At 44.7% G+C, this 104,900-nt stretch carries 102 protein-coding genes, 2 pseudogenes and 2 other annotated features (1 of these 106 running past the window's edge); of the genes and pseudogenes, 85 read left to right on the top strand and 19 right to left on the bottom strand.

Annotated features, from left to right (window positions below; all coding sequences use genetic code 11):
* The first annotated feature begins 349 nt into the window (after positions 1–349).
* The 4 genes from LWH95_RS07245 to motS all read left to right on the top strand — a co-directional run bounded on the left by LWH95_RS07245 (position 350) and on the right by motS (position 4,300).
* Positions 350–1,426 carry a bifunctional 3-deoxy-7-phosphoheptulonate synthase/chorismate mutase gene (locus LWH95_RS07245; RefSeq protein ID WP_003223454.1) on the top strand — a complete coding sequence of 359 codons (1,077 nt, stop codon included), beginning with the start codon at positions 350–352 and terminating at the stop codon, positions 1,424–1,426.
* A 275-nt stretch (positions 1,427–1,701) separates the two neighbouring features.
* On the top strand, positions 1,702–2,706 hold the full coding sequence (ccpA, locus tag LWH95_RS07240; RefSeq protein ID WP_003237907.1) for a catabolite control protein A: 1,005 nt from the start codon (positions 1,702–1,704) through the stop codon (positions 2,704–2,706).
* A gap of 63 nt (positions 2,707–2,769) precedes the next feature.
* Positions 2,770–3,588: a flagellar motor protein MotP gene (gene motP, locus LWH95_RS07235; protein ID WP_232919237.1), complete on the top strand. Its 819-nt coding sequence runs from the start codon at positions 2,770–2,772 to the stop codon at positions 3,586–3,588.
* The gene (motS, locus tag LWH95_RS07230; RefSeq protein ID WP_019259195.1) at positions 3,578–4,300 is read left to right on the top strand and encodes a flagellar motor protein MotS; all 723 of its coding nucleotides are present in this window, start codon (positions 3,578–3,580) and stop codon (positions 4,298–4,300) included. The genes motP and motS overlap by 11 nt, the downstream gene beginning before the upstream one ends.
* A gap of 11 nt (positions 4,301–4,311) precedes the next feature.
* Here the strand turns inward: motS and LWH95_RS07225 are convergent, their stop codons facing one another.
* From LWH95_RS07225 to acuA, 3 genes are read right to left on the bottom strand one after another with little or no spacing between them, the layout of a single operon-like run.
* A complete protein-coding gene (locus LWH95_RS07225) occupies positions 4,312–5,478 on the bottom strand; it encodes an acetoin utilization protein AcuC (protein ID WP_232919232.1) in 1,167 nt (388 codons plus the stop codon).
* The gene (locus LWH95_RS07220) at positions 5,475–6,119 is read right to left on the bottom strand and encodes an acetoin utilization AcuB family protein (protein WP_232919231.1); all 645 of its coding nucleotides are present in this window, start codon (positions 6,117–6,119) and stop codon (positions 5,475–5,477) included. The genes LWH95_RS07225 and LWH95_RS07220 overlap by 4 nt, the downstream gene beginning before the upstream one ends.
* A 26-nt stretch (positions 6,120–6,145) precedes the next feature.
* Complete coding sequence (acuA, locus tag LWH95_RS07215; RefSeq protein WP_019259193.1) at positions 6,146–6,778, bottom strand: acetoin utilization protein acetyltransferase AcuA; 633 nt, start codon at positions 6,776–6,778, stop codon at positions 6,146–6,148.
* Positions 6,779–6,937: 159 nt separating this feature from the next.
* Here acuA and acsA point away from each other — a divergent pair, with 159 nt between their 5' ends.
* From acsA to sr7p, 3 genes are all read left to right on the top strand, one after another.
* The gene (gene acsA, locus LWH95_RS07210) at positions 6,938–8,656 is read left to right on the top strand and encodes an acetate--CoA ligase (RefSeq protein ID WP_232919230.1); all 1,719 of its coding nucleotides are present in this window, start codon (positions 6,938–6,940) and stop codon (positions 8,654–8,656) included.
* A gap of 54 nt (positions 8,657–8,710) precedes the next feature.
* Positions 8,711–8,948 (top strand) — a binding site (T-box leader).
* Positions 8,949–8,998: 50 nt separating this feature from the next.
* The gene (gene tyrS / locus LWH95_RS07205) at positions 8,999–10,267 is read left to right on the top strand and encodes a tyrosine--tRNA ligase (RefSeq protein ID WP_232919229.1); all 1,269 of its coding nucleotides are present in this window, start codon (positions 8,999–9,001) and stop codon (positions 10,265–10,267) included.
* Between the two features lie 129 nt (positions 10,268–10,396).
* Entirely contained in the window at positions 10,397–10,525 is a 129-nt protein-coding gene (sr7p, locus tag LWH95_RS21605; protein WP_269802311.1) for a small protein SR7P, read from the top strand.
* A gap of 21 nt (positions 10,526–10,546) precedes the next feature.
* Here the strand turns inward: sr7p and rpsD are convergent, their stop codons facing one another.
* Entirely contained in the window at positions 10,547–11,149 is a 603-nt protein-coding gene (gene rpsD, locus LWH95_RS07200) for a 30S ribosomal protein S4 (RefSeq protein ID WP_003237886.1), read from the bottom strand.
* 294 nt (positions 11,150–11,443) lie between these two features.
* On the opposite strand from rpsD, the gene LWH95_RS07195 reads away from it, so the two are divergent.
* Positions 11,444–13,183 carry a diguanylate cyclase domain-containing protein gene (locus LWH95_RS07195; protein ID WP_232919228.1) on the top strand — a complete coding sequence of 580 codons (1,740 nt, stop codon included), beginning with the start codon at positions 11,444–11,446 and terminating at the stop codon, positions 13,181–13,183.
* 37 nt (positions 13,184–13,220) lie between these two features.
* Here LWH95_RS07195 and LWH95_RS07190 read toward each other — a convergent pair whose 3' ends face one another.
* Positions 13,221–13,712: a GAF domain-containing protein gene (locus tag LWH95_RS07190; RefSeq protein ID WP_003237879.1), complete on the bottom strand. Its 492-nt coding sequence runs from the start codon at positions 13,710–13,712 to the stop codon at positions 13,221–13,223.
* 126 nt (positions 13,713–13,838) lie between these two features.
* Here LWH95_RS07190 and refZ point away from each other — a divergent pair, with 126 nt between their 5' ends.
* The gene (gene refZ / locus LWH95_RS07185) at positions 13,839–14,462 is read left to right on the top strand and encodes a transcriptional regulator RefZ (RefSeq protein WP_003223478.1); all 624 of its coding nucleotides are present in this window, start codon (positions 13,839–13,841) and stop codon (positions 14,460–14,462) included.
* Here refZ and hisJ read toward each other — a convergent pair.
* Positions 14,459–15,265 carry a histidinol-phosphatase HisJ gene (gene hisJ / locus LWH95_RS07180; protein WP_003237875.1) on the bottom strand — a complete coding sequence of 269 codons (807 nt, stop codon included), beginning with the start codon at positions 15,263–15,265 and terminating at the stop codon, positions 14,459–14,461. The genes refZ and hisJ overlap by 4 nt on opposite strands.
* A 196-nt stretch (positions 15,266–15,461) precedes the next feature.
* Between hisJ and ezrA the strand changes: the two genes are divergently transcribed.
* On the top strand, positions 15,462–17,150 hold the full coding sequence (gene ezrA / locus LWH95_RS07175) for a septation ring formation regulator EzrA (protein ID WP_232919227.1): 1,689 nt from the start codon (positions 15,462–15,464) through the stop codon (positions 17,148–17,150).
* Between the two features lie 92 nt (positions 17,151–17,242).
* Here the strand turns inward: ezrA and brnQ are convergent, their stop codons facing one another.
* Positions 17,243–18,580, bottom strand: a complete 1,338-nt coding sequence (gene brnQ / locus LWH95_RS07170) for a branched-chain amino acid transport system II carrier protein (RefSeq protein ID WP_133486454.1) — start codon at positions 18,578–18,580, stop codon at positions 17,243–17,245.
* Between the two features lie 194 nt (positions 18,581–18,774).
* Here brnQ and LWH95_RS07165 point away from each other — a divergent pair, with 194 nt between their 5' ends.
* The 5 genes from LWH95_RS07165 to LWH95_RS07145 all read left to right on the top strand — a co-directional run bounded on the left by LWH95_RS07165 (position 18,775) and on the right by LWH95_RS07145 (position 24,805).
* Entirely contained in the window at positions 18,775–19,920 is a 1,146-nt protein-coding gene (locus LWH95_RS07165) for a cysteine desulfurase family protein (RefSeq protein WP_232919226.1), read from the top strand.
* Between the two features lie 3 nt (positions 19,921–19,923).
* The gene (thiI, locus tag LWH95_RS07160) at positions 19,924–21,129 is read left to right on the top strand and encodes a tRNA uracil 4-sulfurtransferase ThiI (protein ID WP_019259184.1); all 1,206 of its coding nucleotides are present in this window, start codon (positions 19,924–19,926) and stop codon (positions 21,127–21,129) included.
* Positions 21,130–21,220: 91 nt separating this feature from the next.
* Complete coding sequence (sspA, locus tag LWH95_RS07155; RefSeq protein ID WP_003223491.1) at positions 21,221–21,430, top strand: alpha type acid-soluble spore protein SspA; 210 nt, start codon at positions 21,221–21,223, stop codon at positions 21,428–21,430.
* A gap of 178 nt (positions 21,431–21,608) precedes the next feature.
* Positions 21,609–23,198, top strand: a complete 1,590-nt coding sequence (gene mbcS / locus LWH95_RS07150; protein WP_232919225.1) for an acyl-CoA synthetase MbcS — start codon at positions 21,609–21,611, stop codon at positions 23,196–23,198.
* Between the two features lie 20 nt (positions 23,199–23,218).
* The gene (locus tag LWH95_RS07145) at positions 23,219–24,805 is read left to right on the top strand and encodes an amidohydrolase (protein WP_232919224.1); all 1,587 of its coding nucleotides are present in this window, start codon (positions 23,219–23,221) and stop codon (positions 24,803–24,805) included.
* A 35-nt stretch (positions 24,806–24,840) separates the two neighbouring features.
* On the opposite strand, the gene LWH95_RS07140 is transcribed toward LWH95_RS07145, so the two are convergent.
* Positions 24,841–25,644, bottom strand: a complete 804-nt coding sequence (locus tag LWH95_RS07140) for an NAD kinase (RefSeq protein WP_003237863.1) — start codon at positions 25,642–25,644, stop codon at positions 24,841–24,843.
* Between the two features lie 184 nt (positions 25,645–25,828).
* Between LWH95_RS07140 and sppA the strand changes: the two genes are divergently transcribed.
* The 13 genes from sppA to LWH95_RS07080 all read left to right on the top strand — a co-directional run bounded on the left by sppA (position 25,829) and on the right by LWH95_RS07080 (position 36,953).
* Positions 25,829–26,836, top strand: coding sequence for a signal peptide peptidase SppA (sppA, locus tag LWH95_RS07135; protein ID WP_232919223.1), 1,008 nt, complete (start codon positions 25,829–25,831; stop codon positions 26,834–26,836).
* A 12-nt stretch (positions 26,837–26,848) separates the two neighbouring features.
* Entirely contained in the window at positions 26,849–27,343 is a 495-nt protein-coding gene (locus LWH95_RS07130; RefSeq protein WP_060399276.1) for an RDD family protein, read from the top strand.
* Positions 27,344–27,417: 74 nt separating this feature from the next.
* A complete protein-coding gene (locus LWH95_RS07125; protein ID WP_148982159.1) occupies positions 27,418–28,098 on the top strand; it encodes a DUF2953 domain-containing protein in 681 nt (226 codons plus the stop codon).
* A 13-nt stretch (positions 28,099–28,111) separates the two neighbouring features.
* Complete coding sequence (gene ytfJ / locus LWH95_RS07120; protein WP_003237853.1) at positions 28,112–28,567, top strand: GerW family sporulation protein; 456 nt, start codon at positions 28,112–28,114, stop codon at positions 28,565–28,567.
* A 108-nt stretch (positions 28,568–28,675) separates the two neighbouring features.
* Entirely contained in the window at positions 28,676–29,179 is a 504-nt protein-coding gene (tpx, locus tag LWH95_RS07115; RefSeq protein WP_003223506.1) for a thiol peroxidase, read from the top strand.
* A 60-nt stretch (positions 29,180–29,239) separates the two neighbouring features.
* Complete coding sequence (locus LWH95_RS07110; RefSeq protein ID WP_232919222.1) at positions 29,240–30,226, top strand: class I SAM-dependent methyltransferase; 987 nt, start codon at positions 29,240–29,242, stop codon at positions 30,224–30,226.
* Between the two features lie 346 nt (positions 30,227–30,572).
* Positions 30,573–31,760, top strand: coding sequence for an acetate kinase (locus LWH95_RS07105; protein WP_003223511.1), 1,188 nt, complete (start codon positions 30,573–30,575; stop codon positions 31,758–31,760).
* 84 nt (positions 31,761–31,844) lie between these two features.
* On the top strand, positions 31,845–32,357 hold the full coding sequence (locus tag LWH95_RS07100; RefSeq protein WP_232919221.1) for a MogA/MoaB family molybdenum cofactor biosynthesis protein: 513 nt from the start codon (positions 31,845–31,847) through the stop codon (positions 32,355–32,357).
* Between the two features lie 168 nt (positions 32,358–32,525).
* Positions 32,526–33,737 carry an argininosuccinate synthase gene (locus tag LWH95_RS07095; protein WP_003229357.1) on the top strand — a complete coding sequence of 404 codons (1,212 nt, stop codon included), beginning with the start codon at positions 32,526–32,528 and terminating at the stop codon, positions 33,735–33,737.
* A complete protein-coding gene (gene argH / locus LWH95_RS07090; RefSeq protein WP_232919220.1) occupies positions 33,734–35,119 on the top strand; it encodes an argininosuccinate lyase in 1,386 nt (461 codons plus the stop codon). Before LWH95_RS07095 ends, argH begins: the two co-directional genes overlap by 4 nt.
* A 64-nt stretch (positions 35,120–35,183) precedes the next feature.
* Positions 35,184–35,315: a hypothetical protein gene (locus tag LWH95_RS21600; RefSeq protein ID WP_003237840.1), complete on the top strand. Its 132-nt coding sequence runs from the start codon at positions 35,184–35,186 to the stop codon at positions 35,313–35,315.
* Between the two features lie 125 nt (positions 35,316–35,440).
* Positions 35,441–36,208 carry an SDR family oxidoreductase gene (locus tag LWH95_RS07085; RefSeq protein ID WP_148982156.1) on the top strand — a complete coding sequence of 256 codons (768 nt, stop codon included), beginning with the start codon at positions 35,441–35,443 and terminating at the stop codon, positions 36,206–36,208.
* 61 nt (positions 36,209–36,269) lie between these two features.
* Complete coding sequence (locus LWH95_RS07080; RefSeq protein WP_003237834.1) at positions 36,270–36,953, top strand: metal-dependent hydrolase; 684 nt, start codon at positions 36,270–36,272, stop codon at positions 36,951–36,953.
* 67 nt (positions 36,954–37,020) lie between these two features.
* Here LWH95_RS07080 and LWH95_RS07075 read toward each other — a convergent pair whose 3' ends face one another.
* Positions 37,021–37,947: a LysR family transcriptional regulator gene (locus LWH95_RS07075; protein WP_003237833.1), complete on the bottom strand. Its 927-nt coding sequence runs from the start codon at positions 37,945–37,947 to the stop codon at positions 37,021–37,023.
* 152 nt (positions 37,948–38,099) lie between these two features.
* On the opposite strand from LWH95_RS07075, the gene snaA reads away from it, so the two are divergent.
* The 13 genes and pseudogenes from snaA to LWH95_RS07010 all read left to right on the top strand — a co-directional run bounded on the left by snaA (position 38,100) and on the right by LWH95_RS07010 (position 49,592).
* A complete protein-coding gene (snaA, locus tag LWH95_RS07070) occupies positions 38,100–38,636 on the top strand; it encodes an N-acetyltransferase SnaA (protein WP_148982155.1) in 537 nt (178 codons plus the stop codon).
* A gap of 13 nt (positions 38,637–38,649) precedes the next feature.
* On the top strand, positions 38,650–39,459 hold the full coding sequence (tcyJ, locus tag LWH95_RS07065) for a sulfur-containing amino acid ABC transporter substrate-binding protein TcyJ (RefSeq protein WP_148982154.1): 810 nt from the start codon (positions 38,650–38,652) through the stop codon (positions 39,457–39,459).
* 13 nt (positions 39,460–39,472) lie between these two features.
* A complete protein-coding gene (locus tag LWH95_RS07060; RefSeq protein ID WP_232919219.1) occupies positions 39,473–40,285 on the top strand; it encodes an amino acid ABC transporter substrate-binding protein in 813 nt (270 codons plus the stop codon).
* Positions 40,286–40,306: 21 nt separating this feature from the next.
* On the top strand, positions 40,307–41,026 hold the full coding sequence (gene tcyL / locus LWH95_RS07055; RefSeq protein ID WP_060399272.1) for a sulfur-containing amino acid ABC transporter permease TcyL: 720 nt from the start codon (positions 40,307–40,309) through the stop codon (positions 41,024–41,026).
* 29 nt (positions 41,027–41,055) lie between these two features.
* The gene (locus LWH95_RS07050) at positions 41,056–41,763 is read left to right on the top strand and encodes an amino acid ABC transporter permease (protein WP_225514037.1); all 708 of its coding nucleotides are present in this window, start codon (positions 41,056–41,058) and stop codon (positions 41,761–41,763) included.
* Positions 41,760–42,539, top strand: a complete 780-nt coding sequence (gene tcyN / locus LWH95_RS07045; RefSeq protein ID WP_232919218.1) for a sulfur-containing amino-acid ABC transporter ATP-binding protein TcyN — start codon at positions 41,760–41,762, stop codon at positions 42,537–42,539. Before LWH95_RS07050 ends, tcyN begins: the two co-directional genes overlap by 4 nt.
* Positions 42,536–43,540, top strand: coding sequence for an LLM class flavin-dependent oxidoreductase (locus LWH95_RS07040; RefSeq protein ID WP_232919217.1), 1,005 nt, complete (start codon positions 42,536–42,538; stop codon positions 43,538–43,540). Before tcyN ends, LWH95_RS07040 begins: the two co-directional genes overlap by 4 nt.
* Before the next feature lie 13 nt (positions 43,541–43,553).
* A complete protein-coding gene (locus LWH95_RS07035) occupies positions 43,554–43,835 on the top strand; it encodes a glutaredoxin family protein (RefSeq protein ID WP_003237820.1) in 282 nt (93 codons plus the stop codon).
* A complete protein-coding gene (locus LWH95_RS07030) occupies positions 43,832–45,157 on the top strand; it encodes an LLM class flavin-dependent oxidoreductase (RefSeq protein ID WP_232919216.1) in 1,326 nt (441 codons plus the stop codon). The genes LWH95_RS07035 and LWH95_RS07030 overlap by 4 nt, the downstream gene beginning before the upstream one ends.
* A 46-nt stretch (positions 45,158–45,203) precedes the next feature.
* Positions 45,204–45,896 (top strand): riboflavin kinase, encoded by a 693-nt coding sequence (locus LWH95_RS07025; protein WP_003237816.1) that lies wholly within the window; start codon positions 45,204–45,206, stop codon positions 45,894–45,896.
* A 17-nt stretch (positions 45,897–45,913) separates the two neighbouring features.
* Positions 45,914–47,177, top strand: a pseudogene (locus LWH95_RS07020) (M20 peptidase aminoacylase family protein).
* Between the two features lie 18 nt (positions 47,178–47,195).
* A complete protein-coding gene (locus LWH95_RS07015; RefSeq protein WP_232919215.1) occupies positions 47,196–48,098 on the top strand; it encodes a sulfite exporter TauE/SafE family protein in 903 nt (300 codons plus the stop codon).
* 174 nt (positions 48,099–48,272) lie between these two features.
* The gene (locus tag LWH95_RS07010; RefSeq protein ID WP_003237809.1) at positions 48,273–49,592 is read left to right on the top strand and encodes a CBS domain-containing protein; all 1,320 of its coding nucleotides are present in this window, start codon (positions 48,273–48,275) and stop codon (positions 49,590–49,592) included.
* A gap of 18 nt (positions 49,593–49,610) precedes the next feature.
* On the opposite strand, the gene LWH95_RS07005 is transcribed toward LWH95_RS07010, so the two are convergent.
* Positions 49,611–49,913 (bottom strand): YtpI family protein, encoded by a 303-nt coding sequence (locus LWH95_RS07005; RefSeq protein ID WP_003237807.1) that lies wholly within the window; start codon positions 49,911–49,913, stop codon positions 49,611–49,613.
* A gap of 130 nt (positions 49,914–50,043) precedes the next feature.
* Between LWH95_RS07005 and nrnA the strand changes: the two genes are divergently transcribed.
* The gene (gene nrnA, locus LWH95_RS07000; RefSeq protein WP_003237803.1) at positions 50,044–50,985 is read left to right on the top strand and encodes a bifunctional oligoribonuclease/PAP phosphatase NrnA; all 942 of its coding nucleotides are present in this window, start codon (positions 50,044–50,046) and stop codon (positions 50,983–50,985) included.
* A 17-nt stretch (positions 50,986–51,002) separates the two neighbouring features.
* Here the strand turns inward: nrnA and LWH95_RS06995 are convergent, their stop codons facing one another.
* The 3 genes from LWH95_RS06995 to ytrH all read right to left on the bottom strand — a co-directional run bounded on the left by LWH95_RS06995 (position 51,003) and on the right by ytrH (position 52,139).
* On the bottom strand, positions 51,003–51,194 hold the full coding sequence (locus LWH95_RS06995) for a hypothetical protein (protein ID WP_003223533.1): 192 nt from the start codon (positions 51,192–51,194) through the stop codon (positions 51,003–51,005).
* Positions 51,195–51,297: 103 nt separating this feature from the next.
* On the bottom strand, positions 51,298–51,801 hold the full coding sequence (gene ytrI / locus LWH95_RS06990; protein WP_003237800.1) for a sporulation membrane protein YtrI: 504 nt from the start codon (positions 51,799–51,801) through the stop codon (positions 51,298–51,300).
* The gene (ytrH, locus tag LWH95_RS06985; RefSeq protein ID WP_003223537.1) at positions 51,798–52,139 is read right to left on the bottom strand and encodes a sporulation membrane protein YtrH; all 342 of its coding nucleotides are present in this window, start codon (positions 52,137–52,139) and stop codon (positions 51,798–51,800) included. The genes ytrI and ytrH overlap by 4 nt, the downstream gene beginning before the upstream one ends.
* 140 nt (positions 52,140–52,279) lie before the next feature.
* Between ytrH and dnaE the strand changes: the two genes are divergently transcribed.
* The 7 genes from dnaE (at position 52,280) to LWH95_RS06950 (ending at position 62,571) form a co-directional block, all read left to right on the top strand.
* Positions 52,280–55,627: a DNA polymerase III subunit alpha gene (dnaE, locus tag LWH95_RS06980; RefSeq protein WP_232919214.1), complete on the top strand. Its 3,348-nt coding sequence runs from the start codon at positions 52,280–52,282 to the stop codon at positions 55,625–55,627.
* A 134-nt stretch (positions 55,628–55,761) separates the two neighbouring features.
* A complete protein-coding gene (gene maeB / locus LWH95_RS06975) occupies positions 55,762–56,994 on the top strand; it encodes an NADP-dependent malic enzyme (protein ID WP_003237796.1) in 1,233 nt (410 codons plus the stop codon).
* Between the two features lie 332 nt (positions 56,995–57,326).
* Complete coding sequence (gene accD, locus LWH95_RS06970; protein ID WP_019259159.1) at positions 57,327–58,199, top strand: acetyl-CoA carboxylase, carboxyltransferase subunit beta; 873 nt, start codon at positions 57,327–57,329, stop codon at positions 58,197–58,199.
* Positions 58,184–59,161 (top strand): acetyl-CoA carboxylase carboxyl transferase subunit alpha, encoded by a 978-nt coding sequence (gene accA / locus LWH95_RS06965; RefSeq protein WP_003237792.1) that lies wholly within the window; start codon positions 58,184–58,186, stop codon positions 59,159–59,161. The genes accD and accA overlap by 16 nt, the downstream gene beginning before the upstream one ends.
* Before the next feature lie 183 nt (positions 59,162–59,344).
* Entirely contained in the window at positions 59,345–60,304 is a 960-nt protein-coding gene (gene pfkA / locus LWH95_RS06960) for a 6-phosphofructokinase (RefSeq protein ID WP_003237788.1), read from the top strand.
* A 42-nt stretch (positions 60,305–60,346) separates the two neighbouring features.
* On the top strand, positions 60,347–62,104 hold the full coding sequence (gene pyk / locus LWH95_RS06955) for a pyruvate kinase (RefSeq protein WP_032731927.1): 1,758 nt from the start codon (positions 60,347–60,349) through the stop codon (positions 62,102–62,104).
* A gap of 83 nt (positions 62,105–62,187) precedes the next feature.
* Positions 62,188–62,571: an FxsA family protein gene (locus tag LWH95_RS06950; RefSeq protein ID WP_003237784.1), complete on the top strand. Its 384-nt coding sequence runs from the start codon at positions 62,188–62,190 to the stop codon at positions 62,569–62,571.
* Positions 62,572–62,602: 31 nt separating this feature from the next.
* Here LWH95_RS06950 and ytvI read toward each other — a convergent pair whose 3' ends face one another.
* A complete protein-coding gene (gene ytvI / locus LWH95_RS06945) occupies positions 62,603–63,718 on the bottom strand; it encodes a sporulation integral membrane protein YtvI (protein WP_232919213.1) in 1,116 nt (371 codons plus the stop codon).
* Between the two features lie 96 nt (positions 63,719–63,814).
* On the opposite strand from ytvI, the gene LWH95_RS06940 reads away from it, so the two are divergent.
* The 10 genes and pseudogenes from LWH95_RS06940 to coaE all read left to right on the top strand — a co-directional run bounded on the left by LWH95_RS06940 (position 63,815) and on the right by coaE (position 75,964).
* A complete protein-coding gene (locus LWH95_RS06940) occupies positions 63,815–64,279 on the top strand; it encodes a DUF441 domain-containing protein (protein WP_029316876.1) in 465 nt (154 codons plus the stop codon).
* A gap of 334 nt (positions 64,280–64,613) precedes the next feature.
* A complete protein-coding gene (citZ, locus tag LWH95_RS06935; RefSeq protein WP_003237779.1) occupies positions 64,614–65,732 on the top strand; it encodes a citrate synthase in 1,119 nt (372 codons plus the stop codon).
* A 164-nt stretch (positions 65,733–65,896) separates the two neighbouring features.
* Positions 65,897–67,168: an NADP-dependent isocitrate dehydrogenase gene (gene icd / locus LWH95_RS06930; RefSeq protein ID WP_019259153.1), complete on the top strand. Its 1,272-nt coding sequence runs from the start codon at positions 65,897–65,899 to the stop codon at positions 67,166–67,168.
* A gap of 43 nt (positions 67,169–67,211) precedes the next feature.
* Complete coding sequence (gene mdh / locus LWH95_RS06925; protein WP_003237775.1) at positions 67,212–68,150, top strand: malate dehydrogenase; 939 nt, start codon at positions 67,212–67,214, stop codon at positions 68,148–68,150.
* Positions 68,151–68,363: 213 nt separating this feature from the next.
* Positions 68,364–69,086 (top strand): two-component system response regulator PhoP, encoded by a 723-nt coding sequence (phoP, locus tag LWH95_RS06920; RefSeq protein ID WP_003237772.1) that lies wholly within the window; start codon positions 68,364–68,366, stop codon positions 69,084–69,086.
* Complete coding sequence (phoR, locus tag LWH95_RS06915) at positions 69,079–70,818, top strand: sensory box histidine kinase PhoR (protein WP_148982146.1); 1,740 nt, start codon at positions 69,079–69,081, stop codon at positions 70,816–70,818. Before phoP ends, phoR begins: the two co-directional genes overlap by 8 nt.
* Before the next feature lie 241 nt (positions 70,819–71,059).
* Positions 71,060–73,702 carry a DNA polymerase I gene (gene polA, locus LWH95_RS06910; protein ID WP_232919212.1) on the top strand — a complete coding sequence of 881 codons (2,643 nt, stop codon included), beginning with the start codon at positions 71,060–71,062 and terminating at the stop codon, positions 73,700–73,702.
* A gap of 22 nt (positions 73,703–73,724) precedes the next feature.
* On the top strand, positions 73,725–74,555 hold the full coding sequence (gene mutM / locus LWH95_RS06905) for a DNA-formamidopyrimidine glycosylase (RefSeq protein ID WP_133486492.1): 831 nt from the start codon (positions 73,725–73,727) through the stop codon (positions 74,553–74,555).
* A 149-nt stretch (positions 74,556–74,704) separates the two neighbouring features.
* A pseudogene (ytaF, locus tag LWH95_RS06900) lies at positions 74,705–75,355 on the top strand (sporulation membrane protein YtaF); the annotation flags it as partial.
* Positions 75,356–75,370: 15 nt separating this feature from the next.
* Complete coding sequence (gene coaE, locus LWH95_RS06895) at positions 75,371–75,964, top strand: dephospho-CoA kinase (RefSeq protein WP_232919211.1); 594 nt, start codon at positions 75,371–75,373, stop codon at positions 75,962–75,964.
* A gap of 37 nt (positions 75,965–76,001) precedes the next feature.
* On the opposite strand, the gene ytbE is transcribed toward coaE, so the two are convergent.
* Both ytbE and LWH95_RS06885 read right to left on the bottom strand, forming a co-directional pair.
* Entirely contained in the window at positions 76,002–76,844 is an 843-nt protein-coding gene (gene ytbE, locus LWH95_RS06890) for an aldo/keto reductase YtbE (protein WP_133486494.1), read from the bottom strand.
* A gap of 23 nt (positions 76,845–76,867) precedes the next feature.
* Entirely contained in the window at positions 76,868–78,064 is a 1,197-nt protein-coding gene (locus LWH95_RS06885; protein ID WP_003237758.1) for an MFS transporter, read from the bottom strand.
* 183 nt (positions 78,065–78,247) lie between these two features.
* Here LWH95_RS06885 and LWH95_RS06880 point away from each other — a divergent pair, with 183 nt between their 5' ends.
* From LWH95_RS06880 to thrS, 9 genes are all read left to right on the top strand, one after another.
* Entirely contained in the window at positions 78,248–78,628 is a 381-nt protein-coding gene (locus LWH95_RS06880; RefSeq protein WP_003229458.1) for a winged helix-turn-helix transcriptional regulator, read from the top strand.
* A 201-nt stretch (positions 78,629–78,829) separates the two neighbouring features.
* Positions 78,830–79,852 carry a glyceraldehyde-3-phosphate dehydrogenase gene (locus LWH95_RS06875; protein WP_232919210.1) on the top strand — a complete coding sequence of 341 codons (1,023 nt, stop codon included), beginning with the start codon at positions 78,830–78,832 and terminating at the stop codon, positions 79,850–79,852.
* A 238-nt stretch (positions 79,853–80,090) separates the two neighbouring features.
* Positions 80,091–80,471, top strand: a complete 381-nt coding sequence (gene speD, locus LWH95_RS06870; protein ID WP_003223584.1) for an adenosylmethionine decarboxylase — start codon at positions 80,091–80,093, stop codon at positions 80,469–80,471.
* A gap of 273 nt (positions 80,472–80,744) precedes the next feature.
* Entirely contained in the window at positions 80,745–81,203 is a 459-nt protein-coding gene (gene nrdR / locus LWH95_RS06865; protein ID WP_003223586.1) for a transcriptional regulator NrdR, read from the top strand.
* Between the two features lie 114 nt (positions 81,204–81,317).
* Complete coding sequence (dnaB, locus tag LWH95_RS06860; protein WP_084992961.1) at positions 81,318–82,739, top strand: replication initiation membrane attachment protein DnaB; 1,422 nt, start codon at positions 81,318–81,320, stop codon at positions 82,737–82,739.
* A gap of 27 nt (positions 82,740–82,766) precedes the next feature.
* Positions 82,767–83,702, top strand: coding sequence for a primosomal protein DnaI (dnaI, locus tag LWH95_RS06855; protein ID WP_019259143.1), 936 nt, complete (start codon positions 82,767–82,769; stop codon positions 83,700–83,702).
* 33 nt (positions 83,703–83,735) lie between these two features.
* Positions 83,736–84,377 carry a TVP38/TMEM64 family protein gene (locus LWH95_RS06850; protein ID WP_003237748.1) on the top strand — a complete coding sequence of 214 codons (642 nt, stop codon included), beginning with the start codon at positions 83,736–83,738 and terminating at the stop codon, positions 84,375–84,377.
* Between the two features lie 78 nt (positions 84,378–84,455).
* Positions 84,456–85,301: a putative sporulation protein YtxC gene (gene ytxC, locus LWH95_RS06845; RefSeq protein WP_232919209.1), complete on the top strand. Its 846-nt coding sequence runs from the start codon at positions 84,456–84,458 to the stop codon at positions 85,299–85,301.
* A 399-nt stretch (positions 85,302–85,700) separates the two neighbouring features.
* Positions 85,701–87,632 (top strand): threonine--tRNA ligase, encoded by a 1,932-nt coding sequence (thrS, locus tag LWH95_RS06840; protein WP_232919208.1) that lies wholly within the window; start codon positions 85,701–85,703, stop codon positions 87,630–87,632.
* Positions 87,633–87,674: 42 nt separating this feature from the next.
* Here thrS and LWH95_RS06835 read toward each other — a convergent pair whose 3' ends face one another.
* Positions 87,675–88,457 (bottom strand): HAD family hydrolase, encoded by a 783-nt coding sequence (locus LWH95_RS06835; RefSeq protein WP_019259141.1) that lies wholly within the window; start codon positions 88,455–88,457, stop codon positions 87,675–87,677.
* Between the two features lie 175 nt (positions 88,458–88,632).
* On the opposite strand from LWH95_RS06835, the gene lytS reads away from it, so the two are divergent.
* From lytS to lrgB, 4 genes are all read left to right on the top strand, one after another.
* Positions 88,633–90,414, top strand: coding sequence for a two-component system sensor histidine kinase LytS (gene lytS, locus LWH95_RS06830; protein ID WP_232919207.1), 1,782 nt, complete (start codon positions 88,633–88,635; stop codon positions 90,412–90,414).
* A complete protein-coding gene (gene lytT / locus LWH95_RS06825; RefSeq protein WP_019259139.1) occupies positions 90,392–91,117 on the top strand; it encodes a two-component system response regulator LytT in 726 nt (241 codons plus the stop codon). Before lytS ends, lytT begins: the two co-directional genes overlap by 23 nt.
* A gap of 133 nt (positions 91,118–91,250) precedes the next feature.
* A complete protein-coding gene (lrgA, locus tag LWH95_RS06820) occupies positions 91,251–91,691 on the top strand; it encodes an antiholin-like murein hydrolase modulator LrgA (protein ID WP_232919206.1) in 441 nt (146 codons plus the stop codon).
* A 20-nt stretch (positions 91,692–91,711) separates the two neighbouring features.
* Complete coding sequence (gene lrgB / locus LWH95_RS06815; RefSeq protein WP_232919205.1) at positions 91,712–92,407, top strand: antiholin-like protein LrgB; 696 nt, start codon at positions 91,712–91,714, stop codon at positions 92,405–92,407.
* A gap of 29 nt (positions 92,408–92,436) precedes the next feature.
* On the opposite strand, the gene LWH95_RS06810 is transcribed toward lrgB, so the two are convergent.
* Positions 92,437–93,099, bottom strand: a complete 663-nt coding sequence (locus LWH95_RS06810) for a hypothetical protein (protein WP_232919204.1) — start codon at positions 93,097–93,099, stop codon at positions 92,437–92,439.
* A gap of 116 nt (positions 93,100–93,215) precedes the next feature.
* On the opposite strand from LWH95_RS06810, the gene LWH95_RS06805 reads away from it, so the two are divergent.
* From LWH95_RS06805 to LWH95_RS06785, 5 genes are all read left to right on the top strand, one after another.
* A complete protein-coding gene (locus tag LWH95_RS06805; RefSeq protein ID WP_232919203.1) occupies positions 93,216–93,428 on the top strand; it encodes a hypothetical protein in 213 nt (70 codons plus the stop codon).
* 129 nt (positions 93,429–93,557) lie between these two features.
* Positions 93,558–93,688: a sequence feature (ribosomal protein L20 leader region), on the top strand.
* Between the two features lie 58 nt (positions 93,689–93,746).
* Complete coding sequence (gene infC, locus LWH95_RS06800) at positions 93,747–94,268, top strand: translation initiation factor IF-3 (RefSeq protein WP_010886591.1); 522 nt, start codon at positions 93,747–93,749, stop codon at positions 94,266–94,268.
* 12 nt (positions 94,269–94,280) lie between these two features.
* Positions 94,281–94,481, top strand: a complete 201-nt coding sequence (rpmI, locus tag LWH95_RS06795; protein ID WP_003222418.1) for a 50S ribosomal protein L35 — start codon at positions 94,281–94,283, stop codon at positions 94,479–94,481.
* A gap of 31 nt (positions 94,482–94,512) precedes the next feature.
* Positions 94,513–94,872 carry a 50S ribosomal protein L20 gene (rplT, locus tag LWH95_RS06790; protein ID WP_003222420.1) on the top strand — a complete coding sequence of 120 codons (360 nt, stop codon included), beginning with the start codon at positions 94,513–94,515 and terminating at the stop codon, positions 94,870–94,872.
* 55 nt (positions 94,873–94,927) lie between these two features.
* Positions 94,928–95,197, top strand: a complete 270-nt coding sequence (locus LWH95_RS06785; protein ID WP_019259137.1) for a DUF1294 domain-containing protein — start codon at positions 94,928–94,930, stop codon at positions 95,195–95,197.
* Between the two features lie 16 nt (positions 95,198–95,213).
* On the opposite strand, the gene ysdB is transcribed toward LWH95_RS06785, so the two are convergent.
* Positions 95,214–95,606, bottom strand: coding sequence for a sigma W pathway protein YsdB (gene ysdB / locus LWH95_RS06780; RefSeq protein ID WP_003237728.1), 393 nt, complete (start codon positions 95,604–95,606; stop codon positions 95,214–95,216).
* Positions 95,607–95,789: 183 nt separating this feature from the next.
* Between ysdB and LWH95_RS06775 the strand changes: the two genes are divergently transcribed.
* From LWH95_RS06775 to LWH95_RS06740, 8 genes are all read left to right on the top strand, one after another.
* On the top strand, positions 95,790–96,875 hold the full coding sequence (locus LWH95_RS06775; protein WP_232919202.1) for a M42 family metallopeptidase: 1,086 nt from the start codon (positions 95,790–95,792) through the stop codon (positions 96,873–96,875).
* 197 nt (positions 96,876–97,072) lie between these two features.
* Positions 97,073–98,044 carry an arabinan endo-1,5-alpha-L-arabinosidase AbnA gene (gene abnA / locus LWH95_RS06770; RefSeq protein WP_133486500.1) on the top strand — a complete coding sequence of 324 codons (972 nt, stop codon included), beginning with the start codon at positions 97,073–97,075 and terminating at the stop codon, positions 98,042–98,044.
* Between the two features lie 177 nt (positions 98,045–98,221).
* Entirely contained in the window at positions 98,222–99,712 is a 1,491-nt protein-coding gene (gene araA / locus LWH95_RS06765) for an L-arabinose isomerase (RefSeq protein WP_232919201.1), read from the top strand.
* A gap of 15 nt (positions 99,713–99,727) precedes the next feature.
* Positions 99,728–101,413, top strand: a complete 1,686-nt coding sequence (araB, locus tag LWH95_RS06760; RefSeq protein WP_232919200.1) for a ribulokinase — start codon at positions 99,728–99,730, stop codon at positions 101,411–101,413.
* 13 nt (positions 101,414–101,426) lie between these two features.
* Complete coding sequence (araD, locus tag LWH95_RS06755) at positions 101,427–102,116, top strand: L-ribulose-5-phosphate 4-epimerase (protein WP_232919199.1); 690 nt, start codon at positions 101,427–101,429, stop codon at positions 102,114–102,116.
* Positions 102,094–102,912, top strand: coding sequence for a sugar-phosphatase AraL (gene araL, locus LWH95_RS06750; RefSeq protein ID WP_232919236.1), 819 nt, complete (start codon positions 102,094–102,096; stop codon positions 102,910–102,912). Before araD ends, araL begins: the two co-directional genes overlap by 23 nt.
* Complete coding sequence (gene egsA / locus LWH95_RS06745; protein WP_232919198.1) at positions 102,909–104,093, top strand: sn-glycerol-1-phosphate dehydrogenase; 1,185 nt, start codon at positions 102,909–102,911, stop codon at positions 104,091–104,093. Before araL ends, egsA begins: the two co-directional genes overlap by 4 nt.
* Positions 104,094–104,123: 30 nt before the next feature.
* A protein-coding gene (locus tag LWH95_RS06740; RefSeq protein ID WP_232919197.1) for an ABC transporter substrate-binding protein crosses the window boundary here: on the top strand, positions 104,124–104,900 show its 5' portion. 525 nt of this gene lie beyond the right edge of the window; 777 of the gene's 1,302 nt are visible here — the first part of the coding sequence; the start codon lies at positions 104,124–104,126; the stop codon falls past the right edge of the window.

The raw sequence follows: 104,900 nt of genomic DNA, 5'->3' as shown, positions 1-104,900 counted from the left end.
CACTTCAACCGGATAACTCACTCTTGTCCCCATAGAAAAAACACCTCCAAGTCTAATTTCGGATAACAATCATCCGTATTCAAACTTGAAGGTGTTTTTATTTGTCTCATCTTATGGGGTCAGTCCCATATGATCTGGCGCTTTTTTTTTTGAAAAAACCCTTGAACATTGCCCTCACATCATGTAGGATAACTTCATAGATTACTTTATCACTTAAAAGCGTTTGGGTAATAAAGTAGAGTTTTTATAAAATTTTTTGTATTTCAGTATTTCCATTTGGAATTACTTATAGTAAGATGCATGATAACTACAAAATAAAAAATGAATGTGCAGGGAAAGGATGAAAAAAATGAGCAACACAGAATTAGAGCTTTTAAGGCAGAAAGCAGACGAATTAAATCTACAAATTCTAAAATTAATCAACGAACGCGGAAATGTTGTAAAAGAGATCGGTAAAGCGAAGGAAGCACAGGGTGTCAATCGATTTGACCCTGTCAGAGAACGTACAATGTTAAACAACATCATTGAAAACAATGACGGGCCGTTCGAAAATTCTACCATCCAGCACATTTTTAAAGAGATATTCAAAGCAGGTTTAGAGCTTCAGGAAGAAGATCACAGCAAAGCGCTGCTTGTCTCCCGCAAGAAAAAACCTGAAGATACAATTGTTGATATCAAAGGTGAAAAAATCGGAGACGGCCAGCAAAGATTCATCGTCGGTCCATGTGCAGTAGAGAGCTATGAGCAGGTGGCTGAAGTGGCTGCAGCTGCGAAAAAACAAGGAATTAAAATTTTGCGCGGGGGAGCCTTTAAGCCTCGTACGAGCCCATACGATTTCCAAGGGCTTGGAGTTGAAGGTCTTCAAATTTTAAAACGTGTAGCGGACGAATTTGATCTGGCAGTTATCAGTGAAATTGTAACACCGGCTCATATCGAAGAAGCGCTGGACTACATTGATGTCATTCAAATCGGAGCACGCAACATGCAAAACTTCGAATTGCTGAAAGCGGCCGGCGCAGTGAAAAAGCCAGTGCTTCTGAAGCGCGGACTTGCTGCAACGATCTCTGAATTCATCAATGCGGCTGAATACATCATGTCACAAGGAAACGACCAAATCATCCTTTGTGAGCGCGGTATCAGAACATACGAAACAGCAACGAGAAATACGCTGGATATTTCTGCTGTGCCGATTTTGAAACAAGAAACGCATTTGCCGGTCTTTGTTGATGTAACGCATTCAACTGGCCGCCGCGACCTCTTGCTTCCGACAGCTAAAGCTGCTTTAGCGATCGGCGCAGACGGCGTAATGGCTGAGGTTCACCCTGATCCGTCAGTCGCACTTTCTGACTCTGCTCAGCAAATGGCGATTCCTGAATTCGAAAAATGGCTGAATGAACTGAAACCAATGGTGAAAGTCAACGCTTAATTGAACAATACACAAGGCCGCGTCTGCGGCCTTTTTTTATGCTTTCTCGTTTATTTAGTTATAAAACCCAAGTATACGTTTTCATCATCTATAAAAACGTGTATAATTTCATGAGAAGTATTTAAATTTGATGAATAATGAAAAATAATGTACACTACTGACTTACGCTTACAAATCATAAACGACATAAATTCGGACATTATGACATTTCTCTACATAAAGTGTTTATGCTATAGATAAGGATAAGTGTATCCAGTAAAAGGAGTGGTTTTAGGATGAGCAATATTACGATCTACGACGTAGCGAGAGAAGCTAATGTAAGCATGGCAACCGTTTCCCGTGTCGTGAACGGCAACCCGAATGTAAAACCGACAACACGGAAAAAAGTCTTGGAAGCCATTGACCGTCTCGGCTACCGTCCAAACGCGGTGGCAAGAGGGCTGGCAAGCAAAAAAACAACAACTGTAGGTGTCATCATTCCAGATATCTCAAGCATTTTCTATTCAGAGCTTGCACGCGGAATTGAAGATATCGCGACAATGTATAAATACAACATCATTTTGAGCAACTCTGACCAAAACCTGGAGAAAGAGCTGCACCTGTTAAACACAATGCTCGGCAAACAAGTGGACGGCATCGTGTTTATGGGCGGTAACATTACGGATGAGCATGTTGCGGAATTTAAACGCTCCCCAGTGCCGATTGTACTTGCCGCTTCTGTAGAAGAGCAGGGGGAAACACCGTCAGTCGCTATCGATTACGAACAGGCGATTTATGATGCAGTGAAGCTTTTGGTTGATAAAGGACATACAGAAATTGCATTCGTATCCGGACCAATGACAGAACCGATCAACCGCTCGAAAAAACTGCAAGGCTACAAACGTGCGCTTGAAGAAGCGAACCTTCCGTTTAATGAACAATTTGTCGCTGAAGGGGATTACACATATGATTCCGGACTTGAAGCGCTGCAGCATTTGATGAGCCTGGACAAAAAACCGACAGCCATTCTTTCTGCAACGGATGAAATGGCACTCGGCATTATCCATGCCGCTCAGGATCAAGGCTTATCAATTCCTGAGGATCTCGACATTATCGGCTTTGATAATACAAGATTAAGCCTCATGGTTCGTCCGCAGCTTTCAACAGTTGTTCAGCCGACATATGATATTGGTGCCGTTGCGATGAGACTGCTGACAAAGCTCATGAATAAAGAGCCGGTTGAAGAGCATATCGTCGAACTGCCGCACCGTATAGAGTTAAGACAGTCAACCAAGTCATAAGAAAAACAAGAGAGCAAGCTTCACCTCTAAGGTGAATTCTTGCTTTTTTCATGGGGAGAAATGATGAAACGTTTTGATTATCTTACACCTGTTGGTTTTGTGTTAGGAACGATTATTATTGTTATCGGAATTATTTCAGGATCGGGAGTAAGCGGTTTCCGCTCTTTTCTTGATCTGACCTCTTTCTTCATCGTAACAGGGGGGCTTTGCGCCGCTGTTTTTATCAGTTTTCCGCCGAAAGAGCTGAAAAAAGCGCCGTCTGTGTTAAAGCAGGCATTTATCCGCCAGGAAGACAATGTGAAAGACCTTGTGAAAACCTTTGTCTCTCTTTCTGATCATGCGCGAAAACACGGGCTTTTATCATTGGATGATCAGGCTCGGGAGATCAAAGATCCATTCTTGAAAAAAGGGCTGCTTTTAGCGATTGACGGCTGGGATGAAGAAACGATTCGGCTCGTCATGGACTCCGAAATCGCAGCAATGGAGGAACGGCACCGCAAAGGACGGCGTGTTTTTGAAAAAGCGGGTGAATTCGCTCCGGCATGGGGCATGATCGGAACGCTCGTCGGGCTCGTGCTGATGCTCAAAAACTTAAATGATCCACAAATGCTTGGACCGAATATGGCCGTTGCGCTTCTGACGACCCTATATGGGTCATTGCTGGCAAACATGGTGTTCAACCCGATTGCGGCTAAGCTCGAAGAAAAAACAGAAAGTGAAATCTTCATCAAGCAGGTAATGGTTGAGGGCATTATCGGAATCCAATCCGGTAAAAACCCTCGCAATCTCGAAAGCCAGCTTGTCGTTTTCAGCTCCCGGGAAGAATGGCAGAAGCAGCCGAATCAAGTAAAAATAAAAAAGGGATCTGTACATGAAGCTTAGAAGAGAACGTTTTGAAAGAAGGAATGGAAGCGGGAAAAACAGTCAGTCTTCATCCAGCTGGATGGTCACCTTTACAGATCTGATTACCTTGATCCTTGTGTTCTTTATATTACTTTTTTCGATGTCGCAAATCGATCTGCAAAAATTTAAAGCAGCAGTCGATTCGATCCAAAAGGAAGGCGGCGGCCTCCAGCCGGACCAAACGTCCATAGAAAAAAAGGATACATCGCCAGCCGATGCGGAGAAGCAAGAGGATCAGCAGGATCAGCTTCTCAAGAAAGTAAATACATATATAAAAGACAATCATTTGAAGGCCACAGCCAAACGGGATGAACGCGGTGTCGTGCTCGTTCTGCAGGAGGCTGTGCTGTTTGATACAGGTGAGGCAAAGGTGCTGAAAAATGCCGAAACACTTCTTCACCAAATTGCCGTTCTTCTTCAAACCATTCCAAATGACATTCAGGTGGAGGGCCATACAGACAGCCGAAATATTTCGACATACCGATACCCGTCTAACTGGGAGCTGTCAGCAGCACGGGCGAGCGGAGTCATTCAATATTTCACATCAAAAGAGAATCTTCCATCGAAGCGCTTTATCGCTGTCGGTTATGCGGATACAAAGCCTGTAAAGGATAACAAGACAAACGAACACATGAAGGAAAACCGGCGTGTGGAAATTGTGATCAAAAAATCAAAAACGACCTCTTCGTGAAGGTCGTTTTTTTACTTTGTTCTTTGCTGCTGCTCAAATCGTATTGCATATAATGCTTTGCTGACAGTTTGAGCATTTTTTTCTGTAATTTCGGGCTTGCGGGGAATTGGAGGATATAAATCGTCCGGATCGCTCCAGCTGGACGGAAGGGTAACAGGGCATTGTTTTTGCCACTTAGCGATCCATTCGGGCGGGATATCGCGTCCGGGATCAATTCCCTTCATTTCAAGCCAGATTCTGGCCCAGGCGCGGGGCACGACACGCCAAATATCATATCCGCCGCCTCCGACTGCAATCCATTTCCCTCCGCAATATTGATGCGCTAAAGTGTGTGCAAGCCGGGGAATTTCTTTGTATATGTTGATAGTCGCAGATAAATGCGTCAGCGGGTCATAGTAATGGGCATCGGCGCCGTTTTGGCTGATAATGACATCCGGCTGAAAATAAGCGGCGACTTCTGAAGCTGCTGTCTGGTAAGCTTCAAGAAAAGAATCATCCTCTGTAAAAGCGTCAAGCGGGATATTAAAAGAATAGCCATATCCTTTTCCACTGCCTTTTTCCTGGACTTGGCCGGTTCCGGGGAATAAATACCTTCCTGTTTCATGAATAGACAGCGTGCATACGTCAGGGTTATCGTAAAACGTAAATTGCACACCGTCCCCGTGGTGGGCGTCGGTATCAATATAAAGTACCCTGGCGTTGTATTTTTTCTGAATATATTGAATCGCCACAGCGCTGTCATTATATATGCAAAACCCTGAAGCTCTCCCACGAAAGCCGTGATGAAGGCCTCCTCCAAGGTTGGCCGCATGCAGGGCTTGTCCCGACATTACCCAGTCTGCGGCCGTTAAGGTGCCGCCGACTAAGAGTGATGCAGCTTCATGCATGCCTGCAAAGACAGGTGTATCTTCTGTGCCGAGCCCGTAGCTTTCTCCTTCTTCAGCGGGAAGTTTTCCTCCACCTGCAAGCTTTACCGCCTGAATGTAATCGTCTGTGTGGACAAGGGCAAGCTCCTCTTCAGCCGCGAGTCTTGGACTGACAATGTCTCCATCATCAAAGGCATTGATCGTCTTAAGCAAATCGTATGTTAACAGAACCCGCTGCTGATTAAATGGATGTTCCTGATGAAACATATAGGTTTGATAGGATGGAGAATAGATAAATACGCTGTCTCTCATAGCAGATCCCTTTGCTCTGCCGGCCAGACGACGTGATGACCATTTCTTTGTAATGCCTGCAAAAACGGCAGCGGATTCATCGTTTTTACACGGAAGACAAGCACTTTCACACCGGAATCATCATGCGGATAGACAAGCACACTCAATATTTTTACTTGAAGGTCTTGGCAAAGTCTGCTGATTTGCGCAAGGCTTTTGGTGATGTCGTTTACTTTTATTTCAATTTGCGACCCCGGCTGGTCAGCGCCTGTCAATTTGACAAATGTCCGCAGCAAATCCGTTTTTGTCAAAATGCCTATTAATTTTTGATGCTGTACCACTGGAAGACAGCCGATGCCATGCTCGTAGAACACGGCAGATATTTCTTCGACAAAATCAAGCGGGTGGGCGCAGACGACATCTTTTTTCATAATTGAATCTACGCTTCGTGTGAGAAATCGGCTTCGTTTGCTTTCTTCAAAAATACTTGGGCTGGCCTGTTTCATGTCTCTGTCTGTAATCATGCCGATCACATGGCGGTCTTCATCTACAACAGGCAGATGCCTGATATGGAATTCCTTCAGTTTGCATATTGCTGTTTCAAGCGTATCCGTCTTCGTTAATGTAATGACATCCCTTTTCATGATTTGCTCAACAATCATTATTTTTTCCCCTTTGTCAGTGTCAGTTAGTACATAAAACGATGATAAAAACGGAGCCTGTCAAATTGTTCAATTGATTCCTGGCTGACGTTTTTTCCGATGCGTGCCATCAGACAGTTTGCAGGGTGGGAGCTGATCTCTGGCTCATCCGTCGCAAACCAGACCAATCCGCCTGCATTCATCATCTTCTCCATGAGCTTTCTGTATTCCCACACATCTTTTTTCATTCCTTTTAAATCCCAATGCCAGTAATATTCCGTCGTCATCACAATGTAGTTTTCCATTTGCTCATCCATCATGCTGACGGTCAGAAGCGTCTTACCGACAGAACATCCCCGATAGGCCGGCGCCACCTCTATGGCCCCGAGCTCAAGCAAATCCTCCATGTTTCCTTCAGACCATCTTTCGAGCGGGTCAGGATATAAATACGTCACATAGCCGACAATGGTTCGGCCGTCTCTGGCGATGATAATGCGCCCCTCGGGAAGGCCGGCAATGTCGACTAGCGCTTCATGCTGCTCGCGGGGCGGGCGAAATGCGGTTAAATCCTTATGAAACTCATAACCTGCCAAATCCTCTTGAGAGACAGGCCCTTCTATCAGTAAGGAGCCGGTTGCTGTTTTGATGTTTGCTGAATGGTATGTTTTATGATGTTCCACTGATCCACCGTCCCATCAATTCTTATAAAAATACATGCCTTCTTTAAGAATAACAAATTATAAAGCGTTTTCAATATGGTTTATATTTTAAAAATTGAGAAGAATATGAATATATACTATAATAAATGTGACAACTTCAGCAAAGGGGGATGTTTGGGCATGAATTTGAAAGCGTTACCAGCAGTGGAAGGGGATTATCATTTAAAAAACTATGAAGAAACGTACCGGCATTTTGATTGGGCCGAGGCAGAGAAACATTTCTCCTGGCATGAGACAGGGAAACTGAATGCGGCATATGAAGCGATTGACCGCCATGCCGAATCGTTTCGAAAAAACAAAGTAGCGCTTTATTATAAAGACGCAAACCGGGATGAAAAATACACATTTAAAGAAATGAAGGAAGAATCAAACAGAGCCGGGAATGTGCTGAAACGGTATGGAAATGTGGAAAAAGGGGACCGCGTTTTTATTTTTATGCCGAGATCACCCGAGCTTTATTTTATTATGCTGGGCGCTATCAAAATTGGCGCCATCGCCGGGCCGCTGTTCGAAGCATTTATGGAGGGAGCGGTGAAGGACCGGCTTGAAAACAGTGAGGCGAAGGTTGTTGTCACGACGCCTGAGCTGCTGGAGAGAATACCGGCTGACAAACTGCCTCACTTACAGCATATATTCGTAGTCGGCGGAGAGGCTGAGAGCGGCACAAACATCATCAATTATGATGAAGCAGCAAAGCAGGAGAGCACAAGGTTGGATATCGAATGGATGGACAAAAAAGACGGCTATCTGCTTCACTATACATCGGGTTCTACCGGAACGCCAAAGGGTGTGCTTCATGTCCATGAAGCGATGATTCAGCAATATCAGACAGGAAAGTGGGTCCTTGATTTACAGGAAGAAGACATTTACTGGTGCACAGCTGATCCGGGCTGGGTGACAGGTACGGTATACGGCATCTTTGCACCGTGGCTGAACGGAGCGACAAATGTCATCGTCGGCGGACGTTTCAGCCCGGAAAGCTGGTATGGAACGATTGAGCAGCTTGGCGTCAATGTCTGGTACAGCGCGCCGACCGCTTTTCGGATGCTGATGGGTGCGGGAGATGAGATGGCTGCGAAATATGATCTAACCTCACTCCGGCATGTGCTCAGTGTCGGAGAGCCGTTAAATCCGGAAGTCATCAGATGGGGGCATAAAGTCTTTAACAAACGAATCCACGATACGTGGTGGATGACAGAAACGGGCAGCCAGCTCATCTGCAACTATCCTTGCATGGATATCAAACCGGGTTCAATGGGTAAGCCGATTCCCGGTGTGGAGGCAGCAATCGTTGACAATCAGGGCAACGAGCTTCCGCCGTATCGAATGGGCAATCTCGCCATTAAAAAGGGCTGGCCTTCCATGATGCATACCATTTGGAATAACCCTGAAAAGTACGAATCGTATTTCATGCCGGGCGGCTGGTATGTGTCTGGCGATTCTGCTTACATGGATGATGAGGGATATTTCTGGTTCCAAGGCAGAGTTGATGATGTCATTATGACCTCCGGTGAACGCGTCGGCCCATTTGAAGTGGAAAGCAAGCTTGTCGAACATCCGGCCATTGCAGAAGCGGGCGTGATCGGAAAGCCCGATCCGGTGCGGGGAGAAATCATTAAAGCCTTTATCGCACTCAGAGAAGGATTTGAGCCGTCCGATAAACTGAAAGACGAGATCCGCATATTTGTAAAGCAGGGTCTTGCAGCCCATGCGGCTCCGCGTGAAATTGAATTTAAAGATAAGCTTCCGAAAACTCGGAGCGGAAAGATCATGAGACGCGTGCTTAAGGCGTGGGAGCTTAATCTGCCGGCCGGAGATCTGTCAACGATGGAGGATTAAAAGGCGACATTGACACGGGATTTTATTTATGTTAAAAATGAGATAGCTTCATATGAAAAGGTAAAGATTGAGACAAGTAGAATATCCTTACGTTCCAGAGAGCTGATGGCCGGTGAAAATCAGCACAGACGGATATATCGAATACACTCATGAACCGCTTTTGCAAACAAAGCCAGCCAGGCTTTCAGTAGTGAAAGAACGGACCTGATCCGTTATCAGGCAAAGTGATAAGACGAATGTTTTGCGTTCTCTTATTAGTAGGGTGGTACCGCGATAATCAATCGTCCCTTCGTGTAAACGAAGGGGCGTTTTTTATTTTAATCAAAAAAGGAGCTATATCTCATGACAAACTTACTTGAAGACTTATCCTTCCGCGGATTGATTCAGCAAATGACGGATGAAGAAGGATTAAATAAACAGCTGAATGAAGAAAAAATCAGCCTGTACTCAGGCTTTGATCCGACAGCAGACAGCTTGCATATCGGACACCTGCTGCCCATTTTAACACTCCGCCGTTTTCAGCTTGCGGGGCATCATCCGATTGCACTTGTGGGCGGCGCGACTGGTCTCATCGGCGATCCGAGCGGAAAAAAAGCGGAGCGTACATTAAACACTGCTGACATCGTATCCGAATGGTCCCAAAAAATCAAAAACCAGCTGTCCAGATTTCTTGATTTTGACGCAGCAGAAAACCCTGCTGTCATCGCGAACAACTATGACTGGATCGGCAAAATGAATGTAATCGACTTCCTTCGTGACGTCGGTAAAAACTTCGGCATCAATTACATGCTGGCAAAAGACACGGTCAGCTCAAGAATTGAATCCGGCATTTCATACACGGAATTCAGCTACATGATTCTTCAATCTTATGACTTCTTAAATCTGTACAGAGAGAAAAACTGTAAGCTGCAAATCGGCGGAAGTGATCAGTGGGGCAACATCACAGCGGGTCTTGAACTGATCAGAAAATCAGAAGAAGAAGGAGCAAAAGCGTTCGGCCTCACCATTCCGCTTGTCACAAAAGCAGACGGCACGAAGTTCGGAAAAACGGAAGGCGGCGCGATCTGGCTTGATAAAGAAAAAACATCGCCGTATGAGTTCTATCAATTCTGGATCAACACAGATGACCGTGACGTTGTCAAATACTTAAAATACTTTACGTTCCTATCAAAAGAGGAAATTGAAGCATACGCTGAGAAAACAGAAACGGCGCCTGAAAAGCGTGAAGCGCAAAAACGTTTGGCAGAAGAAGTGACAGCGCTCGTTCATGGACGCGGGGCGCTGAAGCAAGCCATCAATATTTCCAAAGCTTTGTTCAGCGGCAATATCAAAGAGCTTTCTGCCCAAGACGTAAAAGTGGGCTTTAAAGATGTCCCTTCTATGGAAGCTGACATCAGCCAAGAGCTTTCACTTGTAGATGTATTGGTGCAATCTAAATTATCTCCTTCAAAACGCCAAGCGCGTGAAGACATTCAAAACGGAGCTGTTTACATTAACGGCGAACGCCAGACGGAGATCAATTATATCCTATCGGCTGAAGACCGCATCGAAGATCAATTTACTGTTCTGCGCCGCGGAAAGAAAAAATACTTCCTTGTGACGTACAAATAAGAAAAAAGATCCTTTGCCTAACGGCAAAGGATCTTTTTTTGTTTATCGCATAGGAATGACAGGAAAAGAGTATATTAGATAGGGCAAACACGACCAGTCACCACCTTTTAACAGAAAGGAGCGCTCACCGTGAATCTCATGTGCACGATTGCAAAAGAAAGGCTGCAGCGGGATTATTGGGAGCAGCAGGCGCAGGAAAGTGTTGGCCGGCAAGAGGCAAAAAACGAATCAGACGATAAAAAAACCCCGACCGCATAGCGGCAGGGGTTTTTTAAACGATTAACGAGAGTAGAACTCAACGATAAGCGCTTCGTTAATTTCCGGAGCAAGTTCAGAACGCTCAGGAAGACGAGTGAAAGTACCTTCAAGCTTTTCAGCGTCGAAAGTAAGGTATTCAGGAACGAAGTTGTTCACTTCTACAGATTCTTTGATGATAGAAAGGTTTCTTGATTTTTCGCGAACACCGATTGTTTGGCCAGGTTTCACTAGGTAAGACGGGATGTCAACGCGGCTTCCGTCTACAAGAATGTGACCGTGGTTAACCAATTGGCGAGCTTGACGGCGAGTACGTGCTAAACCTAGCTTGTACACAACGTTATCAAGACGAGAATCTAAAAGAATCATGAAGTTTTCACCATGTTTACCAGCTAGTTTGCCAGCTCTGTCAAACAAAGTGCGGAATTGGCGTTCGTTTACACCGTACATGTGACGAAGCTTTTGCTTTTCTTGCAATTGCAAACCGTATTCTGATAATTTTTTACGTTGTCCTGGACCGTGTGGGCCTGGAGCGTAAGGGCGTTTTTCTAATTCTTTTCCTGTACCGCTAAGAGAGATTCCTAGACGGCGGGACAGTTTCCAAGATGGACCTGTATAGCGAGCCATAATGTGACTCCTCCTTTGGTTTTATTTTTGTGGAAAATAAAAACCGTCTGCTCTATTCGACCATGCACATTTTGTTTTCATGTATCCTCGCTCCAGCAGCAGAGAGTTACACGATACACCTTATGGATAAGGAACAAAATGAAAACATAGAAGCTGAACAAAAAGGCTGCAATATTTCACACAAAGGTCATTATATAATTTATTTGTTTTGAAGTCAACCATTCCTCCATTATTGATTCACCGTTTATGATATAATAAACAAAAATTAGTGGTAAACTTTTAGGTGATAAAAACATGGTAGAACAAACAAAAGATCAATTATCCGCCTTTCATTATCATATGCTCGATTTTTTATTGACCAAATCTGAAAAAGTTACATTCACCGACTCTTTCATATGGCTGACTTCGGCTATTCAAACCTATTTTTCATCCCTTTGTATTTCGCTTACACCGTCACCATCAGACTCTGTGGCAAATGTGGCAGATGATGAAGTGCGTTTTTCCGCTTATAAAATAAACGCTTCATTTTATAAGATTGAGGACGTCTCTGGCAGGCGCTTTCACCTTACCTGCAGACAGGATGGAGAGATTCCTGAAGGGCTTCCGGACGTGGTTGCTTCATTTTTAAACCAGTCAAACAAACAGGAAAGACTCTATATCAAAACGATCTATCAAAAAAAGATATATAAAATGACTGAGCTGTTCCATTCACTGCTTGATCAGACAGAGGTGCTGAAGCAGCTTTTAGAAAGCTTAACCCGCACGTTTTCTCTGTTTAAGTTCTCTTTATTTATATCGCACGACCAAGATCAATGTTTAGGCGTTCCTGCAAAAGAGCTGTATATGGAAGGGGAAAAATCCGATTCCTTCGCTCTCAAAGTGTATTTGACCGGAGATATTTTGCGGAAAAATGAATCTGCCGCCTACATTCCGATAAAAGGACAGCAGGGAACGTACGGAGTTTTGATGGCTGAAGGAACGGGAGGCAGTTTTATTACTGACGCCTATCTTGACGAAATGTCGCTGATAGCAAACGCGGCAGGAAAAGCGTTTGAAAATGCCCAGCTCTATGAACAATCAAAAGCAAGCATCGCAAATTTGGAATTGATCAATGAAACGTCACGCCGCCTGAATCAGCGGCTGACGCTGACCGATACGATGAATGATCTGGCTGTGAGAATGGCAGAATCGTTCCAAGCGGAAGAAGTCGGTTTTTTTCATATAGACCATTTTGAAAACCTAACATTGCTCCCCGGCAGCACAGCGTTTTTCAAAGAAGCGAAGCCATCTGATTTTTATCATGAATTGAAAGAAAAGCTGTATGAAGGGGAAAAAGGGGTTTTTATCGGAAATGGCCAGTCTGTTTTCGGGAAGGCCGGCTACGGCTCGCTGATGGCCGTTCCGATGATTGAGAATGACCGGCTTTTAGGCTTTGCGGTTTTATTGAAACAGGAGATGTACGCTTTTACTTTTGAAATGTACAAGCTGTTTCAGGCGCTGATCCATCACGCGACACTGGCTGTAACCAACTCAATGCTCCGGGACCGCCTTGAGCATCTTGTGAAAACAGATCAGCTGACTGAGCTGTATTCAAGGGTGTATTTAGATGAAAAAATTCAATACAGCATGAAAATCCACCAAAAGGGTGTTTTTATTCTTGTTGATATAGATAATTTCAAGAATGTAAATGATACGTACGGACATCAGACTGGGGACGAGATTTTAATTCAAGTCGCTTCGGTGATTAAAAGCAACATCCGCAAGCATGATGTCGGCGCCCGCTGGGGAGGCGAGGAGCTGGCGATTTATTTGCCGAATGTGACGGTTGCGGTGGGAAAACGGATTACTGAGAGACTGGTATATGCGGTCAGAAAAAACACGAAACCCGAGGTGACCATATCCTGCGGGATTTCCTGCTGGACGGCAGAAACAAGAAAGTCCCTGAAAGAGCTTGTGCATGAGGCTGATGAAGCGCTCTACAGCGCGAAACGAAACGGAAAAAACCGCTTGATGGTTCACGAATCAATAAAATAAAAAAAGCCCAAAACAATATCAGTTTTGGGCTTTTATGTTACTGTGCTAACGCTTTTTCAAGCGTTTCGGCAAATTGTGATAAGTACTTTTCATCAATTTCGTCGAAACGGTTTTTTACTGGACTGTCGATGTCCAAGACGCCGACAACTTTTCCGCCTACATGAATCGGAAGCACAATTTCTGATTGAGAAGCAGCATCGCAGGCGATGTGTCCCGGAAACGCATGAACGTCCTCAACACGCTCCACTTTTCCGTTTGCATATGCTGTGCCGCAAACGCCTCTGCCGAAAGGAATCCGAACACATGCCGGCAGACCTTGGAACGGCCCTAACACAAGCTGTCCATCCTCTTCTTTGGCAAAATAGAAACCCGCCCAGTTCACTTCAGGCAACGTATGATAAAGGAGCGCTGAAGCATTTGCATAGTTTGCAATTTGATCTGTTTCGTCTTCGATCATGGCTTCGAGCTGTTTTAGCAGAAGCTGATAGTCTTTTTCTTTATCTCCAGATTGTTTTTCGACATGGAACATGGAAAACCCTCACTTTTTCTATAATATAAAACAAAGTTCCGGCTTTTCTGCCGGCATTTGTCGATAAGTTCTTACAGGAACAGCGGTCTTCTGCTTGAATAGTATCAAGAGGAAGGAGTGAGCCGAATGAAAGTAAGCACCAAAGACAAAATTATTGAATCTGCTGTCATGCTCTTTAACCAAAAAGGATTTTCTGGCACGTCTGTCCGTGAAATCGCAAAGTCAGCCGATGTAAATGTTGCGCACATCTCCTACTATTTTAAAGGCAAAGGAGGTTTGATGGAACACTTAGTTTCAGAGTTTTACGAAGGCTACAGCAAAACGCTTGAAACAGCGGCAGGCAATATCTCTTCTCAAAGCACGCAGGAACAGCTGCTCCAATTGGTTTTCGATATTTTATCCTATCAGCATAATCATCGTCAATTAACTCGTTTTGTCTACCGGGAAGTCACGATCGACTCCACGTTAATCAGAGAAATTATGTCGACATATCTAATGAAGGAAAAGTATATATTCCAGCTGATCATTGAGGAAGGAGAAAAACAGCGTGAACATTTAACGCTGCCGCTGCCTCATTTTATTCTCCAATTAAAATCTCTCTTGATGATGCCTTATCTCCAGCCTCAATATATTTCGGAAGTGCTCTACATGCAGCCGCACGAGCCGTACTTTTATAAAATGTATTTTGAAGAAATCAAGATTTGGATCAGAAGCGTCTTCCGGACAGGAGACGTGGCGCTCATCAATTAACACTGCTCCAAAAACGCCTCATATGCGTATCCGACATCTCCCGCTTGATGGGCATCAGACCCGAACACAAGCGGGATCTTCTTTTGCTTCGCTTCATTCAGCATCCAATCCTCGATATAAATGCCGCCTGCGTATGTTTTTCTTAATCCGGAAGTATTGAAGTCGAGCTCCATTCCGTTTTCTTCAATGGCATGCAGGCACTGAGAAACGAGTCCGCGAATATGTTCAGACATGCTGTACGGAAACAGCTTGATGAATTTTTGGACGAGTGTGATGTGACCGACTCTTTTTGGCTTATAGCCGCCGAGAGATGCTACAATGGAAGAATAGATGCTGCGGTAATACTGTTCGTATACAGCTTCAATGCTTCCGCAGGCTGAAATCAGCTCTTGAAAGGTATGCTCATCATAATCAAGGCACAGATAGGAAGAACCTGCGCGCAAAAAATGAACGGATAAGATGCTGTCATCTAAATATGGCCCGTATGTGTCCAGAAATAATGTAATCTCATCTTCAAATTCAGCAATATAATCGACCTCAAGCCCCGTTCGTATGGTAAGCTGTCCGCGATATTCTTTTTTTAATCCGGAAATTTCATCGATATAGCGTTCCATAGAGGCTTGCGCCATCGCGCTGTCTTTTAGCGGCGTCGGATCAGTAAAAGAGGAAGGCAATGGGGCATGTTCGGTAAAAGTAATCGATTTAAAGCCTTTCTTTAAGGCTTCTTCTGCATATTGTCTGAGTGTGTCATTTGAGCCGTGAGGGCAAAATGGTGTGTGAATATGTCCGTCTCGCTTTTGCATTGGCGTCACCCCGTGAAAAAATAGTCAAATCCTGCCGATTTTGCACAAAAAGTTTTTGATTTCTGGTCAAAAAATGTTGGTTACATGGTATCATAATAACAATGAAAACGACAGTTTTTCTCAATACATATCCTGAAATCTTTCTGAATAAATAAAACACCCTGACAGATTAAGGTTAACAGCAAGGGGGCTCATTATGGAGTTTGTCATTGGATTATTAATTGTACTGCTTGCGCTGTTTGCGGCAGGCTACTTTTTCAGGAAAAAAATCTACGCCGAAATCGACCGGCTGGAATCGTGGAAGATTGAAATTCTGAACCGGTCGATTGTGGAAGAAATGTCCAAAATCAAACATTTGAAAATGACGGGTCAGACAGAAGAGTTCTTTGAGAAGTGGCGTGAAGAATGGGATGAGATTGTCACAGCCCATATGCCGAAAGTTGAAGAGCTCCTTTATGATGCCGAGGAAAATGCAGACAAATACCGATTTAAAAAAGCCAATCAAGTGCTCGTTCATATCGACGACCTGCTGACAGCGGCCGAATCGAACATTGAAAAGATTCTGCGGGAAATCAGCGACCTTGTCACAAGTGAGGAAAAGAGCCGTGAAGAGATTGAACTGGTGAGAGAGCGTTATTCAAAATCGCGAAAAAACCTGCTGGCTTACAGCCATCTTTACGGGGAGCTTTATGACAGCCTTGAAAAGGATCTTGACGAAATTTGGAGCGGGATCAAACAATTTGAAGAAGAAACAGAAGGCGGAAACTATATTACCGCACGAAAAGTGCTGCTTGAACAGGACCGCAATCTTGAAAGGCTTCAGTCATACATAGATGACGTGCCGAAGCTGTTAGCGGACTGCAAGCAGACGGTGCCCGGCCAGATTGCAAAGCTCAAGGACGGCTATCGCGAAATGAAAGAGAAAGGGTATAAGCTTGAGCATATCCAGCTTGATAAGGAATTAGAAAATCTGTCAAATCAGTTGAAACGGGCGGAACATGTCTTGATGACTGAGCTGGATATTGATGAAGCGTCCGCAATTCTGCAGCTCATAGACGAAAATATTCAATCTGTTTATCAGCAGCTGGAGGGTGAAGTCGAAGCCGGCCAATCTGTTCTTAGCAAAATGCCTGAATTGATCATTGCTTATGACAAGCTGAAAGAAGAGAAAGAGCATACAAAGGCGGAAACTGAGCTGGTGAAGGAAAGTTACAGACTGACAGCTGGCGAGCTCGGCAAACAGCAGGCCTTTGAAAAGCGCCTTGATGAGATTGGCAAGCTGCTCTCATCCGTTAAAGATAAGCTCGATGCAGAGCATGTCGCCTACTCTCTTTTAGTAGAAGAGGTTGCTTCAATAGAGAAGCAGATTGAAGAAGTGAAAAAAGATCATGCCGAATACCGTGAAAAGCTGCAAGCGCTGAGAAAAGAAGAGCTTCAGGCGAGAGAGACGCTCAGTAATTTGAAAAAAACAATTTCTGAGACAGCAAGACTGCTGAAGACAAGCAACATTCCAGGCATTCCGAGTCATATTCAAGAGATGCTGGAAAATGCGCATCATCACATTCATGAAACAGTCAATCAATTAAACGAACTCCCTTTAAATATGGAAGAAGCCGGAGCCCATTTGAAGCAAGCTGAGGATATTGTCAACAGGGCAAGCCGGGAATCAGAGGAACTTGTCGAGCAGGTGATCCTCATTGAAAAAATCATTCAGTTCGGAAACCGGTTCAGAAGCCAGAACCATATTTTATCTGAACAGCTGAAAGAAGCGGAAAGACGTTTTTATGCTTTTGACTATGAAGATTCTTATGAAATTGCAGCTGCCGCTGTAGAGAAAGCTGCGCCAGGTGCAGTTGCAAAAATCAAAGCTGATATATCCGCTTAATCAATCACGATATGAAAAAGAGCCCGCATTGTAATAAGCGGGCTCTTTTTCATTATAAAACGCCTGCGCAATAACGCAGGCGTTCTGTGACTTTAATTTATGTCTTTAAGCTGTTTGGATGGGCCAATAAATAAGGTAAGCACATAGCCGATAACCGCTCCGATGATTCCTGGAAGCAACCAGCCGATGCCGAGACTGTAAAGAGGAAGATTCGCACTTAGAAACGCATCTAAAGATCCAAGTGAAAAGCCGGCTGCTTTGATGCCGTCTAAAATACTGAATAATCCTGTACCGATCAAGCATGCGATGTACACTTCGCGTCTTTCCTTAAAGAGCTTATCAATAAATGAAAGAACAATAATGACAATGGCAAGCGGATAGATAGCTGATAAAATAGGAACAGAGAACGCGATAATTTGCGCGAGTCCGAAATTCGCAATGATCAAGCTGAATAACGTGACAATCGTAACGACAATTTTATATGATAATGCCGGGATAAGCTTTGAAAAGTACTGGCCGCAAGAAGTGACAAGGCCGATGCTTGTTGTTAAACATGCGACTGTAATCGCTGAACCGAGTACGATGTTGCCTAATGAACCGAATAAATAATGGGAAGACGCAGATAAAATTTTAGCTCCTTCGCCAACAGGACCGATGGCGTTCGTGCTTGTTGCACCCAGGTATGCAAGGGATACATAAATGAATGTCAGTCCTAAAGCGGCAATCACACCCGCTTTAATACATGCAGCGGCAAGAGCTTTAGACTGTGTAACGCCTTTGCTTTTTACAGCATTTACAACAACAACACCAAATACGATTGAAGCAAGTGCGTCCATTGTTTTGTAGCCTTCTAAAAATCCTTTAAATACCGGTGTTCCTTTATATGCTTCTGTAACTGCACCCAATCCGCCCATCGGTGTGAAAATGGCTTTAAGAACAATCACTAAAATAATGGTGAATTTGATTGGAGTAAGAATTTTTCCGACCCGGTCCACAACCTTGGATGGGTTTAACGCTAAATAGTACGTAATTCCGAAAAAGATCAGTGTGAATACAAATAAAGAAAGTCTTTCTGGTACGCCAGTCAAAAACGGAACAGCGCCGATTTCATATGAAACAGTCCCTGTTCTCGGGATAGCAAATAATGGTCCGATTGATAAATAAAGCACGACAGTAAAGACTGTGCCGAAAACAGGGTGAGCTTTATCAGCAAGTCCTTTAGCGTCCTTGCCGGTTAATGCGATGGCGATAATACCGAGAAGCGGCAGGCCTACCCCAGTCAGTAAAAATCCGCCGATGGCCTTCCAGACGTTGTGTCCGGCTGCTTGTCCAAGTTCCGGCGGATAAATCATATTTCCTGCTCCAAAGAATAACGCAAATAGCATGAAACCAATAATAATGGTATCTTTGACAGGCAGTGAGTGTTTCATGAAAAAAATCCTCCTAATAATTATGTTAAAATATTCTGTCAATTAATTGTCAGATAATATGACGAAACGAACAAATCTTATTATATGGTAAAAAATTTAGAAGTCAATACTAGTTTTTCGTAATTTTCTATTAAAATTTGTTATGGTAACATAAATATCATACCTTGTACCGCTTTCATAAAGGAGTAAAAAAGATGATATATTTAGATAATAGTTCAACGACGAAGCCTTACGATGAAGTCTTGAACGTGTATGAACAGACAAGCAGCCGATATTTTGGCAATCCTTCATCTTTGCACCGATATGGAGCCGAAACGGAACAGCTGCTTCAGGCAACCAAAAATCAAATCAAAAGGTCCTTAGGCCTAAAAAAATATGATATTGTATTTACGTCAGGCGCCACAGAAGCCAACAATGCGGCTTTAAAAGGAGCGGTGTTGTCAAAAATAAAAACAGGCAAACATATCATAGCCACTTCTATCGAACATCCATCCGTTACGGAATCGTTAGAACAGCTGACAGAGCTATTCGGGTTTGACGTCACTTATCTTTCAGTGAATGAAGACGGATTTGTTTCAATAGAAGAATTAAAAAAAGCCATCCGTCCTGATACTGTGCTTGTCAGTATGATGCATGTGAACAATGAAGTCGGTTCCGTGCAGCCGATTGAAGCGGCAGGGGAAGTGCTGAAGGAGCACCCGAACATTTTGTTCCACGTCGATTATGTGCAGGGCATCTATAAAGTGCCATTGGCAATTGAAAAGGCCGGCATTGATCTGTGTTCAATTTCCGGGCATAAATTTCACGGGCTGAAGGGGACAGGCGCACTTATTGTAAAAGAAGGAACACGCCTTATCCCGCTCATAACGGGGGGCTCTCAGCAAAAAGGCATACGGGCCGGAACGGAACATACTGCGGGTGCGGTTTCGCTTGCCAAAGCCATTAATCTTGCCGCAGCTGACTTTGAGACCCGGCTTGACACAATGGCTGCCGCAAAGGAATTATTTATGAAGAGGCTGAGTGAAATTGAAGGTGTCGTTGTCAACACGCCTCAACTAAATAGTGCGCCGCACATTATTAATTTCTCTGTTCCGGGGATTAAAGCAGAGGTGCTTTTACACATGCTTGAGGAACAGGATATATTCGTCTCAACAACATCGGCCTGCTCGGCAAAAGAACATAAACCCAGCAAAGTTCTCTTACAGATGGGTAAGGGAGAGCAAATTGCCGGAAGCAGCATTAGAATCAGCTTAAACTACAGCCAGACAAGCGATGTGGCAGAACCGTTTATGAACGCGCTGCGTCCTGGCATCAAAAAATTAAAGAAAATGATGAGGTAGAACATGAATTACGATCATATATTAATTCGTTTTGGGGAAATTTCGACAAAAGGCAAAAACAGAAAAAGCTTTATTGAGCGCTTAAAGCAAAACGTCAGACTCGTTTTGAAAGACTATCCGAACTTAAAATACTTTTCCAATCGGGACCGCATGACGATTACATTAAATGGAGAAGATCCAGAGGCTCTTTTTCCTCATTTAAAGCAGGTGTTTGGCATTCAAAGCTTCAGCCTGGCGATTAAGTGTGACAGCCGCCTTGATGATATTAAGGCAACTGCTCTGCAGGCGATCGAGGATCAGTATCAGCCTGGTGATACGTTTAAAGTCGCGACGAAGAGAGCCTATAAACAATTTGAATTGGATACAAATCAAATGAACGCTGAAATCGGCGGCCATATTTTGCGAAATACAGAAGGTTTGACAGTCGATGTCCGCAATCCTGACATCCCGCTCAGAATCGAAATCAGGGAGGAAGCGACCTTTTTGACGATTCGCGATGAAAAAGGTGCAGGCGGCCTGCCCGTTGGTTCAGCAGGTAAAGCGATGCTGATGCTTTCCGGCGGTTTTGACAGCCCTGTGGCCGGTTTTTATGCGATGAAACGGGGATTGTCGGTAGAAGCTGTTCATTTCTTCAGCCCGCCATACACAAGCGAGCGCGCAAAGCAAAAGGTAATGGATCTGGCAAAATGCCTGTCCCGCTTTGGGGGAAGCATGACGCTTCATATCGTTCCGTTTACAAAAACGCAAGAGCTCATCCAAAAACAAATTCCTGAGAACTACACAATGACGGCAACCCGCCGCCTCATGCTTCAAATTGCCGACAGAATCAGAGAAAAGAGAAACGGGCTTGCCATCATTACGGGAGAAAGCCTCGGTCAGGTAGCGAGCCAAACGCTTGAAAGCATGTATGCGATTAATGCGGTGACGACAACACCGATTTTGCGTCCGTTAGTCGGTATGGATAAAACAGAAATCATCGAAAAATCACGGGAAATCGGCACATATGAGACAAGCATTCAGCCGTTTGAAGACTGCTGCACGATCTTTACGCCGCCAAGCCCGAAAACACGTCCTAAAAAAGAAAAAATCGAACACTTTGAAAGCTTTGTTGATTTTGAGCCGTATATTCAAGAAGCGGTTGAAAACATTGAGACAATGACGCTGTATAGCGAACAAGAAGCAAACGATAAATTCACAGAGCTCTTTTAATCAGCTCCGGTTCCTGTATACAATTACCAAAGTTTTTTTGAATGAAGCCATGTGTTTTAACACATTCTATACTCACAAGGAGGTGAGACACATGGCTAACAATAACTCAGGTAACAGCAACAACCTTTTAGTACCAGGAGCTGCTCAAGCTATCGACCAAATGAAATTAGAAATCGCTTCTGAATTCGGTGTAAACCTTGGAGCAGACACAACTTCTCGCGCTAACGGTTCTGTTGGAGGAGAGATCACAAAACGTCTTGTATCTTTTGCTCAACAAAACATGGGCGGAGGACAATTCTAATTTACAATTTCACATAATGGCTTAGGAGTGGGGTTCTCCCCACTCTTTTTCATTTTATATAAAAAAAAAGGACCAGCGGCCTATAAAATCCTATGTTTACAGAGCTTGATTTTAGGCATATCCTTACGGAAAGAGCCTGTATTTATGTATAATGGGTGGAGAAAGTGAGGAGTTGTTCGTGTTAAAACGAGAAGATCTAATTGCCCCTAAGCAATATAATTTAGTAAATGAAATGGAAAAGTTCAGTGCCGCTGGACAAAAAACCGCCCTTCTATGGGAGGATGAGTCAGGCAAGCAAGAATCTTGGTCATATGAAAAGCTGATGGAAGAAACAAATAAAATCGGAGCGGCTTTGGCTGACCTTGGATTTAAAAAGGGAGACAAGCTGATTGTAATGGTTCCGCGGGTGCTTGAAGCCTATGCTGTTTATTTGGCTATCCTGAAATCAGGAATGGTAGTCATTCCATGCTCTGAAATGCTTCGTGCGAAAGATCTTGAATACCGGATTGAACATGCCGAAGTGAAAGGCGCTATCGTCTATTCTGCATTTATTGGCGCTTTCCGTGATGTCAGTACTGCTGACAAACTGATTAAGCTCTCTATTGGCGAAAACGATGCCGGCTGGAAAAATCTCTTATCGATTGAAGCGGACGGAAGCCAATTTAAAACAGCTGACACAACAAGAGATGATATGGCTTTCTTATCTTATACATCCGGAACAACAGGTCAGCCTAAAGGTGTTGTACATACACATGGTTGGGCATTTGCTCATTTAAAAACATCTGCCGGCGCTTGGCTTGATATTTCTGAAAAGGATACCGTCTGGGCAACTGCTGCCCCAGGCTGGCAAAAGTGGGTGTGGAGCCCATTTTTAGCGGTACTCGGCAGCGGAGCAACTGGTTTTGTGTACCACGGAAGATTCAAAGCAGAAAAATATTTAGAACTTTTAAACCGCTACAATATCAATGTCTTCTGCTGTACGCCGACGGAATACCGCTTAATGGCGAAGGTCGAAGGCTTGGACCGCTATGATCTTTCTGCCCTGCACAGCGCTGTTTCCGCAGGCGAGCCGCTCAACCGTGAAGTCATTGATGTTTTTCAAAAGCACTTCGGCATTAAGGTGCGGGACGGATATGGCCAAACAGAAAGCACGCTTTTAGTTGGTGTCTTAAAAGATATGGATATTAAACCTGGAAGCATGGGAAAACCGACACCGGGAAATCAGGTGGAGATCATTAATGAAGACGGTGAAATCTGCAAACCTGGTGAGGTTGGAGATATCGCTGTTCACCTCAGCACGCCGGCGCTCTTTAAAGAATATTATAAAGATCCGGATAGAATGAAAACACAAATTCGCGGCGATTATTTCCTAACAGGAGACAGAGCAAAAAAAGATGAGGATGGTTACTTTTGGTTTGAAAGCCGAAATGACGATATCATTATCAGCTCCGGCTACACGATCGGGCCATTCGAAGTGGAAGACGCGCTCGTTAAGCACCCTGAAGTAAAAGAATGTGCTGTTGTCGCAAGCCCTGATGAAATCAGAGGCTCCATCGTTAAGGCGTACGTTGTCCTGCAAGATCACGAAAAACGCAGTGATGAGCTTGTCAAAATTCTGCAAAATCATGTGAAGACCATTACCGCTCCATACAAATATCCTAGAGAGATAGAATTTGTGGAAAGCCTGCCGAAAACGGCTTCTGCAAAAATCAGACGAGTGGAATTAAGAAAACGTGAAGAACAGCTCAAAGCCAATAAAAAGGCGTAAAAGAAAGAGAGTGAACGTGAATGAAGGCGATATGGCACGGCGGTTTCATTTATACGATGCTCGAAGAAGGCGATCGGACAGAGGCAGTTTATGTTGAGGATGGTGTCATAAAGGGCATCGGCAGCTATGAGCTTCTGCAGAAAAAGTACGGGTCTCCGGAAACAGAAGAAATCAGCCTGGACGGGGCAGTGATGTTTCCCGGATTTGTCGACAGCCATTTACATTTGATCGGCCACGGGGAGAAACAGCTTCAGCTCGATCTGTCTGCACTGACGTCGAAGGAAGCTATTTTGCAGGCTGCGAAGGAAAGAGAGCGGCAGCTGCCTGAAGGCGATTGGCTCATTGGAGAGGGCTGGAATGAAAATCAGTTTGAGACACCGGACTATTTGACTAAGGATGATCTTGATCGTTTATTTCCCGACAGGCCCGTCTTGCTCAAGCGAATCTGCCGGCATGCGATAGCTGTCAATTCTGCGGCTCTTCAAGCGGCAGGGATTTCACAAAGTACTCCTGACCCTGACGGCGGAGTCATCGTAAAAGATACAAATGGCGAGCCGATCGGGCTTCTGTTTGATAAGGCTCAGGATTTGATTCTGAAGGCTGTCCCGCCAGTCTCCCAGCACTATGTTGATGAGGCGCTTACGGCTGCGATAGAAGATTGCTGGACGAAAGGACTGACGGGCGGACATTCGGAAGACTTGTCCTATTATGGTGATGCTTCGGTGCCGATGAAAGCTTATGGGAAAGCTGCCGCCAGCGGAAAGTATCCGTTCCGCTGTCATTTGCTCGTTCATCACGAAGCAGTCGATCGCTGGGAGCAGCTGGAGAAGCCATCCGGTCCGTATGTGGAGTTCGGTGCGATGAAAATCTTTGCTGACGGAGCGCTTGGCGGAAGAACGGCTTTATTAAAAGAACCATATCAGGACGATCCATCCACTAATGGTGTTCAAGTTCATGATGATGAAACCCTTGGCCGGCTCATTCAAAAAGCGAGAGAAAAAGGCATGGAGGTTGCCGTTCATGCAATCGGCGATTTAGCTTTTGAAAAAGTGCTGAATGCAATTGAGAAGCATCCACCCCGAAACGGTCGGCATGATCGGCTGATTCATGCCCAAGTGCTGGATGATGAATTAATCGAAAAAGCAGCACGCATGCCGATCGCGCTTGATCTTCAGCCTCATTTCGTTGCCAGTGATTTTCCGTGGGTCATTGACCGTCTCGGAAAAGACCGGATGAACACAGCCTTTGCGTGGAAAACGCTCATGTCTAAAGGCATTTTATGCGCGGGCGGCTCTGACGCACCGATTGAGCCAGTTGACCCGCTTCTTGGCATTCAGTCCGCGGTGCTCCGGAAAAGCAGCCATGAGGTAAACGGTCCGAGCTATAATGAAAGCGAATGTTTAACTGTGTATGAAGCGATTAAGCTCTATACAGAGGGAAGCGCCGGGATCATTTATAAAGAGAAGACACGCGGAAAAATTGCCGAAGGCTATGACGCGGATTTTACGGTTCTCAGCAATGATCCGTTTACAATTGATCCTGCACAGCTTCATCTTTTAGACATTAAAAAAACCGTGATCAACGGCCAGATTGTATATGAGAAATAATAAAAGGACAGGCAGCTGCCTGTCCTTTTCATTTCCTATAAAAAAGTACGCTTCACTTTCTCCCAAAATGAATTGTCCTTTAGTTTGACTGTTTTGATTTTCTTATCAGACAGTTTAATTTCGATCGTTTTCACGTTTCTCGTACTGAGTGCTTCATTGTCCAAGCCGATGATCGGGTGCTCATTGCCGTCTTGCACCACTCGAAGGGTCAGCTTTCGGTCAGAGCTAAGGACAAATGGCGAGCCGAGTGTCCGGTAGGTGTTATTGTTCAGGGAAGCAAGCTCAGATACCTGCATACATGGGAGCAGCGGATCAACAACCGCTCCTGCAACGGACTTGTTATATGCAGTGCTGCCTGTAGGTGTTGAGATAATCATTCCGTCTCCCCTAAATGTTTCAAAGTGCAGATCATCGATCAGCACGTCCATCACAAAGGTTTTTATGATGCTTGAACGGATGGAAACCTCGTTTAAGCAGTGAAAAGGGCTGGCGTTATCGACTGTCACTTCAATCAGCGGATATTTTCTGACTTCAATTTGTTCAAACGTCATCGCATCGACCATTTTTTCGCGCTCATCACTATGAAAGTCGCAATATAAATGAGCTTTCCCCTTTTTGGTAATGCCGACGTACAAGCAGTCGTCCCGGAAATTCGTCTTTCTGACTGCCTGCAAAAATGTGCCGTCCCCGCCAATGCTTGCGATAATATTGGCGTCTGAGTGCTGATTCACAACGGTAAATCCATACTCTTCAGCCAATTGCGTTAAGGAGCTGACTTGTTCGTTTGTTTCCTGGTCCTGCTTGTGAAAAAAATAAACATTACGGCGTTGATCGGTCATATCCCATTTCCCCTTTGCTGTCATATTTAAGTTTTTCTGCCATCCAGTATTTGTGATAAAATACCTTTGGCCATAAGTGTACCACGTTTACCGGCAGCCCGTTAAGCCGGAGCTTTCTCATCAATTGAAACATTTTTCATATTGAATCGTATAATGAGAGGGTTTGGGAAAAGGAGGAGAAAAAATGAATGCAAAAAGATGGATCGCATTAGTTATTGCCTTGGGGATTTTCGGCGTGTCTATCATCGTCAGTATCTCAATGAGTTTCTTTGAAAGCGTCAAAGGGGCTCAAACGGATCTCACATCACTGACGGATGAATCGCAGGAAAAGACGCTGGAAAACGGCAGTCTCTCAAGTAAAATTGCCGTATTGGAGGTCAGCGGCACCATTCAGGATAATGGGGATTCAAGCAGTCTGCTCGGTTCAGACGGATATAACCACAGAACGTTCTTAAAAAACCTTGAACATGCAAAAGATGACAAGGCAGTCAAAGGCATCGTTCTGAAGGTGAATTCTCCGGGCGGCGGAGTATATGAAAGTGCTGAAATACATAAGAAGCTGGAAGAAATCAAGAAAGAAACGAAAAAACCGATTTACGTGTCGATGGGATCGATGGCAGCATCCGGCGGTTATTATATCTCAACGGCGGCTGATAAAATTTTTGCGACACCGGAAACTCTGACTGGGTCACTCGGCGTCATTATGGAAAGCGTCAATTATTCAAAGCTTGCTGATAACCTCGGCATTTCTTTTGAAACAATTAAGAGCGGGGCTCATAAGGACATTATGTCTCCTTCCCGTGAGATGACGAAAGAAGAAAAGAACATCATGCAATCCATGGTTGATAATTCGTATGAAGGCTTTGTTGATGTCATTTCTGATGGCCGCGGCATGTCGAAAGCAGAGGTAAAGAAAATTGCGGACGGACGCGTGTATGACGGACGGCAGGCGAAAAAACTGAACCTCGTTGATGAGCTTGGTTTTTATGACGATACCATTTCAGCGATGAAAAAGGATCATAAGGATTTGAAAAACGCCTCTGTCATTTCTTACGAGGAAAGCTTCGGTTTAGGCTCACTGTTTACCATGGGCGCGAACAAAATGTTTAAGAGTGAAATCGATTTTCTGAACATGAGAGAAATTCTTTCACAATCCGGTTCGCCAAGAATGATGTATCTCTATGCGAAGTAGGAGGGATCAATAATGGACGCGACATATGAAGAGTTAGAGCGCAATGACATGAAAGGCCCGCAAGAAGCGGAGCAGCTGACACATGCCTATGCGGGCTTTTGGGTTCGTTTCTGGGCTTTCCTGCTTGATTGGCTTGTTGTATGGGGATTAAATCATTTACTTGTTTCTCCCCTCTTTACCGTATTGGATCTGCCGAAAACATCCGGCATGTTCACCTTCTCGGCCTACAGCGTGACAACGCTTGTTGTGTATCTTGCCTATTTTGCGCTGATGACAAAATGCTTCAGGCAGACGCTTGGAAAAATGGTGTTCGGCCTCAAAGTGGTTTCTGTGAAGGCGGATCGTAAGCTGACATGGAGCACAGTGATTTTCCGTGAAGTAGTCGGACGGTATATCGATAAGATTTGGATTTTATATATCGTCGTTGCTTTTTCACCCACAAAGCAGGGAATTCATGATTACATTGCAGATACGACTGTGGTGCATGAAAAACTATACCGCAAATAACTGATAAACCCGGACCTCGTCCGGGTTTATTTTTTTCTGAATTGGCGATAATGCTCCTAGAGGAAGTGAAGAGTATGGTATATGTGCTGACAGCCATTCTTATTCTAATAGGTATCGTGCTGCTTCTCAGAATGAAAATTTATGTCGCTGCAGAGTATCTTCACGCTGATGATAACGACAAAATGACTTTGAAGATCACAGCGCTGTTTGGCCTGATCCGGGTTAAAAAAACAATTCCGGCGATTAAGGTGAACAAAAATGATGGAACAGTCGATCTCAAACATAAATCAACATCTAAAGTGAAAAAAAGCAGCAGCAAGAAAAAAATTACGTTTGATGATGTGCAGCAAACTATCAAAAAAATTGAAATGCTTGTACATCAAGTTACTAATTTAAGGAAAACCGGCGCTTCTATTCTGGCGCATTTGCATATCACAAAACTCGAATGGGTTACAGTTGTCGGAATTCAGGACGCAGCAGTGACAGGTGTGTTAACAGGTGCTGTATGGGGTGTGAAAGGCGGTATCGCTGCGATGCTGTACGACCATCTGGACTTTGTGAATAAACCCGTCTATGAAGTGATTCCGTCGTTCCAGGTCCCTGTCTCCAAGACCCATTTTCAGTGTATATTCTTTTTTCGCTTTGGACATGCTATGCTTGCAGCTTTCAAATTCGTCAAATACGGACGGGAGCTATCCGCATTAAAAAAGAATCCGTCGTCTCGAATGACTTCAAAGAAAGATTCATCAGTTTAAGGAGGAAGCGTAAATGGCAGACCATCCCATCCAAGGTTTAATGAAAACCGCAATGGAAAACTTGAAGGAAATGATTGATGTTAACACCATCATCGGAGATCCGGTTGAAACGCCGGATGGAAGCGTGATTTTAACTGTTTCTAAAGTTGGATTCGGATTCGCCGCAGGCGGAAGCGAGTTTGGCCAAAAGCCGGCAGAAAAGAAATCAGAAGACGATGAGACAAGAGAACAAAAACTTCCTTTCGGAGGCGGAAGCGGGGGCGGTGTGTCCATTACGCCGATCGCGTTTTTAATTGTCGGATCGACCGGCATCAGAATGCTTCATTTAGATGAAAATACCCATTTGATTGAGAAAATTTTAGACGCTGCCCCCCAAACTCTTGAACGCATCCAGCAAATGTTCAAGAAAAATAACAAGAACCAAGGCCAGGGCCAAAATCAAAACCAAATGAACAATATGAATTATTAAAGAAGGTTAACTGCGCCGGCCGCAGTTAACTTTTTTTTGGCATAAACTTTGCAGTTTGCAGGAAACTTTACTATGATAGAGACATACATACAAAAGGGAGGAATTATAATGGCTGAAATTACATTTAAAGGCGGTCCGGTTACACTTGTCGGACAAGAAGTGAAAGTAGGAGATCAAGCCCCTGATTTCACAGTGCTGACTAACAGCCTTGAAGAAAAATCGTTAGCTGATATGAAAGGAAAGGTAACGATTATTTCTGTTATCCCTTCAATTGATACAGGTGTTTGTGATGCACAAACACGCCGTTTTAACGAAGAAGCTGCAAAGCTTGGAGATGTCAACGTCTATACAATCAGTGCAGACCTTCCATTTGCACAAGCGCGCTGGTGCGGTGCTAACGGAATTGACAAAGTGGAAACGCTGTCTGACCATAGAGATATGTCATTCGGCGAAGCGTTCGGTGTGTATATTAAAGAACTTCGTCTGCTTGCGCGTTCCGTATTTGTCCTTGATGAGAACGGAAAAGTCGTTTACGCTGAATATGTAAGCGAAGCAACAAACCACCCGAACTATGAAAAGCCAATTGAGGCTGCCAAAGCATTAGTGAAGTAAGCAGGGAAAAAAGCTCCTGGCTGCCGCCGGAGCTTTTTTTATGGCAAGGAGGAACACAAGATGCAAAAAGACTATGTAGGCACGGTGTACGAGCTATTAGACGAAGCCGTGATCATCATAAAGAATGAATTGCAAATTTCATATATAGAGGCGTTGGCTGAAGCGGGAGAAATGTATTTTCTTGAAAAAGCGGATCAGCTGAAACTGCCGGATAAGAAAACCGAACAGCTTCAGGCGCTGCTTGAAAAAGCGGAATTCGGCACATATGAGCACGAGTGGGTGCGCAAAGCTTTTCAGCTTGCTGTCCTGAAAGGGCTGAAAGATATCTCCCATCCGAACAGACAAATGACGCCGGACACGATCGGGCTTTTCATCAGTTATTTGGTGAATAAGTTTATGGCGGACAAAAAGGAACTGACGGTTCTAGATCCGGCTGTGGGAACGGGAAATCTTCTGTTTACCGTGCTGAACCAGCTATCTGAAAAAACGGCGAATAGCTATGGCATTGAAATTGATGACGTGCTGCTGAAGATTGCGTATGCCCAAGCGAACCTTCTGAAAAAAGAGCTTGAGCTTTTTCATCAGGACAGCCTTGAGCCGCTGTTTATCGATCCTGTTGACACGGTCATATGCGATCTGCCGGTCGGCTATTATCCGAATGACGAAGGAGCAGAAGCGTTTGAGCTCAAAGCGGACGAAGGCCATTCCTTCGCGCATCATCTGTTTATTGAACAGAGCGTCAAGCATACCAAACCGGGCGGCTACTTATTTTTTATGATCCCGAATCAGTTGTTTGAGAGCTCCCAAAGCGATAAGCTGAAACAGTTTTTCAAAGATAAGGTTCATATTAACGCGCTGTTGCAGCTGCCAAAATCCATTTTTAAAGACGAGGCTCATGCCAAAAGCATTCTTGTGCTTCAGAAAAAAGGAGAGGAGACGAAAGCGCCAAGTCAAATTCTGCTTGCGAATCTTCCGTCTTTCTCCAATCAGAAGTCGATGCTTGATATAATGGCTCAAATGGATACGTGGTTTAAAAAAGAAAAATAGATGTTAAATAGCAGCTTAGGCAGCCGTCATATGATGGATGCTTAGGCTGTTTTTATTATGGCTACTTGACGTCGGGCTGACGAATTGAATCCGTCTTTGAAACACAAAATACAGAAGGGTAAACCGCAAAATGTAAGCGTTCGCCAATAAGAAATCTATAGGTAATATGTCTGAAAATAACGACTTCTCTTTGTAAGCGTTATCAATACACAAGTTGACTTGAAATGCCGACATGACAATGTTTAAATGGAAAAGTCAGATATTTTTCGGAGAAGATGATGAGATTCACCGGGAAAAAGTACGAAAAAACGAAGTTGTTGATACAGAGTATAAAGGAGCGTCAATCATGTCCAAAATTATTGCAATTAACGCAGGAAGCTCGTCTTTGAAATTTCAGCTTTTCGAAATGCCTTCAGAAACCGTTTTAACGAAGGGTTTAGTTGAACGAATTGGTATCGCCGACAGCGTATTCACGATTTCTGTAAACGGCGAAAAAAATACAGAAGTAACTGATATTCCAGATCATGCGGTAGCTGTTAAAATGCTGCTGAATAAGTTAACGGAATTCGGCATTATTAAAGATTTGAATGAAATTGACGGAATTGGCCACCGCGTCGTGCACGGCGGAGAAAAATTCAGCGATTCTGTTTTATTGACTGATGAAACCATTAAGGAAATTGAAGATATTTCTGAATTGGCACCGCTTCACAACCCGGCAAATATCGTTGGAATTAAAGCGTTCAAAGAAGTGCTTCCAAATGTTCCTGCGGTTGCTGTTTTTGATACAGCATTCCACCAAACAATGCCTGAACAGTCTTACCTGTACAGCCTGCCGTATGAATACTATGAAAAATTCGGCATCCGTAAATACGGCTTCCACGGCACTTCACATAAATATGTGACTGAGCGCGCGGCAGAGCTTCTCGGCCGTCCGTTAAAAGACTTACGCCTGATTTCCTGCCACCTTGGAAACGGCGCAAGTATTGCTGCTGTTGAAGGCGGAAAATCAATTGATACATCTATGGGCTTTACGCCGCTTGCAGGTGTTGCAATGGGTACACGCTCTGGAAACATCGACCCTGCCCTGATCCCATACATCATGGAGAAAACAGGCCAGACAGCTGACGAAGTACTGAATACATTAAACAAAAAAAGCGGACTGCTCGGCATCTCCGGTTTCTCAAGCGATCTTCGTGACATCGTTGAAGCAACGAAAGAAGGAAATGAGCGCGCGGAAACTGCTCTTGAAGTCTTCGCAAGCAGAATCCACAAATACATCGGTTCTTACGCTGCAAGAATGAGCGGTGTTGATGCGATCATCTTTACTGCCGGTATCGGTGAAAACAGTGTGGAAGTCAGAGAACGCGTGCTTCGCGGCTTAGAATTCATGGGCGTATACTGGGATCCTGCGCTTAATAACGTGCGCGGCGAGGAAGCTTTCATCAGCTATCCGCATTCTCCAGTAAAAGTCATGATCATTCCGACTGATGAAGAAGTTATGATTGCGCGCGACGTTGTCCGTTTAGCAAAATAAATCGCATGAAAGCACATTCTCTTGAATGTGCTTTTTTGTTGATGCATGATAGTGACAGACAGAAAAATTAAAAGAGGTGGGCCAATGAGCGTTCAAGAGCATAAACAGGAAGCTCCCGATATCGTTCGGTGCAAAGTGATTACAGTCAGTGACACGAGGACAGAAGAAACGGATAAAAGCGGCAAGCTGATGATGTCGTTTTTAGAAGAAGCCGGTCACCACATTGCTGCATATGAAATTGTAAAAGACGATAAGGATGCTTTGCAGCGGGCTGTGCTTGCAGGCTGCATGGATGAACAGACAGACGCGGTTCTCTTAAACGGAGGGACAGGCATAGCAAATCGGGACGTCACAATTGAAGCTATTACGCCGCTGTTTTCGAAAGAGCTGCCCGGCTTTGGAGAAATATTCAGGATGCTGAGTTATACAGAGGATATCGGCTCTGCCGCAATCATGTCGAGAGCCACTGCTGGCGTCATCCAGCATACAGCTGTTTTCTCAACGCCAGGCTCAAGCGGCGCGGTAAAGCTGGCAATGAATAAGCTGATTATTCCCGAAATTGCACATGTAATTAGAGAAATCAGAAAAGACAAGTAAATGAATAAATACTACGAAACTTCACCTGGAAATTTAGGTGAAGTTTTTTTTATAAAAGGCTTGAAAAAACGAAACGTACTTGTTAAAGTGTATACATACAAAATGTATTTTTATTAAATATAATTTATTTTTATACAAAAAGAAACACGGTTGAGAGGGGATTTTATCATGTCAGAACAGAAAAAAGTCGTATTAGCATACTCAGGAGGTCTTGATACTTCCGTTGCAATAAAATGGCTTCAGGAGCAAGGATATAATGTAATCGCATGCTGCCTGGACGTCGGTGAAGGCAAAGATTTGGCATTTGTTCAGCAGAAAGCGCTGGAAGTCGGCGCGACAAACTCCTACGTGATCGATGCGAAAGAAGAATTCGCACAGGACTACGCGCTTATCTCTCTGCAGGCCCACACGATGTATGAAGGAAAATATCCGCTCGTTTCGGCATTATCTCGACCGCTGATTGCAAAAAAACTGGTTGAAATCGCGGAAAAAGAAGATGCACAGGCGATTGCACACGGATGCACAGGGAAAGGAAATGACCAGGTTCGTTTCGAGGTCTCCATTAAATCATTAAACCCTGACCTTGAAGTCATCGCGCCGGTTCGCGAATGGCAGTGGTCACGTGAAGAAGAAATTGAATATGCGGCAAGCCGCGGCATTCCGATTCCGATCAATCTTGACAGCCCGTATTCTATCGATCAAAACCTGTGGGGACGCGCAAATGAGTGCGGCATTTTAGAAGATCCATGGGCGGCGCCGCCAGAAGGCGCATACGATTTAACAGCTCCGCTGGAAAAAACGCCGGACACGCCGGAAGTGATTGAAATTGCATTTGAACAAGGTGTGCCTGTCTCCATTGACGGCGTATCCTACTCGCTTTCTGAACTGATTTTGAAGCTGAATGAAATGGCAGGCGCACACGGTGTCGGACGTATCGACCATGTGGAAAACCGCCTTGTCGGCATTAAATCCCGGGAAGTATACGAATGCCCTGGTGCGATGACACTAATCAAAGCGCATAAAGAATTAGAAGATTTGACACTGGTTAAAGAGGTAGCCCACTTTAAACCGATCATCGAGCAAAAAATGTCAGAAATCATTTACAACGGCTTATGGTTCTCACCGTTAAAAGACGCGCTGCACGCTTTCTTAAAAGAAACGCAAAAACATGTTACAGGCATTGTCCGCGTGAAGCTGTTTAAAGGCCATGCGATTGTAGAGGGACGTAAATCAGAATACTCTCTATATGATGAAAAACTTGCAACGTATACAAAAGACGATGCGTTTGATCACCATGCGGCAATCGGGTTTATCGAGCTTTGGGGACTTCCGACAAAAGTGAACAGCATCGTGAAAAAGAAGGAGCAGATTAAAGCATGAAGAAGCTTTGGGGAGGCCGATTTCAAAAAACACCGGAAAAATGGGTCGACGAGTTCGGCGCGTCCATATCATTTGACCAAAATTTAGTCACTGAAGACATTACAGGGTCTCTCGCACATGCTGCTATGCTGAAAAAATGCGGTATCCTGACAGCGGAAGAAGAGCTGAAAATCCGTGAGGGACTGAAAACCCTTCTGAAAAAAGCAGAGGAGGGAGCATTGGAATTCTCAGTCGATTATGAGGATATACATTTGAACATTGAGAAAATGCTCATTGATGAAATCGGCCCTCTCGGCGGCAAGCTGCATACCGGAAGAAGCCGGAATGACCAGGTCGCGACTGACATGCATTTATATTTGAAAAATCATGTCGGCCACATCGTTGAACTGATTGAGGCATTCCAAAGCGCGCTGGTCGAAAAGGCAGAAGCGAATATCGAAACGATTCTGCCGGGCTACACACATCTGCAGCGTGCCCAGCCGATTTCATTCGCTCACCATCTGCTTGCGTATTTCTGGATGCTGGAGCGCGACAAGGAGCGTTTTCAGGATTCAATGAGGCGGATTAACAAATCTCCGCTCGGCTGCGGAGCACTCGCGGGAACAACCTTCCCAATCGACCGTGATTATTCAGCAGAACTGCTCGGTTTTGATTCCATATATGAAAACAGCCTGGACGGCGTCAGCGACAGAGATTTCATTTTGGAGTTTTTAAGCAACAGCAGTATGCTGATGATGCACCTATCCCGTTTCTCTGAAGAAATCATTCTATGGTGCTCTCAGGAGTTTAAATTCATCGAGCTTGACGATACGTACGCAACGGGAAGCAGCATGATGCCGCAAAAGAAAAACCCTGATATGGCAGAACTGATCCGCGGCAAAACGGGACGCGTATACGGCGATATGATGGGACTGTTTACGATTATGAAAGGTCTTCCGCTCGCTTACAACAAAGACCTGCAGGAAGACAAAGAGGGCATGTTTGACACGGTGAAAACGGTTGAGGGCAGCCTGCAAATCTTCACAGGCATGATCCAAACAATGACTGTAAACAAAGACGTCATGAAGCAAGCGACAAAACAAGACTTTTCAAATGCGACGGAATTGGCCGATTATTTAGCGAAAAAAGGAATGCCGTTCAGAGAAGCGCATGAAGTGGTCGGAAAACTTGTGTACACATGCATTGAAAAAGGGATCTATTTAAGCGATATGCCGTTTGGTGATTTTCAGCAGGCGAGTACGCTCTTCGAAGAAGATATTTACACTGTGTTAGACCCTTACCACGCAGTTGAAAAAAGAATGAGCGCCGGAGGCACCGGATTCAAACAGGTGGAGCAGGCGCTTGAAAAAGCGAAAGCTTGCGTGGCAGCAGGAGTTTGCTAAAATTTCCTTCATAAAATCCCGTCATTATAGCCAACCTACCTCTATAATGATGGGAGGCAGAAGGATGAAAAAAGAACCGGAACGCTATATTTATGATGAACAAGAAAGCCAGGAGACAACAAGGCTCATTTCAGAAGCATATCAAAGCGGTTATGTCGATATGCCTGATCAGGAGTCTTCATCTTCTGCAGAATAAGCTGTCTGTACAGGCAGCTTTTTTTGTATGTCAAAGTGTAAAAAGTGATATTGATGGGCTTTTATAGTAAAGTAGAAGAAGAAACACTTTATGAAAGCGGCGACGTTGCTTTGGGAGGTATTCATGTGCGACATGCTTTAATTACTGCCGGTTCGAAGGGTTTAGGCCGCAAAGTGACTGAGACGTTGCTTGCAAAGGGGTATTCAGTAACAGTCAATTACAGGCAGGATGAGGAGGCTGTGAGCCGCCTGAAGGAAGCCTGTCCTGATTGTCTTGACCGGCTGCAATTTGTAAAAGGAGATGTCACCAAAAAAGAAGATCTGCTGCGTATTGCAGAGACTGCTTTAATCCGCTTCGGAAGGATCGACTTTTTGATTAACAACGCGGGACCATACATATTTGAACGTAAAAAATTAGCCGATTATACTGATGATGAATGGTACGGTATGCTGGAAGGAAATTTAAGCGCCGTCTTTCATTTATTCAAAGCGGTTATTCCTATTATGAGAAAACAGCAATTCGGACGCATCATCACGTACGGATTTCAAGGAGCGGCGCACGCACCCGGCTGGCTTCACCGATCGGCATTTGGCGCTGCGAAAGTGGGTTTGGCTTCTTTGACGAAGACCATTGCCATTGAAGAAGCCGAATTCGGCATAACCGCCAACATGGTTTGCCCGGGGGACATTGTCGGGGACATGAAGGAAGCGTCAATAGAGGAAGCCAGAAAGCGGATCGGCAAAGAAAAAACGCCGATAGGGAGATCCGGTACAGGCGAGGATATCGCCCGGATTATCGCCTTCTTGTGTGAAGAGAATTCAGACCTTGTGACAGGGACTGTCATTGAAGCCACCGGAGGCCTCAATGTCATTAATAAGAATCAAACAACATAAGTTTTTCAGCTTTTTGAAAAGGGAAATTAAAAAATTAAAATAACGTGACGAGGTGAAAGAAATGAAAGTGACATATCACGGACATTCTGTAATCACAGTGGAAACCAAGGACCATCATATTATATTTGATCCGTTTTTGACAGGGAATTCGTTAACAGATGTAAAGCCGGAGGATGTAAAAGCAGACGTCATCTTATTGACGCACGGCCACAATGATCATGTCGGCGACACTGAGCAAATCGCCAAGCAAAACAACGCGCTGGTTGTAGCTCCGAACGAGCTCGCCGTGTACTTAGGCTGGAAAGGCTTGAATGTTCATCCAATGCACATCGGCGGCTCCCGCCAGTTCGATTTTGGAAAAGTGAAGCTCACACAGGCCTTTCACGGATCAGCCATTACAGATGAAGAAAACAAAACGATCACATACACAGGCATGCCAGCCGGTATTTTGCTGACAGTAGAAGATAAAACGATTTTCCACGCGGGCGATACGGCTCTTTTCTCTGATATGAAGCTGATTGGCGAATTGAATCATATTGACCTTGCCTTCCTGCCGATTGGCGATAACTTTACGATGGGGCCTGAAGATGCCAAGCTTGCCGCTGAATGGCTGCGGGCAAAACAGGTCGTGCCGGTTCATTACAATACATTCCCGGTTATCGAACAAGACCCTGAGGCATTCGCTGACAGCCTGCCGGGCGGAGTCGGTAAAGTCATGGCGGTCGGTGAGACGATCGAGCTTTAAACGGTGATAACATCTCCTGATTGTTCAGGAGATGTTTTTTATTTTTTGAGAAACAGGTGGCAGCTTGTTATCCTGTAATGGCTTTATCAGAGTTTCCTTCCAATTCTTTGCTGCGCTGATGAAAACGTTTGGTCAGCCGGGCAATCAAGTCCTTCGTGGCGCAGTCAAAATGATTTTCTTTTCGATTTGTTAACAGCCCTATAGGAGGTGCAATATCCATATTCAGAATGGGGATGACTTTAGTGCCGTTAAGCGTTTTAGAATGTGCAGTGCTGGTGAAGATTGAAATCCCAATGTTTTCCCGCACGTAATATTTATGCGCCATGCTGCTTGTGAGCTCCATTTTTCTGTAACGATTGCCGAGTTCTCTATGTAAGTGTTGTTCAATTTGTATACGAATAGGGCAATTGGCAGGCGTAAATATAAAGCACTCTCCTTCTAAATCAGATAAATGAACAGCCTTCTTCTCAGCGAGCGGATGGCGATCAGATACAAGCACATTTAATGTGTCATAAAAAAATGGGTGATAGTAGTTTTCGAGAATCAATTCCGGCTCGCCGCAGACTGCAAAATCAATCGTCCCGTCTAAGAGCTTTTGACTGCAGGTATTGGCGTCATCAACGTTGATATTAACCGTTATCTTTGGGTAATCCTTTAAGAAATCCTTTAAAATGTCAGGGAATATCAGACTGGCAGTCGGCTCTGAAACTCCTATGTTGATGATGCCTGCCTCTTCTTCCTTTAAGTCGGAGAGGTTGTGTTTAAGCGCCTCGTATTGAGTCAAAAGATCTCCTGTTCGTTCATAAAAAAGTTTCCCCGCTTTTGTCAGCTGCAGGTTTTTTCCTCTTTCAAACAACTGTACGCCTAAATCCTGCTCTAATTGCTTCATACGCATCGATATCGTCGGCTGCGAGTAGTTTAGTATTTCCGCAGCTTTATAGAAGCTTCCGAATTTTACAATCGTATGAAACGTTTTAATTGAGCGAAACTCCAATGTGCTCCCTCCTGTTTTTCATCATCAAAATTACTGAAGTGAAGGTTTACTTTTTTTGATTAGTCAAAGATAAAAGTATGATTTATAGTATAAACAATAAAAGCTTAGTAAACAAATAGGAATTGTATATTTTATGAGGGGGAGTGCCGGAAATGAGTAAGGATATTTTTCGATTGGCAACTGTTGAAGATGCACCGGAGTTGTTGAAATTGGTTAACAGCGCTTTTCATCCAATTCGGCAGCTTGATATTGATTGGCCTTCCACGAGAGCTGACATCCATATGGTGTCAGAGAATATCGAAAATCATTCAGCGGTCGTGCTGGAGCGGGATGGGAAGCTAATTTCAACAATTACCATCAGGTTTCCATGGGAGAGTGAGACCCCTCCTTCAAAATATCCGTTTGTTTGGTGGTTTGCGACGCTTCCGGAATATAAAGGGCAGGGCGCCGGAAGCGAGCTGCTGACGTACGTAGAAGAAAAAGTGCTTCGAGATATGCTGAAGGCGCCTGCGCTGACGCTAGGCACTTCGGCGCGCAAGCATCCTTGGCTTGCCGACATGTACAGAAGGAGAGGGTATGAAGTGTACTTTGAGCAGGAAAAAGACGGGGACATAGGTGTGATGATGCATAAAGTTTTGATTCCGGAACGATTTAACCCGGCGCTTTTAGGTGCGCCAAGCTGGGCATAATGTGAGGCAGCCTATGAATAAGCGAATGGGATTGGTTTTGCTGCTGTCGGTGGTTGCGTTACTTGGCGGGTGCGGCTCGGAAACAAATAATAAAACAGATCGTCAGGTTCAAACAGTCATAGTCGGTACTGGAACAGATTTTCCGAATATTGCGTTTTTAAATGAAAAAGGCGATTTGACCGGGTATGACATTGAAGTGATGAAAGCCATCGATAAGGAATTACCGCAATATACATTTGAATTTAAAACGATGGATTTCTCAAATCTGCTGACGAGCCTCGGAAATAAAAAAATTGATGTGATCGCGCACAACATGGCCAAAAATAAAGAACGAGAAAAGCGTTTTTTATATCATAAAGTGCCGTATAACTACTCGCCGATGTACATCACGGTGAGAGAGGATAATAACAAGATTCATACATTAAAAGACTTACACGGAAAAACAGTCATTGTCGGTGCCACGTCAAATGCGGCCGATTATATAACGAAGTACAACAAAACGCACGGCAGCCCGATTCATTTGAAATACGCAGGACAGGGAAGCAATGACACCGCCAATCAAATTGAAACCGGGCGCGCCGACGCAACGATATCAACACCGTTTGCCGTTGATTTTCAGAATAAAACGCACGCCTTCCGCCAAAAGACAGTCGGTGACGTGTTATTAGATACCGAGGTGTACTTTATGTTCAATAAAGGCAGCCAAACCTTGGCGGATGCCACGGATCAAGCGATTAAAAAGCTGGAGAAAAACGGAACGTTAAAAAAACTAAGCCGGAAATGGCTCGGTGCAGATTATTCAAAATCAAGTTTTGAAAAATAAATGGGGCGATGAGATGAGAACAAAAGCAGCATTTATAACAATATTATTTTCACTTATTACGGTTCTGTCGGCTTGCGGCACAGACAATCAAACGACGGGAGCTGAGCAAAAGAAGATAAAGACAATCACGGTCGGAACCGGAACTCAATTTCCGAATATTTGCTTTATCGATGAAAAAGGCGATTTAACCGGTTATGATGTCGAACTGATCAAAGAGCTTGATAAACGCCTGCCAAATTATAAATTCACGTTTAAAACGATGGAATTTTCCAACCTGCTTGTCAGCCTCGGACAGCATAAAGTCGATATCGTGGCACACCAAATGGAGAAAAGCAAAGAGCGTGAGAAAAAATTTCTGTTTAACAAGGTAGCCTACAATCATTTTCCTTTAAAAATTACCGTGCTGCAAGATAACAATACGATTCAAGGGATTGAAGATTTAAAAGGAAAACGGGTGATTACGAGCGCAACCTCCAACGGAGCGCTTGTACTGAAGGAATGGAATGAGGAAAATGGACGCCCATTTAAGATTGCCTATGAGGGGCAAGGCGCGAATGAGACCGCGAATCAGCTGAAATCAGGGCGTGCGGACGCGACCATTTCAACGCCTTTTGCAGTAGATTTTCAAAACAAAACGAGCGCTATTAAAGAAAAAACCGTCGGTGATGTGCTTTCGAATGCCAAAGTGTATTTTATGTTTAACAAAAATGAACAAACGTTAAGTGACGATATTGATAAAGCCTTACAGGAAATCATTGATGACGGAACGCTGAAAAAACTCAGTTTGAAATGGCTTGGAGACGATTATTCCAAGGAGCAGTATTAAGTAAAAAGAGAGGGAGCAGTGATGGAAAAAGCCTTTGATATCAACATGATTGCAGATTTTGTGCCGACGTTAACCGGTTATTTGCCGGTTACATTATACATTTTAACACTGTCATTGCTTTTCGGATTTGTATTGGGGCTTTTTCTGGCGCTACCCCGCATTTACAACACTCCTATTGTAAATCAATTGGCAAAAGTGTATATCTCATTTTTCAGGGGAACGCCCATTATGGTGCAGCTTTTCATCGTGTTTTATGGAATCCCGGCGCTGACGGGGCTAATCGGGATTGATACATCAAAAATGGACCCGTTTTATGCTGCTGTCGCAACTTATGCGTTAAGCAATGCAGCGGCAGCCGCTGAAATCATTCGAGCGGGCGTGGGGAGTGTAGATAAAGGCCAAACGGAAGCGGCGTACAGCATTGGCCTGAGCGGAAGGCAGGCCTTCAGGCGCATCGTTCTGCCCCAGGCACTTGTGCAGGCTTTTCCGAATATGGGAAACATGGTGATCAGTTCTTTAAAAGATACGTCTCTTGCTTTTTCAATAGGTGTCATGGATATGTCCGGAAGAGGCCAAACCCTGATCACCTCAAGCAATCATTCTCTTGAAGTTTACATTGCGCTATCGATTGTTTATTATGCCGTTGCGGTTTTATTCGAATGGTTCTTTAGATTGGCCGAAAACCGAATCAAGAAGAATCAAACAAGGCTTGTTACCGTTTTTGACATGAACATACATTGACATATTTCTTGGGATGAGGAGGGAGAAGATTGCAATTTGACTTTCCATTTATCGCTTCCGCCATGAAAGAAATGATAAAGACCATTCCGCTGACATTGATAATGGCTGTTTTGCCGATCGTGTTTGGATTTCTCGTGGCTCTTGGAAATATAATTATTAGAATTTTCAGGATTAAAGGTTTGATGGCTTGCTCAAGGTTTTATGTGTCATTTTTTCGAAGTACACCTGCAATCCTTCACATTATGCTGATTTATTTAGGGATACCGCCGATTGTAGATCAAGTCAGCAGTTTTTTTCATCTTGGCTGGTCCGCCAATCAGATACCGGTCGCCGTGTTTGTCATCATGGCTTTGTCTTTAACTGCCGGAGCTTATCTGACAGAAATCATCCGGTCGGGCATTCTGGCGATGGATACCGGACAGGTCGAAGCAGCTTATTCAATCGGTCTGACACATAGCCAAACCTTTCGCCGTGTGATATTGCCGCAGGCGCTGATGGTTTCAATCCCGAACTTCACAAATTTGGGCATCGGCTTTTTGCATACAACCTCTATCGCGGCTATAGTGGCTGTTCCTGAGATAACAGGGACGGCGACTATCGTTGCTTCTGATAATTATGCATTTTTAGAAGCTTTTATCGGAGCGGCGATTATCTATTGGGCGCTGACTCTAATCTTGGAAACCGCAAATGGAGTATTAGAGAGAAAGGCAGCCAGATTTCAAGGAGGCGCTTTATGATTGAGGTTAAAAATATCCATAAACAGTTTGGCATTCACCATGTATTAAAAGGGATAAATCTCACTGTACGCAAGGGAGAAGTTGTAACCATTATAGGTCCTAGCGGTTCAGGGAAAACCACCTTTTTACGCTGCCTGAATTTATTAGAACGGCCGGACGAAGGGGTCATTTCTTTACACGACAAAGTGATTAATTGCAGCTATCCGTCCAAAAAAGACATTCACTGGCTGAGAAAACAGACGGCAATGGTATTTCAGCAATATCATCTGTTTGCTCACAAAACGGTGATTGAAAATGTCATGGAGGGCTTGACGATCGCACGGAAAATGAGAAAACAAGACGCGTATGCCATAGCTGAAAATGAACTGAGAAAGGTCGGGCTTCAAGACAAATTGAACGCTTATCCGAGTCAATTATCGGGTGGACAAAAACAGAGGGTCGGGATAGCGAGGGCACTTGCCATTCATCCGGATGTGCTGCTGTTCGATGAGCCGACGGCTGCGCTTGACCCGGAGCTGGTCGGTGAAGTCCTTGAAGTGATGCTGGATATCGTGAAAACCGGAGCCACCATGATTGTTGTTACACATGAAATGGAGTTTGCAAGAAGGGTCTCTGATCAAGTTGTTTTTATGGATGATGGAGTCATTGTTGAACAAGGAACTCCGGAAGAAGTCTTCCGCCATACCAAAAAAGAAAGAACGAGACAGTTTCTCCGCCGCGTTTCGCCGGAATATTTATTTGAACCAAAAGAACACATAAAGGAGCCGGTAATATGATCCGCTTAAGTATTTTAGATCAAAGCTTGATTGGTGAAGGGGAGACAGCAGCCGATACATTACAGCATACAGTGAACTTGGCACAGATGGCTGAAGAGTGTGGGTATCATCGTTTTTGGGTGGCTGAACATCACAACAATGATGAAATCGCAGGCTCTGCGCCTGAGGTTCTTTTAGGCTATCTTGCCGCAAGCACAAAGAAAATTCGGTTAGCATCAGGCGGGATGATGCTGCAGCATTACAGCCCTTACAAAGTGGCGGAGCAGTTCCATCTTCTGTCGGCGTTAGCTCCCGGCCGTATAGATCTCGGAGTGGGCAAAGCGCCCGGCGGGTTTCAGCTGTCCACAGACGCGCTGCAGGATGAATATGAAAAACCGGCGCGCCAGTTTGATGAAAAGCTGGAGGAGCTTACTCATTTCATTCGGGATGATTTTCCTGATAGCCACCGCTATGCGGCATTGCGTCCTGCTCCGCGGGTTGAACAGCAGCCTGGAATTTATCTGCTGGGAGGAAGCGCAGAGAGTGCCATTTCAGCTGCAAAAATGGGAATCTCTTTCGTCTTTGCTTACTTTATTAACGGTGAAGAGGAAGCGCTGAAAGAAGCACGCCGAGCCTTTGACGCACATCTGCCGCCAGGCTCTGAGGCCGAATTTCATCTTGCTCCCGCTGTTTTTGCGGCACATACAAAAGAAGAAGCTGAAAAACATATTGTGTCGCGTGAATCGATAAAAGTGGTTTTACAAGACGGGCGGAGGGTCAACGTCGGCACCCGTGAACATGCTGAAGCCTATCTAGAAAACGTCAGCCAGCCGTATGAGATCCTCGTGCAAAAAACCGGGGTGATTGCCGGAACGAAGGAAGAAGCGGCAGAAGAATTAAACCGTTTATCAGACACATACGACATCAATGATTTTGTTATTTTTACACCGATCAAAAATGCTGGCGAAAAACAGCTGTCTTATCAGCTGCTGAGCGATGCGGTTTTAACTGCAAAACGTTAAGGGGGACGGAAGCATGAGTGATGTTGTGAACATTGTGGTTTGGAGTAAAAAAGGCTGTTCATATTGCGGGGAAGTCAAGAATTATTTGAATGAAAAAGGATTATCATTCCAAAATATCGATGTTTCGGAGAAAGAAGAGCTGCGGGATATTTTACAGGCGAAATATGGGATACGCCATGTGCCTGTGGTCGAAATCGGTAACGGCAATCATTATCAAGGGGTAACTGAAATCGGCATTGAACACCTTGAGCTTGCACTTGCCAATTATGCACAGATAAAGGAGGCAAGAAGATGACACGATCTGATTTTATTCAGTTTGGAGCCATGATTCACGGTGTCGGGGGAACAACCGACGGCTGGCGTCATCCCGATATCGATCCCTCGGCGAGTACGAATATTGAATTCTACAGGCAAAAGGCGCAAACAGCCGAAAAAGGCTTGTTCAGTTTTATTTTCATTGCAGATGGCTTATTTATTTCTGAAAAATCAATTCCCCATTTTTTAAACCGATTTGAGCCCATCACCATATTATCGGCGCTTGCATCGGTCACGAAAAATATTGGTTTAGTAGGAACGTTCTCTACATCTTTTACTGAGCCATTCACCATCTCCAGACAATTGATGTCGCTGGACCATATCAGCGGGGGCAGGGCCGGATGGAATCTGGTTACTTCTCCGCAGGAAGGAGCGGCACGCAACCATAGTAAGACCAGCCTGCCAGAACACACCGAGCGTTACGAGATTGCACAGGAGCATTTGGATGTTGTGCGCGGGCTGTGGAATTCCTGGGAGCATGATGCATTTACACACAATAAAAAAACAGGGCGATTTTTTGATCCGGCGAAGCTTCATCGCCTGAATCACAAAGGAAAGTATTTTCAAGTAGAGGGGCCCTTGAATATCGGGCGTTCTAAACAGGGGGAGCCTGTAGTGTTTCAAGCGGGTTCATCAGAAACAGGCCGTCAGTTTGCCGCCAAAAATGCAGATGCGATTTTTACCCATTCCAATTCATTAGAAGAGACAAAAGCGTTTTATGCGGATGTGAAAAGGCGCGCTGCTGCAGAAGGGCGTGATCCTTCCAGTGTGCGGATTTTTCCGGGAATCAGTCCGATTGTGGCAGATACGGAAGAAGAGGCAGAAAAGAAGTATCGTGAATTTGCAGAGTTGATTCCGATTGAAAATGCTGTTACCTATTTGGCCCGTTTTTTTGATGATTATGATCTGAGTGTTTACCCGCTGGATGAACCGTTCCCCGATATTGGCGATGTCGGAAAGAATGCGTTTCAAAGCACAACGGACCGGATTAAGAGAGAAGCAAAAGCCAGAAATCTGACATTGCGGGAGGTAGCACAGGAAATGGCTTTTCCGCGGCCTCTATTCATCGGCACACCAAAGCATGTCGCATCCTTAATTGAGGCCTGGTTCAACGCTGAGGCGGCTGATGGGTTTATCATCGGGTCGGATATACCGGGAACACTTGATGCTTTTGTAGAAAAGGTAATTCCGATTCTTCAAGAAAGAGGGCTTTATCGTCAAGATTATCGCGGCGGGACATTGCGGGAAAATCTCGGTCTCGGCACTCCCCTGCATCAGTCCGTGTTACATTCATCAAATTAGGTGCCGTTTGATCAGAAGCGGAAGCTGAGAGAGGAGGATGACTTTTTTGACAATCATTGCGGGTACGGTTGTGAAAGGAAAACAATTAGGCAGAAAGCTGGGATTCCCCACGGCAAATGTAGATGCGAAACTGAATGGGCTGCATGATGGGGTTTATGGGGTTCTGGCGGCAGTCAATCATCAATTTCATTTAGGGGTTATGAATATCGGCGTGAAACCGACGGTCGGCTCTCACCTTAAAAAGACATTGGAGATTTTTTTGTTTGACTTTCATAAAGACATCTACGGAGAAATGGTTGAATGCAGTATTCTCTTTAAAATTAGAGAAGAAAGAAGGTTTGATTCTTTGGAGTCTTTAAAAAAGCAAATCAAAAAAGATATTTCATGCGCGGCAAAACGCTTTGAACTGATTGGGATTACAACACAAAACAAAAAAGAAAACCTGCTTTTCCATCAGGAATTGAATCTTCCGGATCTCTGCTTTTACAAGAAATGTAACAATCTATATGGCATCAACCGAGGCGTTTACAATGTCATAGACAATTGGTTTTTTGAGTACGGAATTACACAAGTTGCTTACAGGCGTATCTATATTTTATCTTTTTTAAGCTATTTGAAAGAAGGCGATCAAAAAGTTTCCAGTAAGTATATAAAATTTGGGGCGGGCGGTCTTGCTGACAAGTTGAGCCGCTTTGTTGCTGCTTATATTGAAGAAACTGAAGAAAATATATTGGGATAGGGAAAGGAGCGGGAAACATGTCCTTGGATTATTGGAGAAATATAGAAGGCACATATCCATTTCGGGCAGAAAATGAAAATGACATGCTCAAGTTGAAAGAGGGGCATAATCCCGTGAATCTCTCAACGCTGGAAAAACAGCTCATCGGCATTCGCCGGCACCTGTACCAATATCCTGAACTGTCGAAAGAAGAGTTTAAAACAACTGATTTTATAAAAACATGCCTTGCAGAAAAGGGGATACAAATTCGTCCAACTTCACTGAAAACAGGTGTATTCGCAGACATAGCAGGGGAATCAGAAGGCCCGTCAATTGCTTTGAGGGCTGATATTGACGCCTTGCCAATCGAAGAAAAAACAGGATTGCCTTATGCGTCTAAACATAAAGGAATCATGCATGCGTGCGGTCATGATTTTCATACGGCAGCGCTTCTTGGTGCGGCCTTTTTATTAAAGGAAAATCGAGACAGCCTAAAAGGAAAGATTCGTTTATTATTTCAGCCGGCAGAGGAATCAGGCGCCGGCGCTGCAAAAGTGATAGAGGACGGCCAGTTGGATGGTATTGATGCAGTGATTGGCCTTCACAATAAACCGGATATACCAGTGGGGACGATAGGGCTAAAAACAGGGCCGCTTATGGCTGCTGTTGACCGATTTAAAGTAGAGATACAAGGAAAAGGCGCTCATGCAGCATTGCCGCATAAAGGTTTTGATCCCATTGTCGGCGCCTCTCAGCTTATCGTCTCCCTGCAAACGATTGTAAGCAGAAATATAAACCCGCTAAAAAACGCGATTGTCACCGTGGGGAAAATCAACGGCGGCAGTACATGGAATGTCATCCCGGATACTGTTGCAATCGAGGGCACTGTTCGTACATTTGATCCGGAGGTTCGTAATCAAGTGAAGCAGCGTTTTTTGGCTGTCGCAGAGCAGATTTCTTCTGCTTTCTCGTTAAAGGCAAATGTGAAGTGGCAATCCGGACCGCCGCCGCTTTGTAATGATGAGGCAATAACTGAGCTGGTGCGAGACGCTGCACATAAAGCAAGACTTCAGGTCATTGATCCCGACCCGTCAACTGCCGGAGAAGATTTTGCTTACTATCTGGAGCATATTCCCGGATCATTTGCGTTTTTTGGAACAGGCGGCGATCATGATTGGCATCACCCGGCATTTACAATTGATGAAACTGCCATTATAAAAGCCTCTTATTTTTTATATGAAAGTGCTAAGAGATTATTAGATTCATCCATGCAGGAATGAAGAGTCAAAAATATCTGATTGAGATAGATGGGGTGTTCTGATGAAGAAATTAATCGTTTTTGCATTTATAGGCTTGTTATCGCAATTAATAGACGGTTCGTTAGGTATGGCTTATGGGGTTACCTCAACTTCCTTGCTATTGGCTTTCAGCATCACACCTGCTGTGGCTTCGGCTTCTGTCCATTTAGCGGAAGTCGTAACGACTGCCGCATCGGGAGTGTCGCATATTAAATTTGGCAATGTTGACAAACAAACCGTTTATCAGCTTGTCATTCCTGGTTCAATAGGCGCTTTTTTAGGCGCGGCATTTCTCAGCCGTTTACCTGGAGATGTGGCGAAACCCTATATTTCTTTGTTTTTGCTCCTGCTGGGCGGATATGTATTGATCAGATTTTTATTTCAATACAAGCCTGCTCTTGAGAAAAAACATGTGCCGTTAAGCCGAAAACAATCCATCCCATTAGGAGTGATCGCCGGTTTTGCAGATGCCACAGGCGGGGGCGGCTGGGGCCCCGTCACCACTCCGATTCTATTATCCCGTAAAGGCTTAAGCCCGAGGAAAGTCGTAGGGACTGTAGATACAAGTGAATTTGCCATCGCAGTATCTGCAACTGCCGGTTTTCTTATTTCATTAGGATGGGAGGATGTCAATTGGTTATGGGTCGGCTCGTTAATGGCGGGCGGAATCATCGCTGCTCCTATCGCAGCATGGCTGGTGCAAAAATTTCATCCGCAATTGATGGGTGTGCTTGTAGGAGGATTTATTATTCTAGTAAACGCCAGAACATTGATAAATGAATGGATCGAAAACACAGCTGTTTATCCATTGATCTATACGGTGATAGGAGCAATATGGCTGTTTGCTGTTTTATTCGTTTTATCTAAAATAGGGAATCGAAATAGGGTTAAGACAGCGGTTGATGTCCATTTAAAAGAAAAATAAAGATTTTCCGCCTTATAATGTAAAAGGAATCACGAGGTCCTTGCGCTTGACTGGAACGAAACCAACGCTGTAAGAAGCCGGGCAGGCTTCTTTTTTTATTTTCCAGCCTCATTGCGTACAAATCCTCCGAGCCCTTATAATAAAAGCAGAAGACTGTCCTTAGAGGTGAAAGGCTTGGCAACGAAGCATGAACAAATATTAACGTATATTGATTCACTGCCTGTCGGTGAAAAAATTTCTGTGCGAAGAATTGCAAAGGAAATGAAAGTAAGTGAAGGGACCGCGTACAGAGCGATCAAGGAAGCAGAGAATAAAGGGTTTGTCAGCACAATTGAACGTGTGGGCACAATCAGGATTGAGCAAAAGAAAAAAGAGAATATTGAAAAGCTTACCTATGCAGAGGTTGTAAATGTCATAGACGGACAAGTGCTCGGAGGCCGGGCCGGACTCCATAAGACATTGAATAAATTCGTCATCGGCGCGATGGAGCTGGACGCAATGATGCGTTACACCGCAGCGGGGAATCTTTTGATTGTCGGAAACAGAATCAACGCACACAGACAGGCGCTTGAGGCGGGCGCGGCTGTATTGGTGACCGGGGGCTTCAACACGGATGACAGCATTGTGCAGCTGGCAGATGAGCTTGAGCTGCCGATTTTATCCACGAGCTATGACACGTTTACAGTCGCCGCAATGATTAACCGGGCGATTTATGACCAGCTGATCAAAAAAGAAATTGTCCTGGTGGAGGACATCCTAACGCCTGCTGACCGTACGGTATATCTTTCGCCTAAGGATAAACTTGAAAAGTGGTATGAGAAAAATTTTGAAACGGGACACGGCCGGTTCCCTGTTGTCGACGATCAGATGAAAATCCACGGCATCCTGACATCAAAAGATATTGCCGGCCATGACCGAAACGCACCCATCGAAAAGGTCATGACCAAAAATCCCGTTACGGTTATTGGGAAAACATCTGTCGCCTCAGCGGCGCAAACGATGGTATGGGAAGGGATCGAAGTGCTTCCCGTCACTGACGGCCACCAAAAACTGATCGGCATGATCAGCCGCCAAGACGTGTTAAAAGCCCTTCAAATGATTCAAAAGCAGCCCCAGGTCGGGGAGAAGCTTGATGATATCGTTTCAAGGGGATTTAAAGATGAGGATAATGATAAAGAGGATCAAACGGTTTACGAGTATGAAGTCACGCCGCAGATGACAAATCAGCTCGGAACCATTTCTTATGGTGTGTTTACAACCATTTTGACGCAAGCGGCAAACCGGTTTTTGCGCTCGAAAAAACGCGGCGAACTTGTAATAGAAAGCATCACCATTTTCTTTTTGAAGCCTGTGCAGATGGAATCGGTTATCGAAGTCAAACCGCGCATTTTGGAGGCCGGCAGAAAGTTCGGAAAAATGGAAGTTGAAGTGCACAGCCAAGGCCATATCGTGTCGAAAGCGATGCTGATGGTTCAGCTGATGGAAAGAAGCTAAGGGACGTTCAGGCGCCCCTTACGCGTGATCTCTTTCAGCTTCTTTGGCGTGAAGGGGATAGTAATGCCTGTAGGCTTTATAACCTGCCCAAGCGCTTCCTGCTCCTATGACGATAAAGATACCGCCGATTACTAACGTTAATACTGAATGGAATAATATCATTTGGTTAAGCCCGTAGAACAGGACCAGTGACCCTAAGGCCATGCTTGATTTTGCTGAACAGATTTCTTTTTCCAAAGATTGCTTTGACCGTACGCCTTTTACTTTATAGAACACATAAAAGCAGGCTGAAAGCCCAATCAAAAAAACAAGAACCAGCATAAATGAAATCCTCCATCGTAAAAGTTTACAAACCCATTCTATACAAAAACGGGCTTGGTTTTGACGTTATTTTTCTTTTCCGTCGGCAGAGAATGTGATTTAATGAATAAAAACAATAAAGGAGTATCAAATGAAAACAGAACTGATCAGAACCATATCATTATATGACACGATTATCTTACATAGACATGTGCGTCCTGATCCGGATGCCTACGGATCACAGTGCGGACTTACGGAAATCCTGCGGGAAACGTACCCTGAAAAAAATATTTTTGCGGTCGGCACGCCTGAACCGTCCCTCTCTTTCTTATATTCCCTCGATGAGGTGGACAATGAAACATATGAAGGCGCACTTGTCATTGTCTGCGATACGGCAAATCAGGAAAGAATCGATGATCAGCGTTATCCTTCAGGCGCCAAACTGATGAAAATCGACCATCATCCGAACGAAGATCCATACGGTGACCTTCTCTGGGTCGATACAAGCGCAAGCTCAGTAAGTGAAATGATTTACGAGCTGTATTTAGAAGGAAAAGAGCACGGCTGGAAGCTGAATACGAAAGCGGCAGAGCTGATCTATGCCGGCATTGTCGGAGATACCGGACGCTTCTTATTTCCGAATACAACGGAAAAAACATTAAAATATGCAGGCGAGCTCATTCAGTATCCATTCTCTTCCTCAGAGTTGTTTAATCAATTGTATGAAACAAAACTGAATGTGGTGAAGCTTAACGGCTTTATCTTTCAAAATGTGTCATTGTCCGAAAACGGCGCCGCTTCTGTTTTCATCAAAAAGGATACGCTTGAAAAGTTCGGCACAACGGCTTCTGAAGCGTCGCAGCTTGTCGGTACGCTTGGAAATATCTCAGGTATTCGCGCTTGGGTGTTTTTCGTAGAAGAAGATGATCAAATCAGAGTGAGATTCCGTTCTAAGGGCCCTGTCATTAACGGACTTGCCCGGAAATATAACGGCGGAGGGCATCCGTTTGCTTCAGGCGCCTCTATTTACAGCTGGGATGAAGCTGATCGGATTTTGGCTGATCTGGAAACATTATGTAAAGAACACAAGTAGAGGGGAAACCCTCTCTCTTAGTGTTCATCTGTGACGGGGATGAACCAGCAGCCGAAATCAGTAAGGTCCTCGTAGACTTGGAGATTGTGAGATTGAAGTTCTTTTTTGATGAGGGAAGCGAGTGAGTGTGTTTCGGCATATGCAGAAAAACCTTGTCTGAGCCGGGCTGCTTGATCTTTTGCTAACTGACGGTCACTGTAAACCTCCATTTCCCTTCCTCCTTCCTTTCGCCATTAAGCCTCTCACATATAGTTTATAAAAAAGAATGGGAAAAAGCGACAGAAGTTTGGAGAATTTGAAAAAAATCCATAATTACGCGGCGAATGATATTTCAAGTTCTACTGTCAGTCTTGTATAAATAATTAATTCCTTGACGGTTGCCTCGTATTTTTTTTCATTAATCATATAGACTTTATTTTCGATTGTCCGTTTCAAAAGATCCTTTGTTTGATAGACGCTCTCTATGTCTTTTGTAATTACCTCTGAAATATTATCCTTTACATGCTCCTCGAATTTTGTTTCTTCCGGCTGCGATATTTTATATTTTTCCCCATTCACTAATTTGACGCTGACGCTTTGGATCAACAGTTTTCTTTTATTGTCTTCATTCAGTTTATGGAGGTCTTCCTGATAGATCGAAATTTGATTGTTTAAATCTTTTACGTGCTCTTTTTGTTTTTCGATGAGGCTGACCTGCTCCTCTTGGAATGTTCCGTAAGTAAACAGGAAAAAGAACCAGCTGATTACGGCTCCGCACATCATGCCCGCGAAAAAACGCTGCCACCCCGGTTTTTTGTAATGCTGTGGGACCCTCATGAAGAAAGATGCTCCTGGGTCAGCCATGAAATAATAAGCCAGCCGCTTTGCGCGCCGCCCATGGCCGAGATAATCAAAAGAAGCTGTTTAAAGATATCTCTCGTATTGCCTTCAAGAATGCCCCGTTCAAAGCTGTATACCGCATCAAAGGTGCCCCCGATAGCTGCGACAAGCGCCCATATTTTTAACCGGTTTGCAAGCTTTGTAATGGCCGTAAGCGGGGCTTCGCCTGCCAAATATGCTCCGAGTCCTCCGATGAGTGCGCCCCCGATCAGCACCCCTAACGCAATGAAGTAGCTATTGATAAAATTCACCATAAATCCTGCTTCCTGATCCATCTTTATCACCTCACCTTTTATATCATATTGAGCTTTCAGGACAAGTATGATGATGAGTCAAAAAAGAACATTTGTTTCTTTTGAAAACCCGCCTTATAATGAAGAAAGAAATGGATCGTAATGGAGAAAGAGGTGATAGCATGTCTTTTGTTCACCTGCAAGTGCATAGCGGGTACAGCCTGCTAAACAGCGCCGCGTCCGTGGAAGAGCTCGTCAAAGAAGCTGACAGGCTCGGATATGCGTCTTTGGCGCTGACAGATGATCATGTCATGTACGGAGCTATTCAATTTTATAAAGCATGCAAGGCGAGGGGAATCAACCCGATAATCGGTTTGACGGCCTCTGTTTTTACTGATGATAACGAGCTTGAAGCCTATCCGCTCGTCCTGCTGGCCAAATCAAATACAGGCTATCAAAACCTGCTGAAAATCAGCAGCGTCCTGCAATCGAAATCAAAAGGCGGGCTAAAGCCGAAATGGCTTAACAGTTATCGTGAAGGCATTATCGCGATGACGCCCGGCGAAAAAGGATATATTGAAATGCTTCTTGAAGGAGGGCTGTTTGAACAGGCCGCTCAAGCCGCGCTTGAATTTCAATCCATATTCGGAAAGGGAGCTTTCTATTTCTCCTATCAGCCTTTTAAAGGGAATAAAACCTTGTCTGACCAGATACTGCGGCTGTCTGAAGAAACGGGTATCCCTGTTACAGCGACTGGCGATGTGCATTACATAAGGAAAGAAGATAAGGCTGCCTACCGCTGTCTGAAAGCGATTAAAGCAGGGGAGAAACTGACGGATGAACCAGCCGGAGATCTGCCTGATCTCGATTTGAAGCCACTCGAAGAAATGCAAAACATTTATCGAGAGCATCCCGAAGCACTGCAAGCTTCTGTTGAGATCGCGGAACAATGCCGGGTTGACGTCAGCCTCGGACAGACCCGACTCCCATCTTTCCCGACTCCAGACGGAACGTCCGCTGATGATTATTTAACGGACATCTGTATGGCAGGACTCCGCAGCCGATTTGGCACGCCTGATGAACGATATCTTCGCCGTCTTCAATATGAGCTTGATGTCATCAAGCGGATGAAGTTCAGCGATTACTTTCTGATCGTATGGGATTTTATGAAACACGCCCATGAAAAAGGAATCGTTACAGGACCGGGAAGGGGATCTGCGGCAGGCTCTCTTGTGGCTTATGTGCTGTATATTACAGATGTTGACCCGATTAAACATCACCTGCTGTTTGAACGATTTTTAAACCCCGAACGGATCAGCATGCCGGATATTGATATTGACTTTCCGGATACAAGAAGGGATGAAGTCATCCAATATGTTCAGCAGAAATACGGTGCAATGCACGTCGCACAGATTATCACTTTTGGAACACTTGCGGCAAAAGCGGCACTCCGGGACGTCGGCAGAGTATTCGGCGTCAGCCCTAAGGAAGCAGATCAGCTTGCAAAACTCATCCCTTCAAGGCCGGGCATGACGCTGGAGGAAGCGAGACAGCAATCGCCGCAGCTGGATAAGAGGCTTCGGGAGTCAAGCCTGCTTCAGCAAGTCTATACAATTGCCCGAAAAATAGAAGGGCTGCCAAGGCATACCTCAACCCACGCAGCAGGTGTTGTCCTGAGTGAAGAACCGTTAACGGATGTTGTTCCGCTTCAGGAAGGGCATGAAGGGATATATTTGACGCAATACGCGATGGACCATCTTGAAGACTTGGGTCTTTTAAAAATGGATTTCTTAGGCTTACGCAACCTGACGCTTATCGAGTCCATCACTTCAATGATCGAAAAAGAAGAAAACATCAAAATAGATCTTTCAAATATTTCCTACCAGGATGACAAAACGTTCTCCTTGCTGTCAAAAGGGGATACGACAGGGATTTTCCAGCTTGAATCGTCGGGGATGAGAAGCGTCCTGAAGCGGCTTAAACCTTCAGGCCTCGAGGATATCGTGGCGGTCAATGCGCTGTACCGGCCTGGTCCGATGGAAAATATTCCGTTATTTATCGACCGTAAACACGGCCGGGCGCCTGTTCAATATCCCCATGAAGATGTAAGGAGCATCTTGGAAGATACATATGGCGTCATTGTGTATCAGGAACAAATTATGATGATTGCTTCCCGGATGGCAGGGTTTTCTTTAGGCGAAGCAGACCTGCTGAGACGGGCGGTCAGCAAAAAGAAAAAAGAAATCTTGGACAAAGAGCGAAGCCATTTTGTTGAAGGGTGCTTAAAAAAGGAGTATTCTGTAGACACTGCAAATGAAGTCTACGATTTAATCGTCAAATTCGCAAACTACGGCTTTAACCGAAGCCATGCGGTGGCATACAGCATGATCGGGTGCCAGCTTGCGTATTTGAAAGCTCATTATCCGTTATATTTTATGTGCGGATTGCTGACAAGCGTCATTGGCAATGAGGATAAAATATCTCAATATCTTTACGAAGCAAAGGGGAGCGGGATTCGTATCCTTCCTCCGTCAGTGAACAAAAGCAGTTTTCCGTTTATAGTTGAAGACGGATCTGTCAGATACAGCCTCCGCGCGATAAAAAGTGTAGGCGTCTCAGCAGTCAAAGATATATATAAAGCAAGAAAAGAGAAACCATTTGAAGATCTTTTCGATTTCTGCTTTCGCGTGCCGTCAAAAAGCGTAAATCGCAAAACGCTTGAAGCACTTATCTTTTCTGGTGCGATGGACGAATTCGGCCAAAACCGGGCCACTCTGCTCGCATCTATTGACGTTGCTTTGGAACATGTTGAGCTATTTGCCGCGGACGATGACCAAATGGGATTGTTTTTAGATGAATCGTTTTCGATTAAGCCGAAGTATGTGGAGACGGAGGAGCTACCGCTTGTAGATTTGCTTGCGTTCGAAAAAGAAACGCTTGGCATTTATTTTTCAAATCATCCGCTCTCTGCCTTCCGTAAACAGCTGGCTGCGCACGGAGCAGCATCCATTCTGGAGGCCCAGCAGGCAGTCAAAAGGCAGCTTTCTCTCGGAGTCCTGCTGTCGAAGATCAAAACGATTCGGACGAAAACAGGTCAAAACATGGCGTTTTTAACGCTAAGTGATGAAACCGGCGAAATGGAAGCTGTTGTCTTCCCAGAACAATTCAGACAGCTTTCTCCCGTTTTAAGAGAAGGCGCTCTTTTGTTCACAGCGGGCAAATGTGAAATAAGACAGGACAAGGTCCAGTTCATTATGTCCCGGGCAGAATTGTTAGAAAATATGGATGCAGAAAAAGCGCCATCGGTTTATATAAAGATAGAAAGCAGTCAACACAGTCAGGAAATCCTGGCAAAAATTAAGCGCATTTTGCTGGAGCATAAAGGGGAAACAGGCGTTTATCTCTATTATGAAAGGCAAAAACAGACGATTAAGCTTCCTGAGTCGTTTCATATCGATGCGGATCACCAGGTGTTATATCGCTTAAAAGAGCTGTTGGGTCACCAAAACGTCGTTTTAAAACAGTGGTAACGATTTACTTTTTGTTATACAATTGGAGCAATTATGTGATCCTGTTTAAATAATCAGATAGATAACTCCGCAGAATGCAGCAATCAAAGCAGCAGTATACGAATCAAAAATATCCATAAGGAGTGTTTAGGAGAATGTCATTAAGAGAAGAAGCATTACACCTGCATAAAGTCAATCAGGGGAAACTGGAGTCTAAATCGAAAGTAGAAGTCAGAAACGCGAAAGATTTAAGCCTTGCGTATTCCCCGGGTGTTGCAGAACCGTGCAAGGATATTCATGAAGACATTAACAAAGTATATGATTATACAATGAAGGGGAACATGGTAGCAGTTGTAACTGACGGTACAGCTGTGCTCGGCCTTGGAAATATCGGCCCTGAAGCTGCGCTTCCTGTTATGGAAGGAAAAGCTGTCCTTTTCAAAAGCTTTGCAGGCGTAGACGCGTTCCCGATTGCTTTAAGCACAAACGATGTAGATAAAATTGTTGAAACTGTTAAATTGCTTGAACCGACATTTGGCGGCGTAAACCTTGAAGATATTGCAGCGCCTAACTGCTTTATCATTGAAGAACGCCTCAAAAAAGAAACAAACATCCCAGTTTTCCATGATGATCAGCACGGTACTGCCATTGTAACTGTAGCAGGTCTTGTAAACGCGCTGAAACTGTCTGGAAAATCCATGTCTTCCATTAAAGTTGTGGCAAATGGAGCCGGTGCAGCAGGTATTGCGATTATCAAGCTTCTTCACCATTACGGCGTACGCGACATCGTGATGTGCGATTCAAAAGGAGCGATTTATGAAGGGCGCCCGAACGGTATGAACGATGTCAAAAATGAAGTGGCGAAATTCACAAACCAAGACCGGAAAGACGGTTCTTTGAAAGATGTCATCGTTGATGCTGACGTTTTTATCGGCGTATCAGTAGCAGGTGCGTTAACAAAAGAAATGGTTCAAAGCATGGCAAAGGATCCGATTATCTTTGCAATGGCAAATCCGAATCCGGAAATTATGCCGGAAGATGCGCGTGAAGCTGGCGCAAGTGTTATCGGAACGGGCCGTTCTGACTTCCCGAACCAAGTAAACAATGTTCTTGCATTCCCTGGCATTTTCCGAGGAGCGCTTGACGTTCGCGCCACTCACATTAACGAAGAAATGAAAATCGCTGCGGTTGAAGCTATTGCTTCACTGGTTTCAGAAGAAGAGCTTAGCGCAGACTACGTTATCCCTGCACCGTTTGATAAACGTGTTGCGCCTGCTGTTGCGAAGGCTGTGGCAAAAGCGGCGATGGAAACAGGTGTCGCAAGAATCACTGTTGACCCTGAGGAAGTTGCTGAAAAAACGAGAAAACTTACGATTATTGGTGAATAATTTTAGTTCATTCCAAAATGGCAGCGTGTTGGCGGAGACCGGCGCGCTGTTCTCAAGTTAAACTGGCGGCTGAAATTTTTTTAATGGCTGGTCTTAAAAAAATTTCAGCCGAGTTTAATGTCATTTTTGAATACGCTGCCAATCCTGTTATTTCAACGTTTTATCTGAATTCATCCGAGCCTTTCCGAACGCGTCATTGTATAAAAAGTTGTCGAATTGAGGATGACAGCGTTTGACAAAAAAAGTACAATAGTTTCGGTAAAGTTATTAGCAAGTCTATCTGTTTGATGACATGCGGTGAAGAGAACCCTTCACAAAAGGGAGGTAATCATTTGTTAAAGGATATATTCACTAAAAAGAAAAAGTATGCTTCCGTACCGTCTGATCAAGCGAAGCACGATGTTCCGGAAGGCATTATGACAAAATGTCCCAAGTGTAAAAAAATCATGCTCACTAAAGAGTTGGATAAAAATATGCGGGTATGCATGAACTGCGATTATCATTTCCCGATGAACGCAAAACAGCGTATCGCAAGCTTAATGGATGAACAATCCTTTGAGGAATTCAATCAAGGAATGTTATCGGAAAACCCGCTCGGTTTCCCGGGATATCTTGAAAAGCTTGAAAAAGATCGCGAGAAAACATCCTTAAACGAGGCTGTTGTGACAGGCAAGGGCACCATCGGCGGACACCCGGCTGTTGTCGCAGTCATGGATTCTTCATTCAGAATGGGAAGCATGGGTTCAGTCGTCGGTGAAAAAATCACGCTTGCGATTGAAAAAGCAAAAGCTGATAAAGTTCCGTTTATTATTTTTACGGCTTCTGGCGGCGCGAGAATGCAGGAAGGCATATTAAGTTTGATGCAGATGGCTAAGACAAGCTCTGCCTTAAAACTGTTCAGTGAAGAACAGGGCCTCATTATCTCAGTTATGACGCATCCGACTACCGGGGGCGTATCAGCCAGCTTTGCATCCCTTGGCGATTACAATTTCGCTGAGCCTGGCGCGCTGATCGGTTTTGCCGGAAGACGGATTATTGAACAAACGATAGGTGAAAAATTGCCTGAGGACTTCCAAACGGCAGAATTTTTATTAAAACATGGACAGCTTGATGCGGTTATTCACCGCGAAGACATGAAACAAACGTTAGAAAATCTGCTGGATATGCATCAATCGGGAGGTGACTTTGAGTGGCTGCAAGATTAGAATTTGAAAAACCGGTGATTGAACTGCAAACCAAAATCGCCGAACTGAAAAAATTCACCCAAGATTCCGATATGGATCTGAGTGCGGAAATCGAACGGCTCGAAGACCGGCTCGCTAAGCTTCAGGATGATATTTACAAAAATCTGAAGCCTTGGGACCGTGTTCAAATCGCGCGTCTGCCGGACCGTCCAACAACGCTTGATTATATTGAACACCTGTTTACCGACTTTTTTGAATGTCACGGGGACAGAGCGTACGGAGACGATGAAGCCATTGTCGGCGGCATTGCGAAGTTCCATGGCCTTCCTGTAACGGTAATCGGGCATCAGCGCGGCAAAGACACAAAGGAAAACCTTGTCCGTAATTTTGGGATGCCGCATCCTGAAGGCTACCGTAAAGCGCTTCGTCTCATGAAACAGGCTGACAAATTTAACAGACCGATTATCTGTTTTATTGATACGAAAGGAGCATATCCTGGACGAGCAGCGGAAGAAAGAGGACAAAGCGAAGCCATTGCCAAAAACCTGTTTGAGATGGCCGGTCTCCGAGTGCCTGTTATCTGCATCGTCATCGGTGAAGGCGGAAGCGGCGGAGCCCTGGGTCTGGGTGTAGGAAACCACTTGCATATGCTGGAAAACTCTACTTATTCTGTTATTTCTCCGGAAGGTGCCGCGGCACTTTTATGGAAGGACTCCAGTCTTGCTAAGAAAGCAGCAGAAACAATGAAAATCACTGCGCCGGATTTAAAAGAATTAGGTATTATAGATCATATGATAAAAGAAGTAAAAGGCGGAGCGCACCACGATGTAAAGCTGCAGGCAAGCTATATGGACGAAACCCTTAAACAATCGTTAAAAACTTTGCTGAAGCTGAGCGAAGAAGAATTAGTTCAGCAGCGCTATGAAAAATATAAAGCAATTGGCAAAGTCTCGATTGAAGATCAATATATCGGGGTAAACTAAATAAACGTGAAGCCTTTGGCTCACGTTTATTTTTTGTGACATTCCTTAAATTTTATTTAAAAACAATTTATTTAATTGTATAATAGGTAAGGTTTCATAGGGAGGATGGAGATCCCTTTTCATTGTTTTTAGGGCAATGATCATGTTATGTTTAATCATATATGTTGCTGAGGTGAATGGAGAATGAAACGTATAGGGGTATTAACGAGCGGCGGGGATTCCCCGGGAATGAACGCAGCAGTTCGCGCAGTAGTCAGAAAAGCGATTTATCATGACGTTGAAGTTTACGGCATTTACAACGGATACGCAGGATTGATCAGCGGAAAGATTGAAAAGCTTGAACTCGGATCTGTAGGCGATATTATACATCGTGGAGGAACAAAGCTTTATACGGCAAGATGTCCTGAATTCAAAACGGTTGAAGGCCGTGAAAAAGGGATAGAAAACTTGAAGAAGCTCGGTATTGAGGGCCTTGTTGTCATCGGCGGAGACGGTTCCTATATGGGTGCCAAAAAATTAACGGAACACGGGTTTCCATGTGTAGGTGTACCGGGTACAATTGATAACGACATTCCGGGCACTGATTTTACAATCGGCTTCGATACAGCTTTAAATACAGTAATTGACGCAATTGATAAGATCCGCGACACAGCGACTTCTCATGAACGTACATATGTGATCGAAGTAATGGGCCGCCATGCCGGCGATATCGCATTGTGGGCCGGTCTTGCAGGGGGCGCGGAATCAATCTTGATCCCTGAGGCAGACTATGACATGCACGAAATCATTGCCCGCTTAAAACGCGGCCACGAACGCGGCAAGAAGCACAGTATTATTATTGTTGCCGAAGGTGTAGGCAGCGGTGTTGAATTCGGGAAACGCATTGAAGAAGAAACAAATCTTGAAACTAGGGTATCTGTATTGGGCCATATCCAGCGCGGAGGTTCTCCGAGCGCTGCTGACCGCGTGCTGGCAAGCCGTCTTGGCGCATATGCAGTTGAACTGCTGCTTGAAGGAAAAGGCGGACGCTGTGTAGGTATACAAAACAATAAGCTTGTAGACCATGATATTATAGAAATACTGGAAACAAAACACACAGTTGAGCAAAACATGTATCAGCTTTCAAAAGAACTGTCTATTTAATGTGCAGCTGAAGGCTGAAGATTTCAGAAGGAAGTGAACCAAATGAGAAAAACTAAAATTGTTTGTACCATCGGTCCGGCAAGTGAAAGTATTGAAATGCTTACGAAATTAATGGAGTCAGGAATGAACGTGGCTCGTTTGAATTTTTCTCACGGAGATTTTGAGGAGCACGGTGCAAGAATAAAAAATATCCGCGAAGCAAGCAAAAAGCTTGGCAAAAACGTTGGTATCCTGCTTGATACAAAAGGTCCTGAAATCCGCACACATACAATGGAAAACGGCGGCATTGAGCTTGAAACAGGCAAAGAGCTTATCATTTCAATGGACGAGGTTGTAGGAACAACAGATAAAATTTCAGTGTCATATGAAGGTTTAGTCGATGACGTTGAACAAGGGTCAACGATTCTGTTAGATGACGGCCTTATCGGCCTTGAGGTGCTTGATGTTGATGCCGCTAATCGCGAAATCAAAACAAAAGTACTAAACAACGGAACACTCAAAAATAAAAAGGGTGTTAACGTACCGGGCGTCAGCGTTAACCTTCCTGGTATCACTGAAAAAGATGCGCGAGACATCGTTTTCGGTATTGAGCAAGGAGTAGATTTTATCGCAGCATCTTTCGTACGCCGTTCTACGGACGTGCTTGAAATCCGTGAGCTTCTTGAAGAGCACAACGCTCAGGATATTCAAATCATCCCTAAAATCGAAAACCAAGAGGGCGTTGACAACATCGATTCTATTCTCGAAGTGTCTGACGGTTTAATGGTTGCACGCGGAGACTTAGGTGTGGAAATTCCAGCCGAAGAAGTGCCGCTCGTCCAAAAAGAACTGATCAAAAAATGCAACGCGCTGGGCAAACCTGTTATTACAGCGACACAAATGCTTGACAGCATGCAGCGCAACCCGCGTCCGACTCGTGCGGAAGCAAGTGACGTTGCAAATGCGATCTTCGACGGCACAGATGCAATCATGCTTTCTGGTGAAACAGCTGCCGGAAGCTATCCGGTTGAGGCGGTTCAAACAATGCACAACATCGCTTCCCGTTCTGAAGAAGCTTTAAATTATAAAGAAATTCTTTCTAAACGCAGAGATCAAGTAGGCATGACGATTACAGATGCAATTGGACAATCTGTCGCGCATACGGCGATTAACCTGAATGCTGCTGCAATCGTAACGCCGACTGAAAGCGGCCATACAGCACGTATGATCGCAAAATACCGTCCGCAGGCGCCGATTGTTGCGGTTACTGTAAATGACTCTATTTCCAGAAAGCTAGCGCTCGTATCAGGCGTATTTGCAGAAAGCGGTCAAAATGCGAACTCAACAGATGAGATGCTTGAGGATGCTGTCCAAAAATCATTGAACAGCGGAATTGTAAAACACGGCGATCTGATCGTCATTACAGCAGGATCTGTCGGTGAGTCTGGCACTACGAACTTAATGAAAGTGTACACTGTCGGCGATATCATCGCTAAAGGCCAAGGCATTGGACGCAAATCAGCTTACGGTCCGGTTGTCATTGCACAAAATGCAAAAGAAGCTGAGCAAAAAATGACTGACGGTGCGGTTCTTGTTACAAAAAGCACTGACCGTGATATGATTGCATCACTTGAAAAAGCGTCTGCCCTTATTACAGAAGAAGGCGGCTTGACAAGCCATGCTGCGGTAGTCGGATTAAGCCTTGGCATTCCGGTTATCGTTGGTCTGGAAAATGCGACGTCTATTTTGGCAGATGGCCAGGATATTACAGTTGACGCTTCCAGAGGCGCAGTCTATCAAGGACGTGCGAGCGTTCTTTAATCAGAGGTGAAAACGGAAGGGGCTTCCCTTCCTTTTCTCTTTATGTTGAACAGAGGCGTGTTACACGTGTGGGGGGCTTGGATATGAGATTTTTATTTTTGCTTTTTATTGTGTTTCCGGCAATAGAAATCGGCATATTCCTATTTTCAGGCAAGCTGATCGGCATATTGCCGACGGTCCTTTTAATGATTCTGACGGGCATTATCGGCGCAGCAGCTGCAAAAAAACAAGGAACCGAAGTGTATTACAAGGTTCAGCGTGATCTTCAATATGGCAAAATGCCTGGCGAAGCGATTGCTGACGGCCTGTGCATTTTCATTGGCGGTCTTTTGCTGATGCTTCCGGGCTTTTTATCAGATTTGGCCGGTGCCTGTCTGCTTATCCCGTTCACCCGCAGCTGGTGTAAGCCGATTCTGTTCAAATGGCTGAGAGGAATGTCGAAGAACAAGCGGATCATCATCAAATAAAAAACGGCAGCCATGCAACATGGGCTGCTTTTTATTTTTGCTGAACGGTGATATAGGACCATATTTCCTTTAATGCGCCTGTTGTAATGAACGCCTGAATGATGACGAGAACAGCCGGTCCTGCAATTAGTCCTAAAAACCCGAATAACTTAAAACCGGCAAACAGGGCGATGAGCGTTGCCAGCGGATCGATACCGATTGATTTACTAAGTATTTTGGGTTCTGTCAGCTGCCTTTGAATAAGAACGACGAGGTACAGCACCCCGATTCCAATGGCCTGGGGCAGCTGGCCTGTAATCGATAAATACAAAATCCACGGCACAAATACCGAGCCAGCACCCAAATAAGGGAGAAGATCAACAAGCCCGATTAAAAAAGCAATTGTTGCGGCATGTTCAATTTTTAAGAGAGAAAGGCCGATAAATACAATCACCATCGTAATGAAAACGAGAACGGCCTGCGCTTTGATAAAACCGGTCATTGCTTTTTTTAATTCGCTGCTGATCGCTTTGCTGTTAGCTGTAACCCGATCCGGCAGAACCGAAACGAGCATGGCTTTCAGCTTGTGCCAATCCTTTGTCATAAAAAATGTTGCCAGAAGAGAAAAAATCAGAACCGCCGCTGTATTGGGAAGAAGCGCGAAAAACCTTGGGATCATTTCTAGAATGTGGGACAGCAGCAGCCCGGCATTTTTAGCAGCCGAATCACCAAGTGTCTGAATGTGGGTAACGATGGAATCCTGCTGGTTGGTCTCCAATTCTTGAAACAAAAGGGTCAGTTCGTGATAGAGCGGCTGGATATGTGTTGTAAACAATTTTTCACAATATGAGATAAACGTGCTGATATGCGGAGGCAGCGTTTTTGCAAGATACGCTGTTCCCGTTATGATTTCGGCTACCAGAATGGTGAGCACGCCGAAGGCTGCGAGCAGAAAAAAAGCAAGCACGCCCAGAACGTTTATCGTTCGGGGGAATCCTGTCACTCTGTCCAAATAGTCAACAACAGGATGAATCGCTGATGAAAGAATAAGGGCGATCAGGAACGGATAAGTTAACGGAAACGAATAATAGGCCGCAGCTATCGATCCTGCGGTAATTGACATGACAAAGAGGGTTCTGAAAAAAATAGTGATATAAGATTGATTCACGAAAACGGTCCTCCTCTCGTCAGCATGTCCTATTTTTTATATGTATTCACGCTCCGGCTGAATATGAATACATTCATCTTAAAGGAGGGATGGCATGTGTTTACACAAGCGAATTTATTTTTAATATTACTCTTGGCTATCGCACTTATCGCAAAAAATCAATCATTGCTCTTTGCTGTATCCGTCCTTTTGATCATCAAAATCGTTGGACTTGACCAGAAATTATTTCCAACCATCCAGTCGAAAGGCATCAACTGGGGTGTGACCATTATTACAATCGCTGTTCTTGTTCCGATTGCAACAGGAGAAATCGGATTTAAGCAGCTTGGAGAAGCAATGCGGTCTTCCTACGCATGGATCGCCTTGGGAGCGGGAATCGCAGTGGCGCTGATTGCCAAAAACGGCCTGGCCCTGCTGGAAAATGACCCGCATATTACAACTGCTCTTGTGATCGGAACCATTCTTGCAGTCGCACTTTTTGGCGGAGTAGCGGTGGGTCCGCTGATCGGAGCGGGAATTGCTTATATTGCCATGCAGATCGTAAAATTGTTCACTTCATGAAAAAAAGCGGCTTAAAGCCGTTTTTTTTTTGTATGCAAAAACCCGCAAATAAAGGCGTTTTTTCGGGGAAATCACAGAATGAAAAAAAAAATTATAGGTAAACATTTAACAAATGTCTGATTATTGTTTATAATGAGAATAGGCTTAAACTTAAATAAGCTTATAAGAATTTGTTATGTTCTTTCATAAGCAAAGGGTTTCATTACCAGCAGGCAGTAAAATGTAAGCATTTTCTTTTAGGGGGAGAGAAATACTTGCATCGTGCTTTTTAAGTAAGCCTCATGTTTTTACAACACTCTTAAAGGGGAAATTTATTGAAAAGGAGATGTTATATATGACAGCGACACGCGGTCTTGAAGGGGTTGTAGCAACAACATCATCTGTTAGTTCTATTATTGATGATACCCTTACATATGTGGGGTATGATATCGATGATTTAACAGAGAATGCAAGTTTTGAAGAAATCATCTACTTGCTTTGGCATTTAAGGCTGCCAAACAAAAAAGAGCTTGAAGAGTTAAAGCAGCAGCTTGCAAAGGAAGCTGCCGTTCCGCAAGAAATTATTGAGCACTTCAAATCTTATTCCCTCGAAAATGTTCATCCCATGGCTGCTCTTCGGACAGCAATTTCATTACTAGGCCTGCTTGACAGCGAGGCTGAAACCATGAACCCGGAAGCCAATTACAAAAAGGCGATCCGCCTTCAGGCAAAGGTGCCTGGTCTGGTTGCGGCGTTTTCCAGAATCCGCAAAGGCCTTGAGCCTGTTGAACCAAGAGAAGACTACGGCATTGCTGAGAATTTTCTCTACACATTAAACGGTGAAGAGCCTTCGCCAATTGAGGTTGAAGCCTTCAACAAAGCATTGATTTTACATGCTGACCATGAGCTGAACGCGTCAACGTTCACAGCGAGGGTCTGCGTCGCGACACTTTCTGATATCTATTCAGGCATTACTGCCGCAATCGGCGCGCTGAAAGGGCCTCTTCACGGCGGGGCGAATGAAGGCGTTATGAAAATGCTGACAGAAATCGGCGAAGTGGAAAACGCTGAGCCGTACATCCGCGCTAAGCTGGAAAAGAAAGAAAAAATCATGGGATTCGGCCACCGCGTTTATAAGCATGGCGACCCGCGCGCGAAGCATCTGAAAGAAATGAGCAAGCGCCTGACCAACCTGACAGGCGAAAGCAAATGGTATGAGATGTCGATTCGCATAGAAGAGATCGTCACATCAGAGAAAAAGCTTCCGCCTAACGTTGATTTCTATTCGGCTTCTGTTTATCACAGCCTCGGCATTGACCATGATTTGTTTACACCGATTTTTGCTGTAAGCAGAATGTCTGGCTGGCTCGCTCATATTCTTGAGCAGTATGACAACAACCGTCTGATCCGTCCGCGCGCAGATTACACGGGCCCTGATAAACAAGCATTTGTTCCGATTGAAGAAAGAGCCTAAAGAACCATTGGAGGCTGGCTTGCGTTAATGAGGTTAGCCTCTTGTTCAGAACATCAAAAGTGGTTTACACTTTAAATTGAATGTTGAGAAAAATCATTTTGTTTTCTATATAAGAAAAATAAAATGTTTTCTAAATATGAATTACATACTGGGAGGTTTTTATTGTGGCACAAGGTGAAAAAATTACAGTCTCTAACGGAGTATTAAACGTACCAAACAACCCGATTATCCCGTTTATCGAAGGAGACGGAACCGGTCCTGATATTTGGAACGCGGCTTCGAAGGTTTTGGAAGCAGCAGTAGAAAAAGCTTACAAAGGCGAAAAGAAAATTACATGGAAAGAAGTTTATGCCGGAGAAAAGGCTTATAATAAAACAGGTGAGTGGCTTCCTGCTGAAACATTAGATGTGATCCGCGAATATTTCATCGCGATTAAAGGGCCGTTAACGACACCTGTCGGCGGCGGTATCCGTTCTTTGAACGTAGCGCTCAGACAAGAGCTTGACCTATTCGTCTGCTTAAGACCTGTAAGATACTTTACTGGAGTGCCGTCACCGGTAAAACGCCCTGAAGATACTGATATGGTCATCTTCCGTGAGAATACAGAAGATATTTATGCAGGCATCGAGTACGCAAAAGGCTCTGAAGAAGTGCAAAAGCTCATCAGCTTCCTGCAAAATGAGTTAAACGTCAACAAAATCCGTTTCCCTGAAACATCAGGTATCGGCATTAAGCCTGTTTCTGAAGAAGGAACAAGCCGTTTGGTCAGAGCTGCAATTGATTATGCGATTGAGCATGGCCGCAAATCTGTAACGCTTGTTCACAAAGGAAACATCATGAAGTTCACAGAAGGTGCCTTCAAAAACTGGGGCTATGAACTTGCTGAAAGAGAATACGGCGAAAAAGTCTTCACATGGGCTCAATATGACCGCATTGCTGAAGAACAAGGAAAAGACGCTGCAAACAAAGCGCAAAGCGAAGCGGAAGCAGCAGGCAAAATCATTATCAAAGACAGCATTGCTGACATTTTCCTTCAGCAGATCTTAACGCGTCCGAACGAGTTTGATGTCGTTGCGACAATGAACCTGAACGGAGATTACATTTCTGATGCTCTTGCAGCGCAAGTAGGCGGAATCGGTATTGCTCCTGGAGCGAACATCAACTATGAAACAGGACATGCGATTTTCGAGGCGACGCACGGAACGGCTCCTAAATATGCAGGCCTTGATAAAGTAAACCCATCTTCAGTTATTCTTTCAGGCGTTCTGCTTCTTGAGCATTTAGGATGGAACGAAGCGGCTGATTTGGTTATCAAATCTATGGAAAAAACAATCGCTTCTAAAGTCGTAACTTACGATTTTGCCAGATTAATGGATGGCGCAACTGAAGTGAAATGTTCAGAGTTCGGAGAAGAACTGATTAAAAACATGGACTAAGCAAGGAAACAGCCTAAAACTAGCCATAAAGGAGAAGAGAGACATGGGAAATACTCGTAAAAAAGTTTCTGTTATCGGAGCAGGTTTTACCGGAGCGACAACCGCATTTTTAATCGCTCAAAAAGAGCTGGCAGACGTTGTTCTTGTTGATATTCCGCAATTGGAGAACCCGACAAAGGGAAAAGCGCTTGATATGCTTGAAGCAAGCCCTGTTCAAGGCTTTGACGCGAAAATTACGGGAACATCCAACTATGAGGATACAGCGGGTTCTGACATTGTTGTCATTACAGCCGGTATCGCAAGAAAACCTGGTATGAGCAGAGATGATCTGGTCTCTACAAACGAAAAAATTATGAGAAGCGTTACACGAGAAATCGTGAAATATTCTCCTGACTCTATCATTGTGGTGCTGACAAATCCTGTTGATGCAATGACTTACGCGGTGTATAAAGAATCAGGCTTCCCTAAAGAGCGAGTAATCGGCCAGTCCGGTGTGCTTGATACGGCAAGATTCAGAACATTTGTGGCAGAGGAATTAAACCTGTCAGTAAAAGACGTGACTGGTTTCGTTCTTGGCGGACACGGTGACGATATGGTGCCGCTTGTGCGTTATTCTTATGCTGGCGGTATCCCGCTTGAAACCCTTATTCCGAAAGAACGGATTGACGCAATTGTGGAGCGTACAAGAAAAGGCGGAGGCGAAATCGTGAATCTTCTTGGAAACGGAAGCGCGTATTATGCGCCTGCTGCTTCTCTGACAGAAATGGTCGAAGCGATCTTGAAAGATCAGCGCCGCGTCCTTCCTACAATTGCTTATCTTGAAGGTGAATACGGCTATGAAGGCATCTACCTTGGTGTTCCTACAATTGTAGGCGGCAACGGTCTTGAGCAAATCATTGAACTTGAACTGACAGACTATGAAAGAGCACAGCTGAATAAATCAGTTGAATCTGTCAAAAATGTCATGAAAGTATTATCTTAATAAAAAGAGAGAAAGGCTTGCTTGATAGAGCCTTTCTCTTTTTACTATAAATGAAAGCGCTATCATTCGCTCCTTTATTTCTTTTTGAAAAATGATGTAAAAGGCGAATTGTCGGAATGTCCTGCTTTCGTTAAAATAAGATCATGAAACATGTTAAGATGACATAAAATAGAGAAATAGGATGTCGGGGAATTATAATACTGGAGGCACAGCATGAACAAGAAAATTTTAGTTGTGGATGATGAAGAATCTATTGTTACTCTTTTACAGTACAATTTGGAACGGTCAGGCTATGATGTCATTACCGCCTCAGACGGGGAAGAAGCACTCAAAAAAGCGGAAACAGAGAAGCCTGATTTGATTGTGCTTGATGTGATGCTTCCAAAACTGGACGGAATCGAAGTATGCAAGCAGCTGAGACAGCAAAAATTGATGTTTCCCATTTTAATGCTGACAGCGAAGGATGAGGAATTCGACAAAGTATTAGGGCTTGAGCTTGGTGCTGATGATTATATGACCAAGCCGTTCAGTCCAAGGGAAGTAAATGCAAGAGTCAAAGCGATTTTAAGGCGTTCCGAAATGGCTGCGCCCTCTAGTGAAATGAAGAACGATGAAATGGAAGGCCAGATCGTGATTGGCGATCTGAAAATCCTGCCTGATCATTATGAAGCGTATTTTAAAGAAAATCAGCTTGAGCTGACACCGAAAGAATTCGAACTGCTGCTCTATTTGGGCAGACATAAAGGCAGAGTGCTGACGAGAGATCTGCTGCTGAGCGCTGTCTGGAATTATGATTTTGCCGGAGATACGAGAATTGTTGATGTGCATATCAGCCATCTCCGCGACAAAATCGAAAACAATACAAAAAAACCGATCTATATTAAAACAATTAGGGGATTGGGGTATAAACTGGAGGAGCCAAAAATGAATGAATAAATACCGTGTGCGCCTTTTTTCTGTACTTGTTGTCTGTATGATTCTGGTGTTTAGTGTCCTCGGGCTGTTTTTGCAGCAGCTCTTTGAATCATCTGATCAAAGAAAAGCAGAGGAACACATTGAAAAAGAAGCCAAATATATGGTCTCACTTCTTGATGCCGGCAATCTGAATGATCAAGCAAATGAGAAAATCATTCAAGATGCAGGCGGTGCGCTTGATGTGAACGCATCCGTTATCGATACAGACGGCAAGGTGCTGTACGGGTCAAACGGGAGTGCGGCAGATTCTCAAAAGGTGCAGGCGCTTGTTTCTGGCCATGAGGGTGTTCTCTCAACAGCAGATAACAAGCTTTATTACGGACTTTCGCTTAGAAGTGAAGGTGAAAAAACAGGATATGTGCTGCTTTCAGCCCCTGAACATGGCTCCGGCTTGAACGGCGAATTGTGGGGTATGCTGACGGCCAGTCTTTGTACTGCTTTTATCGTCATTGTTTATTTTTATTCCAGTATGACCTCACGTTATAAAAGGTCAATTGAAGCAGCAACAAACGTAGCAACAGAACTGTCCAAGGGGAACTATGATGCCCGGACGTACGGCGGCTATATCAGGCACTCTGATAAGCTCGGCCGTGCGATGAACAGCCTTGCTGTAGATCTGATGGAAATGACGAGAACGCAGGAAATGCAGAGGGACCGGCTGCTGACTGTCATTGAAAATATTGGCTCCGGGCTGATTATGATTGACGGAAGAGGCTTTATCAATCTCGTGAACAGGTCTTACGCCAAGCAGTTTCATATCAATCCGAATCAGATGCTGCGCCGACTTTATCATGATGCATTTGAACATGAAGAAGTGATCCAGCTTGTCGAAGACATTTTTATGACGGAGACAAAGAAATGCAAGCTGTTAAGACTTCCGATCAAAATTGAGCGGCGTTATTTTGAAGTGGATGGCGTTCCGATTATGGGGCCGGACGATGAATGGAAAGGAATTGTGCTCGTTTTCCATGACATGACGGAGACGAAGAAATTAGAGCAGATGAGAAAGGATTTTGTGGCTAACGTTTCTCATGAACTGAAAACGCCGATTACCTCTATTAAAGGGTTTACGGAGACGCTATTGGACGGGGCGATGGAGGACAAAGAGGCGCTTTCTGAGTTTCTCTCTATTATTCTGAAAGAAAGCGAAAGGCTTCAGTCTTTGGTTCAGGATCTTCTCGATCTCTCAAAAATTGAGCAGCAAAATTTTACGCTCAGCATTGACACATTTGATCCAGCCAAAATGCTTGGTGAGATTGAAACGCTTCTTAAGCATAAGGCGGATGAGAAAGGCATCTCCTTACAACTGAATGTCCCGAAAGACACGCTCTATGTATCGGGAGACCCGTACAGGCTGAAACAGGTATTTCTTAATCTCGTAAATAATGCGCTAACCTATACGCCTGAGGGGGGCTCTGTAGCTATCAATGTAAAGCCCGGAGAAAAAGACATTCAGATTGAAGTTGCGGATTCCGGAATCGGAATTCAGAAAGAAGAAATTCCGCGCATCTTTGAACGTTTTTACCGCGTGGATAAAGACAGAAGCAGGAATTCGGGCGGAACAGGCCTAGGTCTTGCGATCGTAAAGCATTTAATAGAGGCTCATGAAGGGAAAATCGATGTCACAAGCGAGCTGGGACGGGGAACTGTCTTTACAGTGACGCTGAAACGGGCCGCTGAAACGTCCGCCTAATGTTTACAAAGGTTTAACAATATCTTCATGCACTGTTAAACCTATGTTGATAGGATGTAGTAGAACCCCTTCATCCAAGGAGCCAATTTTGACGGCGGGAACCATTTGTGTTCCCGTCCTTTTTTGTGTCTTCTCTTCAGTTCACGTATTTTCCTTTCAAATTGAACTTTGTTAAAATAAGAGGAGCTAATGACTATGTAAGAGATGAATAGAAGCCTGAGGCTTCTTAGGAGGATATTGAATGACGGAACGAAAAAAATTAGTGCTTGTAGACGGAAACAGTCTGGCTTACCGGGCGTTTTTTGCATTGCCGCTGTTAAGCAATGATAAAGGTGTTCATACAAATGCCGTATACGGCTTTGCGATGATTTTGATGAAGATGCTTGAGGATGAAAAACCGACACACATGCTGGTTGCATTTGATGCCGGGAAAACAACATTTCGTCACGGCACATTTAAAGAATATAAAGGCGGCAGACAGAAAACCCCGCCTGAGCTCTCCGAACAAATGCCGTTTATCCGCGAGCTGCTGGATGCCTATCAGATCAGCCGCTACGAATTGGAACAATACGAAGCCGACGATATTATCGGCACACTGGCCAAATCGGCTGAAAAAGACGGATTTGAAGTAAAAGTATTCTCTGGAGATAAGGATTTAACTCAGCTGGCAACAGACAAAACGACGGTTGCCATTACGCGAAAAGGAATTACCGATGTTGAATTTTACACACCGGAGCACGTCAAAGAGAAATACGGGCTTACGCCTGAGCAAATCATAGATATGAAGGGTTTGATGGGCGATTCCTCAGATAATATTCCAGGTGTGCCCGGCGTAGGAGAGAAGACAGCGATTAAGCTTTTAAAACAGTTCGATTCCGTTGAAAAACTGCTGGAGTCCATTGACGAGGTAAGCGGGAAGAAACTGAAGGAAAAGCTTGAGGAATTTAAAGATCAGGCATTGATGAGCAAGGAGCTTGCGACGATTATGACGGATGCGCCGATTGAGGTATCCGTTTCCGGCCTGGAATATCAAGGCTTTAATCTTGAACAGGTGATTTCCATCTTTAAAGATCTTGGTTTTAACACACTTCTTGAACGGCTTGGGGAAGACAGCGAAGAAGCAGAACAGGATCAGTCGTTAGAAGAAATTAATGTCGAAACTGTCACAGACGTAACAAGCGGCATATTGGTTTCTCCATCCGCATTTGTCGTTGAACAGATCGGCGATAATTATCATGAAGAGCCGATTCTCGGTTTTTCGATCGTTAATGAAACGGGATCTTATTTCATTCCGAAAGACATTGCCGTGGAGTCTCAGGTGTTTAAAGAATGGGTAGAAAATGACGAGCAGAAGAAATGGGTCTTCGACAGCAAGCGGGCTGTTGTCGCTTTGCGCTGGCAGGGCATTGAGCTGAAAGGAGCGGAGTTTGATACGCTTCTTGCGGCTTATATCATCAATCCGGGCAATTCATATGACGACGTTGCGAGTGTGGCTAAAGATTACGGCTTGCATATCGTTCAAAGCGACGAATCAGTTTACGGCAAAGGAGCAAAACGGGCTGTTCCGTCAGAAGATGTACTGTCTGAGCACCTTGTCAGAAAAGCATTAGCCATTCAAAGCCTCCGGGAAAAGCTCGTTCAGGAGCTGGAGAACAACGATCAGCTTGAACTGTTTGAAGAGCTCGAAATGCCTCTCGCGCTTATTCTCGGCGAAATGGAATCAACTGGCGTCAAGGTCGATGTTGACCGTTTAAAGCGGATGGGTGAAGAACTGGGCGCGAAGCTGAAGGAATATGAAGAAAAAATCCATGAGATTGCGGGAGAGCCGTTTAATATCAATTCTCCGAAACAGCTCGGCGTCATCTTGTTTGAAAAGATCGGCCTGCCTGTCGTGAAGAAAACAAAAACAGGCTATTCAACGTCAGCCGATGTGCTTGAAAAGCTGGCAGACAAACATGATATTGTCGACTATATTTTGCAGTACAGACAAATTGGCAAGCTTCAATCGACATATATTGAAGGGCTTTTAAAGGTGACGAGACCGGATTCGCATAAGGTGCACACGCGCTTTAACCAAGCTTTAACGCAAACCGGCCGTCTCAGCTCGACTGATCCGAACCTGCAAAACATACCGATCAGGCTTGAGGAAGGACGTAAAATCCGCCAAGCTTTTGTTCCGTCTGAAAAAGACTGGCTCATTTTTGCAGCCGATTACTCACAAATCGAGCTGCGTGTACTTGCCCATATTTCAAAGGATCAAAATCTCATCGAAGCTTTTACAAATGATATGGATATTCATACGAAAACGGCAATGGATGTGTTCCATGTCGCTGAGGATGAAGTGACATCTGCGATGAGACGCCAGGCGAAAGCGGTCAACTTTGGCATCGTATACGGCATCAGCGATTACGGGCTGTCACAGAATCTCGGCATTACCCGGAAGGAAGCCGGAGCATTTATCGACCGCTATTTGGAAAGCTTCCAGGGCGTAAAAGCGTACATGGAGGATTCAGTTCAGGACGCGAAGCAAAAGGGCTACGTAACAACGCTTATGCATCGCCGCCGCTACATTCCTGAGCTGACGAGCCGAAACTTTAATATTCGCAGCTTTGCGGAGCGGACGGCAATGAATACACCGATTCAAGGAAGCGCCGCTGATATTATCAAAAAAGCAATGATTGATATGGCTGCCAAGCTGAAAGAAAAGCAATTGAAGGCAAGGCTGCTGCTTCAAGTGCACGATGAATTGATTTTTGAAGCGCCGCAGGAAGAAATTGAAATTCTTGAAAAGCTTGTTCCTGAAGTGATGGAGCATGCACTTGCATTAGATGTGCCGTTAAAGGTGGACTTTGCATCTGGCCCATCTTGGTACGATGCGAAATAAATAGAGATAGGAAGTGATGGATGTGCCGGAATTACCAGAGGTTGAAACCGTCCGGCGCACTCTGACCGGGCTTGTAAAGGGAAAAACAATTAAATCGGTAGAGATCAGATGGCCAAATATCATCAAACGGCCTGCCGAACCGGAGGAATTTGCGCGAAAACTAACAGGAGAAACGATACAGTCTATCGGAAGACGGGGAAAGTTTTTACTGTTTCATTTAGATCATTATGTCATGGTTTCCCACCTTCGAATGGAAGGGAAATACGGGCTTCATCAAGCGGAGGAGCCAGACGATAAACACGTGCATGTCATATTCACGATGACGGACGGAACTCAGCTTCGTTACAGGGATGTGCGAAAGTTCGGAACCATGCACTTATTTAAACCGGGAGAGGAAGCGGGCGAGCTTCCGCTTTCTCAGTTAGGGCCGGAGCCGGATGCAGAAGAATTTACGAGTGCATATTTAAAAGAACAGCTTGCTAAAACAAACCGTGCTGTCAAAACCGCCCTGCTGGATCAAAAAACGGTTGTCGGACTCGGGAACATTTATGTGGACGAGGCTCTTTTCAGAGCGGGTGTCCATCCCGAAACGAAAGCAAATCAATTATCAGACAAGACAATCAAAACACTTCACGCTGAAATCAAAAATACCCTGCAGGAAGCGATTGACGCGGGCGGCAGCACTGTCCGCTCATATATCAACTCCCAAGGGGAAATCGGAATGTTCCAGCTTCAGCATTTTGTGTACGGAAAAAAAGACGAGCCGTGCAAAAATTGCGGAACGATGATTTCAAAAATTGTCGTCGGAGGCAGGGGCACGCATTTTTGCGCGAAGTGCCAGAAAAAAAAGTAGCATAATGCTTCATCGTCCAAGCTGTCGGTGCATATATCAGTAATTCTGTAATAGAGGAATGCCATTTTCGAAACACGGATTTTTTACTTTTCCATATATATGATTGTGATGAATCCCGGGCATTTTACATCTGATACAAGAGCACCAACAGAAAGGAAGAAACGGATATGCAAATGGTTTCTATTCTGCTGCTGGCGTTGGCTGTCAGCTTGGACAGTTTTTCAGTCGGATTTACGTACGGTTTGAGAAAAATGAAAATACCGTTTAAAGCGATTTTGGTTATCGCCTGCTGTTCCGGTGCTGTCATGTTTATATCCATGCTGATCGGAAGCTTTCTCACAAAGTTTTTTCCTGTATATGTGACGGAGAAGCTTGGCGGTTTGATATTGGTCGGCATCGGTGCGTGGGTTCTGTATCAATTTTTCAGGCCGGCAAAAGACAAAGAATACTTATTGCATGAAAAAACGCTGCTTAATTTAGAGGTTCGGTCATTAGGGATTGTGATTCATATTTTGAGAAAACCCATGAGTGCGGATATCGACAAATCGGGTGTGATCAATGGAATTGAGGCGGTCTTATTGGGATTTGCCTTATCAATTGATGCCTTCGGAGCAGGTATAGGGGCAGCCATTCTCGGTTTTTCACCGATTGTGATGAGCATCGCCGTGGCAGTCATGAGCTCGCTGTTTGTATCAATCGGAATCAATGCCGGCCATTTTCTGTCTAAGTGGAAATGGATCGATAAAATGGCGTTTTTGCCGGGGCTTCTGCTGATCACGATTGGGCTCTGGAAATTGTAAAAAGGAGTTGATCTCTTGACCTTAGTCATTGGTTTAACGGGAGGAATAGCTAGCGGCAAAAGCACGGTTGCCAATATGCTGTTTGAAAAAGGAATAACAGTTATAGATGCAGATATTATTGCAAAAAAAGCGGTAGAAAAAGGGATGCCGGCCTACCGGCAAATCATTGACGAATTCGGTGAAGACATTCTGCTCCCAAATGGCGATATAGATCGGAAAAAGCTTGGGGCACTGGTATTTACAAATGAACAAAAGCGTCTCGCTTTAAATGCAATTGTTCATCCCGCAGTCAGGCAGGAAATGCTTAAGCGCCGTGATGAAGCCATTGCAAATCGGGAGGCATTTGTTGTATTGGATATCCCGCTATTGTTTGAAAGCAAATTGGAATCTTTAGTTGATAAAATTATTGTGGTCAGTGTGACCAAAGAGCTTCAGCTGGAACGTCTTATGAAGCGCAATCAGCTGACGGAAGAAGAAGCGGTCAGCCGTATCCGCGCTCAAATGCCTTTAGAGGAAAAAACAGCAAGAGCAGATCAAGTCATCGATAACAGCGGCACGGTTGAAGAGACCAAACAGCAGCTTGATGAAATCATCACTGGCTGGTCATAATACAAAAACACCGTTCAATATGAACGGTGTTTTTTCATTAAAAATCAAAGTTGTCCGGATCAGGACCGACGCGCAGGTTTTCATTCAGCGCATCGATTCGGTTCATGTCACTCTGTGTTAATTCAAAGTCAAATACGCTGGCATTTTCTTTAATACGATGTTCTTTCGTTGATTTAGGAATCGTAATGATGCCATGCTGCAGATCCCAGCGCAAAATGATTTGCGCGACAGATTTGTTATATGTTTGAGCGATGTCTGCCAGTACAGGATGATCCAGCAGCTGCCCCTGCATTAAAGGTGACCAGGCTTCCATCTGGATGCCTTGTTTTTGGCAGTATGCCATTAGCTCTTTTTGTGTAAGGCGCGGATGGAATTCCACTTGGTTGATCATAGGCTTGATTTCAGCAGCCGTCATCAAATCTTCAAGATGATGGATTTGGAAGTTGCTCACGCCGATCGCTTTGACACGGCCTTCTTTATAAAGTGTTTCAAGCGCTCTCCATGCTTCTTTGTATTTTCCCTCTACAGGCCAGTGGATAAGGTATAAATCTAAATAATCCAAACCGAGTTTTGACAGGCTTGTTTCAAACGCGGCGAGTGTTTCCGTGTATCCTAAATCCGCATTCCACACTTTTGATGTAATAAATAGGTCCTCTCTTGAGATGCCTGCTTCGTCAATACCTTGCTGAAGTCCTTCTCCGACTCCAGCTTCATTTCCATAGATAGCGGCAGTATCAATACTGCGGTATCCGTGAACAATTGCGGTTCTAACGGCGTTTACCAGTTCAGTTCCTTCTTCCACTTGGAACACGCCGAGGCCGAACCAAGGCATTTTCACCCCATTATGAAGTGTTGCTGTAGCTTGTAAATGTGTTGTCATGTTGATTTCCTCCTTTGAAATTGTCAGGCTGCCTGCCGATCTCGTTTTTCCATCAAGCGGCTCCAGCCTGTTAAGATAACTGCACCGACTACCATTAATCCGCCTATCCAAGCGGTATGAATCAGTCCGATTGAATCGGTAATCACACCTCCAAGGTATGAGCCAAGCGCAATCCCTGCATTAAAGGCAGCGATATTCATCGCGGATGCGACGTCAACTGCACTCGGGACAAAACGTTCAGCCAGCATAACGACATACACCTGAAGGCCGGGCACATTCATAAAGGCCAGCAAGCCCATACAGAGAATAGTAATGAGGCCAGCTGTTTGATATGGAGCCGTAAATGCTAGTACGAACAGAACGAGTGCCTGTACGATAAACATATAGAATAAAGCGGCAATCGGATTTCGGTTTGACAGCCTTCCGCCGATCATATTGCCGATTGCGATGGCAATTCCGTATCCGAGCAGGATCACTGCTACAGTTCCGGCTTTGAAGCCTGTTACTTCCTGAAGCAAGGGAGACAGATATGTGAACACAACGAATGTTCCTCCGTATCCAAGCGCCGTAATGACAAATAAAAGCAATAACCGGCCGTTTGTCACAAGCTTCAATTGATCTCGCATCGTTGTTTTCGTCCCTTTTCGTAATTTGGACGGAACAAGGATGCCATTTGTAATGAAAGCAATAACTCCGACGGCGATAATAACCATAAAGGCAAAACGCCAGCCGAGCTGCTGACCGATAAACGTGCCGAAAGGAACACCGGTTACAGTTGCCACAGTGAGGCCTGTAAACATAATCGAAATCGCGCTGGCCCTTTTATCCTCAGGGACAATATCCGCTGCGATCGTCGAACCGATCGACATAAACACACCGTGTGAAAAAGCTGATATCACACGTGCTGCTAATAAAATCCCGATACTTGAAGCGGTAGCTGCCATCGTATTCCCGGCAATAAAAATGAACATGATCCAAAGCAATAGCGTCTTTCGTGACATGCTTGACGTCAATGAAGTTAAAATAGGGGCTCCGAATGTAACGCCAAGCGCATATAGGGAAACGGTCAATCCCGCTGTTGTGACAGGAATGTCCAGATCATCAGAAATTAACGGCAAAAGGCCGACGCTGATAAATTCGGTTGTCCCTATGGCGAATGCACTTACAGCCAGAGCCAGGAGTGCAGGAATGCTGCTTTTGCTTTTATTGGCTGAAGTCATCATATTCCTCCTTTGTGTAATGTGTTGTATGATTGAAATTCTGCCGAGTAAGCTATATAAATAAAATAGAGCAGATTCAAATCAGCCGGCAAATGTGATTATGAAAGATATCATCAAGAAAGAAAAGTACGTACTTTTAAGTGCTATAGTCACTTTTTAGTGCCTGTAAGGAGAATGAACGGTATGGAGAAGAAAAAATATAACATTTCTGTTGAAGCGACTCTTGAAGTGATCGGCGGGAAATGGAAGTGCGTCATTTTATGCCACCTGACGCACGGAAAAAAACGCACGAGTGAATTAAAGCGCCTGATGCCTAACATCACGCAAAAAATGCTGACCCAGCAGCTGCGTGAGCTGGAAGCGGACGGTGTCATTAACCGGATCGTGTACAATCAGGTTCCTCCCAAAGTGGAATACGAGCTCAGCGAATACGGCCGCAGCTTAGAAGGGATTTTAGACATGCTGTGTGCTTGGGGAGCGAATCATATTAACAGAGTGTACGGGGATACATTTTCTGTGTTAGAAGAAAGTGTGCTCAATGATAAGTTAAAACAGGAATCATAAAAAGAGCAGTCAGTGCGGAGCGCTGGCTGCTTTTTGGTTCTTACGCCTGATATTGTGTGCAAGAAAACCTATAATGCATCATAAATTAGCGTTATAATCGTTGATTTTTATCAATATGTACTGGCGATTTCATTTTAATGTGTTATACTAATTTTAGATAGCAGTAAATTAGGATGGCATAATTGATAAGGGGTGTCCAACATGAAGGTAAAAGTAGCGATCAACGGGTTTGGAAGAATCGGAAGAATGGTCTTCAGAAAAGCAATGTTAGACGATCAAATTCAAGTAGTGGCCATTAATGCCAGCTATTCCGCAGAAACGCTGGCTCATTTAATAAAGTATGACACAATTCACGGCAGGTACGACAAAGAGGTTTTGGCTGGTGAAGACAGCCTGATCGTGAATGGAAAGAAAGTGCTTTTATTAAACAGCCGTGATCCAAAACAGCTTCCTTGGGGCGAATATGATATTGACATTGTCGTTGAAGCAACAGGAAAATTTAATTCAAAAGATAAAGCGATGGGCCATATAGAAGCGGGTGCGAAAAAAGTCATTCTGACTGCTCCGGGAAAAAATGAAGACGTTACCATTGTGATGGGAGTAAATGAGGACCAATTCGACGCTGACCGTCATGTCATCATTTCGAATGCGTCATGCACGACAAACTGCCTTGCGCCTGTTGTTAAAGTGCTGGATGAAGAATTTGGTATTGAGAGCGGGCTGATGACCACGGTTCATGCGTATACGAATGACCAGAAAAATATTGATAATCCGCACAAAGATTTGCGCCGGGCGCGGGCCTGCGGTGAATCCATCATTCCAACGACAACTGGAGCGGCAAAGGCGCTTTCGCTCGTACTGCCGCATCTGAAAGGAAAGCTTCATGGCCTCGCCTTGCGTGTCCCTGTTCCGAACGTCTCATTAGTTGATCTCGTTGTCGATCTGAAATCAGATGTAACGGCTGAAGAGGTAAACGAGGCATTTAAACGGGCTGCCAAAACGTCGATGTACGGCGTGCTTGATTATTCAGAGGAACCGCTCGTTTCAACTGACTACAATACGAATCCCCATTCAGCGGTCATTGACGGGCTTACGACAATGGTAATGGAAGACAGGAAAGTAAAGGTGCTCGCATGGTATGACAACGAATGGGGCTACTCATGCAGAGTCGTTGATCTGATCCGCCATGTAGCGGCACGAATGAAACATCCGTCTGCTGTATAGAATAAGGTCATGGACGCACTTTGAAGAAAAAACCCTTAACAGCATATTTCTGAAAAAACGCACCTTGCAAATTAGACTTAAACACAGTATACTATTTTTCGTGAACTTCTTGCTTGAGACTGTTTCGGAATTACTTAAAGGGTTAGGACCTCTCCGGACTAACTTTCCCCCGTGGTAAATGGCCGACCCAGTTGTTGGAATTTCACTTTTTAATTCTTGTTAAGGGGGGTCCATGACTATGGAAACAATGGGGCGTCACGTTATCTCCGAGCTATGGGGATGCGATTTTGATAAGCTGAATGACATGGATTTTATTGAAAAAACGTTTGTAAATGCTGCTCTAAAATCAGGTGCTGAGGTGCGCGAGGTTGCATTTCACAAATTTGCACCGCAAGGCGTAAGCGGAGTTGTGATTATTTCTGAATCACACTTAACAATTCACAGTTTTCCTGAGCACGGATATGCGAGCATTGATGTTTATACTTGTGGAGACTTAGATCCTAATGTTGCTGCTGACTACATTGCAGAGGCATTACATGCTGATACAAGAGAAAACATTGAAATACCGAGAGGAATGGGGCCTGTGCAAATTAAACAGGCGCAAGCGAAGGTACTATAAAGTAATCACGAACACAAAGGGAGCTGAAGCTAGAAAGCCGTTATGCGCTTTTTAGCTTATGCTCCTTTTATTTTTATAAAGAAACAAGAGTGGTCAGCTTTTTCTTTTTTCATTTTTTTTGTAAAATAAGAAAGAGATTTTCACAAACCACCTGATGCTGTAGAATGCTTTACACAACGGCTCTCCCGACAGATGGCTGTCACATTTATTTTGAAAAGGCGGAGGCTGCCGAAAATACATTGCAGGGAACGAAATAGTTGGGAGCTGATTTTATTGAAATGTCCTTCATGCCAGCATAACGGAACGCGAGTCCTTGATTCACGTCCTGTGGATGACGGAAAATCGATTCGCCGAAGACGTGAGTGCGAATCCTGCCACTACCGGTTTACGACCTTTGAGAAAGTAGAGGAAACCCCGCTCATCGTAGTGAAAAAAGAAGGCGTGCGTGAGGAATTCAGCAGAGAAAAAATGCTGCGCGGTCTCATAAAAGCATGTGAAAAAAGACCCGTTTCACTCAAAACGCTTGAAGACATGTGCTTTGATATTGAAAAAGAACTTCGCAATCAAGGCTGCTCTGAGGTAAAAAGCGAGCTCGTCGGAGAAATGGTCATGGACCGGCTGGCTAAGATTGATGAAGTCGCATATGTGCGGTTCGCGTCCGTCTATCGGCAGTTTAAAGATATAAATGTCTTTATCGACGAATTAAAAGACTTAATAAAGAAAGAGCGTTAAAAGAGCTAAGAGGATTCTTCTAGCTCTTTTCTCATGTGCAAAATTGGCATTTGATAGATATAAGAAACGGTGTAAAATGAAAGGTAGAAACAAATTCGGAAGGTTTGAGAATGTATGGCTGACTATTGGAAAGATGTACTGCCTGTAGATCCGTATGTGGTCAAAAGCAGATCGATGCTGCAGGATATAGACAGACAAATTATCACACAACTGTATCAGCCCTTAATCGGCCCTGTTGCATTCTCTCTTTATATGACATTGTGGGGAGAGCTTGAACAAAACCGTTTGTGGGGCGGAGAGTCCACACATAGACAGCTGATGGGGATGACACAGTCCAATTTAAAAACGATTCATCAGGAACAGGGGAAGCTCGAGGGCATCGGATTGCTAAAAGCATATATGAAAGAATCCGAGCGGCAGGAGCGCCTCTTTATATATGAACTCCTCCCACCGCTCAGGCCAAATGAATTTTTTGAAGACGGAATGCTGAATGTTTTTCTGTACAATAGAGTCGGAAAAACAAAGTATCAGCAATTAAAACAATTTTTCACGCACCCGGCTATTTCAGAAGATGCGAAGGACATTACGCGGCCGTTTAATCATGCGTTTGAATCGCTGCAGCCGAGTGAATGGAAGCTCACATCTGATATGGAGGAAACGGTGAGACTTGCGCCGGGCACAGAATATACTTCTGTCGGACAAGCGCCGTCCTACACCATAACGGAGGAAGTGTTTGATTTTGATTTGTTTTTAGCGGGACTTTCTGAGACGATGATTCCGAGAAAAGCGATGACCCAGCAGGTGCGCGACACAATCAAAAAGCTTTCTTATCTGTATGGCATAGATCCTTTGCAGATGCAAAATGTCGTGATGAGTGCGATTGATGAGCGTGATGTGATTACGACGGAGGCTTTAAGAAAAGCGGCCAGCGATTGGTATCAAATCGAAAGAAACGGACAGCTGCCTGACTTAGTGGAAAAAACACAGCCGGTGCACCTGCGTGAAGGCGAAAAGCCGGTGGAAGAGGATTCACTGGACGGAAAGCTGATCGCATTGCTGGAGGCGATTTCTCCGAAGAAGCTTCTCCAGGACATTGCCGACGGAACAGAGCCGTCAAAAGCGGATCTGAAAATCATTGAAGAAATTATGTTTGAACAGAAGCTCGAGCCAGGCGTTACAAATGTGTTAATTTATTATGTCATGCTGAAAACTGACATGAAGCTATCGAAAAACTATATTCAAAAAATCGCCTCGCATTGGGCGCGCAAAAAGGTAAAAACGGTCAGAGAAGCGATGAAGCTCGCGATAGAAGAAAACCGCCAATACCTTGAATGGGCTGAGGGAAAAGCAAATCAGCCTTCAAAACGAAACCAAAAAGTGATTCGCGAAGAAAAACTTCCTGATTGGATGAAAGAAAAAGAGACAGCATCCGATTCAGAAGCCGGACAGCAGAAGCTGCAACCGCAGGATTTGGAAGAACAGAAGAAAAAGATGATGGAAGAAATGCAAAAACTGAAAAAATACTCTGCCTATTAAAGGCAGAGATGCGGGGTGAAGTAATAGATGGAACCAATCGGCCGTTCCCTGCAGGGCGTAACCGGCAGACCGGATTTCCAAAAACGCCTAGAACAAATGAAGGAAAAAGTCATGAATGATCAAGATGTTCAGGTATTTTTGAAGGAAAACGAAGAAATAATTGACCAAAAAATGATCGAAAAGAGCTTAAATAAGCTTTATGAATATATCGGGCAAAGCAAGAATTGCTCCTATTGTTCGGAAGATGAAGATTGCAACAATCTGTTGGAGGGCTACCATCCGAAGCTTGTTGTCAATGGCCGCTCTATTGATATCGAGTATTATGAATGTCCGGTCAAACGGAAGCTCGACCAGCAGAAAAAACAAAAGTCTCTTATGAAAAGCATGTATATCCAGCAGGATCTCCTCGGGGCAACGTTCCAGCAGGTCGATATCAGTGACCCGAGCAGGCTCGCGATGTTCCAGCATGTTACAGATTTTCTGAAAAGCTATAATGAGACGGGAAAAGGGAAAGGACTGTACTTATACGGGAAGTTCGGGGTAGGAAAAACGTTTATGCTCGCTGCGATTGCCAATGAGCTGGCGGAAAAAGAGTATTCCTCTATGATCGTCTATGTGCCCGAATTTGTGAGAGAGCTTAAAAATTCGCTGCAAGACCATTCATTGGAAGAGAAACTCAATATGGTCAAAACAACACCCGTATTGATGCTTGATGACATCGGGGCGGAATCAATGACAAGCTGGGTAAGGGATGAAGTCATTGGAACGGTGCTTCAGCACAGAATGTCCCAGCAGCTGCCGACTTTCTTTTCTTCTAATTTCTCACCTGACGAGCTGAAGCATCATTTTACGTATTCGCAAAGGGGAGAAAAGGAAGAAGTAAAAGCGGCAAGACTAATGGAGCGGATATTATATCTGGCTGCTCCGATCCGCCTTGACGGAGAAAACCGCCGCCATCCGTAATCGCTGCGGTTCAAAGGGGAAGGAACTGAGGGTATGAAAATAAAAACGGCTGTTAAATGGCTGGCAGTGCTTGCAGGTGCAGGTTTAGTCTATTGGGGAAATAAAACGTATTTGAATTTATCGCCGAAAGAGATCAGAGTATGGGTATTGTCATTCGGGGTCTTTGCGCCGCTTATGTTTATCGGGATATCCATCGTCAGACCTCTTGTTTTATTTCCGGTATCTGTTATTTCTATAGCGGGCGGACTTGCGTTTGGCCCGCTTGTCGGCACGCTTTACACATTGTTCGGTTCGATGTGCGCTTCTGCTGTATCGTTTTTTGCGGCCGGTTTGTTTGCGGCGAAAAAGAACGGCCATTACGAAAAGCTGGAAGCCATTCAGAAGCAAATGGAGGATAACGGATTTTTTTATATCTTTCTTTTAAGAATCCTGCCGATCAATTTTGATTTCGTCAGCTATGCGGCAGGCCTTTCCAATGTCAAAGCGCTGCCGTATTTTGCAGCGACGGCCGTGGGAATCATCCCTGGAACCATTGCGCTGAATGTGCTGGGAGCGAGCTTTTTGACTGGGAATCTGCCCGCTTTCTTTATGGTGCTCACTTTGTATATCGTTTTTGTCTCGCTGCCATTTATCTTCAGAAAGAAAATGCAAAGCTTGTTTCAAGAATCAAATTAAGATTTGCCAGTGACCTTTACGTCTATTTTAAAAACATCCCCCATATACTTGTAACAGATGCCGTAAGGGGGGACAAACATGCTTGAAATAATCTTTGAAGATGACCATGATGCAGCCGCTTTTTTACATCTCATTCAGCATTCGGACGATCGGAACAACCTCATTGTCCGTGAAGGCATACGGAAAATCGGGATTGAAAAAGCGAAGCCGGCTTTCTCTATTCAGCGTTTTATGGAGCCAATTCTGGTCAAATTTTTTTTGGAATGCAAAGAAGACGAGCATATGCTGTCATTGATTGAGGGAACATACTGCTTCACGGACCAGGATGAACAGCAGCAAATCCTTCAGCTCGCACACAGTATTATTGAAGGAGAAGCGGACGATCTTCCGTTTGAGCCGCTAAAGCTTTCGCGGAAACAATCAATTTTGGATGAACTCCAAACGATCTGTTTAGAGGAAGGCGTATTTTCCATTCGTTCTTTTCAGACTTTCCGACTCGGACAATACTACAAGCAGCTGAGAGACATTACGGAAGCGGCGATAGATGAATATAAGATGGAACAGGAATATCAAAACTTTATTCAAACACTCAGAGACTATGTAACAGCCAAACAGCCGCGAATCAAAAAGGTGCATATTGTCCATGATGGTTCATTTACATTGTGGGAGCTGCGCTATGTGCCGGAACGGGAAAAAATGAAATACATAGACAGGCGATTTGTCCGGGATCATCCTATGTACATTGATTCTCATTTGCTTGCGCCGCTGATTTCCATCGCGCCTGATGAAGTGGTGCTTTACACCGACCAGCCCGAGCACATGATGGCAAGGACCATTCAAAACGTATTTCAAGAGCGAATGGAAATGCTTCCGCTGCACGCTTTTTCAGGTGCAGAAATACCGGTAAAGCACTCGGAAGGATAAGGGCCGGCAGCCTGTATATATAAGGCTGTCGGTTTGAAAAAAAGGAAATACGATCGTGTTGATTTTTTGGAATGAACAATTTATAATACATAGGAGATCAAGAAAGACACACGTATTGATAAGGACATGAAGGAATGATACCGGCTCAAAGAGAGGGAAGTCACGGCTGCAAGCTTCCCAGCTAAGGACCATTCGCTTTACCGCCTTTGAACTTCAGCTGTGAACTCCTTCATAAGGAACAGTAATGGCTGACGGGAACTCCCGTTACAGAGCTTAGAGCCGCAGGTGCCGGGGTATTGGCTATGCGGAAAAAAGGGTGGAACCACGATTCCGTTTATTCAACCTCGTCCCTTTCATAGGGGGCGGGGTTTTTATATGCAAAAAAAAGGAGTGACAAAGATGTCAGATATGGTAAAAATCACATTTCCTGACGGAGCAGTCAAGGAGTTTGCGAAAGGAACAACAACAGAAGATATCGCGGCATCCATCAGTCCGGGATTAAAGAAGAAATCATTAGCCGGAAAACTGAACGGAAAAGAAATCGATTTGAGAACACCGATCAATGAAGACGGTACAGTGGAAATCATTACAGAAGGCTCAGAAGAAGGTCTTCAAATTATGCGCCACAGTACGGCTCATTTGCTGGCTCAAGCGATTAAACGCATCTACAAAGATGTTAAATTCGGTGTCGGTCCAGTCATCGAAAACGGTTTTTACTACGATGTAGAAATGGAAGAAGCGATTACGCCGGAAGATCTGCCGAAAATTGAGAAAGAAATGAAAAAAATCGTCAATGCGAACCTTCCGATCGTTCGAAAAGAAGTCAGCCGTGAAGAAGCGAAAGCCCGTTTTGCAGAAATCGGCGACGACCTGAAGCTTGAACTATTGGATGCGATTCCTGAAGGAGAAACGGTTTTGATCTATGAGCAAGGCGAATTCTTTGACCTGTGCCGCGGCGTGCACGTTCCTTCAACAGGAAAAATCAAAGAGTTTAAGCTGTTAAGCCTTGCAGGTGCATATTGGCGCGGTGACAGCAACAACCAAATGCTTCAGCGCGTATACGGCACAGCGTTCTTCAAAAAAGCTGATCTTGAAGAGCATCTTCGCATGCTTGAAGAAGCAAAAGAGCGTGACCACAGAAAGCTCGGCAAAGAATTAAAGCTGTTTGCGAATTCTCAAAAAGTCGGACAAGGACTGCCGCTTTGGCTGCCAAAAGGCGCGACAATCCGCCGCGTCATCGAGCGCTATATTGTCGATAAAGAAATCAGCCTCGGCTATGAGCACGTATACACACCTGTGCTTGGAAGCAAAGAGCTGTATGAAACATCAGGACACTGGGATCATTATCAGGAGGGCATGTTCCCTCCGATGGAAATGGATAATGAAACACTTGTGCTCCGCCCGATGAACTGCCCGCACCATATGATGATTTACAAAAACGACATCCACAGCTACCGCGAGCTTCCGATTCGTATTGCGGAGCTGGGAACAATGCACCGCTATGAAATGTCAGGTGCGCTGTCAGGTCTTCAGCGTGTGCGCGGCATGACATTAAACGATGCGCACATCTTTGTGCGTCCGGATCAAATTAAGGATGAGTTTATCCGTACAGTCCGTTTAATCCAGGAAGTATATGAAGACTTCGGTTTAAGTGATTACACATTCCGTCTCTCTTACCGTGATCCGGAAGACACAGAGAAATATTTTGATGACGATGAAATGTGGAACAAAGCACAATCCATGCTGAAAGAAGCAATGGACGAAATCGGCCATGATTATTACGAAGCAGAAGGTGAAGCGGCATTCTACGGCCCTAAACTTGATGTTCAGGTGAAAACAGCGATCGGCAAAGAAGAAACATTGTCTACGGTTCAGCTTGACTTCTTATTGCCTGAACGTTTCGATCTGACTTATATTGGCGAAGACGGCAAGCAGCACCGTCCGGTTGTTATTCACAGAGGTGTCGTATCAACAATGGAACGTTTTGTTGCCTTCTTAATCGAAGAACACAAAGGCGCGCTGCCAACATGGCTTGCACCGGTTCAATTCCAAGTCATCCCGGTTTCTCCGGCTGTGCATTTAGACTACGCGAAAAAAGTGCAGGAACGCCTGCAGCGTGAAGGCCTGCGCGTAGAAGTCGACAGCCGTGATGAAAAAATCGGCTACAAAGTCCGTGAAGCGCAAATGCAAAAAATTCCGTATATGCTTGTGGTCGGTGACCAAGAGGCAGAAAACGGAGCGGTAAACGTCCGTAAGTACGGAGAGCAGAACTCTGAAACCATTTCATTTGATGATTTTGTGAAAAAGGCAGTAGCTGAAGCGAAAAAATAACATAAAAAAGAGCATGATCTCATTGAAGAGATCATGCTCTTTTTATTTCTCTAATATAGGAAACAAATCATGAAGGCTGCTGATGATGTAATCAGGCGTCACGTCAGTTTCGTTTTTCTTATCCGTCCGGTTGATCCAAACGGTTTTCATTCCGGCTCTTGAAGCGCCTAAAATATCAGTATTCAAATTATCGCCGACCATGATCGCATCGTCTTTTTCAATATTCATCAGCTTAAGGCAGTGTTCAAAGATTGAAACATCCGGTTTCCCTTTGCCGAAAGCGCCCGAAATGACGATTTCATTGAAATAAGGAGCGAGTTCAGGCACGCCTGCGAGTTTCTCCTTTTGCAGACTCGGATCTCCGTTTGTCAAAAGCAGCAATTCATACTTGCCTTTTAATTGATCGAGTACAGCAAATGTCTCATCATATACAAACGGGCGTCTTCTGCGCTCTGCCGCAAAAAACTCTCCTAAAAATTCGCCGTATGCCGGATCATCGATGCCAAGCGCTTTCAGTCCGTTTGTCCATGCATTTCTTCTGTACTCCGGCACAATCTTGTTCAGCTTCTGAAATCCTTCACTGATCGGTTCTGAGAAATTGGACCACAGTCCTTCAAACGGGTTAATGCCGATCATCACTGTATATGGATACGTCTCATATGACATGTACAATTCTCTCGCCGCTTCGCGAACAGCTGCTTCGAATGCCTGATGGTCAAGGCCATATTTTTTCTCCGCTTGTAAACAAGTTTCTGCAAATGTTGTTCTGACGCTTTTTTCATCCCAAAGTAGTGTATCGTCTAAATCAAAAAATACGGCTTTCATGATCTTCTCCTCTGCTTCAGATTCAAATCTTTCTGCCAAAAGGCTCATGTTTTATTTTACAATAGATAATAGCCTTGTGAAATATGTTTTCAGACGATTTTAAAAAAACAGTCAGCCATGAAATTCATGGACCGAAAACATGCTAGAATGAAAATGGAAAGAACAGGTGACATGCATGATTCATTTAATGATTATGATGCTTGAGAGGGTAGGGATTATTGTTATATTGGGGTTCATTCTCGCCCATACAAAGCTGTTCAGACAAGCGCTGCAAAATCAGGACGGCTATAAAGGAAAAGCGGTTTTAATTTCTATTTTTTCTCTTTTCAGCATCATCAGCAATTATACAGGCATTGAAATTCAAAAAAATATGATTGTAAACAATGACTGGGTGTTTGCGATAGATCCGTCTGGCTCTATTGCAAACACCCGTATTTTGGGCGTGGAAATCGGAGGCCTTCTCGGAGGTCCGTTTGTAGGGGCGGGGATCGGTATACTGGCAGGCCTTCATCGTTTTTCGCTCGGCGGCAGCACGGCCTTAAGCTGTGCGGTATCATCCGTTTTAGCGGGTGTTCTTGCCGGCTTTATCGGCAGGTATTTTACGAAGCGCTACCGAATGCCGACACCGCGTGTCGCCGCTCTTGTGGGAATCGGCATGGAGTCACTGCAGATGGTGATTATTTTGCTGATGGCAAAGCCGTTCAGTGACGCTTGGGAGCTTGTCAGCATGATCGGAATTCCGATGATACTCATCAATGGGACAGGCAGTTTTATTTTCCTGTCGATTATCCAAGCGATCATTCGCAAGGAAGAGCAGGCAAGGGCGCTTGAAACGCACAGAGTGCTGACGATTGCTGACCAGACGCTTCCATTTTTTCGCCAAGGATTAAATGAAAACTCCTGTAAAAGTGTAGCGTCTATTATCCATAAGCTGACCGGAACGGATGCGGTGTCTCTCACTGATAAAGAAAAGATCCTTGCGCATGTCGGCGCGGGAATGGATCATCACATCCCATCAAAAAGCTTGATCACCGGCCTGTCCAAAAAGGTGATAAAAACAGGGCAAATTATGAAGGCGATTTCACAGGAAGAGATTGAATGCACACATTCTGAATGCCCTTTGCACGCGGCAATTGTCCTGCCGCTGACATCAAACGGAAATACAATCGGCACCTTAAAAATGTACTTTAAAAACCCGGCAGGCCTGAGTCAGGTAGAAGAGGAGCTTGCTGAGGGGCTGGCCATGCTGTTTTCGACACAGCTTGAGCTTGGGGAAGCAGAGCTGCAAAGCAAGCTTCTCAAGGATGCTGAAATAAAAGCGCTTCAAGCACAGGTGAATCCGCATTTTTTATTTAATGCGATCAATACAATTTCTGCGTTATGCCGCACGGATGTTGAAAAAACCCGTAAGCTCTTATTGCAGCTCAGCGTTTATTTTCGTTCAAACCTTCAAGGAGCGAGACAGCTGCTGATTCCGCTCTCAAAGGAGCTGAACCACCTCCACGCCTATTTATCATTAGAACAGGCGCGTTTTCCTGGGAAATATAAGATTGAGCTCAATATCGACAGCAGGCTGGAGCAGATTGAAATCCCACCGTTTGTTTTACAGGTGCTTGTGGAGAACGCGCTTCGGCATGCGTTTCCGAAAAAACAAGACATGTGCAAAGTTACGGTCTGTGTCTTATCTGATGATACATCCGTCTATATGAAGGTGACGGATAACGGACGGGGAATTCCGCCGGACATCCTTCCCGAGTTGGGAAAGAAACCGTTTCCGTCTAAGGAGGGAACCGGCACAGCGCTTTATAACCTGAATCAGCGGCTGATCGGTTTATTCGGACAGCAGGCCGCACTGAATATCAGGAGTGAGGTTCATAAAGGGACAGAGGTTTCCTTTCGAGTGCCAATGCAACATATGAAAGAGGGAGAAGAACATGCTCAGGGTGTTAATAGTTGATGATGAGATGCTGGCAAGGGATGAACTGGCTTACTTGCTCAAGCGGACCAATGAGGAAATGGAAATCAATGAAGCGGAAAATATTGAATCTGCTTTTGATCAAATGATGGATCAAAAGCCTGACTTGCTGTTTTTAGACGTTGATTTATCCGGAGAAAACGGTTTTGATATCGCAAAGCGGTTGAAGAAAATGAAGCATCCTCCTGCTGTTGTGTTTGCGACGGCATATGACCAGTATGCGCTCAAAGCATTTGAGGTGGACGCCCTTGATTATTTAACCAAGCCTTTCGATGAGGAAAGAATTCAGCAAACGCTGAAAAAATATAAAAAAGTCAATCGGGATATTGTTGAAACAGATCAGAGCAGTCATTCCGGCCAGCACAAACTCGCACTATCTGTAGGAGAATCAATAGTGATCGTAGATACGAAGGACATTATCTATGCCGGAACGGAAGATGGTCACGTCAATGTAAAAACCTTCGATACATCGTATACGGTCAGCGATACGCTCGTTGTCATTGAGAAAAAGCTGTCTGATGCTGGTTTTATCCGCGTCCATCGGAGCTTTGTCGTCAATACCGAATATCTTAAAGAAATTCAGCCGTGGTTTAATTCAACCTATAACCTGATTATGAAAGATGGATCAAAAATACCGGTCAGCCGGACATATGCGAAGGAATTGAAAAAGCTGCTCCATATTTGATGGGCGGCTTTTTGCATTTCAGCCATTTGTTTCTGCAACTCAGTCCCGCTATTCGGCATGTTATCTTGTAAGCGCTTTATAATAAGGGATTCTTATTTATAATGGGGGTACCAAAGAGAAAGAGGTGAAGAAAATGAGTGCTAAAAAAGTGTACGGGTTTTTAACACAAGCATTTATTTTTGCCGTCATTATGCTGGTTTCAAATATGATTGCCGCTATTGTCCCAATCCCTATCCCGGCATCGGTTGTAGGGTTGGTCTTATTATTTCTCCTATTATGTTTGAAAGTCATTAAACTGGAACAAGTAGAAACGCTCGGAACGTCTTTAACCTCTCTGATCGGATTTTTATTTGTTCCGTCTGGTATATCTGTTATGAATTCGCTTGGCGTGATGCAGCAATACGGTTTGCAAATTGTTCTTGTCATTCTGCTCGCAACGATTATTTTGCTGGGGGCTACGGGATTGTTTTCTCAGCTGATTCTTTCGCTGAGCGGAAAACGCAAAACCGCAGCGGAAGTGAAAACAAAAACAGTGCAAAGCCCGCAGAACAATAAAGAACTCGTTCACCATTAAGGAAAAAGGAGGTTCTTCAGATGGAAAGCACAATGAGTCCTTATTTCGGAATTGTCGTATCACTTGCTGCATTCGGCATCGGCACCTTTTTATTTAAGAAAACGAAAGGCTTCTTCCTTTTCACTCCTTTGTTTGTTGCCATGGTGCTTGGGATCGCTTTTTTAAAAATCGGCGGTTTTTCCTACGTGGACTATAATAACGGGGGAGAAATCATTAAGTTTTTCCTTGAACCGGCGACGATCGCTTTTGCCATTCCTTTGTACAAACAAAGAGATAAGCTGAAAAAATACTGGTGGCAAATCATGTCCTCCATTATTGTCGGCTCTATCTGCTCTGTCACGATTGTTTATTTACTCGCAAAAGGCATTCACCTCGATGCGGCCGTGATGAAAAGTATGCTCCCGCAGGCGGCAACAACGGCAATTGCGCTTCCTTTATCAAAAGACATCGGAGGCATTAGCGATATCACTGCCTTTGCGGTCATCTTTAACGCTGTCATTGTGTATGCGCTCGGAGCATTGTTCTTGAAGGTGTTTAAAGTAAAGAATCCGATTTCTAAAGGATTGGCACTCGGAACGTCCGGACATGCACTCGGTGTAGCTGTCGGGATCGAGATGGGAGAAGTTGAAGCTGCGATGGCAAGTATTGCTGTTGTCGTAGTGGGAGTGGTAACGGTTCTGGTCATCCCTGTGTTCATGCAGCTGATCGGAGGATAAGCCAAGGCTGAATGCCTTGGCTTTTTCTTTTATGGTGCGTCTTCGGGATCGATATACCCTTGTTTAATGCCCCATTCCACTTGATCGTCATGCCACTTTTTTCGTTCTTCATAACCATAACTATCGTCATCAGGAAGCTCTGAAGCTGGCTGTTGAATGGTTTTATCCGTCTGGCTCGAGGAAGAAGGTGGATCTTGACTATTAGATGAGGGTGCCTCGGTCTGCTGCCGTTGTGCCTGCGATTGCCGCTTTTTTTCAGCGTTCGCTTTCTGTTCTTTTTGGATTGCTGCCTGCCGCTGTCTTTCAAGTTCAGCTTGTCTTTCCGCTTCCGCTAATCGCTGTCTCTCTGCAGCCTGCTGCTCTGCCAATCGCTGTCTCTCCGCTGCTTCCTCCTGCTGTTTCTTTCGTTTCGCCTCCCGCTCTTTTTCACGTTTTTTCTCGGCTGCGATCTGTCTTTGCTTCTCGGCTGCTTCTTTTGCCTTCCGCTTTCCTAACTCAGCAGCGAGTGGACTCTCGAAATCCATGTCCAGTGAAACGGGTTTTAGTTTTTTCAGCTCTTTTTCTAGTTCCTTTTGATTAAATACTACGGCTGTCTTAACCGTTTCAGCTTTTGGTTCAGAAGATGTGCTGCTATTCGAGCAACCGGTTAATATCAATGTGAAAAATAAAGCAAGCTGTATCAGTTTGTTCATGTGTCAGACTCCCTTCTGCTTCTTATATCGGTTAGGGATTAACTTTACTTTACATTTTTTCCTGTCAGTGGTTTTATGGGAAGCTGCGAAATAAGGAGAAGGATGGAAGGAGACTATTGATTCTATATACAATAGAATCAGATGTTTACCATCCTCGGCTCATGGTCTTTATTCATGGCGGGGTGTCAGCGGCTGGATGTGGGAACAGCAAATCAGCTACTTTCAGCATTTCGGGGATCGGTCATGTAGCACCGCAGGCTGAACCGAGCTTATTCAACAGAACACTTGATGCGTGGCTAAGCGGTTCAGAAACTTTCCATTCTGGATGAGGATGAAAGATTTTCTTTTTCTCTCTTGCACTCATAGAAAACCCATGTTACAATGTAAAAGTTGTTCCGGATAAGTCGTCCTTGACTAAAGATCCGGTATTGTGTAGAATAGTTATTGAATTGAATATAAATCACAAGTAGAAGCACCCGCTTCTCACCTGATTGACACATGCATGTAGTTGGCAGGTTGACCGTACATTTTTATTGATACAGATGTTCGTAGTGTGGGTGTTTTATAATGCCCGCACTTTTTGTTTGCCTGCAGAATGCAGTCAAAATGAGTTGTGAATCAATTCGAAGAAACTATGGAGGTGGCTCATTATTAGCAAAGATCAATTGGTTAATGAGGGTATCCGTGCACGTGAGGTCCGTTTAATCGGACAAAATGGCGACCAGCTGGGAATCAAGTCCCGTCAGGAAGCACTTGAAATCGCCGGCCGCGCAAATCTTGACCTTGTGTTAGTTGCAGCGAATGCAAAACCGCCTGTCTGCCGAATCATGGACTACGGTAAGTTCCGATTTGAGCAGCAGAAAAAGGAAAAAGAAGCACGCAAGAATCAAAAAATCATTAACTTAAAAGAAGTTCGGTTAAGTCCGACAATCGATGAGCATGACTTTAACACGAAATTGCGCAATGCGATTAAATTCCTTGAAAAAGGCGATAAAGTAAAAGCTTCTATCCGCTTTAAAGGACGCGCAATCACTCATAAAGAAATCGGTCAGCGTGTGTTAGACCGTTTTTCTGAAGCATGTGCTGAGGTTGCGACTGTCGAAACAAAACCAAAAATGGACGGCCGCAGCATGTTCTTAATGCTCGCGCCGAAAAACGAAAAGCAATAAGGAGGAAATCCCATGCCAAAAATGAAAACTCACCGCGGATCTGCTAAACGTTTTAAAAAGACAGGTTCTGGGAAGTTAAAACGTTCTCATGCGTACACAAGTCACTTATTCGCCAACAAATCTCAAAAGCAAAAGCGTAAGCTTCGCAAGAGTGCTGTTGTAAGCGCAGGAGACTTCAAACGTATCAAACAAATGCTTGCTAACATCAAGTAATCGGACAAGGAACAATTAGGAGGGAAATTTAATGCCAAGAGTAAAAGGCGGAACTGTTACACGTAAGCGTCGTAAAAAGGTTCTTAAATTAGCAAAAGGTTATTTCGGTTCAAAACATACATTATACAAAGTAGCTAACCAGCAGGTCATGAAATCTGGAAACTATGCTTTCCGTGACCGTCGTCAGAAAAAACGTGATTTCCGTAAGCTTTGGATCACTCGTATCAACGCAGCTGCTCGCATGAACGGTCTTTCTTACAGCCGTTTAATGCACGGTCTTAAGCTGTCTGGTATCGAAGTAAACCGTAAAATGCTTGCTGATCTTGCTGTAAACGATCTTACTGCATTCAATCAGCTTGCTGATGCTGCTAAAGCTCAATTAAACAAGTAATCATATAAGGCCGCTCTCCAGCAGAGCGGCTTTTTTATATAAAGGATGAGGCAACATGGTTATCGCTGTCTATTTGGTGCTGATGAACCTGTGCGGTTTTTGTGTGATGGGTGTTGACAAGCGAAAAGCGCAGCAGCATAAATGGAGAATTTCTGAAGACCGGCTGTGGCTGATTGCGATCGTTTTTGGAGCGCTCGGTGTATGGCTCGGCATGCAAACCTTCAGACATAAAACGAAACACGCGTCTTTTAAGTACGGAGTACCGCTTCTTCTGGTGATTGAAGCGATCTTGATCGGCATTTATTACAGCCCGCTTGATTTATAAAAAGCAGAAAAGCGTTTTAGCGCTCTTCTGCTTTTTTTGCGAGTTTAATGGGCTGGTCCCAGTCAATCTTACAATTTGGATATCGTTCCAGCACTTTTTCTTCAATGTTTTCAAAATCTTTTACAGAGAAATGCTTCAGCTTCTCAGGAGATTCTGTCCAGACAAAGATCGTGTGGATAAATAGCGGATGATCCTTGGAAGGAATATGCTTTTCTCCTTCAAAAAGCACGCCTTTATACGTCAGCTGAAAGTTTTTTCGGGTATTGTTCTGTTCATCGATAATATAAAAATGTTCTTTTGATTGGGCCAGCTTGAGCCTTCTTTTTGGATTCGCGACATATTTGACCGCGGCATAAATACAATAAGCAAAAAGTGCAAGCAATATAATCCTTAGAACCATGACAAACATTGTGTGAAGGCACCCCCCTTATTGTGATGATCTGATGTAATACGAAGAGCATAGAAAAAGGTTTCACTTTTTCTAAAGAAAGTTCTAAAAACATATACCCGATTTTCAAGTGAAATAGTCGTATGGTTAGCGCCAGGTTTTGTATAATAAGAATGCAGGACTGATGAAGGAGGTTTTTAGAACATGGCAAAATTAGATGAAACATTGACCATGCTGAAAGATTTAACAGATGCAAAAGGCATACCGGGCAATGAGAGAGAAGTAAGGCAAGTGATGAAATCATACATAGAACCATTTGCTGATGAGGTCACAACAGATCGGTTGGGCAGTTTAATTGCCAAAAAAACAGGTGCGGAAAACGGCCCGAAAATTATGATTGCTGGACATTTGGACGAAGTCGGCTTTATGGTGACACAAATCACTGATAAAGGCTTTATCCGTTTCCAAACCGTTGGCGGCTGGTGGGCTCAGGTCATGCTGGCCCAGCGTGTTACCATCGTAACGAAAAAAGGGGACATCACAGGGGTTATCGGCTCTAAGCCGCCGCATATTTTATCTCCTGAAGCGAGAAAAAAATCAGTAGAAATAAAAGAGATGTTTATTGATATTGGAGCGCCAAGTCGAGAAGAAGCCTTAGAATGGGGCGTGCTCCCGGGAGATATGATTGTTCCTCATTTTGAATTTACGGTCATGAATAATGAAAAATTCTTATTGGCGAAGGCATGGGACAACCGCATCGGCTGTGCGATTGCCATTGATGTGTTAAGAAATTTACAAAACACAGATCATCCAAACATTGTGTATGGCGTTGGAACCGTGCAGGAGGAGGTCGGCCTCAGAGGAGCGAAAACGGCTGCGCATACCATTCAGCCTGATATTGCGTTTGGTGTTGATGTAGGGATAGCAGGAGACACGCCTGGCATTTCTGAGAAAGAAGCGCAAAGCAAAATGGGCAAAGGCCCGCAAATTATCATTTACGATGCATCCATGGTCTCTCATAAAGGCTTGCGTGATATAGTCGTCGCTACTGCAGAGAAAGCGGGCATTCCGTACCAATTTGATGCCATTGCCGGCGGCGGCACTGACTCGGGGGCCATCCATTTGACAGCAAATGGCGTTCCTGCACTGTCCATTACCATTGCTACCCGCTACATTCATACGCACGCGGCCATGCTGCACCGTGACGATTATGAAAACGCGGTAAAATTAATTACAGAAGTCATTAAGAAGTTAGACCGAAAAACGGTTGATGAGATTACGTACCAATAAAGATACGGAGGAATCCGCCTATTAGGGCGGGTTCTATTTTTTTGTCTGTACAAATTACAACAGAGTGACTACAATAAAGAAGATACCGAAAATTTCCTGAACATGATGACATACGATACGCAGCTCATTTGTAAGGAAGGGAGGATAAAACAATCTTTATTTGTAAGCGCTTTCTAATTTAAAGGAGGTTAGACAAGTTGAAAATGAAAAAAACATGGAAACGCTTCTTTCACTTTTCGAGTGCCGCTCTGGCTGCAGGACTGATATTCACTTCCGCTGCTCCAGCAGAGGCCGCATTTTGGGGGGCATCCAATGAGCTGCTTCACGACCCGACTATGATCAAAGAGGGAAGTTCGTGGTACGCGCTTGGAACAGGGCTTACTGAAGAACGGGGACTGCGGGTTCTGAAGTCTTCGGACGCTAAAAACTGGACCGTACAAAAATCCATTTTCAGCACACCGCTATCGTGGTGGTCTAATTATGTGCCGAATTACGGCCAAAACCAGTGGGCGCCGGATATCCAATACTATAACGGTAAGTACTGGCTGTATTATTCAGTCTCTTCTTTTGGAAGCAATACATCTGCCATCGGACTGGCATCTTCAACAAGCATCAGTTCGGGAAGCTGGAAGGACGAAGGCTTGGTAATCCGTTCGACAAGCTCCAATAATTATAACGCCATCGATCCGGAGCTGACATTTGACAAGGATGGCAACCCGTGGCTTGCATTCGGCTCGTTTTGGAGCGGGGTTAAGCTGACCAAGCTAGATAAGAGTACGATGAAGCCGACAGGCTCGCTCTATTCGATTGCAGCCAGACCGAATAATGGCGGGGCACTGGAAGCTCCTACTCTCACGTATCAAAATGGCTATTACTATTTAATGGTCTCATTTGATAAATGCTGTGACGGAGTAAACAGTACGTACAAAATTGCTTACGGAAGATCTAAAAGCATTACAGGCCCTTATCTTGATAAAAGCGGAAAAAGCATGCTGGATGGCGGGGGCACCATTTTGGATTCCGGAAACGACCAATGGAAAGGTCCCGGAGGCCAGGATATTGTAAATGGAAACATTCTTGTTCGTCATGCCTATGACGCCAATGACAACGGCATTCCGAAGCTTCTTATCAATGATTTGAATTGGAGCTCGGGCTGGCCTTCCTATTGAATGAAAAAGCCGGGGCTGCGCCCGGCTTTTTTAAAAGAAAAGATTGACAGTATAATAGTCAATTACTATAATGAAATTGTTCGTACAAATTAATAGTTATTGATTTATTTTTCATCATTAGTACGTATCTTTTTCGTGTTTGAAAGCGTTTTATTTTATGGGAAAGGGGCAGTTTACATGCTTCAGACAAAGGATTATGAATTCTGGTTTGTAACAGGAAGCCAGCACCTATACGGGGAAGAGACGCTGGAACTGGTGGATCAGCATGCGAAAAGCATTTGTGAGGGGCTCAGCGGGGTTTCTTCCAGATATAAAATCACGCATAAGCCCGTCGTCACTTCACCGGAAACCATCAGACAGCTGTTAAGGGAAGCGGAGTTCAGTGAGACATGCGCCGGCATCATTACATGGATGCACACATTTTCTCCTGCGAAAATGTGGATAGAAGGCCTTTCCTCTTACCAAAAACCGCTTATGCATCTGCATACTCAATATAATCGCGATATCCCGTGGGGTACGATTGACATGGACTTTATGAACAGCAACCAATCCGCACATGGCGATCGTGAATACGGTTACATCAACTCGCGAATGGGTCTGAACCGGAAAGTCGTCGCCGGCTATTGGGATGATGAAGAAGTGAAGAAAGAGATTTCCCAGTGGATGGATACGGCGGCTGCATTAAATGAAAGCAGGCATATTAAGGTTGCCAGATTCGGAGATAACATGCGTCACGTCGCGGTAACGGACGGAGACAAGGTGGGTGCGCATATTCAATTTGGCTGGCAGGTTGACGGATATGGCATCGGAGACCTTGTTGAAGTGATGAACCGCATTACGGACGACGAGGTTGACACGCTCTATGCGGAGTATGACAGGCTTTATGTGATCAGTGAGGAAACAAAACGTGACGAAGCAAAAGTAGCGTCCATTAAGGAACAGGCGAAAATAGAGCTTGGCTTAACCGCTTTTCTTGAACAAGGCGGATACACAGCTTTTACAACATCGTTTGAAGTGCTGCACGGAATGAAACAGCTGCCGGGACTTGCCGTTCAGCGCTTGATGGAGAAGGGCTACGGGTTCGCCGGAGAGGGAGATTGGAAGACAGCGGCTCTTGTGCGGATGATGAAAATCATGGCTGAAGGAAAAAGAACGTCCTTCATGGAAGATTATACGTATCATTTTGAACCGGAAAATGAAATGATTCTGGGCTCGCACATGCTTGAAGTGTGTCCGACGGTCGCTTTGGATCAGCCGAAAATCGAGGTTCATCCGCTATCTATTGGTGGCAAAGAGGATCCTGCGCGTTTTGTGTTTAACGGGATCAGCGGTACAGCCATTCAAGCTAGCCTTGTTGATATCGGTGGGCGTTTCCGCCTTGTTTTGAATGAGGTCAACGGCCAGGAAATTGAAAAAGACATGCCGAATCTGCCTGTGGCCCGTGTTCTCTGGAAGCCGGAGCCGTCATTGAAAACAGCGGCGGAGGCATGGATTTTAGCCGGCGGCGCACACCATACCTGCTTGTCTTATGAACTGACAGCGGAGCAAATGCTCGATTGGGCGGAAATGGCGGGGATCGAAAGTGTTCTCATTTCCCGTGATACGACAATTCACAAGCTGAAACACGAATTAAAATGGAACGAGGCGCTTTACCGGCTTCAAAAGTAGAGAGGGGGATGTCACTTGGCTTACACAATAGGGGTTGATTTTGGAACTTTATCAGGAAGAGCGGTGCTCGTTCATGTCCAAACAGGGGAGGAACTGGCGGCTGCTGTAAAAGAATACAGGCATGCTGTCATTGATACCGTCCTTCCAAAAACGGGTCAAAAGCTGCCGCGCGACTGGGCACTGCAGCATCCGGCTGATTACCTCGAAGTTTTGGAAACAACCATTCCGTCGTTACTCGAACAGACGGGGGTTGAACCGAAAGACATTGTCGGGATCGGAATTGATTTTACGGCATGTACGATCCTGCCTGTTGACAGTGCAGGACAGCCGTTATGCATGCTGCCGGAATATGAAGAGGAGCCGCACAGCTATGTGAAGCTCTGGAAGCATCATGCGGCCCAAAAACATGCTGATCGGCTCAATCAAATCGCGGAGGAAGAAGGAGAAGCTTTTTTACAGCGGTACGGAGGCAAAATTTCCTCTGAATGGATGATTCCGAAGGTCATGCAAATTGCCGAAGAAGCGCCTCACATTTATGAAGCGGCTGACCGGATCATCGAGGCAGCAGACTGGATCGTGTACCAGCTGTGCGGCTCGCTCAAGCGAAGCAACTGTACTGCAGGATATAAAGCGATTTGGAGTGAAAAAGCGGGTTATCCCTCAGATGATTTCTTTGACAAATTAAATCCTTTAATGAAAACGATTACAAAGGACAAATTGGCAGGTTCTATTCATTCAGTAGGGGAAAAAGCCGGCGGACTGACTGAAAAAATGGCGCAGCTGACAGGCCTTCTTCCTGGGACGGCAATTGCGGTTGCCAATGTTGATGCTCATGTTTCTGTGCCAGCGGTTGGCATCACAGAGCCAGGGAAAATGCTGATGATTATGGGAACCTCAACGTGCCACGTTCTTCTGGGAGAAGAGGTACATATCGTGCCGGGTATGTGCGGTGTCGTGGATAACGGGATTCTTCCCGGCTATGCGGGATATGAAGCCGGGCAGTCCTGTGTTGGCGATCATTTTGACTGGTTTGTGAAAACATGTGTCCCGCGAGCGTATCAAGAGGAAGCAGAGGAAAAAAACATTGGCATTCATGAACTGCTGAGCGAGAAGGCAAACCTTCAAGCGCCGGGTGAAAGCGGTCTGCTTGCTTTGGATTGGTGGAATGGAAACCGTTCAACTCTTGTTGATGCTGATTTAACAGGAATGCTGCTTGGCATGACGCTGCTGACGAAGCCTGAAGAGATTTATAGAGCGCTAGTTGAAGCGACAGCTTACGGAACCCGGATGATTATCGAAACGTTCAAAGAAAGCGGAGTTCCGATCGAGGAGCTGTACGCAGCCGGCGGAATAGCTGAGAAAAACCCGTTTGTCATGCAGATTTATGCGGATGTGACAAACATGGACATTAAAATCTCTGGTTCCCCGCAAGCCCCTGCCTTAGGATCTGCCATTTTCGGCGCGCTTGCCGCAGGTAAAGAAAACGGCGGATACGACGACATCAAAGAGGCAGCGGCGCACATGGGAAAACTGAAAGATATTTCTTATTCGCCAAACGCCGAAAACGCCGCGGTGTATGAAAAATTATACGCTGAATATAAAGAGCTGGTTCACTATTTCGGAAAAGAAAACCATGTCATGAAGCGTCTGAAAACAATTAAAAATCTTCAATTTTCAACTGCCGCCAAAAAGAATTCATAAAGGGTGATAGAGCATGCTTGAAACATTAAAAAAAGAAGTGCTGGCTGCCAACCTGAAGCTTCAAGAGCATCAGCTGGTAACCTTTACATGGGGAAATGTCAGCGGCATCGACCGTGAAAAAGAAAGAATTGTTATCAAACCTAGCGGAGTCGAATACAGCGACCTGACAGCTGATGACTTGGTTGTTTTGAATCTTGAAGGAGAGGTCGTCGAAGGATCGCTCAAGCCTTCTTCAGATACACCTACTCATGTTTATTTGTACAAAGTCTTTCCGAACATCGGGGGAATTGTCCATACCCATTCTCAATGGGCGACTAGCTGGGCGCAATCGGGCAGAGACATACCGCCGTTAGGCACGACACATGCTGATTATTTTGACAGTGCGATTCCGTGTACAAGAGAAATGTACGATGAAGAAATCATTCATGACTACGAACTGAATACAGGAAAAGTCATAGCGGAAACCTTTCAGCATCATAACTACGAACAGGTGCCGGGTGTGCTCGTGAATAATCATGGCCCGTTCTGCTGGGGCACGGATGCCTTAAATGCCATTCATAACGCAGTTGTATTAGAAACAGTTGCGGAAATGGCCTATCACTCCATTATGCTGAACAAGGATGTAAACCCAATCAATACAGTCCTTCATGAAAAGCATTTTTATCGAAAACACGGAGCAAATGCGTATTATGGCCAGTCATGATTCCGTGGTGTCACCGGCCGGCATTCTGATTGACTTGGACGGTACTGTATTCAGAGGAAATGAATTGATTGAAGGGGCAAGAGAAGCGATCCATACGCTTCGTGAAATGGGAAAGAAAATCGTTTTTCTGAGCAATCGCGGTAATATCTCCCGTGCCATGTGCAGAAAAAAGCTTCTCGGCGCGGGGATTGATGCGGACGTAAATGACATTGTTCTCTCGTCAAGCGTGACAGCAGCTTTTCTGAAAAACCATTATCGGTTTTCAAAGGTGTGGGTGCTCGGAGAACAAGGCTTGGTTGACGAACTGAGGCTGGCCGGCGTGCAGCACGCGAAAGAACCGAAGGAAGCGGATTGGCTTGTGATCTCCCTTCACGAAACGCTCACGTACGAAGATTTAAATCAAGCCTTTCAAGCGGCCGCAGGCGGAGCTCGTATTATTGCTACGAACAAAGACCGCTCTTTTCCGAACGAAGACGGCAATGCCATCGATGTGGCCGGAATGATTGGGGCGATAGAGGCTTCCGCTCAAGCCAAGACGGAGCTTGTTGTCGGAAAGCCGTCCTGGCTGATGGCGGAGGCTGCCTGTACAGCAATGGGGCTGTCCGCACATGAATGCATGATTATCGGGGACAGCATTGAATCAGACATTGCGATGGGGAAGCTTTATGGCATGAAAAGCGCCTTAGTGCTTACTGGTTCTGCGAAACCGGGTGAACAGCGTTTGTACTCACCGGATTACGTGCTGGAGTCCATTAAAGATGTAACCAAATTGGCTGAGGAGGGGATTCTGCTATGAATCATATCGCAGCTGACGTTCAGCGTGCTTTTGAACACGCTGGAGAAAAGACGTTTCCTATAGAAGTTGAAGAAATTGTTATCGATAAACAAGCAGCTGATCCGTTATTGGATTATGTCAAAAGAAAAAACGGTAAGCATATCGTTCTTGTCTGCGACTCGAATACACACCGCATTGCGGGAATTGATCTGGAAAACCGACTGAATCAAGAAGGATTTCAGGCCGAGTGCCTGATCATTCCGGAAAATGAAGCCGGAGATGTGACGGCTGATGAACGGTCGCTCATTCATGTCCTAGTCCATACGAAAAAAGCAACGGATGTCATGATCGCTGTCGGTTCGGGTACGATTCATGATATCGTGCGCTTTGCAGCGTTTCAGAGGGATTTGCCGTTTATTTCTTATCCAACTGCTCCATCTGTAGACGGATTTACATCAGCCGGGGCGCCTCTTATTTTATACGGTACGAAAACAACCATCCAAACGAAGGCTCCGTCTGCGCTGTTTGCTGATCTGGAACTATTAAAATCGGCACCCCAGTCAATGGTGGCGGCAGGATTTGGCGACATGCTCGGTAAAATAACGTCTTTAGCTGATTGGCAAATATCCCGCCATCTTGCCGGCGAGCCTTATTCGCCAGCAGGGGCTAAGCTCGTTCAGGAGGCGCTTGATGCCTGTATCGAACACACAGAAGACATTGCAATGAAAACGGAAACAGGCATACGGGTTTTGATGGAATCTTTAATTGTATCGGGGCTTGTCATGCTGGCCTTAGATCATTCCCGCCCGGCATCAGGCGGAGAGCATCATATTTCACATTGGATTGAGATGGAATTAATGGAGAAAAACCGGCCTCAGATTCTTCATGGGGCAAAGGTGGGATGTGCCGCTGTTTTATTAACAGACACATACAGAAAGCTCGCTCTGGATGACGGGCTGAACGAATTTTCTCCGCACCGGCGCCAAGCCATTCAATCGGCTTATGAAACGCTCCCGGAAGGAGAAGTGCTGGCCGATTGGCTGAGATCAGCCGGAGGCCCTGCGTCTTTTGACGAAATCGGTGTCGGGCAGGATTCCGTCAAGAATGCCTTTAGACACGCCCACACCTTAAGAGACCGCTGCACCGGTTTAAGAATTATCAATGAAAACAAAACGCTGATCAATCATGGTCTATATGAATAGCCCGCACCTCGAATGGAAGGGGTAACGCAGATGAAAAAAATGACTGCCTGTTTTCTTGTGCTGATGATGCTGCTGACATTATTCATTGCTGGGTGTTCAGCAGAACGATCATCCGGAAAATCGGGTGAAACTGAGCTGACCTTTTGGACATTTAACGGACTTCATGAGCAGTTTTATGTAGAAATGGTGAAGGAATGGAACAAAAAATATCCTGACCGCAAAATTAAACTGAATACGGTCGTTTATCCATATGGGCAAATGCACGATAACTTATCTATCTCCTTAATCGCGGGAGAAGGCGTCCCTGATATTGCCGATGTCGAATTGGCCCGTTTTTCAAACTTTTTGAAGGGCTCTGACATACCGCTTGCCGATCTGTCTCCGCTGATTGAAAAGGACCGCGATAAATTCGTAGAGGCGCGGCTTACCCTGTACAGCAAAAACGGCAAGCTTTACGGGCTGGATACTCATGTAGGGACGACAGTCATGTTTTATAACATGGATGTTATGAAAAAAGCCGGCGTCAATCCTGATGATATTAAAACGTGGGATGATTACCATAAAGCCGGGCAGAAAGTGCGCAAAGTGACCGGGAAGCCGATGGGAACGGTGGAAACAAATGATTCCGGAACGTTCTTATCCATGATTTCACAGCAAAACTCAGGCTATTTTGATAAAAACGGCAAGCTGATCCTCAATAACGACACCAACGTCAAAACACTTCAATATTTAAAAGACATGATCAATGATAAAACGATGATTCCTGCGCCGGGCGGGGGGCATCACAGTGAAGAATACTACGGCTTT

Source organism: Bacillus sp. G16 (assembly GCF_021282335.1).
Classification (GTDB): domain Bacteria; phylum Bacillota; class Bacilli; order Bacillales; family Bacillaceae; genus Bacillus; species Bacillus inaquosorum.
The sequence above is the reverse complement of the archived record's forward strand: the minus strand, read 5'-3'. Positions and strand labels throughout refer to the sequence as shown.

Excerpts from the sequence above, each read along its gene's own strand:
- LWH95_RS07080 (WP_003237834.1), top strand. The coding sequence starts at position 36,270 with ATGAAAGTGACATATCACGGACATTCTGTAATCACAGTGGAAACCAAG.
- dnaB (WP_084992961.1), top strand. The coding sequence starts at position 81,318 with ATGGCTGACTATTGGAAAGATGTACTGCCTGTAGATCCGTATGTGGTC.
- LWH95_RS07005 (WP_003237807.1), bottom strand. The coding sequence starts at position 49,913 with ATGCTGGTTCTTGTTTTTTTGATTGGGCTTTCAGCCTGCTTTTATGTG.
- rpmI (WP_003222418.1), top strand. The coding sequence starts at position 94,281 with ATGCCAAAAATGAAAACTCACCGCGGATCTGCTAAACGTTTTAAAAAG.
- ccpA (WP_003237907.1), top strand. The coding sequence starts at position 1,702 with ATGAGCAATATTACGATCTACGACGTAGCGAGAGAAGCTAATGTAAGC.
- lrgB (WP_232919205.1), top strand. The coding sequence starts at position 91,712 with ATGGAAAGCACAATGAGTCCTTATTTCGGAATTGTCGTATCACTTGCT.
- LWH95_RS06775 (WP_232919202.1), top strand. The coding sequence starts at position 95,790 with ATGGCAAAATTAGATGAAACATTGACCATGCTGAAAGATTTAACAGAT.
- araA (WP_232919201.1), top strand. The coding sequence starts at position 98,222 with ATGCTTCAGACAAAGGATTATGAATTCTGGTTTGTAACAGGAAGCCAG.
- LWH95_RS07040 (WP_232919217.1), top strand. The coding sequence starts at position 42,536 with ATGATCCGCTTAAGTATTTTAGATCAAAGCTTGATTGGTGAAGGGGAG.
- tcyJ (WP_148982154.1), top strand. The coding sequence starts at position 38,650 with ATGAATAAGCGAATGGGATTGGTTTTGCTGCTGTCGGTGGTTGCGTTA.
- sppA (WP_232919223.1), top strand. The coding sequence starts at position 25,829 with ATGAATGCAAAAAGATGGATCGCATTAGTTATTGCCTTGGGGATTTTC.
- LWH95_RS07035 (WP_003237820.1), top strand. The coding sequence starts at position 43,554 with ATGAGTGATGTTGTGAACATTGTGGTTTGGAGTAAAAAAGGCTGTTCA.
- refZ (WP_003223478.1), top strand. The coding sequence starts at position 13,839 with ATGAAAGTAAGCACCAAAGACAAAATTATTGAATCTGCTGTCATGCTC.
- rpsD (WP_003237886.1), bottom strand. The coding sequence starts at position 11,149 with ATGGCTCGCTATACAGGTCCATCTTGGAAACTGTCCCGCCGTCTAGGA.
- LWH95_RS06835 (WP_019259141.1), bottom strand. The coding sequence starts at position 88,457 with ATGAAAGCCGTATTTTTTGATTTAGACGATACACTACTTTGGGATGAA.
- LWH95_RS06950 (WP_003237784.1), top strand. The coding sequence starts at position 62,188 with ATGAGATTTTTATTTTTGCTTTTTATTGTGTTTCCGGCAATAGAAATC.
- LWH95_RS07145 (WP_232919224.1), top strand. The coding sequence starts at position 23,219 with ATGAAGGCGATATGGCACGGCGGTTTCATTTATACGATGCTCGAAGAA.
- dnaE (WP_232919214.1), top strand. The coding sequence starts at position 52,280 with ATGTCTTTTGTTCACCTGCAAGTGCATAGCGGGTACAGCCTGCTAAAC.
- rplT (WP_003222420.1), top strand. The coding sequence starts at position 94,513 with ATGCCAAGAGTAAAAGGCGGAACTGTTACACGTAAGCGTCGTAAAAAG.
- LWH95_RS07015 (WP_232919215.1), top strand. The coding sequence starts at position 47,196 with ATGAAGAAATTAATCGTTTTTGCATTTATAGGCTTGTTATCGCAATTA.
- pyk (WP_032731927.1), top strand. The coding sequence starts at position 60,347 with ATGAGAAAAACTAAAATTGTTTGTACCATCGGTCCGGCAAGTGAAAGT.
- tyrS (WP_232919229.1), top strand. The coding sequence starts at position 8,999 with ATGACAAACTTACTTGAAGACTTATCCTTCCGCGGATTGATTCAGCAA.
- ezrA (WP_232919227.1), top strand. The coding sequence starts at position 15,462 with ATGGAGTTTGTCATTGGATTATTAATTGTACTGCTTGCGCTGTTTGCG.
- LWH95_RS07100 (WP_232919221.1), top strand. The coding sequence starts at position 31,845 with ATGAGCGTTCAAGAGCATAAACAGGAAGCTCCCGATATCGTTCGGTGC.
- ysdB (WP_003237728.1), bottom strand. The coding sequence starts at position 95,606 with ATGTTTGTCATGGTTCTAAGGATTATATTGCTTGCACTTTTTGCTTAT.
- brnQ (WP_133486454.1), bottom strand. The coding sequence starts at position 18,580 with ATGAAACACTCACTGCCTGTCAAAGATACCATTATTATTGGTTTCATG.
- egsA (WP_232919198.1), top strand. The coding sequence starts at position 102,909 with ATGAATCATATCGCAGCTGACGTTCAGCGTGCTTTTGAACACGCTGGA.
- LWH95_RS06885 (WP_003237758.1), bottom strand. The coding sequence starts at position 78,064 with ATGACTTCAGCCAATAAAAGCAAAAGCAGCATTCCTGCACTCCTGGCT.
- phoR (WP_148982146.1), top strand. The coding sequence starts at position 69,079 with ATGAATAAATACCGTGTGCGCCTTTTTTCTGTACTTGTTGTCTGTATG.
- mdh (WP_003237775.1), top strand. The coding sequence starts at position 67,212 with ATGGGAAATACTCGTAAAAAAGTTTCTGTTATCGGAGCAGGTTTTACC.
- LWH95_RS07105 (WP_003223511.1), top strand. The coding sequence starts at position 30,573 with ATGTCCAAAATTATTGCAATTAACGCAGGAAGCTCGTCTTTGAAATTT.
- thiI (WP_019259184.1), top strand. The coding sequence starts at position 19,924 with ATGAATTACGATCATATATTAATTCGTTTTGGGGAAATTTCGACAAAA.
- argH (WP_232919220.1), top strand. The coding sequence starts at position 33,734 with ATGAAGAAGCTTTGGGGAGGCCGATTTCAAAAAACACCGGAAAAATGG.
- speD (WP_003223584.1), top strand. The coding sequence starts at position 80,091 with ATGGAAACAATGGGGCGTCACGTTATCTCCGAGCTATGGGGATGCGAT.
- citZ (WP_003237779.1), top strand. The coding sequence starts at position 64,614 with ATGACAGCGACACGCGGTCTTGAAGGGGTTGTAGCAACAACATCATCT.
- LWH95_RS06810 (WP_232919204.1), bottom strand. The coding sequence starts at position 93,099 with ATGAACAAACTGATACAGCTTGCTTTATTTTTCACATTGATATTAACC.
- LWH95_RS06880 (WP_003229458.1), top strand. The coding sequence starts at position 78,248 with ATGGAGAAGAAAAAATATAACATTTCTGTTGAAGCGACTCTTGAAGTG.
- maeB (WP_003237796.1), top strand. The coding sequence starts at position 55,762 with ATGTCATTAAGAGAAGAAGCATTACACCTGCATAAAGTCAATCAGGGG.
- tcyN (WP_232919218.1), top strand. The coding sequence starts at position 41,760 with ATGATTGAGGTTAAAAATATCCATAAACAGTTTGGCATTCACCATGTA.
- ytxC (WP_232919209.1), top strand. The coding sequence starts at position 84,456 with ATGCTTGAAATAATCTTTGAAGATGACCATGATGCAGCCGCTTTTTTA.
- pfkA (WP_003237788.1), top strand. The coding sequence starts at position 59,345 with ATGAAACGTATAGGGGTATTAACGAGCGGCGGGGATTCCCCGGGAATG.
- LWH95_RS07130 (WP_060399276.1), top strand. The coding sequence starts at position 26,849 with ATGGACGCGACATATGAAGAGTTAGAGCGCAATGACATGAAAGGCCCG.
- LWH95_RS07225 (WP_232919232.1), bottom strand. The coding sequence starts at position 5,478 with ATGAGAGACAGCGTATTTATCTATTCTCCATCCTATCAAACCTATATG.
- ytbE (WP_133486494.1), bottom strand. The coding sequence starts at position 76,844 with ATGACAACACATTTACAAGCTACAGCAACACTTCATAATGGGGTGAAA.
- LWH95_RS06785 (WP_019259137.1), top strand. The coding sequence starts at position 94,928 with ATGGTTATCGCTGTCTATTTGGTGCTGATGAACCTGTGCGGTTTTTGT.
- tpx (WP_003223506.1), top strand. The coding sequence starts at position 28,676 with ATGGCTGAAATTACATTTAAAGGCGGTCCGGTTACACTTGTCGGACAA.
- polA (WP_232919212.1), top strand. The coding sequence starts at position 71,060 with ATGACGGAACGAAAAAAATTAGTGCTTGTAGACGGAAACAGTCTGGCT.
- LWH95_RS07140 (WP_003237863.1), bottom strand. The coding sequence starts at position 25,644 with ATGACCGATCAACGCCGTAATGTTTATTTTTTTCACAAGCAGGACCAG.
- sspA (WP_003223491.1), top strand. The coding sequence starts at position 21,221 with ATGGCTAACAATAACTCAGGTAACAGCAACAACCTTTTAGTACCAGGA.
- LWH95_RS07165 (WP_232919226.1), top strand. The coding sequence starts at position 18,775 with ATGATATATTTAGATAATAGTTCAACGACGAAGCCTTACGATGAAGTC.
- LWH95_RS07245 (WP_003223454.1), top strand. The coding sequence starts at position 350 with ATGAGCAACACAGAATTAGAGCTTTTAAGGCAGAAAGCAGACGAATTA.
- LWH95_RS06850 (WP_003237748.1), top strand. The coding sequence starts at position 83,736 with ATGAAAATAAAAACGGCTGTTAAATGGCTGGCAGTGCTTGCAGGTGCA.
- araD (WP_232919199.1), top strand. The coding sequence starts at position 101,427 with ATGCTTGAAACATTAAAAAAAGAAGTGCTGGCTGCCAACCTGAAGCTT.
- ytrI (WP_003237800.1), bottom strand. The coding sequence starts at position 51,801 with ATGAGGGTCCCACAGCATTACAAAAAACCGGGGTGGCAGCGTTTTTTC.
- LWH95_RS07195 (WP_232919228.1), top strand. The coding sequence starts at position 11,444 with ATGGTAGAACAAACAAAAGATCAATTATCCGCCTTTCATTATCATATG.
- LWH95_RS07190 (WP_003237879.1), bottom strand. The coding sequence starts at position 13,712 with ATGTTCCATGTCGAAAAACAATCTGGAGATAAAGAAAAAGACTATCAG.
- araL (WP_232919236.1), top strand. The coding sequence starts at position 102,094 with ATGCGTATTATGGCCAGTCATGATTCCGTGGTGTCACCGGCCGGCATT.
- lytT (WP_019259139.1), top strand. The coding sequence starts at position 90,392 with ATGCTCAGGGTGTTAATAGTTGATGATGAGATGCTGGCAAGGGATGAA.
- LWH95_RS06875 (WP_232919210.1), top strand. The coding sequence starts at position 78,830 with ATGAAGGTAAAAGTAGCGATCAACGGGTTTGGAAGAATCGGAAGAATG.
- motS (WP_019259195.1), top strand. The coding sequence starts at position 3,578 with ATGAAGCTTAGAAGAGAACGTTTTGAAAGAAGGAATGGAAGCGGGAAA.
- LWH95_RS21600 (WP_003237840.1), top strand. The coding sequence starts at position 35,184 with ATGAAAAAAGAACCGGAACGCTATATTTATGATGAACAAGAAAGCCAG.
- LWH95_RS07095 (WP_003229357.1), top strand. The coding sequence starts at position 32,526 with ATGTCAGAACAGAAAAAAGTCGTATTAGCATACTCAGGAGGTCTTGAT.
- snaA (WP_148982155.1), top strand. The coding sequence starts at position 38,100 with ATGAGTAAGGATATTTTTCGATTGGCAACTGTTGAAGATGCACCGGAG.
- nrnA (WP_003237803.1), top strand. The coding sequence starts at position 50,044 with ATGAAAACAGAACTGATCAGAACCATATCATTATATGACACGATTATC.
- LWH95_RS07110 (WP_232919222.1), top strand. The coding sequence starts at position 29,240 with ATGCAAAAAGACTATGTAGGCACGGTGTACGAGCTATTAGACGAAGCC.
- acsA (WP_232919230.1), top strand. The coding sequence starts at position 6,938 with ATGAATTTGAAAGCGTTACCAGCAGTGGAAGGGGATTATCATTTAAAA.
- thrS (WP_232919208.1), top strand. The coding sequence starts at position 85,701 with ATGTCAGATATGGTAAAAATCACATTTCCTGACGGAGCAGTCAAGGAG.
- lytS (WP_232919207.1), top strand. The coding sequence starts at position 88,633 with ATGATTCATTTAATGATTATGATGCTTGAGAGGGTAGGGATTATTGTT.
- tcyL (WP_060399272.1), top strand. The coding sequence starts at position 40,307 with ATGGAAAAAGCCTTTGATATCAACATGATTGCAGATTTTGTGCCGACG.
- LWH95_RS06995 (WP_003223533.1), bottom strand. The coding sequence starts at position 51,194 with ATGGAGGTTTACAGTGACCGTCAGTTAGCAAAAGATCAAGCAGCCCGG.
- LWH95_RS07220 (WP_232919231.1), bottom strand. The coding sequence starts at position 6,119 with ATGATTGTTGAGCAAATCATGAAAAGGGATGTCATTACATTAACGAAG.
- ytrH (WP_003223537.1), bottom strand. The coding sequence starts at position 52,139 with ATGGATCAGGAAGCAGGATTTATGGTGAATTTTATCAATAGCTACTTC.
- lrgA (WP_232919206.1), top strand. The coding sequence starts at position 91,251 with ATGAGTGCTAAAAAAGTGTACGGGTTTTTAACACAAGCATTTATTTTT.
- dnaI (WP_019259143.1), top strand. The coding sequence starts at position 82,767 with ATGGAACCAATCGGCCGTTCCCTGCAGGGCGTAACCGGCAGACCGGAT.
- LWH95_RS07060 (WP_232919219.1), top strand. The coding sequence starts at position 39,473 with ATGAGAACAAAAGCAGCATTTATAACAATATTATTTTCACTTATTACG.
- LWH95_RS07030 (WP_232919216.1), top strand. The coding sequence starts at position 43,832 with ATGACACGATCTGATTTTATTCAGTTTGGAGCCATGATTCACGGTGTC.
- LWH95_RS07125 (WP_148982159.1), top strand. The coding sequence starts at position 27,418 with ATGGTATATGTGCTGACAGCCATTCTTATTCTAATAGGTATCGTGCTG.
- phoP (WP_003237772.1), top strand. The coding sequence starts at position 68,364 with ATGAACAAGAAAATTTTAGTTGTGGATGATGAAGAATCTATTGTTACT.
- ytfJ (WP_003237853.1), top strand. The coding sequence starts at position 28,112 with ATGGCAGACCATCCCATCCAAGGTTTAATGAAAACCGCAATGGAAAAC.
- hisJ (WP_003237875.1), bottom strand. The coding sequence starts at position 15,265 with ATGCAAAAGCGAGACGGACATATTCACACACCATTTTGCCCTCACGGC.
- motP (WP_232919237.1), top strand. The coding sequence starts at position 2,770 with ATGAAACGTTTTGATTATCTTACACCTGTTGGTTTTGTGTTAGGAACG.